The organism is Geitlerinema sp. PCC 9228 (assembly GCF_001870905.1).
GTDB lineage: Bacteria > Cyanobacteriota > Cyanobacteriia > Cyanobacteriales > PCC-9228 > PCC-9228.
Window position 1 is genome coordinate 1 of sequence record NZ_LNDC01000095.1, and the last position, 115343, is coordinate 115343.

Here is a 115343-nt window from a genome sequence, read left to right on the forward strand (position 1 = left end):
ACGGAGTCTGCTACGAGACCAAGGCTGGACTAACCGAACGCAATCAACACGAATGTCAATTTTTGTCCAGTGATTGGGTTAGTCCAAAATATCCGCAAAGTTCCAGTCCCACAGAAAGGACCGGCGACGCTTCCAGACGCCGGTTCCCTTACATCTACCTAATGTCCGTACCCACCTAACTAGCAGAAGAGCGACGGCGACGGCGGCGACGGGTATCGGTAGTGGTACTTTTCTCCGTTTCTTCGTTGCTACTCGTCTTGGTGGGTTTCTCCTCCGAACGCGACCCCTCACTGCTGCCCGACTCTGCCGTTGCTGGTGTGGGGCGAGATTCGCTGGATCCCGTATGGAGGGGTTCTGCAGAGGGCTGCTGCTGGAACTCCTCCCCACTAGAAACCGGAGCAGCCGTCGCTTCCTCAGATTCCGCCTCTGACGAAGCAGGGACGTTCGACCAATCGTTCCACGCCTCCGACCAGCTTGCTTCACCCTGGTCTTCACCTGGGGTCTTCACCGTAACCACCGCATTCTTGGGATTCTTCACCGGTCGGTCTGCCAGAATCAAAGGCGAAATCCCCATCATGGCATACACCTGCTGCTGTTCCGGGGTCATTTCCACCGTCACCTGTTCTGGTAGTTCGCTCTTGGAATCGCGGGACTTGCGGCGAAAATCTCCCCGCGAAGAAGGAGAAGGCGTTGGCATGCCCTTATCCGAACGGGTATCCGGGCGAGTGCGGGAACTGTAAGCTTCTTCTTTGGGTTCCTTCGACTCCTTCGATTCCTTCGGTTCTTTAAAGTCTTTCGTTTCTTTTGCCTCTTTCGGCGAAGTATCGACACTGGGAGCACTATCCGCCACAATTTCCTTTTCTTTACTTGGCATGGGCGGCGCAGGAGCTTGGGAAGTATCCGGTGCTTCCGTTTCCTCCTCGCGACCGAAGGCATCATCCCGACGACGGCGGCGACGGCGACTGCTGCTGCCCACTTCCTGATAGTTGGGATGGTTGAGCAGTTCTAACTCCTGCCATTCGCTGCCTGCTTCCACACTGGCTCGGTCTTCAATGGTCGGCAACGGCTCTTCCGGTTGCGTCGCTGGGGTGGGTTCCACCGCTGGCGTATCCCCTTCCCCAGGCAGGCGGACCAAATGTCCCAAACCGCCGCAGGTAGGACAGGTATGCCCAAACAACTCGTAAATATTTTTGCCCTGGCGTTTGCGGGTAAGTTCCACCAATCCCAACTCCGATAGCTGCACGATTTGGGGTTTGGCTTTATCGGCTTTCAAAGCATTGTTAAACTGCTCCAACACTTGCATCTGGTCCCGTCGCGAGTCCATATCGATAAAGTCCACCACGATCACCCCAGCCATGTTTCGCAAACGCAACTGGCGAGCAATTTCTGTGGCCGCTTCGCAGTTGGTCCACAAAACGGTTTCCCGGGCGGTTGCCGACCGGGTAAAGGAACCGGAGTTCACGTCGATCACCGTCAGTGCCTCGGTGGGTTCGATGACCAAATATCCCCCCGAGGGTAGTTCTACCCTGGGTTTGAGAGCTTCGCGGATGGTGGCATTCACTCGGAAATATTCCAAAACCGGGGTGCGCTCTCGATGCTGGTCGATGGATACACCCCGGGGAGATTTGCCGCGGTTCCAGTTCACCAGATGCTGTTTGACCCGTTTGTAACCGCTGGCAGAATCTACCACGATGCGGTTGACGTCGGTACTGTACATTTCCCGCAGAACCCGCTGGATAAAGTCGTCGTCGCGGCTGAGCAACGCCGGGGCTTTGACGGTCTGGGTTTCCTGTTGGATGTTTTCCCACTGTTTTTGCAGAATTTCTAAATCTTCTAGAATGGCTTCTTCGGGCATGCCTTCTGCTTCCGTACGTACCAACATGCCCATGCCAGCGGGTTTGCTTAAAATTGCTAGAGCGCGCAGGCGACTGCGTTCGGCACTTTGGCGAATCCGACGGGAAAGGTTAACGCCCCGACCGTAGGGCATTAACACTAAATAGCGACCGGGAAGGGTAATGTTGCCTGTCAGCCGTGGTCCTTTGGTTCCCGTGGGCTCTTTCATGATTTGCACGAGGGCTTTTTGTTGCGGTGCCAGCAATTCGGTAATGGCACCGGAAGAGCGTTTGAGTCGCAAAGGACCTAGGTCGCTAACGTGGATAAATCCGTTTCTCTCTGGGTCTCCAATATTGACGAAAGCAGCGTCAATTCCGGGCAATACGTTTTCGACAATTCCCAGATAAATGTCACCAACCTGGTGCGTTCCTGTAGCAACGACGAGTTCTTGTACCCTATCTGCTTCAAAAACCGCGGCTATGCGGTGCTGTTCGGCAATAATTATTTGTTTTGGCATTCAATTCCCTCAAAACGTAACGAAACGAATACTTCGCTCGCGACCCCTTTTCTACGGGGAAACTATTTCGCGAACGCTACGGACAAATGCTTTTTTTGGTAATTTTAGTTGCTGGATGTGGGTTCGCGAAGCGAGTTCTCAAGGAACGAATCGCGGAAAATGGGGCAAGGGAAGTATAAAAATTTCTGATGTGACAAGGACTTTAGAGGTGGCTATCTGGTTTGCCTTTGGCCATGGATAGACGCTCCCGACTCAGAACAGTTTGCCCACAATGGGTGGGACAAGCAGCTACGGTGTAAGGGTCTGGGAGGGCGCGATCGCTCGGAATTTTCCGTGGTTTGCTAGCCATATCCGCCGCACGAACAATTGCGTTTCCAGGCAGTAGGTTGGCTGGCGTTGGCGTTTGAAAAATCGCTGCCAGGTCCAATCAAGGATGTACTGTTTGGTGTGCAGACCCGCAAAAAAATCCCGATAGAAATTCCTCAAAATTTCCCAAAATTGCTAGATGCAAGGAACGAAGAAAAAATGGAACTCAGCTGGCAGGTTCTGAGTGTGGTGGGGGCCGAAGAAATTTTCTCTTCCTATCTGGCATAGATGGGGACAGCAATCCCTTCTCGATGCAACCAATACTGCCTTATTTGGGGAAAACCAGTTGACCTGGCGCACCCTAACCTTGGCGAAAAGAGCTTGGAGCAACCACCAATGGGTTGGTTGTTTTTCCAGGAACAATGGTCCTTTGGGCACCGGTTGCAGACCATTGCTGCCTTGGAGGAGAGAACGAGAGAGCTTACTTGGGGCGATTGGACCCTTTCTGGATCCAACAGCCGCATATTTTTGGGCGAAGATACCTAGAAAATGTTGGTTCTAGCTGCCATCCACCGCGTCAACCTCCTGTGCCCAAGTTTTCAAAGGTGGACAGCTGGCTAGCGCTATGCCAGGAGCTTTTTCCTACGCCCAGTACTTGCCATAGAATGGATGCGGCTGGTAGGGAGTGGCTGGCTGCGACCCAGGTGCGGACGCCATCGCTGGGGAAGGGGGAGCGCCACCTCCGCCGCGTCCATTGGGTCGGTTGTTGTCCGCTGTTCGGGCAACTTCCCCAGCGTTTCGACGCTTTTTTTACCATGCTACTCGGATTGTCCGTGCCATTCCCCTTGCAAAACCTTGGCATCGGGCTGCCGTGCTTTGGCGAAAGGGCTAGCTCCGGTCGTATGTTTTCCTGCTAGCTGGCAACCAGAGCCAACTTCTGATTGCCGGTAACGCCCAACTTTCCTTTTCAGACCAATTCAAAGGGCGAGAAAAGCTGGGCGATCGCTCTACAGGGCATTATACCCCGAGGCGTTTTCTTAGCAAAGCGGCAGTGGTTTGTTGCCGGTGACGTAGTTGGGGGGAGATGTGGCGGGTTCGTTGGCTGCCAGAATCACTTGCTGGCGGTGGGTGTGCTGCAATCGCACTTCTTGTTGGCTTACTTGTTCCAACATCATGACCAAGTGTTCCGGACGCAGCATGTTGCCGTCGTTACGGCAGCTGCCTACATATCGCAGGGTGGCGGTTGGTGGGTTTTCGGCGGGCGCGGTGTCCAGCAGCTCTAATTCAAACAAGCGATCGCGCAGGTTAATCCATTTGGTTTTCCCAGATTTGGTGGTTTTCTGCCACCAGAGTTCGCTGCTGTTGTTAATGGCCGCCACCCACTGCTGCCATGAGGCTGCGGTATTTTCCCCAGCTGCTACGACAAGGCGATATTCCGCCTTCTCGGTAAGTTGGGTTGCTGAAGGCGCATCCAGGGGAACTTCGCGCGCCGCATATAAGGGCAGGTTCTCAGGCAGTTCTTGCTGCAGCTGCTTTAAAAATGCCTCCGGTGCCATGGGTTGGGTCAGTTCAAAATCCAGCACTTCGCCGCTGCCAGTAGCTCCCAACGAGAGGGCTTGGGCAGGGGAAATCCGCGGACCGGGATGGTAGCCACCGGTGAAACTAATAGGCAGTGCCGCCCGACGCACGGCACGGTCGAATAATCGCATCAGGTCCAAGTGACCGATTAACGCCATATTGTCGTATTTACCAAACCAAACCCGCAGCCGCATGGCTTTTTCCTGGCTAGGTTTTTGGTGGCCGGCAAATTTGGGAATCGGCGGGGCTGGGGCCACAACGTTGTGACCGAATTCGGGGGTACAAACGCCGCAGTGGGAGCAAGCGTCGAAGGAACAGTCGGGCACGGTCACCGCTTCGAGTGCCCGTTGCAGGTCCTCTTGCAACCATTTTTTATCAATGCCGGTGTTGATGTGGTCCCAGGGCAGGGGAATTTCATGCAGCTGCTTGTTTTCGCGGGAGGTTTGACTGTCAAATACGTTCCACTCGCCGTTTTCTACCTGGCGATATTTCCAGCTCAAACCAGCTTCTTCAATGGCTTGGGTCCAAGCGTGGAAGGCTTGGTCTAAATTTTCCCACCAGGCATCCATGCCAGCACCGAGTTCCCATGCCCGGCGAACCACAGAAGACAAACGGCGATCGCCCCTGCCGACAAAGTCTTCCATGGCGGAAATGCGCACGTCGGTGAAGTTGGCTTTCACCGCTTTCATGTGGCGAAATTCCTGACGCAGCATCTCTTGCTTGCGTTCAAATTCTGCGGTGGAAACGGAGTGCCATTGAAATGGCGTGTGGGGTTTGGGGGTAAAGTTGGAAATGGTAATGTTAAATTGCAGTCGCTTGCGGTTGGGCAAGCGGCATTCCCGTTGCAGCCAGCGCACGGTTTCGGCAATGCCCATTACGTCGGCATCGGTTTCCCCGGGCAAGCCAATCATAAAGTAGAGCTTGACTTTTTCCCAGCCTTGCCGTACCGCTTCTTTGATACCGTTGAGGAGGTCTTCGTTGGCAATTCCCTTGTTGACGATATCGCGCATGCGTTGCGTACCAGCTTCGGGGGCAAATGTCAAGCCCGTTTTGCGGGTGCCGCCGATGGTATTGGCAATGTTCTCATCGAAGCGATCGATGCGTTGGCTGGGTAAGGATAGGGAAATATTTTCCCCCTGAAGGCGATTGTGAATTTCCGTTCCCACCGCCGGCAGGGATAGATAGTCGGAACAGCTCAGTGATAGTAGGGAAAATTCGTTGTAGCCAGTTGCCCGCATGCCTTTTTCCACCGTTTCTACTACTTTTTCCGGCTCTACATCTCGGGCTGGGCGGGTGAGCATGCCGGGCTGGCAGAAACGGCACCCACGGGTGCAACCGCGCCGAATTTCAACGGTTAGGCGGTCGTGTACGGTTTGCACGTAGGGAACCAAACTAATGGCGTAGCTGGGCATGGGGGCGGCGTTGCGGCGTATGGGGCGTGCGGGTACATCCGAGCGATTGGGATGAACGGCACCATCTTCGGCCATGTCGTAGAATTTCGGTACGTAGACGCCGGGAACTTGAGCTAGCTCCAGCAGGGTTTCCGCACGCGACCAACCAGCGGCTTTGGCTTCTTCCATCACCAGACCAATTTCTGGCAGCAGCTCTTCGCCGTCGCCTAGGGCAATGAAGTCCAAAAATTCGGCGTAGGGTTCGGGATTGGAGGTGGCGGTTTGACCGCCGGCAAAAACCAGAGGGTATTCTTCCCTGGCTTCCCGTTCTTTCCAGGTTAGGGGAATGTGCGCAAGTTCCAACATTTCCAGGATGTTGGTAGCCCCCAGTTCGTAGCTTAGGTTGAAGCCGACAATGTCAAAGTCTCGTACGGCTTGCTTGGATTCTAAGGCGAATAGGGGGATGTTTTGCGATCGCAGTTTTTCGATCATGTCCCTACCGGGCAGGTAGGCGCGATCGCACATCTGGCGCGGTTGGGCGTTTAAAATGCTGTACAGCATGACGTGCCCAACGTTGGAAGCGCCCAGTTCGTAAATTTCTGGGTAGGAAAGTACCCAGTGGACGTTGGTGCTTTGCCAAGGTTTGTGGAAGGCACCACGTTCGTTGCCCAGATAGCGGGCAGGTTGGGCGATTTCCGGTGTCAGTAGTTGTTTAATTGCGACTGTCACGGCAAAACTCGGTTAAAATCCTCTATCAATCCCTTATTTAAAACTCGCTTTGGCAAGTCCTACCCACCTACCCCACCCACGTTTCAGTGGGGAAACTTCCCATTTGGTCGTCAGTAGCGAACCCGATTTGCGGCCAGTGAAGTAGGGGATAGTACGTTGCGATCTTAACAGCTTTCTTCCTTTTGTGTGAATGACAACTGTTCCCTTGGGACCATCGCCCAGGTGGCTAACCGCTGCACGGGCTGGCGGTGCCATTTTTCTATGCTCCCACGCCCAAATACCACTATAGCAGCGATCGACATCACCACGTGCAAGCAACCGCGATCGCAGAATTTCTTCACCAATCGCTAGAGCATAGTAATATCGATTTCAATATATCCAACCATGCAAGCTACTGCTGCTATTCGACGATTGGTAGAAACAGCGCTGCACATTAAGCAGCTTACCCCAGAAATTGAGGAAAGGATCAACTACGAATTAACCCGTAGCGGATACATTTCTGATATCGACTACGAGGCTTTGGAACTTTTAATGGAGGAAATGGATGCCGGGCGTATTAAGTTGGTTCCTAGCCGCTAGGAATCCCAAGGCAAGCGATCGGTTTGCAATTGTTAGCTCTACTTATTCCTTCAATTCAAAAAAATAAGTCGGAGGATTATTATAGCATACCTGTCAATAAATTCCGGGAAAAAACAATTTCGCCTGGGGCACATATAGGGTAAACTGGCGATCGCAAAGCGTTTCTAGAAGACAACACAACGCTTGCCATGCGTGTCTCTCCCATCAAGCCAGAATGGACATTCAGTTTGCCAAACGTTTGGAAAAAATTCCGCCCTATTTATTTGCCCATCTCAATCGCAAAAAAAACGAATTAATCCAACAAGGCGTTGATATTATCAATATAGGAGTAGGAGATCCCGATCGCTGTCCGCCTTCCCCAATTTTAGAAGCGATCCATACAGCCGTTGACCGCACCGACACCCACAATTACCCCCCCTACAACGGCACCGCAGAGTTTCGGGGAGCTGCCGCTGCTTGGATGGCGCGTCGTTTTGGCGTCACCCTCGACCCACAAACGGAACTGCTAGCCTCCCTCGGGTCAAAGGAAGCCATTCATAACACCTTTTTGGCTTTTGTAGACCCAGGAGATTTCACGCTCCTGCCAGACCCCGGCTATCCTGTTTACCGCACATCCACAATTTTTGCTGGTGGCGAAGCCTTTTTCCTCCCCTTGCTGCCAGAGAAGGGATTTCTACCAGAGCTGCAAGCCATTCCCGAAACCGTTGCCCAGCAAGCCAAACTCCTGTGGGTCAACTATCCCAACAATCCCACCGGTGCGATCGCTTCTTTAGATTTTTTCACAGAACTGGTAAACTTTTGCCGGCACTACAATATTTTGCTGTGCCACGACCACGCCTACTCGGAGATGGCTTACGACGGCTACCAACCTCCCAGCATTTTAGAAATTCCCCACGCCAAAGAAATCGCTGTAGAATTCCATAGCCTCTCCAAAACCTATAACATGACCGGCTGGCGAATCGGGTTCGTTGCCGGCAACGCCACCGCCATTCGCGGCATCAGCCAAGTCAAAACCAACGTCGATTCCGGCGTTTTCAAAGCCATCCAGGAAGCTGCCACCGCTGCCTTGTCCACCTCACCCTTGCCGCAACTGCAAAATACTTTACAAACCTACCAAAAAAGACGCGATATCCTCATAGAAGGACTGCGATCGCTGGGATGGCAGCTAGAGCCCCCCAAAGCCACCCTCTATGTTTGGACGCCAGTGCCCGCCGGCTATACCTCCATAGAATTTTCCAATATGATGCTAGAAAAATGCGGCATTTTGGTCCCGCCAGGCAGCGGTTACGGCAACTACGGCGAAGGCTTTTTCCGTATTTCCCTCACTGCGCCCACTTCTCGGCTGACTGAAGCTATCCAGCGGATGGAGGAGGCTGGAGTTTACTATCAGTAGATTTTGAAAAGAGGGAGATCCTTGCCAGCCATAAGCCAAACCTGCAAAATTTTTTAGACGATAATGGCTACCAACATGGAACCGATATTGGCGTTGCTATAAATGATTTTAGAAATTTCTAAGTTTCCGTAGCGTCAAGAGAACCCAAACCCATTGGCAGGGGGGGCGGTGGTGCTGCCCTCTTTTGAGACGGATAACCCAATCTCTTATCTTGGTAGAAGTTGAGGGCAACAACCTGACGACGTAACCTTACCAGCCGCTACGTCCCCAAACCACAAGGGCAATCGAGAAGGTGAACATGGCTAGCAAAGCAGCCCAGCCAATACTCAGAATATCCATACAATTCCTCGCAAATAAAACAATGAAACGGCTACAGGATATCTATCAGAAATAATTGTAATGCAAAGAGGGGGAAGCTGTGAAATTCGGATCTGAGTTGGATGCCATGCAAAGATGGGAATCTTTCAAAGCAGGTGCGATCGCTGCTACGGTTGTATTGGTCTTTTTCAGTTTGTTTGCCCTGGGACATCAGTGGCTGTGGCATCGCTTTTCCTGGGATTGGCAGCTACTGGTACGTGCAGCTATGGCTGGGGGGAGCGGTGGGTTGTTTGGCATTACCTATCGCTATGCGGTGCGTACTCTCTCTAACGTACAGGTAAAATTGGGCGTTGTGTTGGCGTTTGGTTTGGTGCGTGCGTGCGGGCAGGCGGATGTGGGAATTGTCCTCACCAATGCCTTTTTAACACTGACCATTTTAGGTTCGGAAAGTCTCTTGTTATTTGCGATCGCGGGCATTACGCTAGATGTAGCCATGCAGCAAGGTTGGGTCAAACCATTTGAGTAGAATGACCTACAAAAAAAATTCGGTGTAGGGAGCTGAACTACGCACGGTGTCTTTATCTACCGCTGCTAAAATGCGGTTGTTGGCTTTATCCGAGGTCAAACACTCGCAAATCAGTTGTGCCACATCTGCCCGGGTAATGGTGCCAGCCACGGAAGAATCTTCGGTGAGAATGCCGTTGCCGGTGGGTGGTTCTGATTTTAAACCGCCGGGGCGAATAACTGTATAAGTGAGACCGCTGGTGGCTAAATATTGTTCGGCTTGTTCTTTTTCTGCCAAAACTGGACCCAAAACGTCTAATGTTTGCTGGTTTAAGGCTTTGGCACTGTCGGCGGTACCGATGGAAGAAACCAGAATAAATTTTTTGACGCCTACTTGTTTGGCGACATCGATTAAATATTTGTTGCCCAAAAAGTCGGCACGGGTGCCACCATCTTTGGGCAAACCACCGATGGTGCTGATAACTGCAGGAATGGGTTCTGGTTGCATGGCTGCTTCCACAGCTTGAATTTCCAAGGCATCCCCCATTACTACCGTAGCGCCTAATTTTTCTAAGGCGTTGCGGGCATCGGGCGATCGCAACATGGCTTTAACGGGTTTGCCTTGAGAAGCTAGCAATGAGGCTACTTCCCAACCTACGCCTCGACTGGCACCTGCTAAAAAGATCGTAGCTGTATCTGGCATAGATAGAACCTATAGAACGGAAAATCAAAGTCTGGTGAAGCAATCGCTATCAACCCCCCATTTTGGGGATGGTTACGGTCAGTTTGATTGAAAAGCGATCGCTTGTCCACCAGTAAATTGTTAACTTTTGCAACAAAAGGGTGGCACCGGGCAAAAACTATGCTATTTTAGGATTATAGACACCAAGGATATATGAAAAAAGCGAAAACCATTGTTGGCTTTAGACAAGGTGTCGTCGGTCTAAGAGCCAGTCGCTGTCTGAAGTATTCCTAGGTAATTGAACCTGGGATGCTAGCCAGAAAAGCTGACAGCGATCGCTGTAAACCCTCGTTGTATTTCTCTACTGTAAATTCCATTTTCGGATTTAGCAACGTTTCCATTTTTGGTTTCACAAATAAATAACATCCGTAAAAGCCTAGCTGCCCCGACGGCTAGGCTTGCGTGTGAGAAGCGATCGCTGGATAATACAAAAAACTTTCACACCAACCATGCAATCATGTCTGGCAACTACTTGGCTTGGGCAACCCCAGGAACCCCACAGATGCCTGCTTCGCTACAGTTGCGATGGTATCAAGAACAAGCCGTAGCCAATTGGTTTGCCAACCAAGGCAGAGGCACCTTAAAAATGGCCACCGGCAGTGGCAAAACCATCACCAGCTTAGCGATCGCTACCCAACTATACCGCAAAATTGGCTTGCAAGCACTCATCGTTCTTTGCCCCTACCGCCACCTCGTCTCCCAATGGGCAAGGGAAACCGCCAAATTTGGTTTGCGACCCATATTAGCCTTTGAAAGCACCGCCAGCTGGCAACACCAACTATCCACCCAAGTATACAACCTGCGTCGGGGCAACCAACCTTTCCTCACCGTCATTACCACCAACGCCAGTTTCATCAGAACTGAATTTCAGTCGCTGCTGCGTTATTTTCCCGAAAAAACCTTACTCGTAGGCGACGAAGCCCATCATTTAGGGGCACCCAAACTCGAAGCCGCCTTGCCGAGAAATCTTGGCTTACGCCTCGCCCTCAGTGCCACCCCAGAACGACATTTTGACCAGGTGGGTACCCAAACTTTATTAGATTACTTCGGCAAAGTCTTGCAGCCCGAGCTTACCTTAGGCGATGCCATTCGTCAAGGGGCCCTGGCACGCTACACCTACCATCCCATTTTCATCGAACTCACCGAATCGGAAACCCTGGCTTACGCCAAACTATCGCGACGCATTGGTTGGGCATTGCAAGAAGACGACGACTGGGAAAACAACGAAACCCTCACCGTCTTGCTAACCAAAAGAGCCAGATTGGTGGGGGCAGCCGCCAACAAACTCGCTGCCTTGCGAAATTTAATGAAAACACGCCTGCATACTTCCCATACCCTCTTTTACTGCGGTGATGGTAGCAAAGCCAGCCAGACGCCTTCTGCTGCCACCCGCAACCAACTCCAAAGTGTCACCAAACTGCTGGGATTGGAATTGGGATATCGCGTGAACACCTATACCGCCGAAACGCCGATTGCCGAAAGGGAAAACCTGCGAAAGCAATTTGAACGCGGTGAGTTGCAGGGATTGGTTGCCATGCGGTGTTTGGATGAGGGAGTGGATATTCCTGCCATTCAGACCGCCGTCATTTTGGCAAGCAGCAGCAATCCTCGACAGTTTATCCAGCGACGGGGCAGGATTTTACGCCCTTTTCCAGGTAAAGAGCGAGCTACCTTATTCGACACCATTGTGGTACCACCGGAGTTAGACCGCGATACTTGGGAGGTGGAACGCAATTTGCTAAAAAAAGAATTAAAAAGATTTATTGAGTTTGCCGATTTGGCTGATAATGCCGGCGAAGCTAGAATCACGCTGCTACAATTGCAAGAAAAATATGGACTTTTGGATATGTAGCATTATCTGACAAAAAAATAGAGGAAATTTAGAAAAAAAAGTTTATATGGTAGCGCGATCGCTAAATTCTACCAGGCAATTTCTCCAAATTGAAGAAACTCTGTAAAATTTTTCCAAAATTCTCCAACGGTAGCTACCATCACAACAGCGACCCAGCGTACAATAGTATCTATGGCAAAAACAATCGACTGTCAAGCTCGTCGGGAGGTAAATAGGTTTGCGATACTTATCAGGGGCTGTCAAAGCCATATCAACAGCATTGGCTGAAAAACGAGCTTCCTACGAAGGCAAGCTAAAACTGGAGGATGTGGAAGAGCCAGTTAACGAAGCATCTCCAGAAGTGCGGGAAATCATTATGCAGGTTCTGCAGTTGGAAAAAGACAAACTCTACATGAAAACCCCGCGTTTTATTAACGAGGATATTCTCAAAATTGTTAAGGATGTGGTGCAATGAAGCTCGTTTCCATTCAGCTGTGTAATTTTCGTCAGTTCTACGGCAAAACACCTCCCATTTATTTTGCCGTTTCACCCCATCAAAATACAACCATTTTACATGGAAACAATGGGGCTGGAAAAACCACATTGCTCAATGCATTTACTTGGGTTTTGTACGAAAAATTAAGCGGTGATTTGGAGTTTCCCGACCAATTGGTCAACAAACGTGCCCTTGCGGAAGGAAAGCCTAGGAAACCAATTGAATGTTGGGTGGCTTTAGAATTCGAACACGATAGCAATCGCTACCAAGCCAAACGGGCATTTCGAGCTTATAAAAATCCCCAAAGCGATCGTCCAGAAGTGGGAAAAAGCGATCTATTCTTACAAGTAGCGGGCGACGATGGCAAATGGTTAATTCCTACCCAGCATCCAGAAGACATTTTAGGGCGAATTTTGCCCAGCAGTTTGGTTCCCTATTTCTTTTTCAATGGCGAGCGAATTGAGAAAATTGTTCGCTACGATAACAAAAGCGAAATGGCAGAAGCCACCAAGACTTTGTTAGGCATTGAAGTGGTCAACCGTTCCATTCGTCATTTGTTTGAAGTCAAGAAATTATTGGAAAACGAACTGGTAGCGATTGGCGATACCCAGACCAAAACCTTGCTAGAAGAGAAAAAGCGATTAGAAACGGAAAAGGAGGAACTTTCCCAGCGGCAAAACGAAGTTATTCAGGAGTTGGAACATCAAGAAGAAATTAGAAAAACCATTAGCGATCGCTTGTTACAATTAAGTGGTTCGGAAGAATTGCAGCAACTACGACAGCAACTAGAAACCCAGAAAAAAGAACTGCAAAAACAACTCAGCAACGCCTACGACCAACTCAAAAAAACCATCGCCACCCAAGGCTACGCCGTCTTTCTTTCCGATAGTATCCAAGAATTTCGCCAACTGATCGAACGTTTGCGGAAAAAAGGAGAACTTCCCACCGGCATCAAACAGCAATTTGTCAAAGATTTATTGCAGCAAAGTCGTTGTATTTGTGGCAAAGACTTGGATAGCGACAACGAAGCCAGACAGCAAGTAGAATCCTGGATGGATCGTGCCGGTTCTGCCGATATTGAAGAATCAATTATTCGGATTCGTGCTAAAATCGAGGATATTGACAATTTAGTGCCGGTATTTTGGAATACCGTCGATCGCTTGCAGGGAGATATTCACGATTACCGGGAAAAAATCTCCCATTTAGAAACCGAACTGGATACCATTAGCGAAAAATTGCGGGAATATCCCGTAGAAGCCGTACAAAATTTACAGAAACGCCTCGACGATACCAACAACAAAATTCGCGAGTTAACTTTAGAACAAGGTTCCAACACCCAGCAACTCGAACATTTAACGGAACAATTGGTAACTTTGGAACGGGATATTGCCAAACACAAAAGCAAAGAAGTCAAACAAGCTTTAACGCAACGCCGCATTGCTTCTACCCAGGAAGCGGCGGATAGAATGCAGCAAATGCGAAACCGTCTGGATACCAATTTTCGCTGGCAATTACAGCAGCGAGTGCAGGAATTATTTTCCCAAATTTCGTTTACGCCTTATATTCCCAAAATTAGCGAAAAATACGAACTTACCTTGGTAGAAAATACTGCCGGTAGCGAGGCAACGGTTGCTGCTTCCACAGGAGAACATCAAATTTTATCGCTGGCATTTATTGGAGCAATTATTGACCGAGTGCGAGATTGGAGTCGCCGCAATACCATTATGGCTCCCGATAGTAGCACATTTCCGATTGTTATGGATTCGCCGTTTGGCAGTTTGGATGAGGTTTACCGACGGCAAATTGCCAAAACCCTGCCGACGCTAGCCAATCAATTGGTGATTTTGGTAACCAAAACCCAGTGGCGGGGAGAGGTGGCTGCGGAAATTCATCCCTATCTGGGCAAGCAATATGTTTTGGTGTACAATTCTCCTAAGTCTGATTGCGAACAAGATTGGATTGAAGTGAATGGCGATCGCTATCCGTTGGTCAGAGAAAGTCATAATGGGTTTGAGTATACGGAGATTTTAGAAGTGGATTGAGGAAAATGGCGGTTCGACTTCGCTCACCACACACGGAGAAGGGGAAAATATGACCAAAATCCAAGTAACCGTCAAAACAAATGCAAAAAATTCTCAATTATTTCGCAATAGCGATGGGAGTTATATGGCTCGCATTCAATCTCCGCCTGTGGATGGCAAAGCCAATAAAGAACTTATCAAGTTAATTGGCAAAGAATTTGGCGTTGCGGCTTCTAAAGTGACGATAAAATCCGGTCAGGGAAGTCGCAGGAAATTGATAGAAATCGATCTGCTAAAATCAAATTGAAGCTATTGCGAACCATTATCGTTGCTCGAATCTGAAAGATGTTACGAAAATAGCTAGTAGGGTGGGCATTGCCCACCCTACCAAATTTGTTTATCCAACTACCTGAAGGCGGAAATGAGGAGAAGGCACAAAAGTAATGCCGCGACGAACCGGTTGAATCGAGCGATCGCTTGCCAATTTCAATCGATGGTTTGCTAGAATTGTAGCCAAAATCAACTTCATTTCCATTGTCGAAAGAGAATTAGAGTAGGGTGGGCATTGCCCACCCTACCAAATTTGTTTATCCAATCACCTGAAGGCGGAAATGAGGAGAAGGCACAAAAGTAATGCCGCGACGAACCGGTTGAATCGAGCGATCGCTTGCCAATTTTCATCGATGGTTTGCTAAAATTGTAGCCCAAACCAACTTCATTTCCATTGTCGAAAGAGAATTAGAGTAGGGTGTGCCCTGCCCACCCTACCAAATTTGTTTATCCAACTACCTGAAGGCGGAAATGAGGAGAAGGCACAAAAGTAATACCGCGACGAACCGGTTGAATCGAGCGATCGCTTGCCAATTTCAATCGATGGTTTGCTAGAATTGTAGCCAGAACCAACTTCATTTCCATTGTCGAAAGAGCTGCCCCAATACAACCGTGACTGCCGCGACCAAAAGGAAAATATTCGTAGGCAGAAATCTTATTTTCCAAAAAACGTTCCGGCAAAAATTTCTCGGGATGGGAATAGGTTTGTTGGCGGCGATGGGCTAAATAAATACAAGGAACGAGAACCGTTTCTGGCGGTATTTCGTATTTATCCAATTGTACCGTTTCTTTGACCCAACGGGGTTGAGAAATTAAAGCAATGGGATACAAACGCAGGGTTTCCTTCACCACCGCATCCAGATAGGAAAGCTGGCAAATATCTGTTGGATGGGGATTTTTCCCCAAACCGTCAATTTCCTGTTGCAGTTGTTCCCAAACTCGCTTATCCTGATGAATGCAATACAACGCCCACGCTAAAGCCGACGCTGTGGTATCGTGACCGAGAAATAGCAACGTGAGCAATTGGTCTCGCAACCAGCGATCGCTTTTAGAATAGCCATCTTCATCCGTTACCGATAGTAGCAGCGAAAGCACATCTTGGCAATCGGCACTCCCCTGCCGCCGACGCTGCCGAATCTCCGCATAAATTAAATCGTCAATTTCCCGTTGCTGCTGCAAAAAATTTCCCCACGGACTCCAACTGCCCAAATCCCGCTGTAAAATTGGAAAAAAGAACTGGATGGAATACAGGGAAGAATTCACCCGATCCAAAAACGGTTCCACCAGAGAATTGAGCTTTTCGTGGCGAAATCCTGTTTTTACCCCAAAAATGACCTGAAGAATTACTTCCAAAGCAATTTGGGACATTTCTGGGCGGACAGAAAGAACTTTTCCGGGCGACCACGATTGGGTAATTTGACGGGTAATTTCTACAATCGCTTCCCCCCAGACTTGCAAACTTTCCCCATGCAGGGGTGGCATCAACAGCTTGCGAGTTTCTGTATGTTCGTTGCCATCCTGCATTACCAGAGATTGGCTACCCACCAGGGGTTGGAAAGGGTGGGTAACCTTGCCGAAAGCCATTTTATCCGCAAATGTCGTACAAATGGCTTGAATGTATTTGGGATGGCTGCAAAAAATAACGGGGGGCGATTTGACTCCCAGAACCCGCAACGTAAAAATATCGCCGTACCGATGGGCACAAGCATCGAGAAAGCCCATGGGCTGGGAAATAATTTTATAGGTTTGCCACCAAGAAGAAGCCGTATGACTGGGAGGGCGTTTGCTATTTTTCCAGGTGGGAGAATTAAGTCTTTTCGGTTGCACGAGCGATCGCATAATCACGAAATCGGTTCAAATCCGCTTGTAAAGTTGATTCCACAAAACGACCCAAAAAGAGATCGTCCATCATTTCGCCAATGGCACCGGGAATCGAATAAGATATCGACATCCGCACGATGCTGCTTTCATGGCGGTCGTAAAAACGAATTGCCCCGCGATTGGGCAAACCATCCACCGCTTCCCACTGAATGATTTGATGGGGGATTTTTCTGTTAATACGAGAAAGCCAAGTAAACTCCAATCCCATGGAACGGAGTTTCCAGCGGGAGAGTTCGGGATTGTCAGGCAAAATTTTGACTGATTCAATCCAGTTCATCCACTGGGGCATTTGTTCCAAATCCGACCACAGTTGCCACACCAAATCGATGCCAACGGGTACTTCTACTTGTACGCTATGTTCCAACCAATCACTCATGAAAACTTGCCAAACCTTTGCATTTTCATCCAAAATTGCCTAGGCACTAGCAGGGGAAGGCTGCAATTTACCAGCTTTTGCCAAAATGGCTTTGGCGGCTTGCCTGCCGGAAATGGTCGCTCCTTCCATACTGTCGATATAATCTTGTTTGGTATAGCTACCCGCCAGGAAGAAATTCACCACCGGCGTATCTTGGTCGGGTCGATAGGGTTCCATGCCGGGGGCTTCCCGATAGAGAGATTGGGCGAGTTTGACTACGTTATACCAGGTCATGTTGAGCTCTCGCGACGAAGGAAAGAGCTGGTGCACTTGTTCCAAAACGTGGTAGGCAATCTCTTCATTGCTTTGTTTAATAAATGGATCCCCTGGGGTTAGCACCAGTTGCAACAGGGAACCGCTGCCGGTTTTGTAGTAATCGCTGGGGCTGGATAGGGCTAAATCCGAAAAACAAGAAAAATCGGCATCTGGGGTGTATAATAAATTATCGATACCAGCAGCGCGATCGCATTGTTTCCTGGCTTGCGGGTCGTTGAGTTCCGTTACCCAACCGTCAAATCGCAGTTGCACTGTTGCCACGGGCACCGTATCCAATTGATAAATTTTCTCAAATTCCGACCAGGAACGCCAAGCTTCCGGCAGCAGCCGTTTGATACCGGGAACATCGCAAGCCGCCACGTAAGCATCTGCTTGAACCGTGGTTTCTTCGTCTCCGTTTGCTACCACCATCCCCGTTATATAAGTTTCGCCGTTGCTTTCGGCATATTGCAACTGACGAACCCGGCGGCGGGTATAAATTTTTGCTCCCCTAGCTTCTAAATAATCGATAATCGGTTTGTGGAGGTAATTGTGGGGGGAACCTTCCAGCATTCGCAACACCGAAGCTTCCGTTTTGGCGGCGAAAAACTGGAAAATGGTCAACATGCAACGAGCAGAAATTTGTTCCGTATCGATAAATCCCAAGGCATAGGCAATGGGATTCCACATGCGTTCCAGACTTCCTTGAGAACCCCCTTGGCGGCGAAACCAATCGGCAAAGCTGATGTTGTCTAAATCGCGAATGGTCGCCATGGCACCATCCAAGTCTACCAAACCACGCACCAGGGGGCTAGTGCCCAGGGCAATGGCGTTTTGGAATTTATCCACGGCGGAAAGTTGGGAGGTGGTGAAAAAGGCTTTCAGACCGTTAAAGGGGGCACCTGTGAGGAAACGAAAATCGAGGGCACCGATTTTGCCGCCTTGGTTGATGAAGGTATGGATGTGGTCTTTGAGGCGGAGGTTATCGATGGCACCGACATGTTTCATTAAATCGAACAGGTTGTAGTAGCAGCCGAAAAATACGTGCAATCCCATTTCGATATGGTTGCCATCGTTGTCAACCCAGCTGCCGACTTTGCCGCCAACAAAGGGTCGCGATTCGTAAATTTCGACTTCGTGACCGGCATCGACCAATTCTACAGCCGTTGCCATGCCAGCCAATCCTGCCCCAGCGATCGCTACACGCATGTTCGAACTTCCTTATCCTACTTATATTATCGGTTGGTACTTTATATTTTTTAATGTAGCAGTTTTTGCACCGGTAGAACAGGTATGGAATTTTCACGGAAATTGGAAATCAATGCCCATCCCTCCATCGGTCTGCCCTGCCAGGGAATGGCTGCTAGTTTTTAAAAACGCTCCCATCGTTGCCCACAATTGGGAAATATTCTCAATAGGGTAGGGGTCTCGCTTGCTTCTATTCAGGCGTAGATAATGTCAATTCTGAAAAAAACAATGATTGTTTCGATTTTCCCGATTTTCCTGGTAAGAGATAAAAATCAAGCGTTGCGACCCTACACAAATGCCAATTATTTCTTGCATATTTTCAAAAAAAAATAGTAAATTTACCTCTCTCCTGTGGTTTCTAAAAACTCGGCAAATTGCAAAAGTTCTGTCTGACACTGGCGATAGGTTTGGGAAAGACCATCAACTAGGGGAGAAATTTGTTTGGCTTCCAGACGAAACGTGTATATATTTCTGACCACATGGCGAAACCCGCGATAGTTGTCTAATGCTTTTAACAGGGAATCCCCAATAACTGCCGGTCTAACCCCAGGAACTTCCGCAGCCACTTGCCAAAGGAGTTCCCGATGCCAACGAACGCCGCTAGGTTTGTATTCATCAATAACTTCGACAATGGTTTCTAAAATACGCTCTATTCCAGTATAAAAACTATGCAAATTGAGAGCAACGCCATCCAAAAAGCGATCGTCTTGAGAAGTGGTATATTGTTGCCAAATATCCTGACATCTTTCTACGAGTGTTTCCAGGTCTTTGATATCGCGACGAATTCGACCAGCCAGCGTCAGATAGCGACCGTTCATAAATGACGACCTTCTGTTAAAATGACTTGCCGTAAAGATTCCCGGCAGCGTTCTAATTCGACCAAATCGATTTTAAATTCTGGGGAGAAATCCTGCAATTGAGCCACGGCAGCAAAGAATTTTTCGACTGGCAACCCTTTTGCAGCTAAATCTAGGTCGGAAGTGAGGGTAAAGCGATCGCATTCCACCGCCGAACCAAATAAAATAACCTCAACTGCCCCATAGTCTCTTTTCAAAAATTCAGCCGCTTTTCGAGCAATTTCTTGCCCCCGTTGCCAGCGTTCTTGTTTGCGAGCAATATCTCGTTGTTTTCGTTTTTGAGCTGTTAAAATATAAGATTCCATATTAGAAGAATTTGGCGATGGGCAATTGTTTTTACTATCCATATTTAGGCTTCCGGTTCCACACCCAAATCTCTTAACTGAGCTGCTAGTCGTTCGGCACGCTGGTATTCTCGTTCGGCACGTTGATATAATTCTACAGAAGACAGAAATTTCTTGCCGTCGGGGCGATAAATTTCTAAAGTTTCCGATTTTAGATCGAATTGAATCCCCAATCTAGGGCTAGCCCAAGTGCCGATTTCTTTAATAAAAGACATACCTTCTGTATCTCTCTGGAAACCCGCTAGTGTGTTTTCATCGGGAGAGTAGATATAATATTCTTTCACACGATAGCGATTATAAAAGTTAAGCTTACTCATCATTGTTTGGGTGCCATTTTCAGGAGAAGGAATTTCAAAAACCACTTGAGGGGGAATATTATCCTCTTCCCACTGGCGGTAAGAACCGCGATCGCCTTTCGGTCGATCGAAGACTACCATAACATCGGGAGATGTACAAATTTCCGGATGCCCCTCTACTGGATACCACAATAAATTCCTGGCTACAAAAACTTGGGGGTTATCAGAAAACAGAATTTCTAGATTTTCCTTAATAAAGGTAATCCAGCGAAACTCCCGGGTATTTTCTGCCAGGGATTTACCGTTGCTATTGGGATACGTAATTGGGCGATTTTCAGATGTGCTCATCAATTTTCTCCTGTATTTCGTTTTATGGATAAAAGTTATTTTTTGCCAATACCATGCTGCTTGCAGCACTGGGTTTTACTCGTTATCTATGTCATTTTACAGTAATTTAAGGTTCTGGTTCCACGCCCAAAGCTCTTAACTGAGCTGCCATTCGTTCGGCACGTTGGGATTCCTGTTCGGCACGTTGGGATTCCTGTTCGGCACGCTGATATAATTCTACAGAAGACAGAAATTTCTTGCCATCGGGGCGATAAATTTCTAAAGTTTCCGAGGTTAAAACAAATTTAATTTTTAATCTAGGACTAACCCAATGGTTCATTGTCTCGATAGGATTTAAGTTGCCATTAATTTGTCTTCGGAATCCACTTAATTCGTTTTTATCGGGGTCGTAACTATAATATTCTTCCACGCCATAGTACTCGTAAAAGTGAAATTTGCGAGTCATCTCTTGAACGCGATTGCCAGGAGAAAGAATTTCAAAAACCACTTGAGGGGGAATATTATCTTCTTCCCACTGGCGGTAAGAACCGCGATCGCCTTTGGGTCTACCAAATACCACCATAGCATCGGGAGCTACTCGAATTTCGGGGTGCCCTTCTACTGGATACCAAAGCAAATCCCCCGCCACAAACACTTGTGGGTCATTAGCAAACAGAATTTCTAGATTTTCCTTAACCAAAGTAATCCAGCGAAACTGCCGGGTATTGTCTGCGGTGGGTTGACCGTCGCTTTCGGGATAAATGATATGGCGATTTGCAGATACGCTCATAATCCCCCTGTTGAAATTAGAAACTCCTATTTCTAGTTTAATCCCCAATTTGGTCTGTAGAAGATGGGAAAGAGGAGAGGAAAGCGGGAATTTTCGGAAAAATGGTCTTCTAGAATTGGCAGGTTCCCACTTCCTATGGTTTTACCCTTGTTTTGCCGCTGCAGTTTGGATAAATTTTTCGTATTCTGGATAAAACCATTCTGGCAAGCGATCGCGAGCGTTGGCTACACGCATTTTTTCCGCAGGCAGGTATAACATAGCTGCCATGAGAGCATTGATGGCTTGGGATTGCTTCAAACCTCGACCTTGACGTATCAATTCTTGCAAGCGTTCGTTTTCGGAGGCGGTGAGGGATTCTTTTTGGAAACCACTGTGTAGGAGGCTGCGATAGGCTTCTCCGGCTGCTTCTTGATAGACCTGGGAAAGTTGCTGGGAAGGAACTTTCAGCCAAAAATCGGTGAGTTGCTGGCGTAGCGATCGCAGTTCGTTGGCAATGGCAGTTTCGCTAGGATCGATTTGATATAAATTGACGCAACCAATGACCCGATTGGCAAAGTTCCTGGGAAGGGATTTTGATTCGGTTTCGGCAGAAATAGGCGATGGTTCTGTTGCTGGCGATGGAAGCGTTTCTTCGGTCGCTTCAGATTGCCAGTTGTAGACCAATTGTTTAAATAGGGGAGCGATTTTTTCGGCGTAGGCACGCGGGTTGAGAAATGGCGGGGTTTGTTGCATTTTTTGCCAAATGCGATCGCGATATTGCTGGCGTTTTTGCGGATTGTTTGCCAAATCCACTGCCAATTGAATATAGCTATTTTCGCTAGTAGCAATTAACTCCGGAATTTCCAACTCTCGCAACATGGCTGATGCTTGCCTGGCTCGTAAAGAATTTCCCTGTAAAACAATCGTTGGAATTGAAACTTCTAGGGGATCGACTGTAGAGTTGGCTCCTGAATATGGATAGGAGTCAAGGTAGATATCAACCAGTTGCAAAGATTTTTTCACATCCGTACGACTAGGCAAAGCTTTTAGCACCAGTAAACGTTCTTTCGCTACACCATATTTTTCTAAAGTAGCTTGCATTTGGTTGAGAAAAGATGTAGCTGGGTAGGAATTGCTCCAACTAGGAGCAAATGGATACAAAAGCAATTTAGAATTGGGCACAGAAGCCAGAATTTTTGCCCAGGTTTCTCGCACTTCGGGAATAATTTTGTAAAAGTTGGCACCAGAAGCAAAAATAATGGATTGTTCGTCAATTCCCCAACTTTGACGGCTTGCTTGAACCGTGGGTTTCGGAGGTTGCGTTGCGTAGTAACTGAAGCAAAACCCCGCTCCTTCTAGCAGGAGGAGTTTCTCGTTGTATTGCTCTTGGGGATTGTCTGGTTTCTCGGCTAGTTTTCCAGATATATAATAATCAATATTTCGCATTCCTGTAGTAACGGGAGAAGAAAAACCAGTAATTTGTACTCTTGCCAAACGATGCAATGCCAACCATGCAATTGTATGGGAAATTGCTGTAACGTTGCTCCCAATCAATAAAATATCTAAATCGTCGTTACGAATTGTCCGAACTTTATCGTACAAACTTTCAGGAAGTTTGATAAATCGATCCGCGCGATCGCGACAATAGTTTTCTAGAGAACTGGGATTCTCTTGACAGGCATACAAAATAATTTCAAATTGGTTGCGGTCTAAATATTCAAAAACAGGTAATGTAGTAAATGTTTCTGTTTGTGGCTGAAAATGATTATTGACAATTCCCAAACGAATTTTGCGATCGTGGGGGCGTTGGGAAAACTCAAAATCTAATTGACCCCCTTTCGCGCGCAACGCAAATTCCATCAAACTGGCTCTTTGATGGTATACCTCTTTGAGATTTAGATCGTTAAAATAAAGGGGAATCGTATTTAATTTCCTAGCAAAAGTCCAAGCAAATTGCTGCCAAAGATGGATATTTTTATTATCTCGAACTTTGGCGTTTATATACCCAACAATTCCTCGTACATATTCAAAATATTGTTCTGCTTCCCCCAGATTTTGAAACCATCCCGGTGTTTCCACCAAAAAGTCCAAAAGATTTTGCAAAAAGCATTTAGGAACTGGCAAATTTTGATACCACTTGGCAGGTAGCTGATAGGGATAGTTGTACAACATAGCAACCATCAGAAGCCGCATATCTTGCGGATTTTGCGAAAATTTGGCAAGCGACTGTTTTACAATTGATTGTTCGGTTTCATTTTTTGGGTTATTTTTTAACCCAGTATTCAAAACTGTTTCCTTATAATGATGGGAGAACGTTTGTAGAATATTTTTATCTGGGATTTGCTTTTTCAAGCTTAATATTTCCCGTGCAATTTGGTAGCGTTTTTTGCTTGCTTGACTCCATGAAATAGCACGATCTGATTGATGGGATTCCAGATGATGTCTTTTTGAGGCTTCCTTGTAAATCCCCAAACTGCTAGCTACTTTGTTAGGTATCGAACAAGCAAACCAAATACTCGTTCCTTCAATTGAACCAAATTCTACAAACTCTGAATTAGAAAAAACGATTTCTTGTACAGCTTCAATAACTCCAAAATTTTTACCTTTCTGGTAGTCATGCCCGCATAAAATGCCCCCAGGCTTCAAACATTGTAGAGCAATATTGATATCTTTACGTACATTTTCATAATCGTGGGCAGCATCTATAAAAATTAAATCGAAAAATTCTTGCGGCAATAATTCTTGAAATTGCTGGGTCGAACCACGCATGACGCGAACGCGATCGCTAAACCATTCAATATTTTTTAAGAAATCTTCAAAAACGCCATAATCGGTTTTTGGTATTTTGTAAGCAGTTGGATCGGCGTCGAGGCTGCCTCTTTCCTGAAAATTTTTCCATATATCCAGACAATATAGTTCTTTGGCAGAATTTTGCAATCCGTAACCAATGGCATTACTAGACCTACCTCGATACGAACCAACTTCTAAAATTCTACTGCGATCGGGTAAAGCCGCAACGAGCCGATATAAAGTTAAAATTTCTAATTCGCTAAACCAGCCTCCTACTCGTTCGACTTTTTCGATAACTTCAGTTTCAATATTTGTTTTGGGCGGTAATTGGTAAATATTCATTGTCTTTTTCTTTTTATGTTGATGCTCGTTTTCTTTATGTGAATAATTCCGATTGCTTTTTAACAATTTACGAATATTGTTTTCCACGTCTTTAGGTTGCTTTACAAATTCGCAAAAATCCAACCCCTGGGTCCAACTATTATAAAACGCCTCGTTTTTATAGTAAGAATTTGGCAGAAATATGTGTGGTTTACTTAACAGCGTACATAGAATATGTCCGTGAAGTCGATTGGTTAAAATCAAGCGATGTTGTAGAAACTGATATGCCCCCGCACAGAGCATCTTTAAAGACAAACGGTGCCACTCTGGTTGGCTGACGCTAGATAAACTAGTAAAAAGCTCTCTTTGCTGGAACAAATCTATTAAACGATCTTGCAGGCAACGAACCCCCTGCCGAAAAGAAATCCAATCGTCAACTACCAAATTATCAATATTTAAATTATCGAACCCTCGATTGTTCTCTTTATCGGTTCTGCGATGGTGTAAAATTGAATTATTTTCGCGTATATTCGATGGTAGATTCAGTAAATCAACAAGCTGAAAAGCCATATCTGGCGCTAGATAAACCTTGCACTTGTCAAAATATTTTTGAGCAAACTCATAACTAGTGCGATCGCGACAAAATAGCGTTAAATCTGGGTGACTGTTCAATATTTTTCTAGCTCTATCCAGTGCCGATTGGCTTTGAAAATAAATTGTTTGTGGAAAACTAATAATAGGACGGTCTTGATAGCGAGCAATAATATATTCTCGGAAAGGTTGATGCCACGGCCATATATCTCCGAAGTTGCCCCCACCATGAATAAAAATCGGCGCTTTTCCTACTTGCCCTTCCATTTCTTCATGGGAAAAATTATTGCGAGTAGCTACATATCCAATTTTTGTTTTCAAAACATCTTTAAGGTATAAAACGCCTCCCAACCAAATTAAATGGTCTCCTAAATTAAAATGTCCTGGATAATCGATAAAAGCACAATTATCCACAGAAGGTATAACTTGCAAAGCTGAATGCAAAATCCTTTTTACTGTGCCCGAAGTGACTTTTTTGCTTTGTTCGCTTTTCATAGTATTGACCAATAAAATAATTTGTAGAAATAAAAAAGAATAACTTTAGAGAAACATCCTCTAGCAGAAAAGTTTTTTACTTATTATTGCAAAACCCTTTATGACAATTCTAGCGACGCTAAGTCTACCATACGTTTGCATTCTCAGATCGTACGAGCGGCCAAGCATTGCTCAAAAGTAAACTCTAGCGTACAATCGATCTCTACACGGCAGCAAGCAATAACCATCGCTTAACCTTGCAATTGGTCTGTGGTAGAGACAATACTTCTGTTTGTGCCGATCGTGAATGTTCCTAGAGCAACCATCTAGACCGAACAGGTGGGCTCTGCTACCTGTAGTTTCGTTATTCCAGTAGCGCTCCGCTAGGGAGTTGGCCGGTTGAAACTTCACTATCTGTGTGGATAAAACAATTTCTATAGAGACCTTGTTGGTTAAAGCTCGCTCCTTCCTGTAGAGGCCAAACAGGCGAATTTCAAAACTATGGCAGCTAAATCCTAGACAATAAGGAAAACTTGCCTCTAATCAGTGTAATTTTAAGAAAAAATATCTGTTACTTTCGTACTTAGCCAAATTTTGATAGTTTATCGGCAGCCAATGTGGGGTACACTCTAGAACAGAAATTCTACGACTGGCTTAGGAACCAACAGTGGCAAACCCTAGTCTACACCAGTAGACACGGAACGAGCAAGTGCGGTAGACTCTCTGGGGATAAAAATACCCAGGCTTAGTGGGCAGTATATCGCCTGCAACAAGATTCATTGACGGACACAAAGTCAAAGCTGCATTACAAGAGGAGCAAATTCTCATGGCGGTCACTCTCAATAACGAAGACAATCTATTTGCGGCAATAGACCCAGACACCATTTTTGGTTTGGATGGTGACGATACCATATCTAGCGCCGGTGCTGGCGGTAGTCTCCTGTTTGGCGAAGCTGGAGACGATTCCCTTTCCGCTAATGGCGACGGCGACACCCTAGACGGTGGCGAAGGCGATGATACCCTTACTTCTGAAGAGGACCAAGTTTCTATCTCCGGCGGTGCTGGCGAAGATACAATCGACGTAAGTGGCGATAACGTCAGCATTAGTGGCGGTGATGCCGAAGACACAATTAATTATTCCGGAGACAATGCCTTCATTCTTGCTGATGGTGCAGACGACATCATTAATCTAGAAGAAGGCGGTGAGGAGCATGCTGTTGCCGGTTTTGAGGGCAATGACAACATTGAAACCTATGGCAATAACGACACCATCAACGGCGGTCAGGGTGAAGATACTGTCAGTCTTGGTACAAATGCTGGAACTGATAGGGGTGAGTTCATCTTTTTAGGTGGTCGAGATAACGATTCCCTGAGCGTTGCTGGTGGTACTACAAGTGGAACCACTGGCGCTTTGGAAGGAGACAACCGTCTCTTTGGCAATCTAGGGGATGACACCCTTGAGGTAGTAGGAGATGAATCGACCGTTTTTGGCGGTCAAGGAAATGATTTAATTCTTGCTTACGGTACAACGAACGAGATGGAATTGTTCGGCGACCTGGGCAGCGACACCATTACAGTAAATGATGGTGGTAGTGAAAATACACTTCGCGGTGGCAATATAAACGAGGAAGATAATCCCGACTCTGCAGATGACTACCTAGAAATAGGCACTAGCGGCGGAGATAATATTCTGTACGGCGGTATTGGTAATGACACCTTAAAAGCTACTTACAGGGGTAATGATAACAATGCAGATACTCTGTTTGGCGAAGGTGGCAACGACTATCTAGACGGTGGCGGTACCGTACAAATGTTTGGTGGTGCCGGTCAGGATACGCTAATTTACGATAATAGTGACGGCTTTGGCGCTGATTCAGACGAAGTTAATCTTTCTGGTGCTGGTGGTAACGATGAAATCCGCATTAATGTGGATAATGCCGGTGATGGAACCTTCCTCAACATTAACCTTGGTGATGGCGATGATATTTTAAGAGGAACTACGGCCGCTGGTACCGGATTAGAAGCCACTGGCGAAACTGGTAAAGATACCTTAATCGGTGGAAGTGGTGCCGATACCTTCATTGGTGGCGATGATGATGACCGCTTGCTGGGTATCGAAGGAACTGGAAGCCCTGATGGAGGAGCTGACAGCTTGCTAGGCTTCTCTGGCAATGATTTTGTCTCTGGTGGCGATGGTAATGCTGTTGTAGGTGCTACAGGCACACAACTGGATGATACTTTACGTGGCGGTGCTGGCGACGATACCTTAGTTGGCGGTGCTGGTAATGATTACTTGGTTGGTGGTGCAGACAATGATGTGTTCGCATTTGGTGAAGTAGCAGGGGTAGGAACGATTGGTGTTGGTACCGAGGGCTCTCAATTAGGTGTTGATACCATTACTGATTTTGGTTTCGGAGAAGACGAGATTGCCCTTAACAGTACAGTTTTCGATGGAATAGGAACTACTACTGGACCTACTGGGGATGCTTTCCTCGTTGACGGTGAATTTGTTGAGTTGAGTCCTGGCGATGCTGATTTCGATATAGCCTCCGCAGATGCTCTCTCTGCATCCCTTATCTTCCGGACTTTTGAAGGTAGCGGTACGCTATACTACAACGAAGACAATACCGCTGGCAACTTAACGCCTTTTGCCAATATTGACAGTACCGATGTCGATAGATTTGATTTCGTCATCCTCTAAAATTTTGGTTAAAAGCAGATAGCGCAGATAAAACCCACCAAAACTAGTAAAAAGCAGGACAGGAGAAAAGCTCTTGCCCTGCTTTTTTATTGGGTTATTGATTGTTTTTCGCTAACTTTACCTGCTTGCCGATTAAATTGAGAAAACCTTGCCCGGAATGCTGAACTTCTAAAAAACCAGCATTACTGGTGGTAGGTTTGTAAATGCGAAACGTACGCATAATCCCTAACGTGGCGGCACTTTCTAGAGGACCGATGAAGCTGGTGTCGCGGTCTAGAAAATGGGGCTGTCGCGACCAGTAGATCATTTGATTGCGGTTGAGGAAATAACAGCCGGCGTGGGGATTGAAGGTACGCCGAAATAAGACTGGCGTTTCCATAATCCAGCCTTTGAGTTCTGGCATTTGTTGGACGTTTTGGAATTTTTTGGTTAACTCGGGGCGCAAATCGCCGTCGATATAGAGTTTCATGGCTTCCCTATCCCAGGCAATCTCGTAGCGGTTGGGTTGCAGCAAGGCTTGTTCCCCGGCTTTGTTGTTGAACCATCGCAGTTTTTGGAAAAACCAAGGGTCGCGTACGATTAAATCGTCTTCTAAATAGCAGTAGTAGTCGTACTGACCCAACGAATCCCGCAAGACGGCTTGGCATTCAAATCCCAATAGCAAGGATTTGGCTTTGGTGGGATGGTGGATGTAGAGGTTTTGGGGAATGTCCAAACGATCCAGCAAATGATGGTTGCCGGTGGTACAGACCACAACGTCAATGTCGCAGGCTTGGTCTTCGTGGGCTGGGGTGGCTTGAACGCGCCGCAAATCTAGAGAATACTGGGATTTGCCGAAGACTTGATGCAATGAGGTGATGCACTCGCTCAAAGCCTGGATTCGCGGTTGGGGGTTTTTGCGTTGGGAGGCGTGGTGGGCGGCGTTGTCTTTGGGTTGGTAAAAGTGGGGAATGGTGAATAGGATGCGCATAGGTTTGTAGAAAAGTGGAAGGCGTACCGGGGGTGGGGGCGTGGGAGTATTTTAAAGGAAGGAATAGGGGTTATTTTTCAAACAGTTCGGGAACCCGGGAATATAGTTCGCGGTTGAGGCGGGGAAGGTCGGCGCGCATTTGCTGGTACCAGTTATATCGCTGTCGGTAGTGCTGGCACAAGAGGCGGTTTTGTTTGACCCATTCGTAGGCGTTGGTTGCTATTTGCCGTCGCCAGGTGGAATGGTCGATGGCTTGCCGGAGTTTGGTTTCTAGTTCTGCTGGCGAATTGTAGAGCAAACCGGTTTTGCCTTCGACGATGCTTTGTTGGTATACCGTGGGAGATGCGATCGCAAGTACGCCATGGGCGGCATGTTCTAAAAATTTTAAATCGGATTTCATGGAATTCATTCGGGTAGGTGCTAGGGGTAACAAACCAATGTCACAGGTTCGCAAAATGGCTTGGTAGCGGTCGTAATCACAAAATGGGGTAAATTCTTTGTACGGAGTCTCCAATCGCTCGAAAAACTGGCGATCGTGAATTACTTGCACTCGCACTTGTTCCCCATACTCCGTTAAAATCCGATTGAGGGGGTCCATGATGGGTTCCGCATCTTCTTCCCGATTCACGGCTCCAAAAAATATGGTGACTGGCTGCTGTTGGTAAGTACGCGGTGGCGGCAAAAAGGCTATTTGATTGGCAAATACGGCTACATTGGGATTGTGCTGGCGTAAATACTCTGCTAAGGGTTCTGTAGACGTTTGCACGCAGTGACAGCCGCGATAGCTGAGGAAGTGATTGGCAGCGTATTCCGGACGCCGCAATGGGTCGTCGTCGATTTCCGCTACGATTAAATAACCGGCTTGCAATAGCGTTTTCAAGCTTTGCAGGCTTTGGGGATATTCCAAGATTCGCCGCTGCCAAATAAAAATTTTTTCCTCTTGCGGTTTGGCTACATTTATGCTACGCGCTGCTTCGCCCGATACTGTACGTACGCCGGGAATGGTACCAAGAAAGCGATCGGGAAACAGTACCCTGGCGTGACCGCAAACTTGGGGGGCACCGAGGGTGGTCTGCACGAGAACGCGCGGCGGCGGGGCTTGGGCTTTGACTGCTCGCACAATGTATTGCAAGGCACTGGTTTGGGTGGCAAATTGTTCGGCAGAAATATTTAACTGCTGCAAAACTGGTGCCATTATTTGTTGGAATTGTTGAAATTGCTCGTCTTGGCGACCTCGGGGGCGAATTTCGTCGATTTGCAGTCCCGCTTGCGAAAAAAGTTTTTTTATGCTATCGAGGGTAAAAAATCGTAGGTGGGTGCGATCGCACAATCCCCGTTCTTGATAGTCCCATCTGCCCCGCAGTAAATTGAGAATAGCACTCCAATGTTGGATGTTGGGAATGCAAGCCAGCACTTGTCCCCCTGGTTTCAACCATTGGATATGCTTTTGTAAGGCTTGCCAGGGGTCTACCATGTGTTCCAACACATCGCCATACACTAGGCAATCTATACTCTCTGGTGTCAATCCCAACTGGCTGAAATCCACCGTTTCTCCATCAGCTGCGATCGCACCATCCAATCTTTGAGCGGCTATTTGTACCGCTTCTGAATAATTATCGACGCCCAAATAGCGACCGTGGGGATTCACCTGCCGATATTGTTGCCCCAACGCCCCCGTACCGCAACCGATTTCTACGATAATTTCGGCATCGGCAGGCAGCAATTTCAGCAAGTCGGGATTGGCGCGATCGTAGTACGCTAGATTCATAGTCGGTTTGGTTTATAGAAAAACATTTATAGAATGGAGGAACGCCAAGATGGGTAAAATAGCAGGTATGTGGAATTGACTCAACACTCCCCATCTCCCCAGCCCATGCCTATATTTTCCTATAGAAAAATCTCGTTGAGTTGCTAGAATCTTTCTAGTTCTCTAGCTTCTCTATAAGTTTCAGAAGCTGACGGTAGAATATTACATAAAAATGAGCGATTTATTTCAAGTCGGCGATCGCGTCGTTACAGACCACCAACTCCCTACTCTCTTGCAACGGTATCAGTTGATGCCGCAATTGGTGCGCGAAATTATTATCGACCGAGCCTTGGAAACTTTTCCCCAAGAACAAGGCCTGCAAGAAGAATTTACCTGCACCGACGAGGAAAAACAAGAAGCTATTGAGAATTTTTACCAACAGAAAAAACTCGATACGGAAGAAAAACGCCAAGCCTGGCGAGAACAGCAAGGGATAACCCCAGAACAAGTAGCAGCGATCGCGATTCGTCCCCTTCTCATTGATAAATTTAAAGAAGCCAAATGGGGAAATCGTGTAGAATCCCACTTCTTGAAACGGAAAAACGACCTCGACCAGGTGGTTTATTCTCTCATCCGGATTCAAGATTATGGTTTGGCACAGGAAATTTACTTCCGCATCCAAGAAGGAGAGCAAAGTTTTTCCGAACTGGCACGGGAATATTCTAAAGGTCCAGAAGCCCGCACAGGTGGTTTGTTAGGACCGGTTTCCCTCAGCCAACCCCACCCCATGCTAGCCAAATTGCTCTCCATCAGCCAGCCAGGTCAGTTGTGGGCACCGCGCAAGCTTGCCCAGTGGTTTTTGATTATCCGATTGGAAAAATACATTCCCGCCCAACTTGACGATGCCATGCGCCGCCGCATGATCGACGAGTTATTTGAGAATTGGTTGCAAAAAGAAATCAAAAATAACGGCAAGGTTCAGTTGTTAGACTCTTCCTCAGTGGCTTCGTAGATAGGCATACCGAGCATGGGGGCATCGACTCTAACAACAACCAATTATATCTCCCAGGCTCGGTAGGCTCGGTACGCCCCCTGCTACCACAATTTCACATGGGGCAACTTCTGGCTCCAATCCTCGCCAAAGTGCTGAATTTCCAAAAAATTGGCATTTTCGGCGGCTGGTTTGTAAACCTTGAACGTATGCATGATACCGCTGGAAGCGGCACTTTCTAAAGGTCCAAAAAATCTTGTATCTGGCGTGCCGAAAAACTCCTGTTGCGCCCACATTTCCATTTGCTGGGCATTGAGGAAAAAACAACCGGCGTGGGGATTGCTGACCCGTTTGAAATAAATAGGCTGCCCCATGAGTTGGGCAGTTAGTTTTTGTTGGAAAACATAGCGAATCTCCTGGTTGCGTTCGGTTTCAAACTCGGGGTCAATGTAAACTTTTTTAATATTTGGGGGAAAAGGCAACTCGTAGCGGTTAGGCTGCAACAAGAATTCATTGCCCATAGAGCTGGTAAACCAATGAAGCTTGGCAAACAGCAAAGGATCGTGCAGTAGCAAATCGTCTTCGATATAGCAATAATAATCGTAGTTCCCTAAATTTTCCCGCAGAACGTGATGGCACTCAAACCCCAGGAACATGGGTTCTGCTTGGCACTGATGGTGCTTGTATAACGACGATGGTATTGGTAGTCTTTCCAGAAGATGCCGGTTTTGCGTTGTACAAATAACTACATCCAACTGGGAACGATAGTTCTGATTGGCCGGCAAGACCTGGGGAGCTTGCTGGTAGTAATAGTAATCTTGAGAGGTTCCGTAATGGGCACGCAAAAACCGTAAATTGAGGGTTAGCGCCTGCAAACGCGATCGCGCATCGCTTTTGGTGGCCCCATAACGACCATCGCCCTTTGGATTGTAAAAATGGGGAATTGTAACCAATACTTTCATAGACTGGTGCTAAAATGACCTCGATTGTCTGCTATAGTCGGTCATTATTTCAAAATTTATCCCCCTTTTTTCCCGCGAAAACGGCGTTCCACTCCCCAAGACCAACCACCCATGAAGCAAGGTTTCCACCACTGTTGGTAGCATGACTCAAGCAATCTCTCCATCGCACATCCCCGATTTTTTGGCAAAAACGCCTCCCTTCGACCGTTTGGCACCGGAAAAGCGTAAATCCCTAGGTGCCAAATGCCAGTTGCTGCGCTATCGCATTGGGCAGCGCCTGTTCGAGCGCGATAAAATGCCCAATCAAATTGCCATCATTTACGACGGTCAAGTTCGCATCCTGGGGTTTGACCAGCGAACCCAGTCGCAGGTGAGCCTGAAACGGGTAAGCTCCGGTGAAATTCTGGGTTGGGCAAGTTTGGTACGGGGAATACCCAGCGAAACTGCGATCGCTTCCACCGAAGTTACCTGTATTACCCTTGCCTCCGGAGACTTTTTAGCGCTACTGGAAAAAGAACCCGCATTACAAAGGTATTTTCAGGAACACGCTTCCCTGACAGAAGTTTTTGAACTGCTCAGTTTGGAACTAGAAAGGCGAGCGGATAGCGGTTTTGACCTGCGCGAGCTGGCTTTAGATCTGAGCGAAAAAAGCCGAGTCGTGACCCTACAACCGCAAACCCGGGTCAGTTCCACGGATTTAGACAGCAATTTTATTTGGTTAGTTAGCAGCGGCAAACTCCAGGAAACCCCTTCCGGGTCACGTCTGGAATTTAACGGCAGCTCCCTCACCGTAGAAAGCAACAAAGGGGCGCGTTTGTTAGGGGTTCCCGCCCAAGAACTCCAACAGCAATCCCAACCAGTGGCGGAAGAAAACGTGGAAGTGTTGCCGGCAGCGTCAGAACAGCACGACCGACAAGAAATCCCCTACGGTCCGGAAGCTCCTGAAGAAGGGGAATCCGACGCCCTCGCCCCAGCTACCAAATATCCCTTTTTCCGAGGACGGGGGTCGGTGGATGCGGCCATGGCTTGTTTTAAAATGATTAGCCGCTACCTGGGGTTGTCTTTCCGCCGCGACCCTATTCGCAAATTTTTGCTCAACCAAGTCAATCAAAAAGGAGACCTAACCCTTTACGACTGCGGTGCCGTGGGGCAATCCTTGGGGTTGCAGGTGCAGCTAGCTCAAGTGCCCAAGCGATCGCTCAAACGGCTAAAAGGTCCGGCTATGATCGTCTGGGAAGGCAGTTTCGCCTTACTCTACAAAATTAGCGAAAAAGAAATTGTCATGGCCGTCCCCGAAGTGGGGGTCATGCACAAAACCCCAGAAGAAATCACCGATACCTGGGAAGACACCGGGCAAATCCTGCTTTTGCACCAACCAGCCGCCGACCGCAAAGAAAAATTCGGCTTTTGGTGGTTCCTCCCCTCCCTAATGCAGCATCGCCAGGTGCTAATCGAAGTCTTCATCACCTCCTTTTTCATCCAACTGTTCGGACTGGCAACCCCCTTAGGCTTCTTTCTAATTATTCAGAAAGTCATCGGGCAGCGCAATACCGACATATTGGAGGTCATCGTCATCTTTCTGATCGGTGTTGCCCTGTTAGAAGCCATCCTCACCGGCTTGCGCAGCTATACCTTCGTCGATACCACCAACCGCATTGACCTCAACTTAGGCTCTCAAGTCATCGACCACCTGTTTCGACTGCCCCTGTCTTACTTCGACAAACGCCAGGTCGGGGAAACCGCCGGTCGGATGAACGAGCTAGGCAACATCCGCCAGTTCCTCACCGGTACCGCCCTCACGGTCGTCTTGAACGCAGTCTTCTCCGTTCTCTACATTGTGATTCTGGTTGCCATCAGCCCCCTTCTGACTGCAGTTGTCTTGGCGGTTGTGCCCTTATTTGCCTTGCAAATTCTGATTACATCGCCCGTGGTACGACGGATGCTGCGGCGACGGGCAGAGCGTTATTCCGAAGCCCAATCCTACTTGGTAGAATCCATCGGCGGCATTCAAACCGTCAAAGCCCAAAACCTAGAGCTGACGGCGCGTTGGAACTGGTACGAACGCTACGCCCGCTACATGAACGCCTCCTTTAAAACCGCCCTGACCCAAAGTACAGCCTCTTCCATATCCTCATTTCTCAACAAAGTATCCATGATGTTGCTGTTGTGGTTTGGCGCGTATTTGGTTCTAAACGACGATGGGTTCACCCTCGGTCACTTCATCGCCTTCCGCATTATTTCCAACAACGTGATTCAATCCCTGGTTAGTTTCGTGCAAGTTTGGCAAAACTTCCAAGAAGTCGGCATGTCGGTGGAACGGTTGCAAGACATCTTAAACGCGGAACCGGAATCCGACGACGAAACCATGCAAAACATTCCCATGCCGGATGTTCAAGGGTCAGTGGCTTTCAACGAAGTATCCTTCCGTTTCCACGAAGGCGGACCTTTGGTGCTTACCAACCTAAATGTATCCTTTGACAAAGGCACCTTCATCGGCATTGTGGGTCAATCCGGTTCCGGGAAAAGTACCCTCATGAAGTTATTGCAGCGATTGTACGAACCCACCTCCGGCTACATTCAAGTGGATGGATACGATATAAATAAAGTAGAGCTGTATTCCCTGCGACGCCAAATCGGTGTGGTCTTGCAAGACACCCTGCTGTTCAACGGTACGGTACGCGACAATATTGCCCTATCCAACCCAGAAGCCTCCGACGATGAAATTATTGCCGCCGCCAAAGTAGCCGCCGCCCACGATTTTATTATGGGCTTGTCTCAGGGTTACAACAGCCCCGTGGGAGAACGAGGAGCGAATTTGTCTGGCGGTCAGCGTCAGCGAATTGCCATTGCCCGGGTGGTCTTACAACGTCCGCGATTAATCATCCTCGACGAAGCAACCAGCGCCTTGGACTACAACACCGAACGTTTGGTCTCCCAAAATCTACAAGAAGAATTCAAAGGTCGCACGGTCTTTTTCATTACCCACCGCCTACCCACCGTGAAAAGTGCCGATACCATCTTAGTTATGGACAATGGATCGTTGGTGGAACAAGGCACTCACGAAGAACTAATGGGTCTCAAAGGACGGTACTACTGCCTCTACCAACAGCAAGAATCTCAGCTATAAATTGAGATATAAATTGAGGAAATCGTATGACTACACAGCGCAAACTGCCACAAACAGGAACTTTAATTGACCAACCGGTTATTTTAGAACGTTCCCGATTTTGGTCGCGGGCTTTCATTTATCTGATTATAGGTGGTGTCGTTTCTGCCGTGATTTGGGCTTCCGTTGCCAAAATCGACCAAGCCGTCCCCGCTCAAGGTAAACTAGAGCCAAAAGGTGCGGTCAAACCAGTTAAAGCCCCCGTGAAAGGGGTGGTGCAAAAAATCCACGTCGAAAACGGGCAAAAAGTAGAAAAAGGAGATTTACTCGTCAGCCTCAAACCCCGGGTTGCCCGTTCGGAAGTGGAATCCTTGCGAGAGTTGCGCAACAGCTTGATGCGCGAAAATCAGGTATATGATTCTGCCCTCGATGGCAATAGCAACAATCTCAATACCAATAACGCCCAAATCACCGATGCGGAACTGAACCACCTCACCCAAACCCGGGAGAATCTCCTGGCGGAGAACCAATTTCTCCGGGCGCAACTGCAGGGAAACATCGGTACTATCAAAACGATTAACAACAGCGATTTTTCCCGCAACCAGCAGCAACTGGTCATCGCTAGCCTATCGGAGTACCGTTCCCAAATCCAATCGGCGCGTTTGAAAATCCAGGGAAAACAAGAAGAACTTTCCCAAGCGGGTGTGGAACTAGACGCCGCCAAAAAACGCCTGCAAAAATTGCAGGAACGTCGGCAAAATGCAGAACAACGGGAAGAAACGGCCCGGGAAATGATGGAAACCAACCAGGAAATGGTGGAAAACATCAAACCGTTGGTGGAACAAGGGGCTATGTCGCAAATGCAGTTGACTCGGCAGCAGCAGGAAATGCTCTCCAGTCAAAATCAGGTGATTTCAGCCCGGGATGAAATGAACAGAACGCAATCTGAAATTCAATCCACCCAAGCTGAAATCGAACGCTTGCAACAGGAACAGCAGCGCCTGCGGTATGAAATTTCCCGTTTCCAGGAAGAACTGAACAATGCCAAGGCGAAATTCCAAAAGGAAATCCGCACCCGTATTGCTGAAAACCAGAAGAAAATCGACGAAGCCGAAGCCCAATTGAGTCGGTCGCGTTTGGACAACCAACAGCAACTGGCCCAAATTCAAAGTCGTCTGGCTAGTGCAGAACAGGATTTGGAATACCAAGAAATTCGTTCTCCAGTGGATGGCTATGTTTTCAATTTAAAACCGACGGACGAGTATGTGGTTGACGCCTCGGAAACTGTGGTAGAAATTGTGCCTACTGAGGAACTGGTGGCATCGGTGGAAATTAGCAACCAGGATATTGGTTTCGTTGAGGAAGGCATGAAAGTAGACCTGAATGTGGCTTCTTTCCCGCACACGGAATTTGGTGTTATTGAAGGCGAATTGGTTGAAATTGGCAAAAATGCGTTGCCTCCCGACCAGCAAGAAGGACGCCAGCAATACATGTTCCCAGCTAAAGTGCAATTAAAACAGCAAAGTTTCCCCGTTGGTGAAGAACGTTCTATTCCTTTGCAATCGGGTATGGCGGTAACAGCGCAAATTCAAGTACGCGAACGTACGGTGTTGAGCATTTTGACCAATGCTTTCTTGCGCAAAACCAGTAGTTTTGAAAATGTCCGCTAGTCAGGAAGGTATGGAAGTATGGTGAGTTGGGGAGCTACTGAGGTGGGGAAGTACAATTGATGGTTGTCTCTGACGCCGCCGACTTGCCCCAATGCTCCAATGCTTCTGTTTCTCTCTTTAATTTTTCTAAGTTTCTATGTTTCCCTGGTGGCTTTGGACGATTCCCCTAGCAGCGGTTTTGGGTAAGCTATGGTTGAGTAGCCATTTGCCGATTTTGGCTTCCTATGGGGGATACGATAGCCTGCGCTACATCATGATGGCACGGGAAATGGTGTCTCCCGGTGTTCCCGACTACGATATGTTGACGTTAATGCGCAATTCGGGATATCCCGCTTTTATTGCTGTTAGCTATTGGCTGGGATTTTCTTTGCGGTTGGCGCAGGAATTGTTTTATTTGCTGGCGGGATTGTTTCTGGCGGGAACGGTTTTTTTCTATCAAAGAAAGCCTCTGGTTCCGGTTATTTTTATTACGGTTTATAGCTGGATGCCGATGGCTTTTTTTTGGAATCGCAAAGCTGTCCAAGAAGCTGTTTATTTGCCTTTGATTTTGTTGATTCTTGCCTGTCTCATCCATTTTGGGAAGGCAAACTTTTTTTCTCGGCAATTCCTGGGATGGGCGCTGGTTCTGGGGTTGCTACTGGCTTGGTTCTGGAATATTCGCCCGGAGGCGATTTTAATTGTTCCTACGTTTTTCTTGACATTTGGGGGGATTTTTGTAAGAATATTGTTAAATAGTAAATTAGGGGAAGTGTTTGCCAAAAAAAGGGGATGGGGACAGTTGGCAGGCGCGATCGCTGTGATGGTTATCCCCCCAATTGCCCTGACCATGGGGATTTGCGCGTTTAATTACCACCACTATGGCTTGTTTGTTACCAGCGATTTTACCACCCCAGGGGTGCGCGCTGCCTATGGAAATTTAACTCGTATCGAACCAGATTCTTTCCGTCGTATGGTGCCAGTGCCCAAATCCGCACGGGAAGCGGCATACGAGGCGAGCGATCGCTTTCGAGAGTTAAGAGGTTATTTGGAAAGCGACAGAGGAGAGGTTTGGCGGAAAGCTTCTTGCAGTCGCACCGATATTTGCGATGATTATGCTGGCGGTTGGTTTATTTGGGCGCTGCGCAATGCTGTCAATGAGGCTGGTTACTACGAATCCGCGCCTCGAACGGAATCTTTTTACCAGCAAATTGGCCAAGAAATTGCCACTGCCTGCGAAAACGGCGAAATTGCCTGTCGAGAACCTAGTTGGTTTGGTTCGGGATTGGCGCCAGTTCCGCGATGGGAATACTTGCAACCTTTTCTCAATAGTTTGCAAGAGTTGGCGGATAGCTTGTTGCGGGAACCTCTGAAGCTAACCAGGTATTCCTGGGATGATTCGCTGGCATTAAATCCTTCCGAAGGGGAAACGGATAAGGAATGGCGCCGCAAGTACTTTGCCAAGATTACCAGAGAACCGGCGGATTTTATCGATCGCCTTCAGGAACCGTTCAACCAAGGTAAAAACAAAATCATTTTTGCTATAGCCAGAATATTTCGCTGGGGATATCCCTGGTTGGTGGGTTGTGGTTTGGTGGGATTGGTTGTAGAACTTTATTATAGCTGGCGATATCCCCATACCCGCGACCCGGTTGGGGCATGGGTGATGCTGTTGGCTTTGTCTTATTTGGTGGTTCGGTGGGTGTTGTTCTCCTATATCGATGCTACCAGCTATCCCATAAAATTTCGTTATCTGTTGCCGGTTGCACCGCTGCCCTGGTTGTGCTTTGCTATGGGCGTAGCGTATTTGTGGCAGAGAATTGGTGGAAAACGATATTGCTCTCGCCCGGGAAAATCTTCCTAACCACCAAACGCAAGGAATTGACGTATCCATTGTCATGCCTTGTTTGAACGAAGTGCGTACTTTAGAAACTTGTATTGACAAAGCCAAAACAGCGATCGCACAACTCAATTTGCAAGGAGAAATCGTCATTGCCGACAACGGTTCCACTGACGGTTCGGTAGCGTTAGCGGAACGATTGGGCGCTAGAGTGGTACCAGTTACCAAAAAAGGCTACGGGGCAGCCTTAATTGCCGGGATGAAAGCCGCCAAAGGTCATTATTTGGTTATGGGAGATGCCGACGATTCCTACGATTTTCGCGAAGCGGTTCCCATGGTGGAAAAATTGCAGCATGGTTATGATTTGGTCATGGGAAGTCGGTTGCGGGGAACGATTTTACCGGGGGCTATGCCTTGGAAAAATCGTTATATTGGAACGCCAGTGCTGACCAAGATTTTAAATTGGGTGTATGGTTGTAAATTTAGCGACGTGAATTGTGGTTTGCGGGCGATATCCAAACCTGCTTTTACCAGTTTGACCATGGAATCGCGGGGGATGGAATTTGCCTCCGAAATGTTGGTGAAAGCCGCTATTTTGGGATTGAAATCCACCGAAGTTCCCATTACTTTACATCCAGACGGTCGCGATCGCCCACCCCATTTACAACCTTGGGCAGATGGCTGGCGACATTTGAAATATATTCTGCTGTTTGCCCCCAAAGTACTGTACTGGATACCAGGAATTTTGCTATTTCTGTGCGGTAGTATTTTAGCGATCGCGTTGAATACAGCACCCGGTGGGACTTATGTTTATTTAGCAGGAATTGGATTCAACGACCACTGGATTGTGGTTGCTGCCTTGTTGTGTATTATAGGATATGAAATTTTGGTAATGGGATTGCTAGCCTATTTGTATACCCTTACCCATCGCGTAACCAGACGTTCTGCAAAAATGGACAAACTGCTACGCTGGTTGACAATGGAACGCATTATTTTGATTTCCCTTGCTTTACTGGCAATCGGCTTGGCATGGGAACTTTCCGTCATCAAAGCGTGGGTCAGCGGCAATTTTGGTCCGTTAAACGCTTTCCGACCAGCAGTGACAGGGATGACCCTCCTCGTCATGGGCGTTCATACCTTATTTAGCAGCTTCTTTTACGCCGTTCTCAGCGATCGCTACAAAAACAAATACGAATAGCACCAACATACCATAAACGCCACCAAACCACCACACAGTAGAAACACCACTCCTTCTAAACGCTTCCCCCTTCGATACTCCCAAATGACCACCAAAGGCATCGACTACTTCAACCGCAACCATCCCCTAACGAACTTGCAAATTCAAGCCTCGCTAACAATCCGCCGTCAAATGTATGAATGGTTGCGGCAGCAAATGGGTGGTGTAGCAGGCAAAAGCTTTTTAGAACACGGCGCCACCCCCGATACCGAACGCGCCGATAGTAACTGTTTTATTCGTTGGTTGCTTGCCGATGGCGCTTGTGTCTATGCCACCTCACCAGAAGATATTTCTCATTTAGAAACCCACTTTCCCCATCTAACCGTTATCGATTGGCAACATGACCACGAAATACCGCAAAAATTTGCCATCGACTGCGTAATTTCTTCCGCAGTTCTCGAACATGTAGGCAACCAAGCATCCCAACAATCCTATTTACAAAATTTATTCATTGCTTACCCGAGAATATTTCTAACCACCCCCAACCGACACCACTGGCTGGAATTCCACACCAAACTCCCTGTTCTCCATTGGTTGCCCAGACCTTGGCATCGTTGGCTATTAGCCAGATTGGGGATGAAATTCTGGTCGCAAGAAGAAAATTTGCGGCTATTGCACCATCAAGAAATTTTATCATTGATTCAGAACACAGCCACACAAGCAAAAGTTCGTATAGAACAGCATTGGTACTATCCCAAATTTCTAGGGATGGTATCCAATCATGTTGTTTTGATAGAAAAATATCGTACCTAGATGTTCGTGAAAGTCGATTCCCATTTTTTACGCGGTATTGCCAGCGATAGCGATCGCATTCCTTCCTTATACTACTCCCGCAATTGGTTGGTCAGACAATTTTTCTGGATGCGCCTGTGGTTGATTGCCCAACTCATCCAAACTTTACAACCGGAAAGCCAACGGAAAATGGGATTGGATTTCGGCGGCGGTGGCGGCGTGTTTCTCCCCACCCTTTCAACGCAGTTTGACCGCGTTTGTTTTGTAGACCTGGAAAGCCGCGAAGCCTATCAGGTGATCAAACATTACCGCATCAGCAATGTGGAAATTCTCGCCGAAGATATTGCCAAAGTGCATATGCCTGCCGCTACGTTTGATGTAATTGTCGCTGCTGATGTTTTGGAACACTTCGCGGATTTATCCGTTCCCACCCAAGCTTTGCGTCGCTGGCTCAAACCTAAGGGCATCTTGCTGACTTCCCTCCCCACGGAAAATTGGCTGTATAATTGCCTGCGAAAACTATCCGGTTTGCAAAAACCAAAAGATCACTACCACACCGGATATGAGGTAGAATCCTACCTGAAACAAAATGGGTTCCGCCCCATTCGTCGGCGGTCGGTGCCCTTGTTTTGGTGTATTTTGCCTTTGTTTTTGGTGACTGCATGGCAGTTGGATGCCGCCTATCGGGAAGAGAATTCCACCGCGAAGACAACACAGACCAATGCCAAATCGCCGTCGTAATTCCTTGCTATCGGGTCAAACCCTATATTGCCCAGGTTATTGATGCCATTCCCAATATGGTCGATTGGGTCTATGTGGTCGATGACGGTTGCCCCGACAGGAGCGGCGAATATGTGGAAAAATCCTGTTGCGATGCGCGGGTTCGGGTGATTTACCACCAACGCAATCAAGGGGTTGGTGGGGCGGTGATTTCTGGCTACCAACAAGCGATCGCCGATGGTGCTACCATTATCCTCAAAATTGACGGCGACGGTCAAATGGACCCGGCTTTAATCCCGAAGTTTGTCTCTCCCATCCGCCAAGGCATCGCTGACTACGTGAAAGGCAACCGTTTTTTTGAATTGGAACATTTACAGGGAATGCCGGCTATCCGCTTGTTGGGAAATGCGGCTTTGTCGTTTGCCAACAAAATTGCTACTGGCTATTGGGATATTATGGACCCCACCAACGGGTATACGGCGATTCACGCACAAGCGTTACAAAGCATTCCCCTGCACAAACTTGACCGCGGGTATTTTTTTGAAAGCGATATTTTATTTCGCCTCAGTACGGTACGTGCGGTGGTTTACGATGTTCCCATGAGGTCGAAATACACAGGTGCCACCAGCCATCTCAATATTTGCAAGGTAATTTGGGAGTTTCCTGGCAAGTATCTTAACCGCCTGGCGAAGCGTATTTTTTACAATTACTACTTGCGGGATTTTAATATTGGGTCTTTGGAATTTCTCGTTGCTATCCTGTTTATCGGATTTGGCGGCGTTTATGGTATTTTTCATTGGTATCTGAGCTTTCAACGGGGGATTCCCGCTACCAGTGGAACGGTGATGGCGGCAGCGTTGCCGGTTATTTTGGGGTTTCAATCGCTGCTGGCAGCCATTCACTACGATGTGGCGAATGTTCCGCGGATACCGATTCATCGGTTGTTGATGTGATGATGTGATGGGAAGGTACGATTGTTTTTAAACACTTTTTTGGTTTGACTGAAGCGGCGGCAGTATGGCGATTTGGAAAGTTCCGGAAAAGGCGTTTTTGTGGATTGGTGGGGTTTTTGGTGCGTTGTTGGTCTTGCTAACGCCACCGTTTCAGGTTCCCGATGAGTACCAGCATTTTTATCGCGCTTACCAACTTAGCGAGGGGCAGATACTAGCAGATTATCATGTGGGGGAATGTTCTGGCTATACGCGCGATCGCCAAGATATTCCCTGCAGCGGTGGCTATTTACCTAGGAGTTTGCTAGTTACGGTTCGGGAGGTTTCTCCTCCTAATCTCCGTGGTTCCGCACAGGTGAAACAAAATCCCCAGGATATTTTGGCTTTGTTGGATTTGCCTTTGCAACCAAGCGATCGCGTGTTTGTTCGCTTCCAAGGGGCAGCTTTGTATTCGCCGGTGCCTTATTTGCCTCAAATTGTGGGGATTGCTGTGGGGAGAATTTTGGGTGCTTCTCCTCTAATTCTGTTTTATTTGGGGCGATTTTGCAATTTATTGGCGTGGTTGGGATTGGGATATTTGGCGATCGCGCGATCGCCGATTTTTGCTTGGCTTTTGGCTTTGCTTTTGTTAATGCCTATGTCGTTGTTTCAAGCGGCGTCTCTATCGGCGGATGCGGCGACCAATGGTTTGGTGTTTTTGTTAACGGCTACGTTTTTACAATACAGTTTGGCTAAGCCTAGCACAAGCGATCGCGATTTGTGGTTTTTGGGAATGTTGGTCTTGGCTTTACCGTTGGTGAAACCAGCGTATATTCCGTTGGTTTTGCTGTTTTTCTTAATTCCTGCTAGCCAAGTCAATCGCAATCCATCGAGCAATTCTCCACCCATTCCTTGGAGGTCTAAATATACTTTGGTTGGTGGGGGAATGGTGTTGGCAAGCGTACTAACAATGTTGGTATGGTCGTCTCTGGCTGGCGGCAATTACGGCAAAATTTATCCCAGCATTCGCCCCGAAGAACAAATTTTGTTTGTTTTGCAGCATCCCGTTGAATATGTGGGGATTTTTTTGCAAACGTTGCAGACATTTGGTGGGAGTTATTTGGTGGAATTTGTGGGCAAGTTGGGATGGTTGGATACGGTGTTGCCTTGGGGAGTTACAATTTCCTATTGGGTGATTTTGTTGGTGGTGGCTTTAACCGATGGAAGTGAATCCACCGTCGCGATCGCTGGTTGGCAAAAATGGCTTTTGGGATGGGTATGGTTGGCAAGCAGTGGCTTAATTTTTACGTTGATTTATGCTGCAGGTAGTCCGGTGGGTGCCAACGTCATTGGTGGGGTTCAAGGTCGATATTTTATCGCGATCGCACCGTTGTTGTTTTTGCTTTTTTACAACCGCAGGCTGCGTTTGCCGAGCCCACAATTTTCCACCGCTTTGGTATTTTACTTACTGGTTGTCCAAACCATGACCATAGCCACTGTGGTTCGCCGATATTATTGGGGATAGGGAAACCAACGAACTAGCTAACCAAGAGAAGTTACCATTTGAGAACCGCAGCTTCCGGTCCTTGTTCCCGGCGAATTTTGTTGTCTTTTTCAAACCAAGAAACAATTTGCTGGTGGGTGAGTTCTTCAATGGGAACCCCCGCGTCTTCGGCAATAATTTGCAAAAGTCGTTGCGAAGAAATGGTTAAGCGAGCTAAGAATTTTTCATGGCTGGATAAAAGAGAAGCATCCACATCAGCAGCTTCTTCGTAGGTTAAAAATTGATTGGGCGTTTGTTGGTTTTCGGACATTGTACTATCTCCAACCCGAGGGTTTGAATGGTTACCGTACTTTCATTATATTGATAGAAAAATAGCTGTGCCAAGCGATCGCGATTGAGCAAAAATCCCCATTCCCGATCCTTTTGAACGAGCCTTAAAAGAGAAAAAACTTATAGCTTGCTAGGATATCATAAAGAAAATTAACCAGCAATGTTGGGATTTTGTGGAAATTACTGACGATCGGGATTATGATAGGAGGGTGACGAGATCGGACAGTGGTATTTATGGCGAATCTTCCCACGAGTTTGGACGAAGCGATCGCACAAGCTCAAACCGCAACCAAAGCAGCGGTAGAAGACGGTTACTCGCGGGTGCAAGTGGAATTGGTGTTCCCAGAACTCAAAATCATGCCAGTCGCCCAAAAATTTCTACCCCTGTTTGAAGAATACGGCCGTCACCTCAAAATTATGTTTCCCGACACGGGGGCAGCAGCCCTCGCCAAGCGAGATTGGCAAGACTTGCCCTATCGCATCAGCGACTTAGGGTCGGAACGCAGTCCTGTTGATAGCCGAGTGGAAGCAGAAGATGCCGCCTACCTACTAGTACAGCCGTCATCCGTGGAAGTCAAGCAAGTAGAAAAGCTGTGCGAACTAGCGGCAGACAAGTTGGTGGTGTTGCTCGCTCCCAACTTAGAAGATATTGCCACTGTAGGCATTGGCTATGCCGGACGCCAACTGCGGGAACGCTTTCTCAGTACCCTACTGTCGTGTTACTATATCAAACCCATCTCCGGTGCAGCGATTTTCCGTTGCTATCCTTCGCCCTGGCAAGTTTGGCGAGAAACCGAAACCGATTACGAATTAATGGCAGAATATCCGGAAAAACCAACGGCAGACCAGTTGGAAGAACTGTTTGCTCCGACGGCAAGCACTTCCCAAAGCGATGCTAGCTCCCAGGGGGATTCTCCCTCCGGGCAAACTGGGAAACCGGCAGGGGTGTTCGGTCAGTTACAACGTTTTCTGAAAGCTTTAAAAAATTAATCGACTTTTTCCGGTTGCCACCAATTTTTGACATCGTTTGGGGATTTTGACCTAAAAAATCCTGCATACAATCTCCGTATTTTCCACAATATCTAAGCCAAACGAAGTATTCAAAGATCGACATTATGGCCGAGGTAGTTTCAGCACAATGGCCGACGCTTTTCTACGAGTGCTTGCGAAAAGATCGAGGGTAGGGGGGAAATCCTATTTCCCTGAGTGCAGGCGATTCCAGCCGAAAAAAAGCACTCGTACGCTAGTTTGCCTATTGTTTTTACTATGAATTACCAAAAAAGACGACGCATCCTCATTGGGGACGTACACGGTCATTACGATGGACTGATGCAGTTGCTGGAAACCATCGAGCTAGGCAGTGAAGACGAACTATATTTTCTTGGGGATTTGGTAGACCGGGGTCCCAACAGTGCCCAAGTGGTGGAATTTGTCAGACAAAATAACTATCCCTGCGTTTTGGGCAACCACGAACAAATGTTTCTCGATGCCTTTGCCAGCGATTTTGCTCGCTCTCCAGCGTTGCCCACTTGGTTGTACGGTGGCGGTCATGCCACCTTGGCGAGTTACAAAACCGTTCCCGATATCTGGCTGGTGCAGCACTTGCAATGGATGCAGGAGCTACCCGGTTATATTGATTTGGGAGATGTCTGGTTGGTGCATGCGGGGGTCGATCCCAACCTGCCTCTTGAAGAACAAACCAACGAACAATTTTGTTGGATTCGCGACGAATTTCACGCGGCTACGGAACCGTACTTTGCCCACAAGCAAATTATTTTCGGGCATACCATTACCTATACCTTTGCCGGGGTGGAACCTGGCAAATTGGTTCGGGGACCCGGTTGGTTGGCAATCGATACTGGCGTTTACAGTCCGGTCAGTGGTTGGCTAACGGCTGTGGATATCGACAACAATTGGGTGTATCAGGTCAATGTTTTGCAACCAGAAATTCGCCAGCTTCCCCTGTCGGAAGCTGTGGTGGAAATCCAACCACCTGAAGAATGTTTGTGGGAACGAGAGTTGGCTTGAGGCGATCGCGATTTCCCTATGACTGGCTAGTCCTTGCCGTCTTCTTGTTCTTCTGCGGATTTGGGTTTGATGCGACGAATGGGCATATTGGCTGTTAAGGCGGTCGTACGGCGATCGCTTTGCAAGGAAAATTCCAACCCTTCCGCATCCACCTCCACATATCGCGATACGACCTCCAGAATTTCCTTTTGCAACGAATCTAGCATTTCCGGGGTTAAATCGCAGCGATCGTGAGCGATCACCAGCCGCAGTCGATCCTTAGCCGTATTGCGGCTGGTCTGCTCGTTAGAGCGGGAAAATAGTTTTTCAAACAGTTCGCTAAGCATGGCTTTCGCTTGGGAAGTAAGTTTTTACACAGAACCAGCCAGCGAGACCAAAAGTACGCAGCAAATGCATCGATCGCGTCATTCTGGCTGATGTTCGGTCTAGAAAATTTCTAGATAATCTTGGTCGATAGAAGTTTCCGCAGGCGAGAAAAAATATTTTCTGGGGGAGCGTGAAAATCGATAAATTCCACCTCCTCCCCTTCCAAACGACGAGCCACGTGTCCAATCGCCACCCCAGCGAGGGAAACCCCTTCATCAGTGAGCACCAGGGGTTCACCGCGGTTGGTGGAGACAATCACCCGGTCGTCTTCAGGAATGACACCCAGCAAAGAAATGGCGAGAATTTCTTGGACATCCTGTACAGACATCATATCGTTGGCCTCGACCATAGATGGTTTGAGGCGGTTAAGGATGAGATGGGTATTTTTAATATCGTGAGCTTCCAACAAACCCACCACGCGATCGGCATCTCGCACGGCGGAAATTTCCGGAGTCGTGACCACAATCGCTTCCGTTGCCCCGGCAATGGCATTGTGAAAGCCTTGTTCGATCCCTGCCGGACAATCCACCAAAATATAATCGTATTTGCTGGCTAGCTCCTGCAAAATTGTCCGCATTTGTTCCGGCGAAATGGCATCTTTCATGCGATTTTGGGCCGCCGGTAGCAGCATTAAGTTGGGCTGTCGCTTGTCTTTCACCAAAGCCTGGTCCAGGCGACACTCCCCTGCGAGGACGTCAACCGCCGTGTATACAACGCGATTTTCCAATCCCAGCAACAAATCCAGGTTTCTCAAGCCAAAATCGGCATCCACCACCACGACTTTGCGATTGAGCTGTGCCAGAGCCATCCCCAAGTTGGCTGTGCAAGTGGTTTTGCCGACGCCTCCCTTTCCAGATGTAATAACAATAATGCGACTCATAGGTGTCTTTGCAATCAATAGCTGTGGGCGAAAGAAACATGGTTAGGCAGACACCCAACCAGGCAACAATAGAGCGTATGCTGGTGGCGTATATGCGGCCATCCTACGCTTCTATTTTCCCTAAATCCTCACATGCTTGGCGAGGGATTTTGCAGGGGGGAGCGAGTTTATTTGCTGCCGAGGGCTTTGCCAAAATCTCCAGCTTGGGCGAGGCGAATGCCACCATTGGTGATGTAAGCGACTTCGGGAACTAGCTGGGCTGGAGAATTTTCCGGTGCCCTAGCCACAAAATCCGCAATGCGAATTTGGGTGGGTTCCATTTTTAAGGCCATAATCCGGCATTTGGTGTTGCCTTCCAAGCCGGCGTGAGCGACACCGCGGAGCCTTCCCCAAACCAAAATGTCACCAGCGGCAACGATGGAACCGCCAGGGTTGACATCGCCGAGCAAAATCACACTACCGCGATGGCGAATTTCTACCCCGGAACGTACGGTGGTTTGCAGGTAGAGGGGGTCATCGAGGGGCGGTAGATTTCCTTGGGGGGTGGTGGTGAGGTTGCCCGGCGGTGTTTGCTGTTCTACGGAATAGCCGGCACTGGCAGCGGCTACGGCGGTTTGTCGTCGGTTGGTGTATACTTTGCGGATGTAGAGCTGCTGTTGGCTCAAGGCAGTGGCGATCGCTTGTAGTTGGGGCACGTCTAACAAGCGATCGCGGGTGTACAGATGCACGTCGGTGTTGGGCTGCCAGAAGCGATCGCCCCCTTGCAACCGCTGCCGAAACTGCTGCCAAATTTCGTTCCAGGTAGATGCCGATGCGGTTTGGAAGGTTTCATCTTCTTGCTGGGGTGGCAGCAACAACAGCAATTTATCCCCCTCGCTTTTAAAGTTTACCTGTAGGTAAGGAAAATGAGGGGCAGGGGTTTCAGATGAATTTTCGGAAACGGTGGTTTCTACAGGCGTAGAAGGCTCATCAGTCATCTGCGGTCGAAGTAACAAATCAAAAAACTGGATCCGCATCCTACCATACCGAGGTGGTTGCGGATAGCGTTACGGTCGGAAACGACGGTGAACCGTGGCTAAGGCCCGTTCGTCGCCCACATTTCCCGGAAAAAGCACCACTGGCAGGTTGGGAAATTGGGGATGTTCTTGGGGGGTGCGTACCACCGAACAACCGGCTAAAATTTGACCGAGCAGGCGGGCAGAGGTTAGGTTCAACCCCTTACTCAGTACATCGTTGGAGGTAATGCCCCCTTTGCTAATTAAAAAGGCCAGATCGGAAGGCAATCCCCGCACGATATCCATCAGCAGCTGGGAGACCTTTTCACCAAACGCCAACCGCGTTGAGGCATCGGGAAATTTCAGTTCTTCGCGGCTGGTATAAATGACCGGGGTTTGGTTTTGTTGGTAGATTGGCTGTATCCGTTCTAGGGTTTGCTGTAGGAGTTCGTCGCGTTGCTGTTGGGTGTCTTCCAGTAGGTGAGAGACATCCACTTCCACCCCCTCTACGTCGGGTTCGGGCAACAGGTTTTCCAGTTGGGTGGTGGTTTTGCGGACGTGGGACCCCACCAAAACTGCTCCCGGGCGATCGCTGCGCACGTAACGAGCCATATTTTCCGCCGCCACCGGTTGTGCCCCTGGTTGGGCGAGGGAAGTCAGCCAGCTAGCGGCACTGCGAAACAGAAATCGCTTCCCTTGCTGGGCAGCTTCTAACACATCTTCGGCAAATTTGTCAAGGTCTGCTTGGGTTTCGCCGTCTACCACACCGCACTGATTGCCCTGCATTTGCAGCAAGGTTTCCAAACAGCCGTTATAAATATCGGAACGGGTAAAACGCAACACCTCCCCGGCGCGGATGCTGCCTTGGGTCTTTTCTTCTACGTAGTCGGGGAGATAGCTGTGGCTGTAACCAAAGACAGAATCTTGGGCAAATTCGGTTTCGTGAACTGGGGTTTCTACACCGTTGACCAGCAAGTAGTGGACGCTGTCGCGGGTAATGCGCCCCCCTTCAAAAAAAGCAGGCGTTAGGAAATGACCGTCAAACCCACCGAGTTCCTCTGCGATCGCATCGGTTTCGATGGGATAGTGTCCCCGCAAGGTAGAATCGGAACGGCTGACAATCAGAAAATCGCTAATATTTTCTTGGGCGAGCGCGGTTTTCAAATTGCGGCAAACTTCCCGGGTAGTTTCCCTGGCCCGTTGGGGGGTCATCGCCCTGGTATTGGTTAAAACAAAGAAAATGGGCGCGCTATCCCGCAAGCCCAGAGTGAGGGTTTCCACATCCCACCGCATCAGCAACAAACAGCTATGTACGGTCTGCGAGCCGGTGGGGTCGTCATCCAAGACAATAATTTTGGGTTGGTTAGCCATATATCAACTAGGTTGGTCTGTCTGCTTGAATATTTTATTATTTTGCAACGATCTGTCTGGAGGCAAACCAGTTTGGGAAGGCGGCAATTGGGAAAGAAATGGGAATTTGGCCAAACCAGCTCCCGTATGCCCGGTGAACAACCACACCATGGCGCGGATGCCGTCGCGAACCACTTTGAAGGTTGGTTCTTTTGTATCCCTGGTGGGCACGGAAAGGGTGCGTACGGCAATGCCCCGACTGCCAAAGACAATTTCTGCCACCACCAACGCCCGCAGCATGTGAAAATCGGAGGTGACTAGGTAAATGCAGTCAATGTCCTGCCGCTGCAAATCGTCGACCAGGGTGGTGAAGTTGGTGACTGTATCCACCGCCCGATAGTCCAAATGCACGCGGTTTAAATCAATTCCCGCTTGCGAAAAGACCCAATGGGCATATTCGGGATTGCTGCCGGAGGAAACCCAAACATCTAAATTGGGTTCTCGTTGGGCTAAACTGGCGGCGTAGGCTTCCCGTTCTGGTGCTCCTCCTAAGACCAAGATGGCTTCTGGTGGCTGTAGCTGACTTTTGAGGTATCGATAGCCCCACCAGCCGCAGAAAAAAAGAATGGGGAGCAAACCAATGGAGCATTTGAATAGAAGCGATCGCTGCCTTTTGGTGGGCTGTCGATATACAGGTTTTGCGTTTACATCCATGTTTGGACAAGTTGTTGCTGGGCGATGCACTGAGGTGGCTCGCTAATGAAGTGTATCGCTATTTACGGCGTTTTGAACCACCAAATTGAAAAATTGGCAGCGAAAAACGGGACTGGCTGGATTCGAACCAGCGACCTAGCGCTTAGGAGGCGCTTGCTCTATCCTGCTGAGCTACAGCCCCAGAACTGGATCCATCATAGCAAGTTTGGTTCCGATCGAGAACGCCAAACTTGGTTCCAAGGACTACCACCAATTTCGACGCCGGCTTGAGAACTGGTGGCTTCTAGGATGATTCGATCGCGATCGCCGCGACGTTGGAACAGGGTTAAGGTTACCTTACCGTACATGGTATCGCGACAGAAAGGAATCAAACCGCCTTCGGTGGGGGCGCGTAGCTGTTTGCCAGGACGGTTGGTGGTGGCGGTGAGTTCCACGGCGTAGTGCTGGTTGCGCGATCGCAGCCGCCAAAATCCCCAGGGGGCAATTTCCCATTCAATTTCTGCACTCCAGGGGACGAATTCGTAGAATTTGCCACCATAGTGAATGCCCACCATAGCCACCGATTCATCCCACCACAATACTTTTCTCCGGCCGCCGCCGGAAGTAAGGGCCAGATCGGGTTCGCCGTCGAAGCTGTTGCACTGAATCCAAAACCATTTTTCGGGAAAAGCACGACCCCAATTTTTTTCGCTGTATGCTGGGGCCTTGGTAAAGGTATAGCGATCGCCGTTCCATTCGATCCAACCCGTTGCCCAGCCGTGAGCCATGAGAATTTGCCAGCCGGGTTCAAAAATGGGCAAAAATGACATCCAGCCGGCGGTGGGTTTTTGCATACCCTCGCGATCGCCCCAACCGTACCTAGGTTGAATCTCATACTGCCACAAACAGTAGCGATCGGTGCCGGGGTCGTACAATTTTCCTTGATGCCAGGTAGCGGTCGCCTGATACCCTTCGACAATATAGGTATCAAAGGTGTCTGGATGCAAATATTGCGCCTGGCGGTGCCATTTGGTTTTCCCCCAATGTCCCAATCCCAAAGTCTGACGCCAAGCCCAGAACTTTCTTACATCGGGGAAAGTACGGCATAAGTACGTATCATGGGGACCTAAAATTTGCGCGGCACCACCACTGGTGGGCTGCCCCCCTTGAGGATCGTCGATGGAGTACATGTAAGCAAAGGTCTCCCCAGCTTCCGGCAGCGTTACCCGGTAGTACCATCCTTCAAAGAAACGTTGGTTGCTACCATCGGCGTGGTAACCGCTATGGGGCGTTTGTAACTGATGTACCATAAATTTTTATTGAGTTCGTTCGGCGATCGCTTTGTTTGTATTTATAGTTGCATTGGTATTGTGCCAAGATTTGCGATCGTACGCCACTCAGGGGAAAAATTGCCAGATATCGAACCGCGATCGCGATCGAGACCCAAGTGGGTATGTTGTACCTAGATGGTTGCAGGCTTCCAGCTCCGAAAGTGCAATGCAGCTGCCCTCTGTAACCTTGTAAAACACTCAGAAAATTCCAATATAGCATTGCCCAGCAACGGAAACTTTGAAAAGGAAAAACACCTTTTCCATGACCTCCTATCCCCTGTACGCAATTTAAATCAAAATGTTATTGTTTTCCCACCACGTCCAAGTCTAAAAATGCTGCAAGTTTAGGGACTTAGTTCTTGAAAAATTTTTTCTAAAATTATTCGAGTTTTTTTGGACAGAGAAAAAAAGATTTATAACTTGTATAAATCAAATACCAAAAACAACCTCAATAGGCCCCTTTTTACGTATAATTACGGGCAGTTGTTCGTTTTGCCACCAACTATAAAATAGGAAAAGACCATGGCTACCTTTACCAACAGCCTCATTGCTTCTGAGGACAATGCATCTAATTCCGTATATGCAGCTAACTTCGATAGCGACAAGCCTTTAGAAGTTCTTGCTAGTTCTGGCAGCAACATTACTCTATACAATTTTAACGAAACCAATTCTAGCTGGCCGCAAGACCAACAAATTATCATTGCCAGCGATGCCAACGGTGCCAACTCCGTATTTGCTGCCGATTTAGATAGCGATAGCAATAACGATGTCCTAGTCGGATATGGCAACAAAATTGTCTGGTACGAAAACCAGCAAGACCTAGACAATCCAGACACCCCTTTTTCCGAAGAGCAAGTTATTCTTGATGGTTCTGAAACCGTTCGCTCGGTTCGTGCTGCCAACCTTGACGACGACGAGCGACTGGAAGTCATTGCAGCTCGTGGGGATACCATCTCCTGGTTTAACTTCAACGAAGGCAACCAGAGTTGGGAAGAAAACACGCTAACTGCCAACGCTCCCGAAGCCACCTCCGTATTTACTGCCAACCTCAGTGGTGGTTCTCGACCCGACATTGCTGCTGCCTCTGCTGGCGACACCACCATTCGCTGGTTTGAAAACAACGACGACGGCACCATTTCCACCACGGCAAATACAGTTTCTTCAACTTCCCAAAACGTTCAATCCATCTTTGCTGCTAACTTTGATGGCGATAGCGAAGTAGAAATTGCTGCCGCCGAGCAAAACCAAATTGCCATATACGATCTAGATGGCAACACCATCCAAGAGTTTGGTATTAACGCTCCTAACAAAGGAACAGCGGTTTTTGCCGCCGACGTAAACAGCGACAACAATCTGGATCTATTCTCGGCAGAATTTGGGGAAATCACCTTTTACGAAAATGAAGGTGGCGGCACCTTTGCCGACAAGCAGAGTGTCAGTACGGGGGTTTCCGCAGCGCAATCTCTATTCGCTGGCGATATAGATGGGGATGGTCAGGTGGATGCCGTTTCCGCATCCCTCGATTTATCTAACTTTCCATCAACGACCGGTGGCAATATCTTTTGGCATCGGAATACAAGCGGCGGCACCATTGTTAATTTAGAAACTCAAAATTCCCCTTCAGAAAGTGGCGATACCGCTACATTTACATTTTCCCGTAAGGATGCCAGCGGCAGTCCCATAACATCTGAGACTTTATCGATTAACTTTACGGTTTCGGGTAGTGCCACCTTTGGTGGGGATGAAGCAGACTATACGGTATCCCCTGACAGCGTAAATATAAATCAAGAGACCAATGAAGCTACGGTCGTCATTCCGGATGGTCAAGAAAGCGTTGATGTCACCGTTGAGCCAGAAGACGATGAAGAAGCAGAAGGCAATGAGAATGTTGTCTTCAGTCTAAGTCCCGGAAGCGGATATGCCATTGGCACCACAGGTCCCATCGTTTCGACAATTCGCGATAACGATATTGCCTACGAAGTTTCCGCGACTGGCAATATCGACGAAGGGAACAGCGAAAATACGACCAGCGAAATATTTACAATCGCGCGTACTGGTCGCACGAGTGAGGAAAGTACGGTTGATTTTAATTTTGATGGGTCGGCAAAATTAGATACAGATTTTCAAGTAGATAGTGTCAACGGCAGCGGCGTTTCTCTTGATGGGCAAAGCATTACCTTTGCCCCTGATGCGACAGAAGCAAGGTTAAACCTGGAAATTTTAGGGGATTTCGACGAAGAAGGGAATGAAGATATTCAAATCACCCTCAGCAATCCTACATCGACGACAGATACCATTCAATTCGTTCCCTTTACCGACGAAACAAAAACAGCCACGGCAACCATTCAAGGGGATGATGCTCCTGCTCTGCTATTGGAAAACAGCACGGTAAATGCCGCAGATGGGGATGGGAGTTTCGAGCTGTTGCTAGAAAGCGAACCGGAATCGGATGTTAGCGTCAGCGTTAGCGCTCCCAGCGGTAGTTCCGCCAGTCCCAGCAGCTTGACATTTACTCCTTCAGGAGGCAGCAATCCCTGGAACGAAGCCGAAACGGTTGACATTAGCTTTTCTCCAGATGACCCAGATGCTGTGGAAAATGGTCCCCGTACCTTTGAATTTACCGCCAGTTCCAGCAGCGATGACAGTAGGTACGATGGGTTAAACAGCGAACCGATTGAGATTGAAGTACCCGATTCTCCAGGTCCAGGGATTACCATTACCGAATCTGACGACAATACGGCAGTTACCGAAGGTGGCGCTACGGATTCCTACGAAATCGTTCTAGAGGCTCAACCTGCTACCAGCGTCAGTATTAACATTGATACGGATGAAGAGGTCAGCGTCTCTCCGGGCAACCTTACTTTTACCTCTGGCAATTGGGATGCTCCGAGAACGGTTACTGTGAGAGGCGTGAGCGACGGTAGCGGACCAGGAGAGGAAGATCCGGAGCATACCGGTACCATTACCCACACGGTCAATGCCGGTACTGGTTCTGCTGCGTACAATGATGTGGATGTTCCTGATGTGAGCGTCACTGTCACCGATAATCCTCAAACCAGCACCGGTGATGGTGGTGGCGGCGGCGGATCGCCTTCTTTTTCCCCTGGCAGCGGTCCGATTGTCACGTTTGTAGGAATTGAAGGAGCCAGCAGTGGTCCCGATACGCTGGTTGGTTCGGCAGAGAATGATTCGGTAGAGGCTCAAGAAGGCAACGACCAAATTTCCGGTTTGGCGGGAGACGATCGCTTATTTGGTGGTGCGGATAACGACGAAATTCAAGGGGGTGACGGCAACGACGAACTGGAAGGCGGTTTTGGTAACGATACCCTACAAGGCGAAGCTGGCGATGATGACCTCTCTGGCAACGAAGGCGACGACCTGTTGATGGGTGGTGCCGGTGACGATGTAGGTGATGGCGGTGAAGGCAACGATATTGTTATTGGCAACGACGGCAACGACCAATTAGAAAGCTTTGGCGGCAACGATGTGCTGTTTGGCAATCAAGGCAGCGATGAGTTGGATGGTGGTGAAGGTGACGACAGTGCCTTTGGTGGTCGGGATAGCGATCGCATTCGCGGCGGCAACGGCAACGATTTGCTCTTTGGCGACATCGGCAACGATAGCCTGTTTGGCGAAGGGGGAAACGATACCCTGGTTGGCAGTAATGGCAACTTAGCCACCACGGGAGAAACCCAAGAAAACGATTTCTTTGATGGTGGTGTGGGAAATGATTTCCTCATCGGCGATGGTGGTAACGATACTGCCGAAGGTGGCGATGGCAACGATGTGATTTTCGGCAATACTGGCGAAGATGAACTGCAAGGGGGAGATAACGACGATAGTATCTTTGGTGGTGCCGATCGCGATCGCGTTGTTGGAGATGCTGGCGACGACCTGCTACGGGGCGATCGCGGTGACGATAGTTTGGATGCCGGTGCTGGCGACGATACCTTAATTGGTGGCAATGGTGCCCCTGTTCCCATCAACGAAAGCGATGACGATCGCTTGGATGCCGGGGTGGGGAACGACCTGCTGTTCGGCAACGACGGCAACGATACCCTCAACGGCGATAACAACAACGACACCCTCCTCGGCGGTCAAAACGAGGACCAACTTTTTGGAGGTAATGGTGACGACCTTCTAGAGGGTCAGTTGGGCAACGATACCCTCTCTGGTGGTGCTGGCAGCGATCGCTTTGTCTTGGCTACCGGTCAAGGCAGCGACACCATTACCGATTTTGAAAGCAATAGCGATCGCTTGGTCTTAGCTGGGGATTTGGCGTTTGAAGATTTAAACATCACCCAAAGCGGCAACAACACTGTTATTGCGGTACGCGAAACCGAGGAAGTGCTTGCCACCCTTTCTGACGTTTCCCTCAGCGAAGTTACCCTAGCCGATTTTGTTTCCGACGATGCTAACAGTGCCCTGGAATAGCCCAGTTCTCCTAATTCCCTGAAAAAGAGAATTCAATATTATTTTGTAGGGGCGTTTGTGGAAAGCGCCCCTATGGGGATGTTGGGAAATTGCCAGCCATGACTACCCATGACTTTAGATCGGCACGCTGAGTGGCTGACCGTTATCCCGAGGGGAAATTTGCAACAAAAAAGGAACTGCTTTGCGGACCCACGCTTGCACGGAGGGAAATTGAGCGGCACTCTTGCCAAAACAAATATCCAGCATATCGGTATGGATAATCCCGGGATTTAGGGGAACTGCTGCCATGCCGGAAGGGAGTTCCTGAGCTAAAGCCCGCGTCATGCCTTCAATTGCCCATTTGGTGGCGCAGTAAGGAGCGACCCCTGGGGAAGCCGAACGCCCCCAGCCCGAACTAAAATTGACGATAATGCCGCTTTGACGTGCTGCCATCGCCGGCAAAAAATGACGGATCGTGTTGATGGTGCCTTTGATATTGACATCGATAACCCGATCGATTTCTGCGGTAGGTACCTGCCAGAGGGGATTGGGACGCTCGATCGAACCAGCATTGTTCACTAGCAAGTCAGGAGCGGCGAGGGAAGCTTCGCCGGTATTTGCTAATTTTCGTAACATGTTGTGCCAGGCTTGCACCTGGGTTTCGTCGGTGACATCCACAGCCGCAAACGAGTGGCGATGGTCCGTTCGCGTAGCGTCTTTGTCAGAGAAAGGACCGGTGCGGTAGGCACCATCGCCAAATTGTTCCTGCAACTGCTCGATGGCTTCAAAATTGCGAGCGCAGCCGGCTACCTGATGTCCGGCCGCTATAAATTCCTCTGCCATAGCACGACCGAGGCCGCGGCTTACACCGGTAATGACAATGTATCGGCTTTGCTTGCTCATAAATAAAATCCCAATCCCCTTGTTGGTTTAAATGTCGTACATGCGAGATTCTGCGGCTTCGGGATGCTCTTCGCAGTATTCTTCAAAAGCCGTTTTGTCAAGGCTTTCTGCCCGTTGGTGGGCGGCTTCCGCTTGCAGTTCTTCCACTACATCCCAAGCGGCTGCACAGTCAGAGGAAGTTACGCCTTTCTCGTTGCAAATCTGACGGGCATTCGCGATCGCTTCCTGGATTTGTTCTTCAAGCACCGCTTCTTTGGGATTTTCTACAAAGTCGCTTTGGTGAAGAATATCGGTAACGGAAACAATGCCCAACAAACGGTGTTGAATGACGGGAGCAGCGTGAATTCCCGAGTTGGCAAACAATCTAGCCACGTATTCAACGCCCAAATCGGGATTGACCACAATACAGGGTTTGGTCATAATTTCGTACACGCGGACTTTTTTGGGGTCCTTCCCGTAGGCGGCTACTTTATAGATGATATCCGTTTCCGTCACAATGCCATAGGCGTCCTCGTCGTGGCGGCGTTCTACCACCAACGAACGAATGGCATTTTCTTGCATGAGCTTCACGGCTTCTGCCACCGTACTGCTCCCGCGAACTGTGATGACATCTTCGGTCATGATTTGCGATGCTTTCATCATTCTATTACCTCGCTAATACATACTTCCGGATAGCTGTCAGCCAACAAACGAAACTGACTGCCTTCCAAACCATACCGTACCTGTTCGAGGATTCAGCTTTTTATTTGGCTGGCAACATTCGTTCATAGCTTGTAGCCAATTTTACGGAGAAACTCTTTTCTGGCTTTGACGTCTTCTTCCCCTTCCACTCCTTTGGGGGAAAAGCCATCAACCACCCCGACAATCCCCCTGCCTTGTTCGGTTTCGGCAATAACAAGTTGTACGGGATTGGCAGTGGCACAGTAAATCGTACAAACTTCGGGACATTGTTTGATGGCGTTGAGAACGTTAATGGGAAACGCTTCTTTGAGCAGCAGTACGAAACTGTGACCGGCTGCGATCGTTTGGGCGTTTTGAATGGCGGTTTCTTGCAGGGTTTCGTCGTTGCCTGCAGTGCGAATCAAACCGGGTCCGGAAGCTTCGCAAAAGGCCAGACCAAATTTGGCTTGGGTCGAAGTCCCCACAATGGCTTCGTAGAGGTCTTCAACGGTTTTGATAAAATGACTTTGCCCGATGATAATATTACTTCCTTCTGGAATTTCCATCGTGGCGACCTTAAGTTCCATGCTTATCCTCCCAATGTCCGCCTCTTTCGGAGTCCGAAATTTATGGTATCGCGCTTGGCAGAAGCGATCGCAAAATTTTGTCTTTTTTTCCGAAAATGGTTCGCTACTGCGCGGGAATCCAACGTTCGAGACAATCGACCTTCCCCAAGCCAACGAATTCTAGGCTAACATCAAAAGTTCCGGTTTTAAAAGCATGACCGAACCAAAGAAAATCATAAACAAACCGCTAGCCAGTTTTAAAAGTCGTCCTTGGCGTTCGCTCATTCGAGCCGATTGAAAAGAATAAATGAAATTGCCCAAAATAGCCAGTAACGGTAGGATATATATTATACCATAAAATCCGGTCCATACCCCCCAACAAAGCCAACTATTTTCCTGACAGTAATTCAGCAGAGCCGCCATGTAAGCAGTTGGCAAAATCGCCGTACATCCCAACTCAATGGTATTGACAAATAAAGCCAGCAGAATGGTCCCCGCTAGAGCAGAAAGAAAGGCAAAAGAATGGACTTTACTTCCTTGCAATTTGCGAACAATGCTACTAGCTTTTTTGCTAAAAGTACGCTGGTTGGACTCGGAAATAGAAAGGGAAACCCCTTGCTTGAAGAAAAAGTAATCTTTAATATTGATAGCACCGGCAATGAGGAGAAAAACACCCAAAAATAGCAAAAAGAGCGATCCCCATCTTTCCCAAAAGACCGAACCAACAGCAACCATCAACATGATAAATGCAAAATAAACAATGGCAGATGTGGCGATAAAAGTCGTTCCTACAATAGCCATATCCCGCCGATTTTTGGTGTAGGTAAGCAAGGAGAGCAAGACGATAAGAACGGTAAACGCGCAAGGGTTGAAGCCATCAGCTAGGGCAATGGTAAAAACAAATAAAGGAAATGGCAATCCTTGAGCAGCTTCTTTAATGAGAGCGTCGGGGGTAAAAGCCACTCCTAAAAAAAGCGTTACAATTATGGTAGCGATCGCGCCGGCAAGCCAAGCTCGACGCCCAGACTCCTGGCGTACTTGAGAACCCAACAAAGGATAGCTGCACAAATAGACAGCCGGTAGGAGCAAAATGGACCAGGGGAATGATTTTGCAGGTGGTTTGACTTCTCCCGTTACTGATAAAGAAATGGTAATTCCGACTTCTTTTTCAATGGCTTTGATAATTTGATTGCGATAGCCAACAAAACCAGAATAGGCTTGATTGTATTCTAAGGGACCTTCCCGTTCGCTATAGCCGATAAAACTGCGATCGCCGACAACCGTTCTGGGAACGGCACCAGTCGAAATACCTCTTTGGCGGCGAAACTCTTGCCAGCGTTTTGGTTGGGAATGAACTTCAATAAAAAGAACATTTACTTCTGGATACTGTTGGTCAATAGACCTAAGGAGGGGCTTTTCTTTCGCACAATGGGGACAAGTATCGCTGTAAAAAAAGTGGACATCAACAGTTTCGTTGCTAGCGAAAACGGGAGACATATCAGCTACAGGAAGCAGCCAAAATGTAACCAAAGCCAAACCAGCAAGTAGGAATTTTTTATAGCCAGCAATAGCCTGCATGGGTATCATCTGTTTTACAGCACTCCTAAAAAGCAATTCTCATACCAAATCCGAGATGGGGAAACCACAATTTTTCTGTAGGGGCAACCCCGGTGTGGTTGCTCTTTTTTTGTAGAATAGAAGGGCATTCCCTCTACATTGTTGTGGGTTTCGGATCAAAGCCAGAATTCAAATAGCGATCGCCTCTCTGGCTGTAGAAAAAAAACGGCAAGATAGTCATCTCCAAAGAATTCCATCCCTACTATAGGAACGCCAGCGCCGCTGGTTTGCCAGTATTGGGAAGCCTCTCCAATCTATTGTAAGAATTCCTACTTAAGAATTCCCGGACAACGGTGATTTACATTTTGTTATCAATCCACCTTGGTGATGGCAAGCTACCCGTTTTCCTGGATTTATCGGCGTACCGAACCTTCGATAGACTACAATAACGATGCTGCAGCCATGCTGGTGTGAGGTCCTTCGTGACACTATCCGAACTTGTTTTGCTCCTGGTGACCGTCTCCATTGGTACAGCCGGGCAATTTTTGCTGAAGCTCGGTGCTTTAAAACTTGCAGGTGTGGAAGCTTCCAGCTTCCTGGGCAAAATTATTGGTATTGCCACCATTCCCGAAATTATCACCGGCTTAATGTGCTACGGTTTGGGTGCTGTGGGATATATTCTGCTACTTTCCCGCATTAAGCTCAGTATTGTCGGTCCTTCCATTGCCCTGGGATACGTCTTATCCGTGGTTGTTGGCCATTTTGCCTTCCGCGAGCAAATTCCTTTTAGCCGTCTGGTGGGGGTAGGCTTGATTGTCTGTGGTGTCATTTTGGTGGTTTGGGAACGATAAGAGCTCAAAGAGAAAAATAAAAATTGGCCGCAAGTAGCAAACTGGTAGAAAATATTGCCGAAACATGATGCGATCGGTTAAAAAAACTTAAGTCTGCTCGGAGGAACGATTTTTTTCCGCTAGGATAGGGGCAAATATTGCTTTTTGGTTTCCCCTCAGAATGGTTTCCCCCGGTAGCGGTTTTGCGACCCTGGCGAGATAACCGTTTGAGCATTACCAACAAGCAACACGGTTTCCCTTTTGTGCAATCAAAAATTCCCATGACACCTCAACCGATACAGAAAGACAAATTTCGCGCACCTTTTTCCCAAGATGATTTTGCTGCTGCCTTGGAAGAACAAAACTTTGCTTTTCAGAAAGGGCAAGCGATTGAAGGTACAGTCTTCCAACATTTAGCAGAAGGAGCTTATGTGGATATCGGCGGCAAAGCACCAGCCTTCATCCCGTTGCGGGAAGCTTCTTTAGCCCCTGTCGAGGATTTAAGCGAAGTTTTGCCCTTGCAGGAGAAACGAGAATTTCTCATCATTCGCGAGGAAAACCACGAAGGTCAAGTGACGCTCTCCGTTCGACAGTTGGAAATCCAACAAGCCTGGGAAGAACTGCAGCAAATGTATGAGGAAGGCAAGTCGTTGGATGTAGAGGTCACGGGAGTCAACAAAGGTGGCGTCACTGTTTCCTGCCTGTGTTTGCGAGGATTTATTCCGCGATCGCATTTGCTGGATCGGAGCGATTTAGATGCCTTAGTGGGAACCAGGCTTACGGTTAACTTCCTGGAACTCGACCCCGAAAACCGCAAGCTGGTGCTTTCCCAGAAAAAAGCAGTACAAGACACGCAGTTTAGCCAACTGGAAGTGGGTCAGCTGGTACAAGGGAAGGTATCTGGCATTAAACCTTTCGGTGTCTTTGTGGATCTCGACGGGATTACTGGTTTGCTGCATATCAAACAGGTTAGCCAAAATTTCGTCGATTCAATTGCGGATGTTTTTACGGTTGACCAACCCATCGCAGCTATGGTTATTCACCTAGATGCGACGAAAAACCGCATTTCCCTGTCTACCAAGTTGTTGGAAAATTATCCGGGTGAAATTTTAGAGAATATGGCAGAAGTCATGGCTTCGGCGGAAGCACGAGCGGAACGGGCTCGCAAAAAACACGATTTTGCGTAAGAAGCACGTTTCGAGCAATTGTAGCAAGATTTTGTAGGTAGCGATCGCGTTGCTCGTGGATGGGACAGGAGAACATGGGTTACAGGCGTCCTTCGTGGTAGCATTTGATGCTGCTGCAGGTAGCTGGTACCATTGTTTTTATGGTTTTTCTCTGGATATAGCCACCAGCGCGATCGCTATTGATTTGTCTGCTGCCTTTTCTGACAGCTCCTCGCTACGAGTGCCTCCGGGCAGGTAGGCAACAAAAAAAAGGGTACGCTGGCTAACGTACCCCTAGGTTTGGTTTCGTTACAACATCAAAGCTACATGCGAGGAGCGAAACCCTAAAATATTATTTTAACGGACTGTTCCCAGTCTGGCATCTGCATTAATCGGTTGCATGAAGTATAACCGCAAAAATTGCCAGCCATTGGAGGCGTATAATGGCAGTTTCCGGAGGAATTTCGAGAATTTGGGAGCATTGGATTTCTCGATTTCCGCTAGTTTGGCATTGTTTTCTACGCAAACATCCAAACTGCCATAGAAAGCCGGATGGTCAACGTTGAGAATTTCGGGAAATACGCGACCGGCGGTATCGTTGGTCCGACGAATGACATACTTATTGTATTCTTTGGCGTCGAGACCCAGTGCCTCGTAGAAACCAGCTCTTTGCTGGTCGTTTAGATACATGGTGCCAAACACCGCTACCAAGAAAAAGCGGCACCACAAACGCGCCTGTGGACCACGCAACACCTGCGGTTGGGAACGCATCAGGGCATCGAAAAAGTCGCCGTGGCGGTTTTCATCTTGACACCAGCCGCCAAACAACCGGAATAGGGGATAAAAACGGTTTTCTGGATGTTTTTCCAGGTGGCGATAGATGGTGATATAGCGCCAGTAGCCGATTTTTTCTGACAGGTAGGTGGCGTAGAAAATAAATTTGGGTTGGAAGAAGGTGTATTTCCGCTGTTTGGTCAAGAAGCCCAAATCCAAAGCCAGGTTAAAGTCGGACATGGATTTGTTCAGGAATCCGGCATGGCGCGCTTCATCCCGCGACATGAGGGTAAAGCATTCGGCGAGGATGGGATTTTTCTCCCGCAGACGCCTGCCTAGTTCTTTGTACAGCAGGAAGCCGGAAAATTCGGCAGTGCAGGAACGTTCGAGGAATTCCACGAACAAACGCTTGGTTTCTGGATCGACTTTTTCTTCCCAGGCTTGGTCGAACTCTTCGTCGCGAACGAAATGGTGGCGGTTGTAGTCGGCACGAAACTCTTCGAGAATGGCGCGCAGTTCCTCCTCGTTGGGAGAGAGGTTCATTTTCGCCATTTTATCGAAGTCGGTGGTGTAAAAGCGCGGGGTTAGTAGGGTTTCTTTTGCCGGGGCTTTCACGCCCGGTTTCATTTCTTCAAAAGATTTTTCGGCGGTCTGTGTCATACGTTGATCTCGCTTTTAATTGCTATAAAGGACGCGATCGCACTACAAAAAACAAACCCATCTCCAGCCAGGCTACTCGATGGGAAAAATGAAAACTAGGTTTATTTATTTCTCAGTTTAGCAGCGAGTTTTGGCTAGCCAAGGGGAATTCATGTTAAGACTTGTAACTTTATGTATAGTTAAGTAAAATTTTGAGGAGGCTCGTTATCAGTTTTTAGGCTGGTGGCGAACCGCTCTGGTTTTGCTGGCGATAGGCATCTTCGATTTCCTGACGTCGCTGGCGCAGGCGGATATCTTCCATTAGTTTGCGGTTGGCAGCCAGCAAATCGGCTACTAAACCAAAAATCCAAAACTGCACGCCGATGAGGATTAAAATGGTGGCTAGAATTAAGCTGGGAATGCGGGTGCGTTCGGTTCCCATTAGGAAATACACCAACCACCGCACCCCCAAGGCAAACCCCATGCTAAACGGAATGCTGCCGAAGAACAGAAAAAACCGTAGGGGTTTGTAGAGCATGAAGATGCGTAAAATGGTGAAAAGCGATCGCTGTACGTAAGAAAAAATACTTTTGACCAACCGCGACGGACGTAACATGGGGTTGGTACCTACAGGAACCGAGGTAACGGCGATGCCATTTTGACCGGCTTGGATGATGGTTTCTAAGGTATAGGTATATTGGTTGAATACGTTCAAGCGGATGGCGGCTTCGCGGCTAAAGGCACGAAAACCGCTTGGCGCATCGGGAACGGTGGTATTGCTGGCCAAACGAACGGCCCAACTGCCCAATTTTTGCAGTATTTTTTTAATGGGGGAAAATTCCTGGATATCGCTAATGGGTCGCGCGCCAACCACCATATCGGCTTTTCCCCGCAGGATGGGTTCGATGAGTTTGGGAATGTCTTCGCCACGGTATTGGTTATCGGCATCGGTGTTGACGATAATATCGGCACCAGCTTTTAAGGCGGCATCCACGCCTGCCATGAAGCCTCTGGCTAAGCCTTGGTTGTAGGGAAGCTGGACGATGTGGTCTACGTTATGCTCTTTAGCAACTTCCACCGTGCGATCGCTGCTACCATCGTCTATAATCAACCATTCCACGGTATCGATGCCTGGTACCTGGCGCGGTAGCGTTTCTAGGGTTAAACCTAGGGTTTGTTCTTCGTTGTAACAGGGAATTTGGATAATGAGTTTGGTCATGAGTTCCCCCGCAATGTGTTGTTTGGGTATAGCTAGGTCGTACCAACGAATACAAGTTGCCAGCTAAGGGTCAAACCGTCTAGCTACCGTTATCATAAACCCAAATGCACAAGCTGCTAGAAATCGCTCGGCTAGAATTGGTTATAGGCGCGCCAAAATTCTGAATGTCAAACCACCCCTAAAAATATTGACTTTGGATAACTTCGCGAACGAGCAAAGAAAATACTTAATTAGGAGGAAGGGAACGAACTTCCCGAAAACCATCGGAAAATTTCCAAATCGTTCCCGAAAAACGAAATATTAATTTCCTGCTTGTCGAGCTGCATTTTTACAGAGGTTGGCTGGCAAGCAGTGATAGTAAAGATATTAATTTTTGATAAAAAGGTTCAAGTTTGCCGAATTATTATTGTAAACTAAACAACGAGGTAGTAACAAAGACAAATTGGATGGGATTTTAGGTTGAGATCCGATCGATTAACTTAACAATCACGTTAAACATGACCAATTTTCTGGAGTACTTTAGCCGGTTCGTAGGATAGCAACAATCGCTCCGAGTATGGAAAATAAATATGGAAGTAAGAAAAAAAAGTATTTAATTGGTTTAAAAAAGTATTGTAGGCATCTTCAACTGCATTAATATAAATGTTACCCCTTGGATATAGACAATAGAAGCAAGTTGTTCTTGAAGGAGGATACAAATGGAAGAAACTATACGCATAGGTATTTCTTATAAAATCTCTTGGAAAAACCCAGTTCCTATGAGAGTTCAAAACTTTTATTATTCTTTAAAACATAAAGCCATATCTTATTTAGGAACGGAGAAATCAAACGGCAAGGTATTCTGTATTGGGTATAATAAAACGGGAACAACAAGCTTGGGAAGAGCTTTAGAAATGTTGGGATACAACAATAGTAGTTTTAACAAAAATATATTTGAAGACTACAAAAATGGAAAAATTCTAAACGTTTTAAAGTATACAGCCAAATTTGACTCCTGTGACGATCTACCTTGGCTGAAGGAAGATATGATTCCTATATTAGACCAAGTGTTTCCAGGGAGTAAATTCATCTACCTCAAAAGAAACGAAGAATCCTGGTTGAAATCCTACCAGAATTGGAGGCTACAAAGTTTCAACGAGCATATAGATCCAGAAAGAGCTTTAGAGGATTTTAGAAAACATAAAGATTTTGTTTTTCAGTATTTTAGCAACCGACCGGCTGAAGATTTTTTAGCTGTTGATATTGGGGATCCGGAAGGGTTTCAGAAAGTAGCACATTTTCTAAACAAAACAACTGAACGCAAAAGATTTCCACGTTTTAATAGAGGCAAATACCAAGAGTAAATCGGCGCTCCCCTCGTTTCTAGACATTGAGCAATGTTCAAAATATTTAGGGTTCGATACAACCTTCTGCTTCGTCTCTACGAAGGGTACCGAGGAGACTGGAAATAAAAATACATTGTTTTGGTTGGCTTTTATTTTTATGTCCCAGGGTAATACGACCCAACCGTCCTCCAATTGTTCCTTTATGGGTAAACTTTACACAATAAAAATTATTACAAGTACTCTTACTAGTTGAAAGCGTTGTATTATCAGTGTCAATTTCTAAAAATTCTGCATCGGCAGTTAGCGCTTGCCATAGGGGATCGGCACTAGAACGATGAACTGCATATTCTACCCGACTATTATTTTCTCGAAAGCTAACGAGCCAATCGCGTTTTTCTCGTTTAGCGTTAAACTTGGCACGCCGAAAGGCCTGATAGGCTTGAGCTTGGGCTCTACTAACCCGTTGTTGGATTAGTAGATTCTGCCAGCTAGGAATTGCGATCGCGGCAAATATGCCAATGAGAACAACGGCAACCAATGCTTCCACAAGGGAAAAACCAGAAGAAGTAGATAGCTTTGATGGCAAAAAACGCATTGTTCTTAATTCCCAATAAAATATTTTTTAAGAGAATTTTATAAAATTTTGTTTTTCTAGGGAGAGGGAGAGCAGCTACTATCTCCCTTATCCCTATGAAGAGCCCCCAATTTCGTGGTTATAAAAACACAGTATACTGGAGACGACTGTTCCTTGGGTTTAAAAGTAATGCGAGGTAGATTCTCTTCATCAATATCGTCCGATACGATACCATCGTGTTGAAATTCTATATTATTGCTCGATAGATTAGTTCTGCTATCATCGATCGCTATTTTTTCGGCATCGTTGGTTAGCTCTCGCCAAGAGGCAGTAGCATCAGAGTTATGTACGGAATATTCCACTTGACCGCTGTTGGTCCGAAATTCAACTTCCCAACTGCGTTTTTCTCGCTGAGCGTTGAAGCGTGCTTCCCGAAAAGCTTGATAAGCTTCTTCCTGCGCTCTACTGACACGCTGGTTACTCATCAGTCGCATCCAACTAGGTACTGCGATCGCGGCAAGAATACCAATGATAACAACGGCAACGAGAACTTCTACCATTGTAAAACCCGCCAAGGCGGATTTTTTTGAAATTTGGTTCCTCAAAAAATACATCATGAATCTTCTCGCTAAATGAGTTGGACTACCTGGGAATTTTGTTGGTAACGCCTCGACTCAGAACTTCCGTGCTTAAAGTTGGCAAAGAGCCATCGCTAGGCGATTCTACCCCTTCCTTACCATAAGAATTGCCGCGTAGGAACAAACTAACTCTCTTCTGAGTTGCTCCGCTACTTGCATCTCCGCTGCTGACACAAGCATGAAAGTTTCTCATATCAACATAAGTGTTACTATCATAGTCTGTATATCCTTTTAAAGTACTATCCGATGGTGTTATTTGGTAGCCTGTAGGGCAGTTAGCAGCTGCATCCGTTTCACCAGTAATTGCGTCAAGGGAGCGAGTATCCACGAAGTCTGTTAGAACCTCTGAATTCGCATTTCCGGTGCCACTCGTATTGGTTAAATCATTGCCACCGTTATCTTCCGGCCATTGGCGGTAGTTAGTACGCGGATCGCTAGGATCGGCATAACCAGCAACCGGATCTCCACTACTATTGTACCTTCCCAACTCGTAGCGAATAATACGACCTAATCCTTGCCAATCTTCGTTATTTCGATCGTTACGTCTCAAAAAGTAAACAACTAACGTCGGCGTTTTGCCAGAAGCACAGGGAATAGGTACTGTCGCATTATCTACGTCTGTAATATCATTTTGAATGGTATTATTAGCATCATCATTATCACTACAGTTGGTTTTCAAACTACTTGGTAAAGGCTCTAGTTTCCAAAATGCTAGTATAGGAACGCTATCTCCAGGAGCATTGTTAAGATAGTTGTTGCCGCTATCGAATATGCCAGCACACCCATCATCACTGTCTACACCATTATCATCTCCGTCCAAGCATTCCCCATCATAGACATATATGGCCGACTGTACGTCGTTAGATATATAATTTAAAGCTGCTTGCATCTCTTGTTGGGTTTCTGTCAGAACTTGTTCTCTGCGGTTGGTATTCAAAAGTTGGACCATAAATCCCAACAAAATAGTCACCATAATCACAGCAATGATTGCTGCGACTAGGATTTCAATAATAGTTAAACCTACTTGCCGACCCTGCCATGCCCCTCGCCAGCGTAATTGCTGAAGAATTTGCAGTAAAATCTTTAATAAAGAGTGCGATCGCCTTTCCATAATTTTCATCCTAAAATTTAGCAATTTTTACAACTTTATCGGCAGTTGTCCTACGACTATCAATTAATTCAGTAAATCTCGGTACCAGTTCAAAGACTCGCCGCTTTGAGCTTCGCTGTAAACAACATTTGTATATATAACAGCTAGCGGTTTTTCGGTTTGATCGCCAAATCCTTGAGTAGGGGTTAAAGATGCTTCCTGCGAATTGTTTTTGTTTAAATAATTATCTGTATGTATCTGTGCCAGATTGTTGTTGTTAAGGTTTTCTTCAGCTGCCATCGAATAAACTCTTACTCCCATAGGAAATGCCGTAACCAGCTCATTGGCGTCTTGTTGTTCCAGATTAGAGCGGAAAATTTGAACGAAGAAATCGGGTTCACAATCGCCGTTTACATCTACTTTCATAGCTTCATTAACAGCAGGCATCGAACTGGGATCGAAGCTAGAAAACCCATTACAACCACCATCTGAGTTGGAGTCTAGTACGTCATTACCATCCTGCCTGAAGAACCCATCAGAAGGCGCAGGAACATTTACTGGTTGATCTTCGTCGGCTTGCTTTGGTAGTTGAGCGTTACTATACTCCCCTTGCTCAACAATCCCGCGAATCCTGTCTGTATATTTTTGAGCGAGTTGCATAGCTTGCTCGGCTTTTCGGTTTTGCACCCTGGTGGCAACCGCTAGAAAGATAGGTGGCGTTACTGTGGAAATCGCAATTGTCAAAACGATAATAGCTACGAGGGATTCTAGGAGAGTAAGCCCCTCATTATTGGTATGAAAAGCCCTCCTTATAGAATGCAGACGTTTTTTTGAACGGGGGAATGTTTTTCCGAGCATTTTGACCTCCTAGACTTGAGATAAGGGTGGAGAGCAACTGCGCTTCTAATTCCATGATAAGCAACAATTTCGCCTATGTTTGCGATCTAGATCAGGAACAGTAGTTACTATTTGGATTATCATCAACACTGGGGTCGATGTGCTCGCTATCGTCTCCAAAAGTGGCGCAACGCAAAAGCTTCACATACGGATCCTCTAGTTCTGGTTCGGAGTAATATTCATTCCGAACGACAGAGGGAATCAGCAAACGCTTGGAAACTGGTCCTGGTTGAACCAATTGCAGAGCTACATCATATCCCCACCGGCGTCTTGGAGGTGCGTAATACCGAATAGCCTCATCATCAAGGTTGCTGATGGTATTCCCCTCATTGGGATCCCAACGGTCGGCATCGAAGGGGGCAGTTGCATAATTGCTGTAACTAAGCTGTAGCAAAGATCCCGCTAAGAATAAATCCCTTTGATTCCAGTCTTCTAGAAAGCGAGGAAAATTATGCAGTCCTCCAAAACTCTGCTGTGCGCGCGATGGTACCAGACCGCTAATCATGACGGTATTTACACGTTGCTCGTCCTCGCCAACTGTTAGAATGAAATCTCGCCAATCAGATGTAAAGTTGTAATAATCTTCTTGGTAGGCGCCACCGCTATAAGACGGTCGGGGGTTGTTATTCCCATCGGCTACAATCTGGATTGGAGAATCCAAATCCCCTTGAACTTCTCGATCCCATAGAGTTGGATCTTCAAAACCATCTGCCTGACCAATATTTTGGTTGAGATAGGAGGTTACTGGATAGGAAGTATCATCATTTACACCGTCGTGAGAACTTTGATCGACGCAACCATATACGTCGCCTTCCAGCTCGCTGCCGCGGTTTAATTCTTCTAATAAAGTTTCTAGATCGTCATCATTGCTGTTTGTAGCATCCCCCTGATCGCGCTCAAATCCTGTTGCAACGATCCCGTCTTCAATACTGCCATCACAGAAATTATTGGAAATGATAGTGACGGCATCGCTCAGAATTTCGCTATAACGCCACCAATCTCCAGATGCCGTTGCAAAGTTGGTATCGAGTTTTCCGTGTCCTTCATCTCCGCGATCGTAGAAGTTGCTCCAGTCATTCTCGCGGGTTTCTGTAAATTCTTCTAGCGTATCGCTACCATCGGTATGCAGATTAAAGTCTCCTTGAATATAAACAGGTTGATCGGAAATCAAAGATAAGCCATAGGCGGGATCGCTATCTGTAGTGTCTAACGTTCCATCATCGTTTACATCTCTACGCAAATCGGCACCATTTTTGACGCGGAATCCATAAGGACGACGATCGGGATCTGGGAAAAAGTCTACAGATTTTGCACTAATGTCCGTAGCGCTATCCAGAGGGGGATCGTGCTGATTGGTAGCATCATTAGCACAACTGACAATCTCGGCTGCCGAGTTGCAATCTGCCCAAGTATCGCTATCGTCTTCATCATGCACTGGTCGCAAGATCGCATCTTCACGTACCGCATCTTCGCGAAATGCATACACAAGACCGCCATCTTTGGGGTTGGTGTCGCTGGTATTGCCAGCCGCCAACCAGGTATCGCCATTAATAGTACCGTTATTATAATCAGAGCTACCATTGCGCAGCATATCGAGATCCATGTTGAGAACTCGAACGCTCATCTGCTCCCGACCGTTAAATAGGGCAGAATCTTTGAAAGCAACACGATACATGCTTTCGGTTTCATCTGTAGCAACGTGCTTAACTAGTTCGTACTGGCTGCAATTAGGACGGGCATCTTCGGGACAACCATCATCGTCGGGAGGAGTTGTTGAATAATCTACATCGGGAATGCTTGTTGTATAGGGCAGCGTCCAATTGGCTATAGCCTTAGGCATCAGAGCAATCTCTGCAATTTCTTCATCTTTTAGCTCTTCATAAATATTCGTTCCCGTTCCATTGACGTCTGTGATATAATCGTCGTCAGCGCGATCTCCTTGTTCTCCAAAAGCATCGCTATCATCCGCATCGTCATTCTTCGGGAAAATATATTGGAGAGCAGGATATTTGATATCAGTAGGACATAGTAGTTCTAAGCCGTTATCGCTCGTGCTTTGTCCTGTTTCCGTGTCTAGCGTGTCTCGATCGCAGCTGTAGTTACCGTCTCGGCGTCGGTCTCGTTCCACCTGTTCTTTGGTAGCTACCAAACGAGCTAGTTTCAGCAATGTCTCAGAGCCACCATTGCTTTTCAGTGCAGAAATAGCTGCTTCTGGAGAGGTACTACTGGCATCAAGCCCTAGATTAGCTAGTTCGCTATCCAATTCTTGCAATTTTTCGCTAGAACCATCTCCCCAATTGTCTTCGTTAGCATAATCGAAGGCATTCAAATAGGTGATGTTGTAAGCTAGCATACCTAGCATGAAGGAAGCACTTTGAATGGTGCTTCGATCGGCAATGCTCACACTCGAATCTAAGGCACGCCGTAAATTGGAAAAATTCCCCCATTTCACCATTAATGGATAGGGATGAATGTTCGCGTCTTGTGTTGTGGGTGGAAAGGCACCCTTTGGATCGCCAGCAAAGTTGGCTAGATTGTTTAAAGCAGCACTAAGCGTATCATCCGGACTTCCATCAGATGGAAACGAATTGGTACTCCCGTTAAAATCAAACTGGGTGCTAAATTCCCAACCATTGGTCCCGCGCCCCGTGAAAAAGTCTATGAGGATCTCGTTATTGTCATCGCCAAAGGTATCATCTTTCCAAAGATCGGAATCTGCGGCAAACGACAATTGCTCGAATGTAGCACTCCTTTTCAACGTTTCTGCAGTTCCTGGATGAACGGTAGACGCCATTGCCGCCACCGGGAAATCAACGATATTATCATCGCTATCTGTATTAGTGTGATGGTAAAACAACGTTGCTTGGGCAGCTCCCAATTTATCCTGCAAGGTAATTCGCTGCCTGTTTATATGATCTTCGCCTATATCTTCAGGATTGATCCCTAAGCTAGTGTCCTCAAGCTGCAAACGCTCGCTGACAATAACCCGCAAACCTTCCCGCCGCGCGCGTCGTTCCCAGTATCCATCCCAACCTAGTTCTGTTGGTTCTACAGTATTTTCGTTTCTTACTAGCTCGTTAATTGTGGTTGGCTGACCGGCTTTCTTGGTTGATAGATCGGCTCCACCGTCATCAGATGTATCTTCTCCAATAATGTATTTTTTATTGTTTCCATAGGAGGCTTTGGGCCCAAGCCGATTATCAGCCCGATAAATATCATCTACGAGGGGTTTTGGTCTATTTTGTGGGTTGAATAAACGATTGTTAAAGGTACTAGTTGACCAATCTCCATCTCTTACCCAGTCAACATTTGGTGGTGTGTTTGCCTCTTGTCGGTGGCGCGCGATCGCTCTATCTTGAGTTGCTAAGATGACTGGATCTACGAATATATCTGAAGGTGAAGAATTGTCAGCATTCTCATTAATCGAGTCATTACTATCATTTATATCTTTAGAAGAGTATCCTTGAGCGTTATCGGAGTGTACATCTATTGTAATATTATCGTCTTCATAGGAATCATCTCGGATCTGACCTACTCCGAATTGTCCCTGAAAATTGTTTGTTTCTTTAGCTGTAAGTTCAGAAAATTCTTCAGAAAATAAGCATGAATTTTCTGAACTAATCAAAAAAGAGTTGAACTCACCACCACCTAGCAGGAGATTTCCTTCTGTATGCATGGCACCGTTCCAATTCATGTCGGCACCCGGGAAAATTTCTAGGTCGGTGAGGAACCAGGCACCCCACTTGTTACCACGGTCAGCACTGCGATCTTGTTGCATTTCGATAGTCGCAATAGTGCCAACACTGCTAAGCTCTCCTGTGCCATCTTCTTGCGGTACGAGAGCAATAGCATTAATTTGGAAGTTTTTGCGAAAGACAGCCCGACTTACTGGATCCCGAAACCACCCTTCGTCTACACGTACGCCGCCACCTTCCACTTCACATCGATCGGCTTGACTTGACGTAAAAATCGGACTGTTGCGCACTTGCAAAGCTTTAGCCCGATTGGTCACAGCATCTTCGCTAAAATCTTCTAGAGGATTGTCATCGTCGCTATCTGGCGTATTGAAAATGATGGAGTAAGCAATGCGCGTATCGCCCTCGCTGTAAACCCAAGCATTTTCTACAGTATTGGCATCTTCATCTAAATTGATTCTCGTTTCCCCTGGTAGGTTGTAGCGATCGCTTTGCATGATGCCATTTAACCGGCTCTCAGCTGGCAATCCTGCTGGCAACTCGGATTCGTTTTCGCTAAACATATATTCCAGCTTCGATCTTGCTCTATCGAGGGCTGGCGATGCAGCATTTTCAATCTCTTGGGTTTTTCTAGCTAGGATAACTTCTTCCATGCGGGTTGAGGTGCGAATTAGGAGCGCTGCTACGACAAACCCCAATACCACCAGAATCAAGGCGGTGGTAGGCAAAACAAATCCCGCTGCTTGCCAACGGTGAAAACGAGCGCGTTGTCGAGCCCGATCGCGTTGCCAACAACGGTGTCTTTTGCTGGTAAAAATTTGTTTTGCTGCCTTAACGAACAATCCCGCGATCGCCCAAAATAAGGCAATAAAAGAGCGTTGAAGGGAATTTAGGAAACGACGATACCTAGCCATAATCCCTCGATAGATAGAAAATCCACGGATCGATGCTTACCCCAAGGAAGTTTCGCCGAGATGGCCAATTCTAGATTGGCTAGTACATTTGCCGAGCAGTGAATTTTTCCACACCCTGATGAAACACTGCTTTCTCGATTCTCGAACAGCACACAGAAGAACGTAACTCTCGAAACTACCCTGATATATATGTTACCCACAATCTCGTGGGAAGCGATCGCATCCAAAAAAATCCCTCCAGAAATGGCTTTTCTAGAGGGATGTGCTTTGAGGCTTGCAGCCTGTAGCCATGACGGTAGCGAAACAAAATTTTACAAAGCGAAGGAAAACTTTCCTGCAATTTTGGCGATCGCTTCTACCTACACACCTATACTTTGTTTAAGTCGATACCAGCTTCTTTCGCCATGGCTTCCAATCCCTTTTTCTCTAGGGTTTTCATGGCTTTGGTCGATAGGCGCAGTTTAACCCAGCGTTTGCCTCTTTCCCACCAAATTCTTTTATCTTGCAAGTTGGGATGTTGCAATTTCTTAGTGCGGCGGTGGGAGTGGGAAACTTGGTAGGCGTTATTGGCTTTCTTTCCAGTTAGCTGGCATTTACGAGACATATATTCCTCCACAAAGTACGCTAGACACCCCATTGTAGCGAAAAAACTAGCCGCCCGATCGAGCGATCGCCAAATTTTTGCTATAGCCATCAATAATAAATTGAGGAGAAAGTAGGACGTAAGCCGGGTTCTGTTTCCCTAGCTACTTGCCAGGGAGGCAGTTATCTATCTGGGGTGCCTGTTACCAGACACCTCAAGCGGTGCCCAAATAGCGGAGCCGGTAAAGAACCAACCATAGCTCCTTCGACCTTGCTCCCGACGGGGGTTTACCGAGCCAGCGCCTCTCGACGCTGCTGGTGCGCTCTTACCGCACCTTTGCACCCTTACCTGCTTGCTGCGGACACAGCCACAAACAGCAGGCGGTATGTTTCTGTGGCACTTTCCTCACGCTCGCGCGCACTGGGCGTTACCCAGCCGTCTGGTTCTTGGGAGCCCGGACTTTCCTCAGGGTCGTTTGCTAACCACCCTGCAACTGCCTCGCCTACTTTCTCCTCAGCTTCATTATATCATTTACTTGCTATGTTTTCTGGTTTTCAAATACATATTGTTTGTAGCGATCGCTAACCTGCAAAAAACCGAGATTGACCAACTGTTCGGTACCTTGAAGTTTGATAGAATGTCCTTCGCAGTACAAATTTAAGGATGGATTTTTTTGTAGCGTATTTTTATAACTTTTGTATTCAGCCGAGTTGTTGTAGTATTGTCCGCTAGCAACGGCTTGCTTAACTTTCTGGTAAAAATTTCCTATAAATTTATAATGATAAAGAACGCAATTAAAATCAGCTACTTTTGCCCAACTAACAAAATGAAGCCTGACCATATAGAGTTTTGGGTTGGGTTTGATTAAAGAAAATTTGGAAATCAATGGAAGAACATCAAAAATTCTTTTTCTGACACCACCATAATGCAATTTCACTGAATTAAAATCAATCTCATTTTCCAATCCAGGAGGTATATCTCTTTTTTCAATTGTATCTATGTCAAACCAATAATGCGATTTAATATATTGATTTTCCTCCATATCCGAAGATATAGGATGTTCGGGATACATATCCAACATTTGGTTCAAAACAGCCGTATATTGATTGTTTTCTAGGTATTTAACAAAGTCTTTTAAAGAAATTCGATCGGAATAAGGATAATCAAAAAATTCATCGCAATCTGCTATAAGGCACCAGCAATTAAAAGAATATTTATGAATTAAATATTGCAACATATTATATTTATTTTTACGAAATGGAAGCAAACAACGCAAAATTGTCACCCGATCGTATTGAGACGCAATCTCTATAGTGCGATCGGTTGAACCATTATCCATGAATATAATATGCTTGAAATCCGCTTCTAAATAATGTTGAATAAATCGATCTATATATTTTTCAGCATCTTTAACAATACAAATCACAATACAGTCTAATTGCTCTCGTTCTATTCTTTTATACCCGTAAATATGTTTGGTATTCCATTTTGTTTTTAAGTATCCTTTTCTTTTGATAAATTGGCGCTTTATCGAAGAAAGCTTGTCTTTTATATTTTTATTTTGTAGCAAAAAATTCATAACCAATATCCATTTTTTATTGTCGTATAGCGATCGATATCACCTTTATTTTATATTTTACCTCGCAAATAATAGATGTAGCTCAAAAAGCTACTCCAAAGAAATTTTCGCTCAACATCAATTTCTAGATTCTTGCCAAAGCTTCCTTGATGTTTCCATACATACATAATCCATCGACGAAAACTCCCCAAAAAACCTTTCAGAAAAATAAAGGGTTTGTGCCAAAATTTTGTAGCTGCGATCGCTCGAAGGCGCGAAGTAACCAAACCGCCATTGTAGGCAAGCGATAGTAAATATTCCTTTTCCAAACGTGAAGCTGACATTTTATGTTGAATGACCATTTCAGGATTGTACCAAATTTCCCATCCTCCTTTATGCATGTATAAAAGAACTTCGTATTCTTCCCCAGGTAGCATAGAACCACCCACTCTACCGACTAACCTAGTAGAAGCAGGAACGCATTCTTGCCATGCCTTTTTGCGTACCACCAATCCAGCACCAGGAGGCAAACGTAAATTTACAGGATCGAAAAGATGAACGCGATCGCCACGATCTTCAACTGCTAGAAAACGTTTGAGTTTGTCAAAATTTTCTGGAGGTGGTGTTTCAAACAATCCCTGAATTCTACTACCATAGGCACCAGCTTGGGGATGGTTTTCTCCAAAGTGAAAAGCTGCTGCTACCCAATCGGTTGCTGGCAAGTTATCATCATCAAGAAAACCAACATATTTGCCTTGGGATTCTTGAATCGCTTTTTGCCTAGCAAAAGCTAGTCCTTGCTTGCTTTCCCGACAATACCGCAATGGAACATTGTTCGGCCACTCATTTTGAAATTCTTTGACAACTTCGGCTGTATTGTCGTTGCTGTTGTTATCTACGACTAAAATTTCCCAAGCAATATCTTCGGTACTGGTTTGCGATCGCAGTTTTTGCAAAACTTGCGGAAACCTTGTTGCTCCGTTGTAAGTTGGAATAGCGACTGTGAAATCCACCATAACTACAGGCTCTTAAATCAAGATCGGGAAACTACATGTAAATTTTTCTAAACTTTTTAAAATTTTCTCAAACACAAACGCCACTTAAAATAAAATTATATGCAATTGCGACAAAAATTGTAACAACCAATAAAAGCTGTACCAGTAGCGCTAGTAGATGCTATATTTTTATGTTAATATCATACCTACTATATTATACTCTAGAGCGATTGCCTTAAACATAAAAAGCTTTATAATTCCCTTATATGATTATATGCAAAGAAGAAAAGTAATTTTAATGAATAATAAAAATTAAAATTGGTATTGGGTGATTTATTTATATGGTTAAAATTGTAGTAAAAAAAATATACAAAGATTGTAACGATCTTTGATGGCGTTCATTTAAGGAGTTGGAAAATCATGGCAAATGAATATCTAAGCAAACCTAGAATGATAAGTTATTACAACCAAAAGAGGATAATTAACGCTTTAGGAAAAAAAGTGACAACAATTTTAGAAGTAGGAGTTTTCAATTCTTTATTTTCAAATATTCTTTCCTTAGAAGGTTATCAAGTAACAAGAGCCGATTTTGATTCTACATTAAATCCAGATATGATCCTAGATTTACAAAGTGATTTTGAGCTTCCTAAAAACACTTTTGATGCAATTGTTGTATTTCAAGTACTCGAACATATTCCTTATGAAGATTTTGAAAAAGCAATCAAAAAATTAGCAGAAGCAACAAACAAATTTTTAGTTATATCTCTTCCTTATAGTAGCGAATATTTATCGCTTAATTTTCGTTCTTCCTTTAATCGAGATTTTCGAGGAGTTATGCTTCAAATCCCTAAGTTTTGGAGTACGAAACCACTGGTAGATGACGAACATTACTGGGAAATTGGACTAAAAGGATATCCGAAAAAACGTATTGTTCGTTCTTTAGAACAAACGGGACTTAAAATCCGAAGACAATATCAAGATAAACTCCAACCGTATCATTATTTTTTCGTTCTTGAAAAATAACAACAATGGTCTTCATATTATTGAACCATTTTAAAAATTGTGAAAACATCAACATATTGTTTTCATTGCTAGTTTAACATGTTGCAAGTTTTACAGTGACTCCTCAAACTTCCTCAAGATTCCAGTCGCGATCGCTTGTGTAAAAAGGAATTGAAAAGGAGAAAAATCCAGTTTTAATAGCATCCAGCGTTTCTGGGGTCATTTTTTGTTTCCAGGCTTGATACATTTGGGCACTGTATCGTGCAGTGCTGTATGGATCGTTATCTTGAGGGGATGAATAACTTTTACTAGCAATCTTTCCCTCAACGTTTTTATCCCATTGTAAGCCAGCAAATGAAAAGAGACGCTGAAAATTTGATATGGGATCCAAACATAAGTTTTCATATAGAACAATTTTATGGTTGGGATATTCTTGCAAAGCCATTGAGGCAATTTGTAAAGCTGCACCTTGTAAAGCACCATATTGTTCCCACGGATTTTGAGAAATTTGACGTTTTAACTGCTGCTGGACCAAATTTTTCTGTTGGTGGGTCAAGCGATCGTAAAAACGAGAAAAAGCATTTTCCTCAAACCATCCCAAACGGGCAAAGCTAAGGGCTACAGCTGCAGGATGCCGTACTAAAAAGATTATATATGGTTGGTACCTATTGATAAACCATTCTAAAGCACAAGGATTTACCTCCTTAATAACTACATGATAACTCTTTTCCTGAGAAATCCAATCTTGCCGACGACCACCAACAATTTCACCACGGAAAGTTGGCCATCCATGAAATGCCAGATCGGCAAATATTTGATAATCTTTTGGTGGTGTTTTTGGATCGATGCCAACAATAGTAGGTCGGCGATTGCTGAAATTGAGACGACTTTGGGTGATAGGTTCTCGCAAGTATCGTACGTTTGATGCGCTACTCAATACATCACCTACCCAGCTAGAACCACTACGAGGTAAAGAAACAACCAATATCGTTGGTTCTTCCGTGTTAGGAGGAGAAAAAAGGTTTGTCTTTTTTGTTAAAAACAATCCGAATTTACCAGCCTGTTTCCACACATATGTACTAAGTTGAGCTCTCAATCTTTTCGCTAGAGGATATTTAATTTTATTTTTATTTTTAGGAGTATACATAAAAAATAATACAATACTTATTTAACAGAAAAATACCTCCTATTCAAAATCTGAAAACCCATCTTTTACATGACGATTGCGGTATCGCTAGGCTGGCAACTTTCATGGGAAATGCTTTTGTCTTGGATATACTTTTTGTATGGCTCTCGCTGAAACCATTATACCCTGTTTCCATAGATGGATAACTCTATTTTGAATTTTCGTGCTGCCATGTTTGCGGTGGGGTAACGGGAAGTTCTACAACAAACGCACTTCCTTGTTGTGGCTGGCTGTGGCATGAAATTTTTCCTTGATGTCCTTCTACGACAATCTGATAGCAGCTAAACAATCCCAATCCCGTTCCTTGACCAACTGGCTTGTTGGTGAAGAAGGGATCGAATATCTTTCCTTGAATGTCTGATGGGATACCAATTCCGTTGTCTTGGATAGAAATACGAACCCAGCTGGGACTTAGCTGTTGGGTTTCAATGATAATTTTACCGTCGCTAGCATTCGGTTTCATAGCGATCGCGTCTAACGCATTGTCAATCAGGCAAAATAATACTTGATTGATTTGAGCTGAGCAACATTGAATAGGAGAAATAGGACGATAATGTTTCTCAATTTTTACTTCAGAACTCAAGCGATGGTTTAGCAACAACAGACAGGTGTCAATCTCTTGATGAATATCAATTGATTGAAATTTCTCCTCGTTTAATTTAGCAAATGAGCGTAGGGCTTCTACAATATGGCTGATTCTTTCAGCATTGCTACGCATTTCCTGTAACAAGTTCGGTAAATCTTTTCGCAAGTATTCTAAATCTAACTCTACCTGAATGGTTTCGGCAATTTTGGAATTTTCTAAAGAAGCAAAACTGCGGTCTAAAGCTTCTAAAAAAGTATCGCTATATTCACGGATGTACGGAATATTGCCGTAAATAGCATTGTTGGCATTATTGATTTCGTGGGCAATTCCGGCTGCCATCGTTGCCAAACCATCCAGTTTTTCTCTTTGGATTAGTTGGCTTTGAGTAGTCCGTAGTTCGCTCAAGGTAGCTTCTAATTCAGCGTTCGTTGTTTCTAATTGATTCTCTGCCTGCTTGCGTTGGGCGATCGCGTGGCGTACTTGTTGGTACATTTTTTGAAAGGCAGCGATCGCATCTTGTAACTCATCCGGATATTGATGGGTTTGGCTGGAAAAGATAGAGATTTCTCGATCGGATTGTACAGCTTCCCCAGCACGAATGAAATCCCGTTGCAAAGATAAAATCGGTTCGATAACTGTATTTTTAAGAACGAATAAAGTGACGATGGCAACAAAAACAGCAATAACAATGACCAAGCTCCCCACCCGCCAAATAAATCCTAGCATCTCTTGTTTGATACTGGTAGCATCTTGACGCACGACCAACCAATACTTTTGTTGTTCCCGAATACGCACAATTCTGGCAGTTTCGTAGCGTCTACTTTGAGCGATTTTTTGTTTGACGCTTCCTGTGGTTTGATACTGCTGGTAAGATAGTTGGGGGAGTTCGCCAAAACTTCCTACTTGTCTACCATTGAGGTTGTAAATTGCCGCGCCGACAATTGTTGAATCACTAGAATTCCTAGGTTGCAACAATTCTAAAAATTGTTGTGCCGATAAATTAGCATGGGTGCAGGCGATCGCTTCTATGCGAGTTTCTGCCAATTGCTGCAAGTGGCGCAGCAACTCTTGCTGCCGCCTGTAATGGGAAGGAAGCAAAATAGCTGCTTCGATAATAACAATACCGATACATATCCAAATAACGATACGTCGAGATAGACGTGCCGATAGAAAGGTGAACCAATTCTTATTTTGCAAACGTTTCATAAAAAACCAATCAGTGATTTATTTGCTATTGTCAATCGTAGTGCGAAAATCGATCTAATTCGGTCCGGAAAATAAGAAAATTCTTAATAAATCGTAAGAAAAGTCTTGCCTATCCAGTTTTCATATATACATCTATTGTAGAACCGCTCCCTTTTTCAATCCCCCCAGAGGGGTATTTGGTTCAAATTGTCAGAATTGAGAATGTTTCGTGTTGTGTGCCGTATCTTCCTTGTGTCTAGATGTTCGGCTTTTTTTCGCGAAAACATAGAGAGTCGATTGCAGATACAACTACAATTGGCTAAGATGATAGGGATTAACAACTAGCTCGCAAGACCCAATTGAAGCATATTCCTTCAAATATGGAATAGTTGAAGGTTTACGACCTGCCCTGATGGATAATCGTACAAGTTGGAAAAAATGGTTTTCTATACCTTTCAGTATAGCACATCTAGGAATTTCAACCTGGATCCTCTCAAACTGTAGCTGGATGCGATCGAACTTACCAAAATAGGCTCTGTAAATGGCTTGCAAACAATGTAATCCTGTCCGAACGAGATGTTTTTTTTATTCAATCGCAAATAATGAGCGATCGCAGTTCGCCATATGCTTGTATGAGTTATAAAATAAAGGGCAACCAAGTAAAAGCCATATCTCCTATATAGCAAATGATGGTACATTTCTCTCTAGAACTATCCGCCAGCTCAACTTCTCAGAAAGCTTGAGCACAGTTGCTCGATTGCTCCAAGGATATAGATATATAAAAGCATCCTTTAGCATTGAAAACCTGGAAAATTGCCTATAGAAATCAATATTATGGCTTTCATGAAAACCATTTTTGTCATGTTCGTGTTTATTTTAATTCCCTTATTGGTTTGGATTTGGATATGCCGGCGCGTCTGGCTATCAGCAAAGCAAACGTTATGCTTTTCCAAACAGTCTCCTGTTTACTGCACGGAACCACCCGGAAATTTATCTCCAGCTGCTGTAGCTTATCTTCATAGAAATACGGATTTGCAGACTTTATTTTTTATTGGATTTCTCAGTACAGCTATTAAAGGTGGTTTTCAAATCGAAAAATACGAATACAAGAATTTATTTTTTAAATCGCAAGGATTTATCTTGCACAAGCGAACTCCCAAAGCAATTTTGTCCTCAGAAGAAGAAAAAATTTTAGGAGTTTTAAAAATTGGTCCGAAATCCAAGCAGCTATCCCATTATTATTGGAACCATTTTTGTAATGCCAAAGATGCTTTCAAAGAAGACATACAAAGAACTTTAAGAGACTCAATTTTTCCAAAATACAAACAATCTGAGAACATGATTTGGTCTGCTATTTTTCTAGCGGTCTTTATGGGATGGGTGGCGGCAAACGTTTGGCTACCTGCGATTGTTGCCAGTCTAATGGTAATTATGGCTGTTATTCCAGTTGTTCGTAGTTTGAGAGCACCCACAGCAGAAGGTCGAGAACTTCTCAACCGAGTTGCTGGTTTTCAAAAGTACTTGCTGCAAGAAATAGATCGAGCGAAAAACGGACAACTCTCGCCAAATTTTTTAGAATCCTACCTTCCCTATGCTTTTGCTGTTAACATTACTACCAATAAAAAGTTAAAAGAAATCGTCAAAAAACTGCCAGCCAATAGAAAAACAGCAAGCGAAAATTTTTATTTACAAACTTGGTGTATCAAGTGCTCAAATCAGAGAATTAAGTTTTCCGAATTACCTGATTTTATAGATAATTTATTTGGAGAATTGGAGGCAGCATGTTCGCCAAAAAAAGGTGCCCCTACTCATCCCAAGGTAGCTACAGTTATTGGTGGCGATGGTGGCGGTGGTGGCGGTGGCGATGGTGGTCGCGATCGCATTTAAACCATGCCTTGTTCGTATTTCGTCTATTATATTTGATGTGTTCTATGGAATCTTATGTCTGCTCGATCTCTTGCTAATCTCCTTATTTTTTCCGTTCTATTTCTATTTGTATTCGCCTCTTGCATGCAAAGTTACAGTAGAGGTGGTAGTTTTCTTTGGATGGACTTTTCTGGCAGAAGTGGCTACGGTGGATTTCGCGGTGGTGGGTCTGGTTTTGGCAAATAAATCCACGTCTCGCCATGAAAACAAAAATTATGAAACCTCTCAAGCAACAAGACCGATTGCTAGTAACGACAGCTGGATCTTTGGGAACGGCTTTAGCAACGGAATTTCTCCTAGCAAGATTGAGTAGCTACCTGCTAGGCAGCGAAGCTTTGGCTTACGGCATGGTTGTAACTGGTTTTTTGGCTGCGATGGCTGTGGGTAACTACAGCTATCCTTTTCTCAAACCGGCTACCTGGCAAAGGCAACTGCAATATTTTCTGGGAATGACCTATGGGTTGGCTTTGCTGGCTGGTCTGTTGCCGTTGGCTTTGTTTGCTTTGTTTGCTATTGATTTTGGGTTTTGGTGGGGATTGTGCTTGGCTACCCTGGTTTTGGGGGCAATTGTAGGTGGGGAACTGGCGTGGTTGTCTGATTTGGGAATTTTCCAACGCCTGCATGAATATCGCACCAGCAAAATTTTTACCCTTTCCTATTTGGTGGCGTTGCTAGCTGCGTTGGCAATTCCGGTTTTGTTGCTACCGTGGTTGGATATTTTTCCCACTGCGGCTTTGATTGGCATATTGGCGGCTGGTGTGGCGGTTTTTGTGGCTCGTTCCTTTTTTTACCAGTGGCGTTGGCAGTTGGGTGGGGGATTGCTGGGGATTTTCCTGTATGCTGTGGCATTGGGAACTTTGCCTTTTAGCGATCGCATAAGCAAAAATCCTTACAATATGCCGGTAGTGCGCAAAATTGCCGCCAATTCCTACGATATCGCCTTAACCCGCGAACGGGATGACTTGCGATTGTATATCGATGGCGATTTGCAGTTTTCCACCTCCGACGCTTATCGCTACTACGAATCCCTCATCCATCCAGCCGCCATTGCTGCCAAATCTCCCCAGCGAGTTTTGTTGCTGGGAAGGGGAACTGGCATGGCACTATCAGAAATTTTGAAGTGGGAATCGGTAGAGCAGGTTATCTTGATGGTTCGCGATTCGGCGATGGTTGAGGTAGCCACAAACTATGCTCCCCTACGGCAAACCCATCATTCCGTTTTGAACGACCCACGGGTGGAAATTCGCTACGGCGAAACCAACGTTGATACAATAAATGCTCTTTCACCGCCAGCATCTACATTCGATCTCGTTATTGCCAATCTTCCCGAACCCGACAGCCAAAGCAATAGCGAAGTCTATACCCGAGAATTTTACCAGGCAGTGCGCGATCGCTTATCGCCAACCGGCGTTTTTGCTACCCAAGCTACCAATCCGTTTTTCACGCCAAAGGTATTTTCCTGCATTGCCAAAACTCTAGAAGCGACTGGATTTGTTACTTATCCCTACACAGCCAGTGTTCCCAGTTTGGGAATTTGGGGATTTGTGGTGGCAACGCCACAGCCATTTGATTTTTCCCAAATCAATGCAGAGGCTTTTCCGGTCAAAACTCAGTTTCTCACCCCGAGTTTGCTTCCTAGTTTGTTTCAACTCCCTGCTGATTTGGCGTTGCAGGAGGTTAGCATCAATACCCACGATAATTCGGTGATTACCAATTATTATAGCGATCGCCGCTGGCAACCTCGCCGGCGTTTCTAACAGCGATCGCAACGACTCGTCAAAATTGGATTTTTGAGGTATAATAACATAGGGCGAGGAGACTCGCTGTAAAGAAGGGGGAGTTGAATGAGACACTCCAACCCAAACATCTAACCTGCCCGCAAATATTTCTACTATTTTTGCCCTGCCTAGGTGTTTGAGCGAAGGAACCTCGAATAGAACCTTCCCCTCCGCTAGGGGGTTTGAAAAATTTCCCTTTTTGATTTTGAAAAAAGAAATGAAGGAAAATTGGCTTCCTAGCTAAGCCAGACTTGTTATTCTTTTAAGATACCAATATCATCTCATTTTGTCAAATTTTTTTCTGTTCCCGTCCGGGAAGGATTAAGGAAAAGGAAGTAGCGCGTCGAGAACCTTCTCTCCAGCCAGAACCAGATTCTTCTGGTAGGGATCTGCTTGTACGGAAAATAGCGATCGCCGCTGGCAACCTCGCCGGCGTTTCTAACAGCGATCGCAACGACTCGTCAAAATTGGATTTTTGAGGTATAATATACATAGAGCGAGGAGACTCGCTGTAAAAAAGGGGGAGTTGAATGGGACACTCCAACCCAAACATCTAACCTGCCCGCAAATATTTCTACTATTTTTGCCCTGCCTAGATGTTTGAGCGAAACGTCCGCAAAAACTGCTGTTTCCCCGAACGGGCAGGAAGGAAAAAATTTTCCTTTGCACCAGGAACTTATAAAAAATTCTATATAATTAGTGTACCACCAATCGGGAATTTTGTCAATCTAAAGCCCAAGGGGAGTTGACAGCGATCGCGATCGGAGAAACAATCAACAGAGGATCCACCACTAGCATTAGTAAAAACCTTATGGCTCCTCTCGTTGCCAACTACTATTTAACCTACAGATGCAACGCCCGCTGTCATTTTTGCAATATCTGGCAACAACCGGCACCTCCCGAAGCCGATTTGGCAACCATTCGGGATAATTTGCGAGATTTGCGGCGTTTGGGAGTAAAATATGTAGATTTTACCGGGGGAGAACCCCTGTTGCGGCGGGATGTAGCCGATATTTATGCCCAAGCCAAACAACTGGGTTTTGCCACCAGCTTGACCACCAATACCATGCTCTATCCCCAAAAAGCACGAGAAATGCAAGGTTTGGTGGATTTTCTCAATTTTTCCCTCGATGGTGCCGATGCCACCACCCACAACCAATCACGGGGAGTGCCGCTATTCAATAAAGTGATTGAATCGGTAAAAATTGCCCGAGATTTGGGGGAATATCCCGTTCTCAACCATACGGTAACCGCACAAAACTACCAAAATTTGGCAGATGTGGCGACTTTGGCACGGGAGTTGGGGGTGCGGGTTTGGCTCAATCCCGCGTTTACTGCCCACGAATCCTACGATGCTAGCAAAAATCCCACTGGCGATATTGTAGATGCGATCGCGAACATTGCCCGCAAGTTTCCCAATGTCGGCTACAACCGTGCGGCGTTGGCGTTTATTCAAGCTGGTGGCAACGATACCGAAAATCCCCGCTGCAAAGCCATCGATGCCGCGATCGCGATTTCCCCAGATAACCAACTGCTGCTACCTTGTTACCATTTTGCCCAAGATTCCCTGCCCATCGAAGGCAATCTTTACGATTTGTATCGGCAATCGGCAACTGTGGAAAAACACCGCCAGCTTCAAGGAAAATTACCAGTTTGCGAAGGATGCACCATTTGGTGTTCTCTGGTTCCTAGCTTTTTCAAAGGGTTCGATAAATATTGGTTTTTAAATGCCAGCAGCTATATTCGCGAGTTTTTGGCTCGAAAAATAACTAGCTAAGTATTTTCATCCCCCATTCCGCAGATTTTGCCTTTGAAATCCCACAATGGGGCAAGTGATACCAAATTCGATATGAAAAATTGCAATTCTTTGTAGGGGCAATCCCCCTGTGGTTGCCCCCTTTGTAGGGGCAATCCCCCTGTGGTTGCCCCCAATTCACGTGGCGACACTTTCGCGGTTTATCTATGTCGGATGCCGTATGAAATTTTTTGGCGACTGGGGATTGATTTTGGGAGAATTTTGACCTATAATCTAAATAATAGGAATAGTGGCTTTGTTTTGAAAATCGCATCTATTCCCATTATTTAAAAGTGTCTACTAACAAAATACCATATTTGGGGAGATTGTGGAAAAAAATTTCACTTTTTTCTTTCGTTTCCCAAAGACCAATTAATTACTTGCCCCATGTCGGGGAAAAACCAAATTTTACCTAGAAGTAGCAGGAGAAAACTACAAGGAATTCGGGTCTTCGCAGCGCGGATGAACCGGAAAAATCAATATCCAGAGTCAATCCAGACTGTGTTTGCCTCTCTATATTTTAGTACAGTGTTCGTATGTTGTCAGCGATCGCGTTATTCCCAAAAAGGGCAAGCACGGGGGATTGCCCTACCGGTCGAATTGCGTTTGCCATTGGAAAATTTCCACCCATTCTGATTCTGATAAAGGTTGCGTCACCAATTCTATACCAAAAGAACGGGCAGCGGCTGATGTTAGTGCGTCGATAACGATCGCGATCGCATTCTCAAAACTTTTCGATTTCAGAGATTCGGCATGAGAAACGATAAATTTCCAATCAGGAAGCGAAGCAATAGCATCTTGTCCAAAAACTTCTGCAAATAACTCTTTATCGGGATTTAACAGCATGGAACCGTGCTGCAAAACCGATGTTTCCTTGCGCACCTGGGCACTGCCAATAAATTTAGCGCCGTTTTCCAATACCAAATCGGCACCCGTACTGGTGGCAAAACAGTTATCGTTGCGAATGTAATTGCGCCCTGCTTGTCCGTATTCTAAAGATACACCAAGCGATCGCCAACCAGCTATCAAAAACTCACAAAGATGCTGGTAAATTTCCATAGTTTTGCCTTCCATACTGGGAACAGCAACAGCATAGGTTAAATCACCCTGATGCAAAACAGCACGACCGCCGGTGGGTCGCCGCACGCTATCCAAAGGAATCCCTTCATAAAGAATATCGTTCCACGCTCGATCCCAATACCGTTGGTGGTATCCCAAAGAAATCGTCGGTGGATACCAGGTATAAAACCGCAGCGTCGGCATGCTACTACCCTGAATTTGCTGCTGCAAAAGCCACCGGTCAATTGCCATTTGCACCTGACCGGAGGCTTTCAACCAAGGAATCAAACGCCAAACAGAGGGTTTTTGCGCCATGAAACAGATTTACGCTTTGCCAAATTCTTCTTGCAGTGGTTCGTCCATGTCGTCGGCAATGGTGGCTACAATGGTAATTGCCCGAGAAATTTCTCCCGGATTCAAATCGGCAACTGTGCGAGACGACAAGACAACAATTTGATTGTCAAACAGAGCGTAACAAGCTTCTAAAGTACTCGACCAGTTTAGCTCCAACAAGCGACGAAACAGTTCGGCTTCTTTGTTGGCAGGCAACGTCAAAACCGGAGACCAAACGCTGAGAACATCTTCTTCCGTTTCGCCGGTCAGTCGCACGTATACTTCTACAGTACCGTATTTAAATTTCCAGGCATGGTCGCCGCTTTCGCTTTGACCTGTCATGTATTTTTGGTCGGCTGCCATGCTGGCAATGACGGTTTCGATTTCGTCTACGTAGTTGACGACTTCCAATTCTTCGTTCAAATTTTCGTCGTCATACATGTTGGTGGAAGTTTCCTGCGCGCTTGCCATAAATCTCCCCTCTTTTATAGAGTTTTCGTACCTATAGTTTATCTGGTCTCAGATGGTTAACGAGCAACGGTGTGCCAACAGCCAGCTTGTGAGCAATTTCTAGACTGTAACCGGCTGGGTGCCTATTTTACCCAGATTGTAGCAATCTTCTCCTGGATTTTTCGGTCAATCTTCAAATTTTCCTTAGATATTGCCTATTGATGGAAACTGTGGGGATTTCGGATGGAAAAATATCTTTATGTTTATAGATGCTCCCAAAAAACAAGGGAAGGAAACTGCTGCTTCCTTCCCTGTCTTTCCTTTGCGGATTGTGCGATTTTAGCTTTTGCGCCAGCATTTTATATTTTTTCTTGAGTTGCTTGGCTCTGGCGGTGCCTTTGCGACCTTTGTGGTTCCTACCTTGCCGGCGAGGAGATTCCCAGCTTTTAAGCCTCATTTGATGTTTTTCTCCTTTACAGAGAAATTTTTGGTTTTTAGATTGGGTAGACTGATGGGCGAAGAGAGATTCGAACTCTCACGGCCGTAAGGCCACTACATTTTGAGTGTAGCGCGTCTACCAGTTTCGCCATTCGCCCATTTATCCTTCTGGATTTCCTATTCTAGAGGATGGAGCTGCTAAATCGCAACCCCCTGTGCCAATTTTTTTTCGATTCAACGATAAGATTTGAGCAGGGAAAGATAGGTAGGACTTTCCGACCAGCGTTGAATTTCCCGGGCGCGCAAAACGGGCACTGGGTGGGTAAGCTGGGAAGCGTGCATTTCCTTGAGCATGGCACCCAGTTCGCTGCGGTCGATGTCGTCGTAAGCTCTTGCTTGGGCAATGAAGGCATCCAAATTCAGCTGCTGCGATAAGCTGGGAGAACCACCGGCGAGTTTCATTAACACCGACATGACGGTGCGCGGGTTTTGGGTAGCTAGCAACGCCGAGCGATCGCAGGTAAATTCAGCACAGCGCAACCACGCTAAAATTTGTTCTTGCATTCCTTCTGCCAGCAAAGCGCCCCAATTGGGCAGTTGATTGGCTGCCAATACCAGCAAATTGGCGAGGGTTAAAAATACCCCATGTTCGCATTTTAAATGACCCAGCTCGTGGGCAATGACAGCTTGGATTTCTGCTGGGGTGAGCATTTCCATGAGGGAGGTGTGCAACACCACAAATGGCTTTTTCCCGCGCATGGCAAAGGTATAGGCGTTGGGAGCGGGGTGTTGCTTGACGTATAAGTTGGGGGGTTCTAAATCCAAGCAAGCACAAGCATCCAACAGTAAATTGTGCAGGTGGGGCAGTTGTTGCTCGCCGACCAAGATGCTAGAAGCAATATTATCTAAATAGAAATATTCTTCTCCCACCGAGCCCAGCAAACTACGCACTAGCCAATCGATGCCGGGAATTTGGCTCATGGCTTGGGTAGCTTCCAAATCCAAGGGGTGGCGAAATCGATGGGCTTTTAACCCCACCAGCTGAATTTTTTCTGTAGGCATATTTGTAGACATTTCCTGCGCCGGCATAGCGATCGCCTCTTTACGAGTCACCATCAAACCAGGTAGAGGAAGAAGTGGGTGGTTCGCTCCCCTAGTTGTGCTTCTTCCCTGTTCCTACCTTTCTATTGTAGTGGCGTTGTTAGCTAAGTGGCAGCTACATCCGTTTGCACCAACCCAGCGCGATCGCTGCTATCTTCGCTTTGGCGTTTCATTTGGGCACCGATTTGTTTCAATTTCCCTTCCAAGTTATCGTACCCTCGGTCTAGATGGTGTAAGCCGCGCAACAGGGTTTTGCCTTCTGCTGCCAATCCTGCCAGCACCAAAGCCGCTGAGGCTCGCAAATCCGTTGCCGTTACGGGGGCACCAGAAAGTTGCGGGACACCGGTAACAATGGCAATATTGCCTTTAATGCGAATATCGGCCCCCATACGTTTTAATTCCGCTACATGGCGCAACCGATTTTCAAAAACTGTTTCCGCGATCGCGCTGCTACCGTTGCTCAAAGAGAGCAAAGCCATAAATTGCGCTTGCATATCGGTAGGGAATCCCGGATAGGGTAAGGTTTCAATATCGGTGGCTTGCAAGGCGTCGCTGGCGTGCAGCTGCAAAAAGTTCGGGGTTGGTCGTTCGATATGCACGCCCATGGTTTGCAGTTTGGAAATGACCGCTCCCAAATGTTCCGGAATTACTGGCGATAGTTGCAAGTTAGATCTGGTAATGGCACCGGCGACCAACAAGGTTCCTGCTTCAATGCGATCGGGAATTACCGTGTATTCCACACCGTGCAGTTGGGGAACACCGCTAACGATCAGGGTTTTGGTTCCAGCACCACGGATGCGCGCTCCCATGGCACGGCAGAAGTTAGCCAAATCCTCCACTTCCGGTTCTTGGGCGGCATTTTCGATGATGGTTTCTCCTTCTGCTAGGGTGGCTGCCATCATCAAGGTCTCGGTTGCCCCAACGCTGGGATAATCCAAATAAATTTTGGCACCTTGCAGCCGCTGGCGGGAACCGGGAATGGCGGCATGCACCATACCATGTTTGATATGAACTTCTGCCCCCATGGCTTGCAAGCCACGTACGTGGAAATCCACTGGACGGGCACCAATGGCACATCCTCCTGGCAAGGGGACTTGAGCTACACCTACCCGTGCTAGCAGCGGACCGATAATGAAAAAGCTGGCTCGCAGTCGGTTGACTAGTTCGTAGGGCGCTTGGAACTGAGTGATGTGACGAGCGTCGATGTCTAAGGCGTCTCCACTTTGGTGAATTTTGACGCCTAATGAGGTGAGGACTTCCCCCATACGTGCGGCGTCTAACAGGGAGGGAACGTTGTGCAAGCGACATGGTTGGGGACACAGAAGCGTACCTGCCATAATAGCGAGAGCGGCATTTTTAGCCCCGCTAATGCGAACGTGGCCCTCGAGAGTAGACTGACCCCATATTTCCAGAACCGATGTGTCTGGTTGTGGTGGGGGAAGCTGGTTAGCCGAGGTATTTTCAGGGGTAATGGTTCTATCCTCCAACGTGGGTTTAACAAGCGAAGCCGTACACTAGGTGCGGAATTTGGTTTTGATTGTACCCAAAAGATACGCCAAATTTAGGTGTATTTTCCGGAAAACTACCATGCGCACCCAGAATCTCGCCGTTGCTTTTCGCGATTGGCTACGTTGAGAAAATTCATTTCTGGGCTTGGGTGTTGACAAAGTTGAGCGTTTTATAGAAAATATAATGATGGACTGGACGGTAAAAATAAGCGGAACTGGCGGAATTGGTAGACGCGCTAGATTCAGGTTCTAGTGTTCGCAAGAACTTCCGGGTTCAAGTCCCGGGTTCCGCATTCTAGCCCCTGGCTGGGGAACATGGTTCTAGAAGATCGTTTTTTTGACAAGGTGGCGACGCGCGCCTATGCTATCGAGCCTGCAAAATCCCTTGGTCAAACAAATGCGCAAGTTACAGCAACCCAAGGGTCGCCGGCAGCAGGGGTGGTTTTTGTTGGAAGGCACCCATTTGCTCCAGGAAGCGATCGCGTTTCGCTATCCTTTGGCGGTGGTGTGTGCGACGGCGCAGTGGCAGGAAAATCACCCGCATCTGTGGCAGCAACTGGTGGCTGGAACGGCGCGGGTGGAGACGGTTTCGGAGGCGGTTCTCGAAGCGATCGCGACCACCGTCCATCCCGACGGCATTGTTGCTGCTGCTTCCCCCAAATATCGACCCATGGCTACCTTACCGATTCCTGGTATAGGGGTGGTACTGGAAACCATTCAAGACCCTGGCAATTTGGGGACCATCATTCGTACTGCTGCTGCCACCGAAGCTGCCGGCCTTTGGTTGAGTGGCGATAGCGTTGACTGCGAACATCCCAAAGTTTTGCGCGCCACCGCCGGTCAGTGGTTTCGTTTGCCCATGCGTGTCAGCGAGAATTTGGTGGAAACCCTCCAATCGGCCAGACAGCAAGGCATGCAAATTGTGGCTACCACCGCGGGTGCCAAGCATACTTACTGGGAAATTGACTATACACAGCCCACTTTGGTACTTTTGGGCAACGAAGGGGCAGGATTGTCTGCCGAACTGCAAGCGATCGCCCACTGGCAGGTAAAAATTCCCCTATCTGCCGCTGTGGAATCTCTAAACGTTGCGATCGCCACTGCCCTAATTTTGTATGAAGGAAAGCGACAAAAACAGAACCGCTAACCAACGGTCCCCCCAGAAAAAATCAATTTTTTTTTAATTTCATTGCTACCTTCTCGCTGCCATATTGATAGATTGTTGGTTGCTACCGACAAGTGGCAAGAAAGCGGGAAACCAATCATTCTTGCCCCTGCCTCAAAGAACGCATATACGCATCAATATCAGCGGCTGCCTCTTCCAAAGCCTGCAAACTAAACTCCGCTGTTTCCGGTTGGTCAGAATCCTCTGGTATCGGGGAATCAAAAGCTTCCGAAGCCGACGGATCTTCGGGGTCGCTGTCTTCTGGTTCTTGGCAGCCTAACTGATATTCCAGTTGGTCGAGGGACTGCCGAAATTCATCTTCAGCAGTCCGACGCGTATAGGAATTCTCTGGGAATTCGCCATCATAACGATCTTCTGGTATAGCCATAAAGCAAATGCGTCCAGCTTTATAATTGCTGCTTCTATTATTGTAAGGTTTCCACAAATTGAAGAATTAGCGACAAAAAATCAGTTGATATGCAAAGATTTGTTTCCCACTAGTGCAATTCTATAGCAATTGAGAGACTTCCTGGTCCAGTATTCCCACAATCAATCGTTGTTTGTGTATCCATGGAAACAACATGGTAGAATAAGCGGAAATTCCCTTCCGATTCCCCGGTAAAAAGCGCGATCGCGTTGGGGAAGGGAAGAAAAAGGGGCAGCAGCGCGTTACGAGGAGATTGCCGTGACTTTTGATTACGACCTTGTCATTATTGGAGCTGGCGTAGGCGGCCATGGTGCTGCCTTGCATGCTGTGGAGTGCGGTTTGAAGACCGCCGTTGTAGAAGCAGCAGAAATGGGAGGAACTTGCGTCAACCGTGGATGCGTGCCCTCCAAAGCTTTGCTCTCCGCATCCGGTCGCGTACGAGAATTACAAGATGCCCAGCACATGCAAGAATTGGGCATTCAAGTAGGTCATGTTAGCTTCGACCGTCAAGCAATCGCGGACCACGCTCAAAATTTAGCCGGTAAAATTCGCGGCGATTTAAGCAAAAGTTTGGAACGCCTGGGCGTTGATGTAATTCGCGGACGGGGGCAAGTGACCGGCGAACAGCAAGTAACGGTGGCTACCCAATCAGGCGATCGCACCGTGAGCGCTCGGGATATTATTTTAGCCACGGGGTCGATTCCGTTCGTACCTCCGGGGATTGAGTTGGACGGCAAAACGGTCTTTACCAGCGACCAGGCCTTGAAATTGGAATGGCTGCCTTCCTGGATTGCAATTATTGGCAGCGGTTACATCGGTTTGGAGTTTGCCGATATTTATACCGCTTTGGGCTCGGAAATTACCATGGTAGAAGCCCTGGACCGCCTCATGCCTACTTTTGACCCCGATATTGCCAAACATGCCCAGCGCGTTTTAATCAAACCGAGAGATATTGAAACCCGCGTTGCCAAACTCGCCAAAAAAGTCACCCCCGGGTCGCCGGTGGCGATCGAATTGGCAGATGCACAAACCAAAGAAGTGGAAGAGGTATTGGAAGTAGACGCCTGTTTGGTGGCTACCGGTCGCCTGCCCGATACCAAGGATTTGGGATTGGAATCGGTGGGTGTAGAAACGGACAAGCGCGGTTTTATTCCAGTGAACGATTATTTGGGCGTGGTGAACAATGGCGAAACCGTTCCCCATTTATGGGCGATTGGGGATGCCACGGGGAAAATGATGCTGGCTCATACGGCTTCTTCCCAAGGGGTAGCGGTGGTAGAAACCATTTGCGGTCGCGATCGCACAGTGGACTATCGCAGCATTCCCGCAGCCGCCTTTACCCACCCCGAAATTGGGTTTGTGGGACTGACCGAACCCGATGCCAAAGAGGTGGGCAAAACGGAAGGATTTGACGTGGGGTCGGTGCGTTCTTATTTTCGGGCCAATTCCAAAGCTTTGGCGGATGGTGATGCTGAAGGGTTGGCGAAATTGATTTATCGTAAAGATACGGGGGAAGTGCTGGGTGCCCACATTGTCGGTCCCCATGCTTCCGATTTGATTCAAGAAGCCGCCCACGCGATCGCCAACCGCCAATCGGTGAAAGACTTGGCCTTTTTGGTACATACCCATCCCACGCTTTCGGAAGTGTTGGATGAGGCTTACAAACGGGCGCGGGCCAGCTTGTAGGCTTGTTCGTTGGGAAGCGATCGCGGCTATAGCCGTTCGGCAGAGGGAGGATCCCAAAGAACGGGGATTTCTCCCAGGTACCTACTCTTTTTATGGTTAACTCTTTTGAGAACGCAAATAAAAATGGAAATTCGCCGCCGTCCAACGCGCCCCACAGTTGATGTTAAAAACCTCCAATTTTACGTGGGGCACGACAGAGAAAAGCCGCAAAATATTCTCGAAGCCATTGTTTGGCACAAGGAAAAAGAAGTGGATGCCCTGCGGGAGCGCCTACCATTTTTGCAATTAAAAAACGAAGTGCGGAATGCGCCGCCAGTACGCGATTTTGTGGGTGCCCTGCGCCGCAGTGCCACCACACCGGCGGTCATTGCTGAGGTCAAAAAAGCCTCTCCCAGCAAAGGGGTGATGCGAGAAGATTTTGACCCGGTTGCCATAGCCACGGCCTACCAACAGGGGGGGGCCAGCTGTATTTCCGTACTCACCGACAGCAAATTTTTCCAAGGGAGTTTTGAAAACCTGGTCTCCATCCGAGCGGCGGTGGCGTTACCTCTGCTGTGCAAAGAATTTATTATCTATCCCTATCAAATTTACTGGGCGCGCCGGCATGGTGCCGATGCGGTTTTGCTCATTGCAGCGATTTTACCCGATAAGGATTTACGATATTTCCTCAAAATTGTCAAGGTTTTGGGCATGACGGCTTTGGTGGAAGTGCATACTCTGGAAGAGCTCGACCGGGTGTTGGCTTTGGAAGGGGTGGCGCTGATTGGGATAAACAATCGCAATCTGGAGGATTTTTCCGTTGGTTTGGAAACCACCAGTCAATTGCTGGCCCAACGCCAGCCAGCGCTCCAACAACGTCAGATTGCCGTGGTGAGCGAATCAGGATTGTATACCAACGACGATTTGCAACAGGTAGCGGCAGCAGGGGCCAATGCGGTTTTGGTGGGCGAATCTCTGGTGAAGCAGCCAGACCCACAGGTGGCGTTACAAAATTTGATGGCTGGTTCCAAGGAAGGTTCTGCCTACAGAAGCTAACCAAAAAGATAGAATTCAGTGTAAAGTAGTCAATGGTTGCTGTTGGGGAAGGCGTTGTTAGTTGTGAAACAGTCAAAATTTCCCTCAAATGCCGACCCCAACAACCACAGAACGGATCGCGCATGATTGAAAAAACCTTTGCCCACCCGGTTCCCCTACCTTCTCATATTCATTACGAGTTGTTGCTGCAACTGTTGGAACAGCAGACGGCTAGGGCCTTGGGATACGAATCGCCCTATCGAGAACAGGTACTGGAACTCATCGCGACCGTTCGCAAGGCTCTATCCCAACAAAAACGACTTGAGGAGTCCTGCCAACGAGACAAGATTGCTTTTGAATATCGCTGGTCTCTTCATGGGGATAAGTCAGAGTAAACCACAGGTTGCTAGCTTATCGCTGTGGGTGGGATGTTGGTTGAGCCAAGACGTGTAGATATCAGGAAGGAATAATGGAAGATAAACACATGTTGATGATTCCCGGTCCCACACCAGTGCCGGAGAAAGCACTGTTGGCTATGGGGAAACACCCCATTGGCCACCGGAGTGGGGAGTTTTCGGAAATTATGGGCAAGGTGACGGCCGGTCTCAAATGGTTGCACCAAACCCAAAACGATGTCCTGGTGCTGACAGCCAGCGGTACTGGGGCGATGGAAGCTGGAATTATCAATTTTTTAAGTCCCGGCGATCGCGTTTTGGTGGGATGTAACGGAAAGTTTAGCGAACGTTGGGCTGAAGTATGCCAAGCCTATAATTTAAATGTAGAAAAAATTACGGCGGAGTGGGGCAAACCCCTGGATCCAGAGGCTTTTCAGAAGCGGTTAAGCAGCGACACCAATAAAGAAATTAAAGCGGTCATCGTTACCCATAGCGAAACCTCTACGGGGGTTCTCAACGACCTGGAAACCATTAACCGCTATGTAAAACAGCACGGGCAAGCCCTAATTATGGTGGATGCGGTCACCAGCTTGGGATGCGTCAATGTTCCCGTAGACGAATGGGGCTTGGATGTGGTGGCTTCTGGTTCCCAAAAAGGATATATGATTCCCCCTGGGTTGGGCTTTGTAAGTGTCAGCGATCGGGCTTGGGAAGCTTACAAACAAGCCCAATGCCCCCGTTTTTATTTGGATTTGGGTCCTTACAGCAAGAGTGCTGCCAAAAATAGCAACCCGTTTACGCCACCGGTGAACTTGATTTATGCGTTGCAAGTGACCTTAAACATGATGCAAGCGGAAGGGTTGGAAAATATTTTTGCTCGCCACCAACGTTTGAGTGCGGCCGCGCGCGCAGGGGTGGAAGCGATGGGATTGCCTTTGTTTGCGCCCTCCGATTGCACCAGTCCGGCAACAACGGCGGTGGCACCGGCGACGGTAGAAGCGGAACAAATTCGTTCTTTGGTGAAGAAACGCTTTGATATCGCGCTGGCTGGCGGCCAAAATCAGCTGAAAGGCAAAATCTTCCGCATCGGACATTTAGGGTTTATCAGCGATCGCGATATCCTCGCCACTTTATCGGCTATTGAATCTGCTTTATTGGCTTTGGGTCACGATAGTTTCCAGCCTGGTGCTGGTGTGGCGGCGGCTGCCAAGGTTTTGCCATAGCGTCGGTTGCTCGTTTTCTGCCACTTGCTGGCGAGGGAGGGACCAGGGTTCCTTCCCTCCCTATTTATTTTTTCCCTTCCAACCAGTCGTAAATTTGGTTCAACTGTTCGATGGTTACCAATCCGTATTTCCACAAAATCATGGGTAACGGACCGGGGTCGGGTTCTGCATGACGCAAAGCAATAGCTAGGTCGGAATCGGATAGTTCTAAGTTTTCTTGTAAAAATTCAATGAGCGGGTCGTATCGGTTGGGTGTCATGACGACGCATCCTCCTAATATCGAAATACTATTGTTGTTGTCGTTGCGGGTAAAGTTCCTCCTGTCTACAGATGAATAGAGCCATGTTGGCAGCGAAATATATACCATCATAAAGGAGAAGCCGCGATCGCCTGGATCGGTTACTTGCACCTGGTTTTCCCTATCTCCAAGACACCATCTGTACTGCAAGTACCTATCCAGGTTCCCAATTCGGCGTAGGATATTCTGCGAAACCAGCGAAATTAAATGGCTGGCTGTCCGAGGGCAGCCACTTGGCTTCCGGCAAGTGCGATCTTGGTTGAAACTACTGCCAACCAAAACCGAAAATAGCGATCGCTACCAGACCACCTTTGCACGGGGTCAACCAAGTACCACGACACCACAGTAGCCGCTCGTCGCAGCCTATCTTCTCCCAGCAAAAATGCTTTCCCTGGCTAGCAGCATCTGGCAGCAGCCTCTAGCAAGTAAGAACGAAATTTTGAGGGCTGCCAGCATAGCAAAACTTTTTTGCAGGCGAAAGAAGTCATACCAAATCCAACCTCGGGAAACCACAATCTGTCTGTAGGGGAAACTCCCCGTAATTGCTTTCTTGTAGGGGCAGGCACGGGGGCACTACCCTACATTTTTGTGGGTGTATGTACGTTGGATTTCGGTTCAAACGGTCGGCGGCTGTTCCTCACACCCAAAAAATCCTTTAGCTACTTCCAACTTCTGCGAAAGATGGCTTGGGAAAACTAGCGTTCTGTAGCTAGTTCGATCCAGTAGCTAGCGCGGTTCCCAATGTGCCTTGGCTGTTTGGGAATTTTGCCGTTACTCCGTCAGCAAAGCCGCTGTGTCCCAGTTGTTTGCGAAGTTTATACAACTGCACTTTTGTACGATTAACCATATAGCGTAGCAGATCCAGGCGCTTCTGTATAGGTATATTTGTGCGTAGGAAATAAAAATTTTAATAAATTCTATTAACCTATGTATGGCTTCCTCACAACTGGCACCCCCAATGGTGGGACATGGGCAGCTTAATCGAGTTTTCTCCTTTTTCTTCAGGAAAATGCTGTTGGTTGCCTCGGTTGTGAAGGAGCGTTATGGTGTTAAGAATTCTATCCTTACGCGATCGCCTGCTTGAATGCCCAACTCCGCAGCCCGACCAGCGTTCAATTCGATAACTTGGTTAATGGGAATTGCTTCCATCCCATAGGTAGGGCAAACAGGGCGATCGCAGGGTGGGGCTTCTGCCACCACCTTTTCCACTCGACCGTCGCGCAAGAAAATCATATCCAAAGGAATCAGGGTATTTTTCATCCAAAAACGCACCACCCGGGGGGAATCAAACCGAAACAACATCCCCCGATTGCGCGGTAGCGATCGCCGGTACATCAGCCCGACGCGGCGTTGTTCGGCAGTTTGTGCCACTTCCAAATCCACCGTTGTGTCTCCCACCTGCATGCGAGCGGTAACCGGCAGTTGTTGCCCCTGTTTTTTTTGTTCTTTGATAGCAGCCATCCCCGCTAGGGGAGATCGATCGATCGTCTCTACCGCTCTAGTAACACCATCTGCCTGGCTGCGAAAGGCAACCAACGCGATCGCGGCAGTTGCCACGACCGTCACTGTAGAAACCACGCGCCAACGCACCATATTTCTTCCCTGCTAGTTTTCTCGCAATGCATATCCTACCCCACGCACAGTTTGAATCAAACGCTTTTGCCCTTCATCTTCCAATTTCAACCGCAAATAACGCACGTACACTTCAATGACATTGGACTCTCCGGTGAAATCGTGTCCCCAAACTTGCTCCAAAATTTGCTCGCGGGTAAGCACTTCCCCCGGATGCTCCATTAAATACTTAAGCAACTCGTATTCCTTTGCCGTCAGGTCAATTTCTTGCCCGTTGCGAATGGCTTTGCGGTTGGACAGATCCAGGGTTAAATCGCCAAAGCGTAAGTGTTCGCTCCCGTAGCTGTCGGGTTGGAGATACAGACGGACCAAATTTAGAAAAGTTTCCGTGCGGTAAGGCTTGATACAGTAATCGTCAGCGCCTGCTTCCAAGCAAGCCACCCGTTCGGCCACTGTATCGTGGGCCATCAACAAGAGGGCGGGACCGGAATAGCCCAAAAAACGCAACTGGCGGCAGAAATCCAAGCCAGATTCGCTGCCTAGGGCTTGGTCCACCACCACCAACTCCACAGGATTTTGGCGAACGCGATCGCAGCCGTTATGGATATCGCCAGCCAAAACCGGGTTGTATCCAGCTTCTTGCAGATCGAGACCAACCCGCTGGGAAAGCATCTCATCGGCTACGACCACAAGAACGCAAGCACGACTATCGTTTTGCATAGCGATCGGCGAAATGGGTTTTCTTGGAGGAAGTTAAGGAAGTTCCACAGAAGTGGGTTTGGCGATATGGGGCAATCCCCATCCCAGTTTTTCCCGCAAGACGCGGAAAAATTCCGGCGGTTGTATCCGAATAAAATGAGCCATGTGCTCCGAGCGAGTGACCCGCATGCGGTCTTCCGGTAAAACATAACAACCTGCATTGCCATCAACCACCATCATCAACGGATGGGTATTGGCAGAGAAGATGGTCACTGGTTCGCGATCGGAAAAAACCAAAGCCCGCGAAGCTAGAGAGTGGGGGCAAATGGGAACCAATTGCAAAACAGGCACCTCTGGAGTAATGACGGGACCGCCAGCGCTTAAGGAGTAAGCCGTGGAGCCAGTGGGGGTGGACAAAATTACACCATCGGCAGCAATATCGACCGGGGCGTGATGTCCCACTTCGATTTCAAAATGGCACATGCTAGTGAGGGGTTCCCGGTGGATGACCATTTCGTTGAGGCAGAGGGCTTCCCATACCAGAGTTTCGTCGCGAAACACCTGTACGGTGAGCATGGTACGCGACTCGATTTTGTAGTCCCCGGTCAGCACTTGTTCGATGAGCTCTGGGAGTTGCTGCAGGTATGCTTCTGTTAAAAAGCCCATGTGCCCGGTATTCACCGTTAGCAGGGGAATATCGTGACAAGCAACCTGCCGAAAGGCTGATAAAACGGTACCGTCTCCCCCCAGCACGACGGCGAATGTCATCTCGTCGTCAAATCCAGGAGGAGCTAGCGAATCAATGGGGGTATGGCACATGGGTTTTTCGGGGCTGGAATACCCCAGCAAACCACCAGACCCCGTGGCTACGTAAACTTCCCAGCCGCTGTCTGCAAGTTTTTGTTTAAGTTCTTCAGCGCTACGGGAAGCTACTGGTTTGGCGTCGTTGTATATAATGCCTGCTTTGGGCACGCTTGACTATCCAAAGTAGGTTGACTGTCTGCACTGCACGTTTGAAGCTAGATCGCCGCGATCGCGCCTCACGAAATTGGCGATCGCCAAACAAACCATCTAGCTGCAGGTAGCGTGTTGGTTGGTTCTACCACACGTCCGGCAAGGCGAACGGGCGAACCGAGCCCCAAATCCTACCTACGTACGTTTGTCGTTTATTCTACCACGGGCATAGCGATCGCGCTTCGATTCCCTATGGGGTTTTCCAGGGAGGGGTTTTTAAAAGGGAACCCGTTTTTTATCTCGGGACTTGGCTTTGTCCAAATCGTAGTTCAACTCCCGCAATTTCTTCATAATCCGGTTGAAGTATTCTTGCAGGTAGGACTCCAGGGTGGTCATGTCTTTGGGGTCGAGACCGAAGACTGCGTAAGTTTCTTGCATGTCGGCACTAAAGGGTTCGTTGCTGGCCAGCACTTCCACAAAAGCCAGGCGGTCGGCTGCATTCCATCCCCACTGGAAAAAACGCATAATGCGGCGCACCAACCGCAAAAAATTCACCGGCACCCGGGAAACTTTCGCCTGTTGCCCGGACAGCTGCTCGCATAAATTGATAATTTCGCCGGCTTGCCAAGCCCGAGAACCCACGACGGGAAAGCTGCGATTTTTGGTTTCCGGTACCTGCAACGCCCGCGTCGCAAATTTGGCAATATCTTGGGTGTCCATAAAGGCGGTGGGTGCCGATTCGCTGGTCACCCAGACCACTTGGCGGTCGAGAATGGGAACGGCATATTGGCCAATGAGACCTTGCAAAAAGCCACAAGGACGCAAAATGGTGTAATCCAACCCCGACTCTTCTAGAAAACGTTCCGTGCAGCGCTTAATTTCCATTAAAGGGACTTGGGGATATTTTTCGGCGTTCAAAATAGAAAAGAAAATATACCGTTCCACCCCTGCCTGCTTGGCGGCTTGGATGAGGGCTACTTTCCCATCCCAGTCCACTTCTTTAATGGTTAGGGAGTCGGTGGGGCGGGAGGTGGCCGCATCGATGACAGCATCGACGCCTTCCAAGGCGGGGGGTAGGGTGTGCGGGTCGCACAAATCTCCCAAAACCAGCTCAGCGCCCCATTCCTTCAAAAAGGCAGCTCTTTTATAATTTCTTACGAGGCAGCGTACTGTATATCCTTCATCCAGAGCCCGGCGGGCAACCTGCCTTCCCAGGGTGCCGGTAGCTCCTACAACAAATATTATACTCATGCAGATTTAATGGCTATATTTTAAAACACTCTTCTATAGAGTATCAGAAGTCTTCTCATTTCGTACACAAAAGTTTACATTTTTGCTGAAAAATACTCAGAATTGCTGGCCAACCGAAAATCCGAGCATCGCAGCTTCGGCATACAATGGTACATACAAGCTTGTAAAAGACGAACTGTATCGCCGTTATTTGTGAGTTGTAAAGATGTCCCACCTACACAATCGCTTCCAGCAATTGGAAACGCTGCCCGAATCCTGTAGCGAAATTCACGATACCGACCCAGAACAAATGCGTCGGGTCGCAGCAAACACGCTGAATATCGAGAAATCCCAGCGCATGGCAGAGTTTTTTGGTATTTTGGCGGATGCCAATCGCTTGCGGATTTTATCGGCACTTGCGGTGCAGGAAATGTGCGTTTGCGACTTGGCCAGAGCCGTACACATGAGCGAATCAGCGGTTTCCCACCAACTGCGGGCTTTGCGATCGCTGCGGGTGGTTGGATATCGCAAGGAAGGCAGAAAAGTCTTTTACCGCCTCAAGGACAACCACGTGCTCAACCTCTATAAAGAAGTGGCCGAGCACCTGGATGAACCTGAGGACTAGAGGCTGCTGCCAGCGTTTATGCTTCCTCGTTGCCTTCAGCTTTTAGCAACATATAGCCGACAACCAAGCCCACGGGAACCAAGACAAAAGAAAGCAAGGCAGCGTTGAAAATTTCTTCACCCATAAAGATTCGGTTCTCCTTTGCAGAACAGTTGACGCCATCTTTACTTTAATATCACAAATCGTAAACAAACAGAAACAGAATTGACATTGAACGTAACGAAACCAGCTGCAAATTCCACTGCCACCAGTTCTCCACTGCGTTTAGCCATTCCCATCGGCGACCCGGCGGGAATTGGTCCGGAAGTGGTGCTCAAAGCGTTGGCTGAACCTGAAGTAGCGCGTGGCTGCCAGGTGGCTTTGGTGGGATCGCGCGAAGTACTGTGGCGGTCGTACCGGCAACTGCAGAATCAGAGCGCACAACCGCTTGTACACCCGGATCGCATCGAAGTCATTGAACCCGAACTGCCCCCCGAAACTGGCACCAACATTCAACTAGGTACGGGCAATGCAGCCAGCGGTGCGGCGAGTTTTGCCTATTTACAAACAGCAGTGCGCGAAACCCTTGCCGGTCGCTTTCATGGTATTGTCACCGCTCCCATTGCCAAGTCAGCTTGGAAAGCAGCTGGATATTTTTACCCTGGGCAAACGGAACTTTTAGCTAGCATGGCAGGGGTGGAGCAATTTGGCATGTTGTTCGTGGCGCAGTCTCCCCACAGCGGCTGGATTTTGCGAACTCTGCTGGCAACTACCCATATTCCCTTACAGCAAGTACCAACCATGCTAACGCCGGATTTGCTTACCACCAAACTCGATTTGTTGGTTACCTGCCTGCAACAGGATTTTGCTATGACCGAGGGTAGCATTGCGATCGCTGGTTTAAATCCCCACAGCGGCGAAAACGGACAGCTCGGCAGCGAAGAAAAAGACTGGATGGTATCTTGGTTGCAAAAACAGCAAAAACAATATCCCCAAATGGATTTATGGGGACCCATACCGCCGGATACCATGTGGGTAAAACCTGGGTTGGTTTGGTACGGTCAAACCCAGGAAACTCCTGCCGATGCCTATCTGGCTTTGTATCACGACCAGGGATTGATTCCGGTGAAACTAATGGCTTTCGATCGCGCTGTGAACACCACGGTAGGGCTGCCTTTTGTGCGCACTTCCCCCGACCACGGCACGGCGTTTGATATTGCCGGTCAAGGGATAGCCGATGCGACGAGTATGAAGGCAGCGATTTCCTGGGGGGCTTACTTTGTGCGCGTTCGGCAAAATGGCTGAGAGATTCACCAACCGAACCAAAAAGTTATCAAAAACTTGATACAAAAGGAAAAGAATCTACTCTGGCGATCGCTTTTATTTCTTGCAATTTTTTATAGAAATTCTGTGGGGGCGATCGCCCCTTTTAAATTATTTTTGCGCAGCCTAGATGTTTGAGCGAATGATTTTTTAAGTCCAACCGTTCCCCTTCCTGGCATAGGGAGAAAAATTTTTCCCCGCTCTTAATTTTTCTTATCTTATTTCATATAACCAGTATATCATTTTGCTCCTTTTTTGTCAACCCATAGGATCGATAGCCATCCCGCGCGATCGCCTCCTATAGCGATCGTTTTCTGATAGGATGAGCCATGGATTGGCGATGCTTTCAGAGGGCTGCTGTCGCCAGCAAAGTAGGTCAAAAACGCACACCGCATGAGCACAACCATTACCGTTCCCGCCACCACAGCCAATATTGGACCCGGTTTTGATTGTTTGGGTGCCGCTCTCACCCTCAACAACCGGTTTTCCTTTTCTGTCACCAACAGCGATAACGTCGAGATTGCGGTAAATGGCGTAGAAGCGGAAAACATCCAAACTAGTCAAGATAATTTGGCATACCGCGCCTTCGTCAAATTCTACGAACACCTACAACAAACCCCACCAACGATTCGCCTGGACATTCAACTGGGGTTTCCTCTATCGAGGGGATTGGGAAGTTCCGCCACTGCCATTGTGGGTGGTTTGATGGGTGCCAACGAACTGGCGGGGCAGCCATTATCCACTGCCCAATTGATGCAACTGGCGATCGCTATTGAAGGGCACCCTGACAACGTGGTACCAGCTTTGCTGGGGGGCTGTCGTTTGGTAGCTGGTAGTGGCGAGGACTGGGATGTGTGCGATGTCCGGTGGCACCCGCAAATTGTTCCTGTGCTAGCCATTCCGAACTTTGAAGTATCAACCAAAGAAGCACGTGAGGTTTTGCCCAGCCAGTATCGCCGTGAAGACGCTATTTTCAATACTTCTCGTTTGGGAATGCTGATTCGTGGTTTGGAAACAGCCAACAAGAGTTGGTTATCGTTGGGAATGCGCGATCGCCTGCACCAACCCTACCGACAATCCCTCATCCCCGGTTACCAAGACGTGCGAGAAGCCGCGATCGCAGCAGGTGCCTATGGGTTGGCTATCAGCGGTGCCGGACCCACATTGCTGGCCTTATCTGCACCCAACCACTCCGCCGATATTGCCGTAGCCATGACCTCCGCTTGGCAGAAACACAATATCAATGCCCAAGTGAAAGTTCTAGGCATCGATCCGCAAGGTGCCCTCGCCAAAAGCAATTAACAAACGAGAAAAAGGGAACCAACAACAGATCGTGAACTCACCCTGGACAAAGCTCCTGACGTTGCTGTAGTCGGACGGGGCGTATAAATATCTGAGGTTTCCTCAGATGACAGTCCCTCGGCTTCTCTATGCCAAAGAGCAGATAGAGGAACGGGAGTTCGCCATTTGGATGAGGAACTTTTGCCATCATCCCACGGACTGTCATTTCTGCGAGTCAGTTTTAATGTCTGAGCCCAAGCTCTAGTACCGATGTTGTAACGAGCTGATAGATCGCATTTATATTGTTTGCCACTAGGAAACGTAGCTAGGGAGTGATTTTTTGCTGCGGTTAATACCATTTCTGAAACAGAACGATTATATGGAATTGGCCAATTGCCCTGGTAGGGGCGCTCACGCGTTGCCCCCCTACTCATGGGTTGCCTCCCCTACAAAAATGCCTCTATTATTGCTTGCAGATTATTAAGGAAATGGTATAACTTTTCCACTGCCATCAAAAGCAAAGCTAGAAGTCCCACAAGGATAAACCAACTCTGTCTTCCCTCCTGCAGAGCGTAAACTTTTCTTGGGTTAACGTGAGGTGGGTTCGGTGACTTTGGTGGTCCGCCAAACTTGCCAGCAGCTAACGCAGGTGACTTATTTGATGGCACAGGTGCGTCATACCAAATCCGTACTGGAAAGCCCCGATCGTGCAAGCGGGTCAGAACCCCCTGTTGTCCCCTTTGTAAAGGGGGACGGTTCGGGTTATGTTTGTGGTTTAGTAATATCGGATTTCGTATCACTTGGTAGGAGAAATTGCCGAAATCACTTCTACGCAGGTGAGGACTTCCCAGGCTATCAATCAATCTATTCAATAGGTTGCCCAACAGCAATGAGCGATCGCTGGGTATTTTTTTGCAAAACCAAAGATAGAAGGGATGTATCCTGCAGGAACCAACCGATCGTACCTATAAAGATTTTCCACTTTTTCCATTGAAGAGGTTAATGCAATAACAGGCATTTTTCATTAAGATTTGTTTTGATAATATTAATTTTTTGGGAAATCGTGGGCAGGCAGTTTCGTCAGTCCAAAGTGCCGGAAATTTTGTCTTTACGGCTTAAAATTGCTGAAAAATAGAGAATTTGCGGTTTTTATTTTTTGTTCAAAAGATTGTTTCCTGGTTTGTCTGGGCTAGCTGCGATTCTCAGCTTTTTATCAAAAAAAAATGAAACCACCAAAACCTAAAGCGAATATTAAAAAATCTAAAGAAATAGAAAGCATTGTTTCCGAAAAACTAATAGTTGCCCATAATTCTTTTCCAAAGTTCATCAAAGTTCATACAATGAACCTATACGCATAGGTATTTATTCTTAATTGGCAATGATGGCAAACGAATTTCCTTGGCTAAGCGCGATTGTTCTATTTCCCCTAATCGCAGCTGCTTTTATCCCCTTGCTTGGCAAATCCGAAACGGAAAGCGTGCGCTGGTACGCTTTAGGCACCAGCTTGGTAGAACTCGGTTTAACCGTTGGTGCCGTTTGGCAAGGATACAACTTTCAAAACACCGGATACCAACTTGCAGAAAGCTACGCTTGGGTCCCGCAAGTTGGTTTTCACTGGTCCCTAGCGATGGATGGTTTGTCCATGCCCCTGGTTTTGCTAACCGCTATTATCAATACCCTTGCTATCTGGGCGGCATGGCAAGTCAACACCAAACCTCGTCTATTTTACCTGCTAGCGCTGATTTTATACAGTGCCCAAATGGGTGTCTTCTTAGCACAAGATTTGTTGTTATTCTTCTTCATGTGGGAAATTGAGCTGGTGCCCGCCTACCTGCTGATTTCCATTTGGGGAGGTCCGAAGCGTCAGTACGCTGCCACCAAATTTATTTTATATACCGCTTTTGCATCCCTGTTCATTCTCGTTGCTGGTTTGGGTTTGGCCTTCTCTGGGGATACCTTCACCCTCGATATTGCCGCTTTAGGAGGGAAAAATTATCCCTTACTGTTAGAACTGCTGGCATATGCCGGATTTTTAATTTCCTTTGGCGTCAAACTGCCGATTTTCCCGCTGCATACTTGGCTACCTGACGCCCACGGAGAGGCTTCTGCACCGGTTTCCATGATTTTGGCGGGTGTGCTGCTGAAAATGGGTGGTTATGCTTTAATTCGCTTCAATATGGAGTTGCTGCCCAACGCCCATTTGTATTTTGCACCGATTTTGGTGGTCTTAGGAATTGTCAACATTATCTATGGTGCCCTAACGGCGTTTGCCCACACGAATATGAAGCGGCGTTTGGCGAGTTCTTCTATTTCCCATATGGGATTTGTGGTGTTGGGCATTGGTTCCCTAACGGATGTGGGCGTTAACGGCGCTATGATGCAGATGATTTCCCACGGGTTGATTGCGGCGATGCTGTTTTTCCTGGCGGGGGTTACCTACGATCGCACCCATACCTTGGCGATGGATGAAATGGGTGGTTTGGCGAAAAATATGCCCAAGGCCTTTGCTTTGTTTACCGCTGCTGCGATGGCATCCCTGGCTTTGCCGGGAATGAGCGGTTTTATTGGGGAACTGACGGTATTTGTAGGGGTTGCTAACAGCGACTTCTTTAGCAGTTCTTTCAAGACGGTGACGATTTTGCTGGCGGCGGTAGGGTTGATTGCTACGCCGGTATATCTGCTTTCTATGCTGCGGCAGGTGTTTTACGGTAAGGAGAAAACCTCTGTGGAGATCCTGTGGCAGGATGCCAAACCCCGGGAAGTAGCGATCGCGATGTGCTTGTTGCTACCCATTATCGGCATTGGCGTTTATCCCAAACTAGCCACTCGCACTTACGATGCCAAAACGGTGGAAGTGGCTGCCGAAGTGCGCAAGGTCTTCCCCGTCTATGCCAACCAACGGCAACCGCAGCTATTTTCTGGCGGCATCTGGGCCCCCAAATTGCCTTCTGACAGTAATATGTTGGGGGTGGTCGAGGTCGGTCGTAATTCCTAGGAGCGGTCAAGGGTGGGAGATTTAGGAAATAAATTTATTTTTCTCTCCCATGCCCCGATGCCCAATTGCCCAACAACCAAACAATGCCAGTGGCTGTTAAAATACGAAAGCTCTCGATTCCTGCTTGATGGATAGGCTTTATGGGCAATACATTTGGGCATTTATTTCGGATTACAACGTTTGGCGAATCCCACGGTGGTGGTGTTGGCGTGGTTTTGGACGGATGTCCGCCACGCATTCCTATTTGTGAGGAAGAGATTCAAAAAGAATTGGACCGCCGGCGACCGGGACAAAGTAAAATTACAACACCGCGTCGGGAAACGGATACTTGCGAAATTCTTTCAGGGGTGTTTCAAGGACAAACCCTGGGAACTCCCATCAGTATTTTGGTAAGAAATAAGGATGCACGTCCAGTGGATTACCAGGAAATGGCGGAAAAATACCGTCCTTCCCATGCGGATGCTACCTACGATGCGAAATACGGCATTCGCAATTGGGCAGGTGGCGGTCGTTCTTCAGCAAGGGAAACCATCGGTCGCGTGGCAGCGGGTGCGATCGCGAAGAAGATTTTACAGCAAGTTGCTGGTGTGGAAATTGTGGGCTACGTGAAACGCATCCAGCATTTGGAAGCGATGGTGGAGAGCGATCGGGTGACCCCAGAGCAGGTAGAAAGCAACATGGTCCGCTGCCCGGATGCCGAATGCGCCCAAAAAATGGTAGATCTCATCGACCAAATTCGCCGTCAGGGAGATTCTATTGGCGGCGTGGTGGAATGCGTGGCGCGCAACGTTCCCAAAGGTTTGGGAGTGCCGGTGTTTGATAAGTTGGAAGCGGACCTCGCCAAAGGAATTATGTCCCTACCAGCGAGCAAAGGGTTTGAAATTGGCTCTGGCTTTGCTGGTACCACTCTCACCGGCAGCCAGCACAACGACGAGTTTTATACAGATGCAGCCGGCAACCTCCGTACCCGTACCAATCGTTCCGGGGGCATCCAAGGGGGTATTAGCAACGGTGAGTCGATTTTGCTGCGCGCGGCGTTCAAACCCACAGCAACCATTCGCAAAGAACAGCAAACAGTCACCACCACAGGCGAGGAAACCACTTTGGCAGCCCGCGGTCGCCACGATCCTTGCGTTTTGCCCAGAGCGGTCCCCATGGTGGAAGCTATGGTGGCTTTGGTGTTGTGCGACCACCTGCTGCGCCAACAGGCTCAGTGCCAGTTACCAGAATCCTTTTAAGGACTTTTCCCAAACCCTATTATAAATTTTTGGTAAAGGTGCTTGGGGTCATCGACGTGCCGCCTCTTGGTATGGCTAATGAGTAGGATAACATGGAAACTGGCACGATTGAGCCTTTCTGGCACCATTGAGCCTGTTGCCCTGTGTCCAGCAGAGACGACTTATGGAAACTTCTCACGACCACCGCTTTTTCGTTCAATTCTGGGGCGTTCGCGGCAGCATTCCCGTTCCTGGCAAGGAAACCGTCCGTTACGGTGGCAATACCTCCTGCGTGCAGATGCAGGTGGCTGGCAAGTGCTTGATTTTTGATGCGGGAACGGGCATTCAGAACCTTGGCAAGCATCTTGCCAAACAGGGGCCCCAAGAACTGTACCTGTTTTTTACCCACTACCACTGGGACCACATTCAGGGATTTCCGTTTTTTACGCCTGCCTTTCAAACTGGCAATTGCCTGCACATTCATGGTGCCGTTCCCAAGGACAATCCTTCTATGGAGCAGCATTTTATGGAGCGGGTACTGCATCCTAACTCGCCGGTCCCTTTAAACGGCCTCATGCAGGCGGATATGAAGTTTTATGAATTTCCCTGTGGTACGAAAAATACCTTTGATGGTATAGAAATTGAGACGGGAGCGCTCAACCATCCCAACGGCGCTATGGGATATCGGGTGACGTGGCAAGGGAAAACGGTGTTTTACTGCACCGATACCGAACATTTCAGCGATCGCTTGGATGAAAACGTCTTGCATTTAGCCCAGGATGCGGACATTTTGATTTACGACGCCATGTACACCGACGAAGAATACCACCATCCCAAATCGCCGCGGATCGGTTGGGGGCATTCCACCTGGCAGGAAGCGGTCAAAATAGCCGAAGCTGCCAACGTGGGACAGTTGGTGATTTTCCACCACGAACCCACCCACTCCGACGAGTTTCTAGACGAGATCGAGGTCAAAACCAAAGCAGCTTTTCCCAACGCTTTACTGGCGCGGGAAGGGTTGCGGTTGCCCCTCCTCTAGAAGCTCCCCTGATGCCCACCACCAATCCAATACTTATGCGCTCGGAACTCTTGCAGCAACTGGTCGCCACCGCCCAACAAGTGCGCTCCATCGAACAGCAAGCTTTTGACGCTGGGATGCCCGTGGCAGCCCTAATGGAAAAAGCCGCCGTTCGGGTTGCCCAGCGCATCCAAATCCTCTACCCCCTCACCGCCTATCCCCGTGTTGGTGTCTTGATCGGACCCGGTCACAACGGTGGCGATGCTTTGGTGGTAGCGCGGGAATTGCACCTACAGGGCTACCAAGTCCGCCTCCACCGCCCGGGCAGCAAACTGAAAGACCTGCCTGCGGCCCACGCCCAATATGCCAAATATTTGGGGATTCAAGAGTATGACGATCTTTTTCCCCTGCGCGAATGCGAGTTTTTGGTGGATGGTCTGTTTGGCTTTGGCATGACCAAAACCGTGCGCGACCCCTACGCCCAAGCGATCGCCCAGGTGAATCAGTGGCCCCAACCCATCGCCAGCATCGATATGCCCGCCGGTTTGCACACCGATACCGGCGAACCCCTAAAAGAAGCCATTCGCGCCGCGCGGACGTTTTGTCTGGGGGTTTGGAAACCAGCTTTCTTCCAAGACCGAGCGCTGGCTTATGTGGGTCGGGCGGAACTGATCGATATTGGTTTGCCGGAAGCAAGTTTTGAAACCGTATTGGGCCACCCCCCGGCCCTGCGGCTATTTACCCCCAATTTGGGGGACATGCATCTGCCCCTGCAACGACCCCAAGCTGCCCACAAGTATCAAATGGGGCATTTGCTGTTGGTGTGCGGTTCCCGCCAGTATACCGGTGCGCCGATTTTGGCTGGTTTGGGGGCACGTCATAGCGGTGTGGGCATGTTGAGCATGGCCGTGCCCCAATCGTTGCAACTGTGGTTGAGCGCTCAAATTCCGGAAGCGTTGGTGGTGGGACTTCCCGAAGACGCAGATACTGGTGCTGCTACCGCCGATCCAAATTTGCTGGAGAAGGTAGGAGCAGGCAAATACCAAGCGATCGCCATCGGACCGGGATTGACTCCCAACGCCAGCAATCTGGTGCAAGAAATGCTCAAAAGCGATCGCCCCATGGTGGTGGATGCCGATGGGTTGAATGTTTTGGCGCAACTGGGTAGCTACCAGTGGCTGCAAGCGCGAACGGCTGCCACCATCTTGACGCCCCACCCCGGCGAATTCAAACGCCTATTTCCCGATTTAACCGACGAACTAGAACGCGATCGCATAATCGCCGCCCAAAAAGCCGCCCAAACCACCGGTGCCACGATCGTCCTCAAAGGGGCCCGTACGGTCACCGCCTATCCCAACGGTCAAGTCTTTTTAAACCCCCACAGTACCCCTGCTTTAGCCCGCGGTGGCAGCGGCGATGTCCTCACCGGATTGCTGGGGGGATTGGTCGCCCACGGAGTTGCCCAATCGAAAGCGATCGAACCCTGCGTTCCCACCGCCGTTTGGTGGCATGCCCTCGCCGGTGAAAAAGCGGCCAGCGAACGTACGGAAATGGGGGTCGATGCCTTCACCCTCACCCAATATTTGCTCCCCGCTATAACCAATTCTGAATAACAACGATGGTTTTGGTCGAAACTCCTTTTCACCGATTGCAGCAAAATGTAACAGATTGCAAAATATAATAAGAAACAGCCAACACTCAGACAACGATAAGGGTTTTCTATTCACATGCGAGTTGCGATCGCGGGAGCTGGTCTGGCAGGTCTTGCCTGTGCCAAATACCTGGCAGATGCCGGGCATACCCCCATTGTTATCGAACGGAGCGACGTTCCCGGCGGCAAAGTAGCAGCTTTCAAAGATAAGGACGGAGACTGGTACGAAACCGGTCTGCATATCTTTTTCGGTGCTTATCCCAACATGCTGCAACTGTTCGGCGAACTGGGTATCGAAGATCGGCTGCAGTGGAAGCAGCACACCATGATCTTCAACCAGCCCGAACAGCCCGGAACGTATTCCCGGTTTGACTTTCCCAACCTACCTGCCCCCATCAACGGCATTATCGCCATTCTACGCAATAACGATATGCTGAGTTGGGGAGAAAAAATCCGCTTCGGGTTGGGGCTGATTCCCGCCATGATTCGGGGTCAGAAATACGTAGAAGAGATGGACAGCTATTCCTGGACGCAGTGGCTGCAAAAGCAAAACATCCCCACCCGCGTCAACCAGGAAGTGTTCATCGCCATGTCCAAGGCGCTCAATTTTATTGGACCGGATGAAATTTCCGCCACCATCTTGCTAACCGCCCTCAATCGCTTTCTACAGGAAAAAAACGGGTCCAAAATGGCCTTTTTGGATGGTTCTCCCACCGAGCGGTTGTGCCAGCCTTTAATCGACTATATTACCCAACGCGGCGGGCAAGTCCGATTGCGCGCCCCTCTCAAAGAAATTTTATTAAACGACGATGGCACCGTGCGGGGATTTTTCATCCGGGGATTGGACGGAGCGTCGGATGAAGAAATCACTGCCGATGCCTATGTTTCGGCGTTGCCAGTGGACCCGCTCAAACTGTTGCTACCGCAGCCGTGGCGAGAGCTACCCTATTTCCAAAAACTGGATGGACTGCAAGGGGTCCCGGTGATTAACCTCCACCTGTGGTTCGACCGCAAACTCACGGATATCGACCATCTGTTGTTTTCTCGCTCCTCCCTGTTGAGCGTGTACGCTGATATGAGCAATACTTGTCGCGGCTATGCCGACCCAGACCGGTCCATGTTGGAGCTGGTTTTGGCCCCTGCCGCCGAATGGATTGGTCGGTCCGATGAGGAGATTATTAACGCTACCATGGAAGAGCTGCAAAAGCTGTTTCCCCAACATTTTACCGGGGAGAACCGCGCCCAACTGCGCAAGTACCACGTGGTGAAAACGCCGCGTTCGGTTTACAAAGCCACGCCGGGGCGGCAAGCCTACCGACCTAACCAGCGCACCCCCATCGCCAATTTCTATCTGGCTGGGGATTTTACCATGCAGAAGTATTTGGCCAGTATGGAAGGTGCTGTCCTATCTGGTAAGCTGACAGCAAGGGCGATCGCTGAAGACTTACCCGTAACAGCCGCGCCCCAAAAGCAGGACGCCATATCCTCCTAATCCTCAAGGGGAGCTTCCCCAGAGAGTGGCGTGGCTGCGCTAGCACAGCCGCTTCGCTCTCAGCGAAGTCTCCCCATCTCCGTTCGCTCGGTGATGCTTGGAACCACAATAGATAAAGATAAGCCTTTGAAAAGCGGAATGCCTACCCAGAGCGGGACGTCATTAATGTTGCAATTAAGCGATAGTACCCAAACCCAAGCTTCCCCGGAAGAAGCTTACAAACAATGTCGCCACGTGACCGCCAAGTATGCCAAAACCTTCTATTTAGGGACGCTGTTAATGAACCCCGCCAAGCAGCGTGCCATTTGGGCAATTTATGCTTGGTGCCGTCGCAGCGATGAGTTGGTGGACGGTCACCATGCCGAGGTTGCGACCTCGGAAAGCTTGGACCGTTGGGAAGAGCAACTGGAAGCAACGTTTGCCGGACATCCCCAAGATATCTACGATCTGGCGTTGTGGGATACCATCCAGCGTTTCTCCCTAAACATCCAGCCTTTTCGAGATATGATTGCCGGACAGCGCATGGATTTGCATCGGGTGCGCTACGAAACCTTCGAACAGTTGAAGCTGTACTGCTATCGCGTGGCAGGAACGGTAGGGTTGATGTCGCTGGATGTTATGGGAACCGATTTGAGCGGCGACGGGGCCCCTTGGCGGCAAAACCAACTGCAATCTTCTCCGGTGGAAGAAGCGATCGCGTTGGGAATTGCCAACCAACTGACCAATATTCTCCGGGATGTGGGAGAAGATGCCCGGCGCGGGCGCATTTACTTGCCTTTGCAGGAGCTAGCCCAATTTGACTATACCGAAAAAGACTTAATGCAGGGCGTGGTCGACGATCGCTGGCGAGCCCTGATGCAATTTCAAATCCAGCGGGCGCGGGAATACTACGCTCAAGCCGAATACGGCATTAGCCGGTTAAGTCCGGACGCACGTTTCCCGGTTTGGGCAGCTTCCATGCTGTACAGTCAAATTCTCAATGCCATCGAACGTAACCAGTACGATGTTTTCTCCCGTCGCGCCTTCGTTTCCAAACCCCGGAAGCTCCTTGCCCTGCCCGTAGCCTACATGCGATCGCAAGTTTTGTCTTAACCCACTTCCGCTGAAAAAGGACGGACGCCGCTAGTATCGATACCAGCCACCAGTTCGGCAATGGTGCGACCGCTCAGCGGTTCTATCCAATGGGGGGCAATTTCCGCTAAAGGCACCAACACAAAAGCTCTTTCCGCCATGCGGGGATGGGGCAGTTGCAAGTGGGACGTTTCCACAATCCGCTCATCAAACAGCAACAAATCCAAATCCAGAGTTCGCGGTCCCCAAACTTGTTCCCGTACCCGCCCAAACCGGCGTTCCACTTCCAAAAGCCAATCCAGCAACGCTTCTGGGGAGTCACGATCTACCTGCAACAGGGCGCAACTGTTGGCGTAGTCGGGTTGCGGCGGTCCCACGGGGGCAGTGCGATACTGGCTGGAAGCCGCCACCACAGAAATCCCCGGCTGCCGGTCGCAAACCTCTAGGGCTTCTTGCAGGGTACGGCGAGAATCCCCCAAATTGCTGCCCAA

Annotated in this window: 97 protein-coding genes, 3 tRNA genes, 1 other RNA gene and 1 pseudogene (1 of these 102 running past the window's edge); 43 read left to right on the forward strand and 59 right to left on the reverse strand. The window is 47.7% G+C overall.

The window, feature by feature from the left end; genetic code table 11:
* Positions 1–175: 175 nt before the first annotated feature.
* A complete protein-coding gene (locus AS151_RS08420) occupies positions 176–2350 on the reverse strand; it encodes an Rne/Rng family ribonuclease (protein WP_071516605.1) in 2175 nt (724 codons plus the stop codon).
* 202 nt (positions 2351–2552) lie between these two features.
* Positions 2553–2699, reverse strand: coding sequence for a hypothetical protein (locus AS151_RS22045; RefSeq protein WP_170861350.1), 147 nt, complete (start codon positions 2697–2699; stop codon positions 2553–2555).
* A 47-nt stretch (positions 2700–2746) separates the two neighbouring features.
* On the opposite strand from AS151_RS22045, the gene AS151_RS08425 reads away from it, so the two are divergent.
* Complete coding sequence (locus tag AS151_RS08425; protein ID WP_139240579.1) at positions 2747–2944, forward strand: hypothetical protein; 198 nt, start codon at positions 2747–2749, stop codon at positions 2942–2944.
* A gap of 749 nt (positions 2945–3693) precedes the next feature.
* On the opposite strand, the gene AS151_RS08430 is transcribed toward AS151_RS08425, so the two are convergent.
* Positions 3694–6354 (reverse strand): TIGR03960 family B12-binding radical SAM protein, encoded by a 2661-nt coding sequence (locus AS151_RS08430; RefSeq protein ID WP_071516607.1) that lies wholly within the window; start codon positions 6352–6354, stop codon positions 3694–3696.
* Between the two features lie 384 nt (positions 6355–6738).
* Here AS151_RS08430 and AS151_RS08435 point away from each other — a divergent pair, with 384 nt between their 5' ends.
* Positions 6739–6933 (forward strand): hypothetical protein, encoded by a 195-nt coding sequence (locus AS151_RS08435; RefSeq protein ID WP_071516608.1) that lies wholly within the window; start codon positions 6739–6741, stop codon positions 6931–6933.
* Positions 6934–7153: 220 nt separating this feature from the next.
* A complete protein-coding gene (locus tag AS151_RS08440; protein ID WP_071516693.1) occupies positions 7154–8326 on the forward strand; it encodes an LL-diaminopimelate aminotransferase in 1173 nt (390 codons plus the stop codon).
* A gap of 249 nt (positions 8327–8575) precedes the next feature.
* Here the strand turns inward: AS151_RS08440 and AS151_RS08445 are convergent, their stop codons facing one another.
* Entirely contained in the window at positions 8576–8665 is a 90-nt protein-coding gene (locus AS151_RS08445; RefSeq protein ID WP_071516609.1) for a cytochrome b6-f complex subunit PetN, read from the reverse strand.
* Between the two features lie 79 nt (positions 8666–8744).
* Here AS151_RS08445 and AS151_RS08450 point away from each other — a divergent pair, with 79 nt between their 5' ends.
* Positions 8745–9170, forward strand: a complete 426-nt coding sequence (locus AS151_RS08450; protein WP_244532946.1) for a hypothetical protein — start codon at positions 8745–8747, stop codon at positions 9168–9170.
* Between the two features lie 6 nt (positions 9171–9176).
* On the opposite strand, the gene AS151_RS08455 is transcribed toward AS151_RS08450, so the two are convergent.
* Positions 9177–9851, reverse strand: coding sequence for an SDR family oxidoreductase (locus AS151_RS08455; RefSeq protein ID WP_071516610.1), 675 nt, complete (start codon positions 9849–9851; stop codon positions 9177–9179).
* 496 nt (positions 9852–10347) lie between these two features.
* Here AS151_RS08455 and AS151_RS08460 point away from each other — a divergent pair, with 496 nt between their 5' ends.
* The 4 genes from AS151_RS08460 to AS151_RS08475 all read left to right on the forward strand — a co-directional run bounded on the left by AS151_RS08460 (position 10348) and on the right by AS151_RS08475 (position 14545).
* Entirely contained in the window at positions 10348–11742 is a 1395-nt protein-coding gene (locus tag AS151_RS08460) for a DNA phosphorothioation system restriction enzyme (protein ID WP_071516611.1), read from the forward strand.
* 217 nt (positions 11743–11959) lie between these two features.
* A complete protein-coding gene (locus AS151_RS08465) occupies positions 11960–12196 on the forward strand; it encodes a hypothetical protein (protein ID WP_343327425.1) in 237 nt (78 codons plus the stop codon).
* The gene (locus tag AS151_RS08470; RefSeq protein ID WP_071516613.1) at positions 12193–14259 is read left to right on the forward strand and encodes an AAA family ATPase; all 2067 of its coding nucleotides are present in this window, start codon (positions 12193–12195) and stop codon (positions 14257–14259) included. The genes AS151_RS08465 and AS151_RS08470 overlap by 4 nt, the downstream gene beginning before the upstream one ends.
* Positions 14260–14308: 49 nt before the next feature.
* Positions 14309–14545, forward strand: coding sequence for a DUF167 domain-containing protein (locus AS151_RS08475; RefSeq protein ID WP_071516614.1), 237 nt, complete (start codon positions 14309–14311; stop codon positions 14543–14545).
* 90 nt (positions 14546–14635) lie between these two features.
* On the opposite strand, the gene AS151_RS22780 is transcribed toward AS151_RS08475, so the two are convergent.
* The 10 genes and pseudogenes from AS151_RS22780 to AS151_RS23215 form a co-directional block, all read right to left on the reverse strand.
* A complete protein-coding gene (locus tag AS151_RS22780; protein WP_244532948.1) occupies positions 14636–14755 on the reverse strand; it encodes a cytochrome P450 in 120 nt (39 codons plus the stop codon).
* A 260-nt stretch (positions 14756–15015) separates the two neighbouring features.
* Entirely contained in the window at positions 15016–16407 is a 1392-nt protein-coding gene (locus AS151_RS08480; protein WP_084639465.1) for a cytochrome P450, read from the reverse strand.
* Positions 16376–16825, reverse strand: coding sequence for an SRPBCC family protein (locus AS151_RS08485; protein WP_071516615.1), 450 nt, complete (start codon positions 16823–16825; stop codon positions 16376–16378). The genes AS151_RS08480 and AS151_RS08485 overlap by 32 nt, the downstream gene beginning before the upstream one ends.
* Before the next feature lie 39 nt (positions 16826–16864).
* Positions 16865–18328 carry a 9,9'-di-cis-zeta-carotene desaturase gene (gene zds / locus AS151_RS08490; RefSeq protein WP_071516616.1) on the reverse strand — a complete coding sequence of 488 codons (1464 nt, stop codon included), beginning with the start codon at positions 18326–18328 and terminating at the stop codon, positions 16865–16867.
* Between the two features lie 377 nt (positions 18329–18705).
* Entirely contained in the window at positions 18706–19185 is a 480-nt protein-coding gene (locus tag AS151_RS08495; protein ID WP_071516617.1) for a hypothetical protein, read from the reverse strand.
* Entirely contained in the window at positions 19182–19529 is a 348-nt protein-coding gene (locus AS151_RS08500; RefSeq protein ID WP_071516618.1) for a nucleotidyltransferase domain-containing protein, read from the reverse strand. Before AS151_RS08500 ends, AS151_RS08495 begins: the two co-directional genes overlap by 4 nt.
* Before the next feature lie 44 nt (positions 19530–19573).
* Positions 19574–20212, reverse strand: coding sequence for a Uma2 family endonuclease (locus AS151_RS08505; RefSeq protein WP_071516619.1), 639 nt, complete (start codon positions 20210–20212; stop codon positions 19574–19576).
* Between the two features lie 106 nt (positions 20213–20318).
* The gene (locus AS151_RS08510; protein WP_071516620.1) at positions 20319–20981 is read right to left on the reverse strand and encodes a Uma2 family endonuclease; all 663 of its coding nucleotides are present in this window, start codon (positions 20979–20981) and stop codon (positions 20319–20321) included.
* 141 nt (positions 20982–21122) lie between these two features.
* On the reverse strand, positions 21123–24092 hold the full coding sequence (locus AS151_RS08515; protein ID WP_244532950.1) for a class I SAM-dependent methyltransferase: 2970 nt from the start codon (positions 24090–24092) through the stop codon (positions 21123–21125).
* 177 nt (positions 24093–24269) lie between these two features.
* Positions 24270–25157 (reverse strand): annotated as a pseudogene (locus tag AS151_RS23215) (polysaccharide pyruvyl transferase family protein); the annotation flags it as partial.
* An 805-nt stretch (positions 25158–25962) separates the two neighbouring features.
* On the opposite strand from AS151_RS23215, the gene AS151_RS08520 reads away from it, so the two are divergent.
* A complete protein-coding gene (locus tag AS151_RS08520) occupies positions 25963–27837 on the forward strand; it encodes a calcium-binding protein (protein ID WP_071516622.1) in 1875 nt (624 codons plus the stop codon).
* Positions 27838–27931: 94 nt separating this feature from the next.
* Here AS151_RS08520 and AS151_RS08525 read toward each other — a convergent pair whose 3' ends face one another.
* Entirely contained in the window at positions 27932–28807 is an 876-nt protein-coding gene (locus AS151_RS08525; protein WP_071516623.1) for a hypothetical protein, read from the reverse strand.
* Between the two features lie 70 nt (positions 28808–28877).
* Entirely contained in the window at positions 28878–30575 is a 1698-nt protein-coding gene (locus AS151_RS08530) for a methyltransferase domain-containing protein (protein WP_071516624.1), read from the reverse strand.
* A gap of 211 nt (positions 30576–30786) precedes the next feature.
* On the opposite strand from AS151_RS08530, the gene AS151_RS08535 reads away from it, so the two are divergent.
* On the forward strand, positions 30787–31566 hold the full coding sequence (locus tag AS151_RS08535) for a peptidylprolyl isomerase (RefSeq protein WP_071516625.1): 780 nt from the start codon (positions 30787–30789) through the stop codon (positions 31564–31566).
* Positions 31567–31649: 83 nt separating this feature from the next.
* On the opposite strand, the gene AS151_RS08540 is transcribed toward AS151_RS08535, so the two are convergent.
* Positions 31650–32507 (reverse strand): hypothetical protein, encoded by an 858-nt coding sequence (locus tag AS151_RS08540; RefSeq protein ID WP_071516626.1) that lies wholly within the window; start codon positions 32505–32507, stop codon positions 31650–31652.
* Between the two features lie 142 nt (positions 32508–32649).
* Between AS151_RS08540 and AS151_RS08545 the strand changes: the two genes are divergently transcribed.
* From AS151_RS08545 to AS151_RS08580, 8 genes are all read left to right on the forward strand, one after another.
* Positions 32650–35634, forward strand: a complete 2985-nt coding sequence (locus AS151_RS08545; RefSeq protein WP_071516627.1) for a peptidase domain-containing ABC transporter — start codon at positions 32650–32652, stop codon at positions 35632–35634.
* Between the two features lie 26 nt (positions 35635–35660).
* Positions 35661–37283, forward strand: a complete 1623-nt coding sequence (locus AS151_RS08550; protein ID WP_071516628.1) for an HlyD family efflux transporter periplasmic adaptor subunit — start codon at positions 35661–35663, stop codon at positions 37281–37283.
* 136 nt (positions 37284–37419) lie between these two features.
* Positions 37420–39123: a hypothetical protein gene (locus tag AS151_RS08555; RefSeq protein WP_071516629.1), complete on the forward strand. Its 1704-nt coding sequence runs from the start codon at positions 37420–37422 to the stop codon at positions 39121–39123.
* Positions 39083–40297, forward strand: a complete 1215-nt coding sequence (locus AS151_RS08560) for a glycosyltransferase family 2 protein (RefSeq protein ID WP_084639466.1) — start codon at positions 39083–39085, stop codon at positions 40295–40297. Before AS151_RS08555 ends, AS151_RS08560 begins: the two co-directional genes overlap by 41 nt.
* Before the next feature lie 84 nt (positions 40298–40381).
* The gene (locus AS151_RS08565) at positions 40382–41089 is read left to right on the forward strand and encodes a hypothetical protein (protein WP_071516630.1); all 708 of its coding nucleotides are present in this window, start codon (positions 40382–40384) and stop codon (positions 41087–41089) included.
* Complete coding sequence (locus AS151_RS08570) at positions 41090–41809, forward strand: methyltransferase domain-containing protein (protein WP_071516631.1); 720 nt, start codon at positions 41090–41092, stop codon at positions 41807–41809.
* Complete coding sequence (locus AS151_RS08575; RefSeq protein ID WP_071516632.1) at positions 41731–42741, forward strand: glycosyltransferase family 2 protein; 1011 nt, start codon at positions 41731–41733, stop codon at positions 42739–42741. Before AS151_RS08570 ends, AS151_RS08575 begins: the two co-directional genes overlap by 79 nt.
* A gap of 64 nt (positions 42742–42805) precedes the next feature.
* The gene (locus AS151_RS08580) at positions 42806–44242 is read left to right on the forward strand and encodes a DUF2142 domain-containing protein (RefSeq protein WP_071516633.1); all 1437 of its coding nucleotides are present in this window, start codon (positions 42806–42808) and stop codon (positions 44240–44242) included.
* A 31-nt stretch (positions 44243–44273) separates the two neighbouring features.
* Here the strand turns inward: AS151_RS08580 and AS151_RS08585 are convergent, their stop codons facing one another.
* Positions 44274–44531 (reverse strand): hypothetical protein, encoded by a 258-nt coding sequence (locus tag AS151_RS08585; RefSeq protein WP_071516634.1) that lies wholly within the window; start codon positions 44529–44531, stop codon positions 44274–44276.
* 254 nt (positions 44532–44785) lie between these two features.
* Between AS151_RS08585 and AS151_RS08590 the strand changes: the two genes are divergently transcribed.
* Entirely contained in the window at positions 44786–45541 is a 756-nt protein-coding gene (locus AS151_RS08590; RefSeq protein ID WP_071516635.1) for a DUF1995 family protein, read from the forward strand.
* A gap of 276 nt (positions 45542–45817) precedes the next feature.
* Positions 45818–46579 carry a metallophosphoesterase family protein gene (locus AS151_RS08595; protein WP_071516697.1) on the forward strand — a complete coding sequence of 254 codons (762 nt, stop codon included), beginning with the start codon at positions 45818–45820 and terminating at the stop codon, positions 46577–46579.
* 26 nt (positions 46580–46605) lie between these two features.
* On the opposite strand, the gene minE is transcribed toward AS151_RS08595, so the two are convergent.
* The 7 genes from minE to AS151_RS08630 form a co-directional block, all read right to left on the reverse strand.
* On the reverse strand, positions 46606–46905 hold the full coding sequence (gene minE / locus AS151_RS08600) for a cell division topological specificity factor MinE (RefSeq protein WP_071516636.1): 300 nt from the start codon (positions 46903–46905) through the stop codon (positions 46606–46608).
* A 110-nt stretch (positions 46906–47015) separates the two neighbouring features.
* Entirely contained in the window at positions 47016–47825 is an 810-nt protein-coding gene (gene minD / locus AS151_RS08605) for a septum site-determining protein MinD (RefSeq protein WP_071516637.1), read from the reverse strand.
* Positions 47826–47992: 167 nt separating this feature from the next.
* Positions 47993–48802 carry a septum site-determining protein MinC gene (minC, locus tag AS151_RS08610; RefSeq protein ID WP_071516698.1) on the reverse strand — a complete coding sequence of 270 codons (810 nt, stop codon included), beginning with the start codon at positions 48800–48802 and terminating at the stop codon, positions 47993–47995.
* 69 nt (positions 48803–48871) lie between these two features.
* On the reverse strand, positions 48872–50191 hold the full coding sequence (locus AS151_RS08615; RefSeq protein WP_071516638.1) for a four-carbon acid sugar kinase family protein: 1320 nt from the start codon (positions 50189–50191) through the stop codon (positions 48872–48874).
* 3 nt (positions 50192–50194) lie between these two features.
* Positions 50195–50884 carry a YdcF family protein gene (locus tag AS151_RS08620; protein ID WP_071516639.1) on the reverse strand — a complete coding sequence of 230 codons (690 nt, stop codon included), beginning with the start codon at positions 50882–50884 and terminating at the stop codon, positions 50195–50197.
* A gap of 107 nt (positions 50885–50991) precedes the next feature.
* Positions 50992–51065, reverse strand: a tRNA-Arg gene (locus tag AS151_RS08625).
* Between the two features lie 13 nt (positions 51066–51078).
* Positions 51079–52173 carry a tocopherol cyclase family protein gene (locus tag AS151_RS08630; RefSeq protein ID WP_071516640.1) on the reverse strand — a complete coding sequence of 365 codons (1095 nt, stop codon included), beginning with the start codon at positions 52171–52173 and terminating at the stop codon, positions 51079–51081.
* A 543-nt stretch (positions 52174–52716) separates the two neighbouring features.
* Between AS151_RS08630 and AS151_RS08635 the strand changes: the two genes are divergently transcribed.
* The gene (locus AS151_RS08635; RefSeq protein ID WP_071516641.1) at positions 52717–56628 is read left to right on the forward strand and encodes an FG-GAP-like repeat-containing protein; all 3912 of its coding nucleotides are present in this window, start codon (positions 52717–52719) and stop codon (positions 56626–56628) included.
* 114 nt (positions 56629–56742) lie between these two features.
* Here AS151_RS08635 and AS151_RS08640 read toward each other — a convergent pair whose 3' ends face one another.
* From AS151_RS08640 to AS151_RS08655, 4 genes are all read right to left on the reverse strand, one after another.
* Positions 56743–57510, reverse strand: coding sequence for an SDR family oxidoreductase (locus tag AS151_RS08640; protein ID WP_071516642.1), 768 nt, complete (start codon positions 57508–57510; stop codon positions 56743–56745).
* Positions 57511–57537: 27 nt separating this feature from the next.
* Positions 57538–58152 carry a CP12 domain-containing protein gene (locus AS151_RS08645; RefSeq protein ID WP_071516643.1) on the reverse strand — a complete coding sequence of 205 codons (615 nt, stop codon included), beginning with the start codon at positions 58150–58152 and terminating at the stop codon, positions 57538–57540.
* Between the two features lie 122 nt (positions 58153–58274).
* Entirely contained in the window at positions 58275–58757 is a 483-nt protein-coding gene (locus tag AS151_RS08650) for an adenosine-specific kinase (RefSeq protein WP_071516644.1), read from the reverse strand.
* Between the two features lie 159 nt (positions 58758–58916).
* Positions 58917–60323: a glutaredoxin family protein gene (locus tag AS151_RS08655; protein WP_244532952.1), complete on the reverse strand. Its 1407-nt coding sequence runs from the start codon at positions 60321–60323 to the stop codon at positions 58917–58919.
* 452 nt (positions 60324–60775) lie between these two features.
* Here AS151_RS08655 and AS151_RS08660 point away from each other — a divergent pair, with 452 nt between their 5' ends.
* Positions 60776–61144, forward strand: coding sequence for an EamA family transporter (locus AS151_RS08660; RefSeq protein WP_071516646.1), 369 nt, complete (start codon positions 60776–60778; stop codon positions 61142–61144).
* 260 nt (positions 61145–61404) lie between these two features.
* A complete protein-coding gene (locus tag AS151_RS08665) occupies positions 61405–62310 on the forward strand; it encodes a S1 RNA-binding domain-containing protein (protein WP_071516699.1) in 906 nt (301 codons plus the stop codon).
* A gap of 336 nt (positions 62311–62646) precedes the next feature.
* Here the strand turns inward: AS151_RS08665 and acsF are convergent, their stop codons facing one another.
* Positions 62647–63723: a magnesium-protoporphyrin IX monomethyl ester (oxidative) cyclase gene (gene acsF, locus AS151_RS08670; RefSeq protein WP_071516647.1), complete on the reverse strand. Its 1077-nt coding sequence runs from the start codon at positions 63721–63723 to the stop codon at positions 62647–62649.
* A 214-nt stretch (positions 63724–63937) separates the two neighbouring features.
* The gene (locus AS151_RS08675) at positions 63938–64921 is read right to left on the reverse strand and encodes a glycosyltransferase family 2 protein (RefSeq protein WP_084639467.1); all 984 of its coding nucleotides are present in this window, start codon (positions 64919–64921) and stop codon (positions 63938–63940) included.
* Positions 64922–65619: 698 nt separating this feature from the next.
* On the opposite strand from AS151_RS08675, the gene AS151_RS08680 reads away from it, so the two are divergent.
* Positions 65620–66264, forward strand: a complete 645-nt coding sequence (locus AS151_RS08680) for a sulfotransferase (RefSeq protein ID WP_071516649.1) — start codon at positions 65620–65622, stop codon at positions 66262–66264.
* A gap of 46 nt (positions 66265–66310) precedes the next feature.
* Here the strand turns inward: AS151_RS08680 and AS151_RS08685 are convergent, their stop codons facing one another.
* The 9 genes from AS151_RS08685 to hpsE form a co-directional block, all read right to left on the reverse strand.
* The gene (locus AS151_RS08685; RefSeq protein ID WP_071516650.1) at positions 66311–66841 is read right to left on the reverse strand and encodes a prepilin-type N-terminal cleavage/methylation domain-containing protein; all 531 of its coding nucleotides are present in this window, start codon (positions 66839–66841) and stop codon (positions 66311–66313) included.
* Positions 66842–66897: 56 nt separating this feature from the next.
* A complete protein-coding gene (locus AS151_RS08690) occupies positions 66898–67395 on the reverse strand; it encodes a type II secretion system protein (protein WP_170861351.1) in 498 nt (165 codons plus the stop codon).
* A gap of 67 nt (positions 67396–67462) precedes the next feature.
* The gene (locus AS151_RS08695; protein WP_139240581.1) at positions 67463–68578 is read right to left on the reverse strand and encodes a hypothetical protein; all 1116 of its coding nucleotides are present in this window, start codon (positions 68576–68578) and stop codon (positions 67463–67465) included.
* A gap of 54 nt (positions 68579–68632) precedes the next feature.
* Positions 68633–69406: a type II secretion system protein gene (locus AS151_RS08700; protein WP_071516653.1), complete on the reverse strand. Its 774-nt coding sequence runs from the start codon at positions 69404–69406 to the stop codon at positions 68633–68635.
* Between the two features lie 91 nt (positions 69407–69497).
* Positions 69498–74054 (reverse strand): hormogonium polysaccharide biosynthesis protein HpsA, encoded by a 4557-nt coding sequence (gene hpsA / locus AS151_RS08705; protein ID WP_071516654.1) that lies wholly within the window; start codon positions 74052–74054, stop codon positions 69498–69500.
* Between the two features lie 367 nt (positions 74055–74421).
* A complete protein-coding gene (gene rpmB, locus AS151_RS08710; RefSeq protein WP_071516655.1) occupies positions 74422–74658 on the reverse strand; it encodes a 50S ribosomal protein L28 in 237 nt (78 codons plus the stop codon).
* A gap of 103 nt (positions 74659–74761) precedes the next feature.
* Positions 74762–75147, reverse strand: an RNA gene (gene rnpB, locus AS151_RS08715) — RNase P RNA component class A.
* Between the two features lie 28 nt (positions 75148–75175).
* A complete protein-coding gene (locus AS151_RS08720) occupies positions 75176–76216 on the reverse strand; it encodes a glycosyltransferase family 2 protein (RefSeq protein WP_071516656.1) in 1041 nt (346 codons plus the stop codon).
* Between the two features lie 50 nt (positions 76217–76266).
* Positions 76267–77211 carry a hormogonium polysaccharide biosynthesis glycosyltransferase HpsE gene (gene hpsE / locus AS151_RS08725; protein ID WP_071516657.1) on the reverse strand — a complete coding sequence of 315 codons (945 nt, stop codon included), beginning with the start codon at positions 77209–77211 and terminating at the stop codon, positions 76267–76269.
* A 399-nt stretch (positions 77212–77610) separates the two neighbouring features.
* Here hpsE and AS151_RS08730 point away from each other — a divergent pair, with 399 nt between their 5' ends.
* On the forward strand, positions 77611–78213 hold the full coding sequence (locus tag AS151_RS08730; RefSeq protein ID WP_071516658.1) for a methyltransferase domain-containing protein: 603 nt from the start codon (positions 77611–77613) through the stop codon (positions 78211–78213).
* A gap of 103 nt (positions 78214–78316) precedes the next feature.
* Here AS151_RS08730 and AS151_RS08735 read toward each other — a convergent pair whose 3' ends face one another.
* Both AS151_RS08735 and AS151_RS08740 read right to left on the reverse strand, forming a co-directional pair.
* Complete coding sequence (locus AS151_RS08735) at positions 78317–79339, reverse strand: sulfotransferase (protein ID WP_084639468.1); 1023 nt, start codon at positions 79337–79339, stop codon at positions 78317–78319.
* 187 nt (positions 79340–79526) lie between these two features.
* Complete coding sequence (locus AS151_RS08740) at positions 79527–81170, reverse strand: ATP-binding protein (RefSeq protein ID WP_071516660.1); 1644 nt, start codon at positions 81168–81170, stop codon at positions 79527–79529.
* Between the two features lie 813 nt (positions 81171–81983).
* Here AS151_RS08740 and AS151_RS08745 point away from each other — a divergent pair.
* Both AS151_RS08745 and AS151_RS08750 read left to right on the forward strand, forming a co-directional pair.
* Positions 81984–83036 carry a DUF2207 domain-containing protein gene (locus AS151_RS08745; protein WP_071516661.1) on the forward strand — a complete coding sequence of 351 codons (1053 nt, stop codon included), beginning with the start codon at positions 81984–81986 and terminating at the stop codon, positions 83034–83036.
* A gap of 254 nt (positions 83037–83290) precedes the next feature.
* The gene (locus tag AS151_RS08750) at positions 83291–84832 is read left to right on the forward strand and encodes a hypothetical protein (RefSeq protein ID WP_071516700.1); all 1542 of its coding nucleotides are present in this window, start codon (positions 83291–83293) and stop codon (positions 84830–84832) included.
* 310 nt (positions 84833–85142) lie between these two features.
* On the opposite strand, the gene AS151_RS08755 is transcribed toward AS151_RS08750, so the two are convergent.
* Entirely contained in the window at positions 85143–85346 is a 204-nt protein-coding gene (locus AS151_RS08755; RefSeq protein WP_139240582.1) for a hypothetical protein, read from the reverse strand.
* A 318-nt stretch (positions 85347–85664) separates the two neighbouring features.
* Between AS151_RS08755 and AS151_RS08760 the strand changes: the two genes are divergently transcribed.
* On the forward strand, positions 85665–86630 hold the full coding sequence (locus AS151_RS08760) for a radical SAM protein (RefSeq protein WP_071516663.1): 966 nt from the start codon (positions 85665–85667) through the stop codon (positions 86628–86630).
* 606 nt (positions 86631–87236) lie between these two features.
* Here AS151_RS08760 and AS151_RS08765 read toward each other — a convergent pair.
* The 6 genes from AS151_RS08765 to murA all read right to left on the reverse strand — a co-directional run bounded on the left by AS151_RS08765 (position 87237) and on the right by murA (position 91501).
* Positions 87237–88022: a biotin/lipoate A/B protein ligase family protein gene (locus AS151_RS08765; RefSeq protein WP_071516664.1), complete on the reverse strand. Its 786-nt coding sequence runs from the start codon at positions 88020–88022 to the stop codon at positions 87237–87239.
* Between the two features lie 9 nt (positions 88023–88031).
* The gene (locus AS151_RS08770; RefSeq protein WP_139240585.1) at positions 88032–88481 is read right to left on the reverse strand and encodes a YbjN domain-containing protein; all 450 of its coding nucleotides are present in this window, start codon (positions 88479–88481) and stop codon (positions 88032–88034) included.
* 202 nt (positions 88482–88683) lie between these two features.
* Positions 88684–88947, reverse strand: a complete 264-nt coding sequence (locus AS151_RS23220; protein ID WP_071516666.1) for a hypothetical protein — start codon at positions 88945–88947, stop codon at positions 88684–88686.
* A 55-nt stretch (positions 88948–89002) separates the two neighbouring features.
* Positions 89003–89086 (reverse strand) — tRNA-Leu (locus AS151_RS08780).
* 76 nt (positions 89087–89162) lie between these two features.
* Complete coding sequence (locus AS151_RS08785; RefSeq protein ID WP_071516667.1) at positions 89163–89990, reverse strand: M48 family metallopeptidase; 828 nt, start codon at positions 89988–89990, stop codon at positions 89163–89165.
* Between the two features lie 143 nt (positions 89991–90133).
* Positions 90134–91501: a UDP-N-acetylglucosamine 1-carboxyvinyltransferase gene (gene murA / locus AS151_RS08790; RefSeq protein WP_071516701.1), complete on the reverse strand. Its 1368-nt coding sequence runs from the start codon at positions 91499–91501 to the stop codon at positions 90134–90136.
* A gap of 245 nt (positions 91502–91746) precedes the next feature.
* Here murA and AS151_RS08795 point away from each other — a divergent pair.
* Together AS151_RS08795 and AS151_RS08800 are read left to right on the forward strand one after the other, a co-directional pair.
* A tRNA-Leu gene (locus AS151_RS08795) sits at positions 91747–91830 on the forward strand.
* 68 nt (positions 91831–91898) lie between these two features.
* Positions 91899–92684: an RNA methyltransferase gene (locus AS151_RS08800; RefSeq protein WP_071516668.1), complete on the forward strand. Its 786-nt coding sequence runs from the start codon at positions 91899–91901 to the stop codon at positions 92682–92684.
* 115 nt (positions 92685–92799) lie between these two features.
* On the opposite strand, the gene AS151_RS08805 is transcribed toward AS151_RS08800, so the two are convergent.
* Positions 92800–93090: a hypothetical protein gene (locus AS151_RS08805; RefSeq protein WP_071516669.1), complete on the reverse strand. Its 291-nt coding sequence runs from the start codon at positions 93088–93090 to the stop codon at positions 92800–92802.
* 291 nt (positions 93091–93381) lie between these two features.
* Between AS151_RS08805 and lpdA the strand changes: the two genes are divergently transcribed.
* From lpdA to AS151_RS08825, 4 genes are all read left to right on the forward strand, one after another.
* Positions 93382–94815, forward strand: a complete 1434-nt coding sequence (gene lpdA, locus AS151_RS08810) for a dihydrolipoyl dehydrogenase (RefSeq protein ID WP_071516670.1) — start codon at positions 93382–93384, stop codon at positions 94813–94815.
* Between the two features lie 123 nt (positions 94816–94938).
* Positions 94939–95850: an indole-3-glycerol phosphate synthase TrpC gene (gene trpC, locus AS151_RS08815; protein ID WP_071516671.1), complete on the forward strand. Its 912-nt coding sequence runs from the start codon at positions 94939–94941 to the stop codon at positions 95848–95850.
* Positions 95851–95972: 122 nt separating this feature from the next.
* Positions 95973–96224 carry a DUF5340 family protein gene (locus tag AS151_RS08820; RefSeq protein WP_071516702.1) on the forward strand — a complete coding sequence of 84 codons (252 nt, stop codon included), beginning with the start codon at positions 95973–95975 and terminating at the stop codon, positions 96222–96224.
* 74 nt (positions 96225–96298) lie between these two features.
* Entirely contained in the window at positions 96299–97447 is a 1149-nt protein-coding gene (locus tag AS151_RS08825) for an alanine--glyoxylate aminotransferase family protein (RefSeq protein ID WP_071516672.1), read from the forward strand.
* Positions 97448–97511: 64 nt separating this feature from the next.
* Here AS151_RS08825 and AS151_RS08830 read toward each other — a convergent pair whose 3' ends face one another.
* From AS151_RS08830 to AS151_RS08850, 6 genes are all read right to left on the reverse strand, one after another.
* Positions 97512–97706: a DUF2949 domain-containing protein gene (locus AS151_RS08830; RefSeq protein WP_071516673.1), complete on the reverse strand. Its 195-nt coding sequence runs from the start codon at positions 97704–97706 to the stop codon at positions 97512–97514.
* A gap of 242 nt (positions 97707–97948) precedes the next feature.
* A complete protein-coding gene (locus AS151_RS22050; RefSeq protein ID WP_170861352.1) occupies positions 97949–98125 on the reverse strand; it encodes a hypothetical protein in 177 nt (58 codons plus the stop codon).
* Between the two features lie 661 nt (positions 98126–98786).
* Positions 98787–99338: a DUF192 domain-containing protein gene (locus tag AS151_RS08835; protein WP_244532954.1), complete on the reverse strand. Its 552-nt coding sequence runs from the start codon at positions 99336–99338 to the stop codon at positions 98787–98789.
* A 12-nt stretch (positions 99339–99350) separates the two neighbouring features.
* Positions 99351–100037 (reverse strand): response regulator transcription factor NblR, encoded by a 687-nt coding sequence (locus tag AS151_RS08840; RefSeq protein ID WP_071516674.1) that lies wholly within the window; start codon positions 100035–100037, stop codon positions 99351–99353.
* A gap of 33 nt (positions 100038–100070) precedes the next feature.
* A complete protein-coding gene (locus AS151_RS08845; protein WP_071516675.1) occupies positions 100071–100988 on the reverse strand; it encodes an NAD(+) kinase in 918 nt (305 codons plus the stop codon).
* A 258-nt stretch (positions 100989–101246) separates the two neighbouring features.
* Positions 101247–102221: an SDR family oxidoreductase gene (locus tag AS151_RS08850; RefSeq protein WP_071516676.1), complete on the reverse strand. Its 975-nt coding sequence runs from the start codon at positions 102219–102221 to the stop codon at positions 101247–101249.
* 205 nt (positions 102222–102426) lie between these two features.
* Between AS151_RS08850 and AS151_RS08855 the strand changes: the two genes are divergently transcribed.
* Entirely contained in the window at positions 102427–102825 is a 399-nt protein-coding gene (locus AS151_RS08855; RefSeq protein WP_071516677.1) for a metalloregulator ArsR/SmtB family transcription factor, read from the forward strand.
* A 16-nt stretch (positions 102826–102841) separates the two neighbouring features.
* Here the strand turns inward: AS151_RS08855 and petM are convergent, their stop codons facing one another.
* The gene (gene petM, locus AS151_RS20720) at positions 102842–102949 is read right to left on the reverse strand and encodes a cytochrome b6-f complex subunit PetM (protein WP_084639471.1); all 108 of its coding nucleotides are present in this window, start codon (positions 102947–102949) and stop codon (positions 102842–102844) included.
* Positions 102950–103035: 86 nt separating this feature from the next.
* Between petM and pdxA the strand changes: the two genes are divergently transcribed.
* The 8 genes from pdxA (at position 103036) to AS151_RS08900 (ending at position 114873) form a co-directional block, all read left to right on the forward strand.
* A complete protein-coding gene (pdxA, locus tag AS151_RS08860; protein ID WP_071516678.1) occupies positions 103036–104109 on the forward strand; it encodes a 4-hydroxythreonine-4-phosphate dehydrogenase PdxA in 1074 nt (357 codons plus the stop codon).
* A gap of 411 nt (positions 104110–104520) precedes the next feature.
* Complete coding sequence (thrB, locus tag AS151_RS08865; RefSeq protein WP_071516679.1) at positions 104521–105429, forward strand: homoserine kinase; 909 nt, start codon at positions 104521–104523, stop codon at positions 105427–105429.
* A gap of 1360 nt (positions 105430–106789) precedes the next feature.
* Positions 106790–108403 (forward strand): NAD(P)H-quinone oxidoreductase subunit 4, encoded by a 1614-nt coding sequence (locus AS151_RS08875; protein ID WP_071516681.1) that lies wholly within the window; start codon positions 106790–106792, stop codon positions 108401–108403.
* Between the two features lie 140 nt (positions 108404–108543).
* Positions 108544–109641 carry a chorismate synthase gene (gene aroC / locus AS151_RS08880; RefSeq protein WP_071516682.1) on the forward strand — a complete coding sequence of 366 codons (1098 nt, stop codon included), beginning with the start codon at positions 108544–108546 and terminating at the stop codon, positions 109639–109641.
* A 163-nt stretch (positions 109642–109804) separates the two neighbouring features.
* Positions 109805–110659 carry an MBL fold metallo-hydrolase gene (locus tag AS151_RS08885; RefSeq protein ID WP_071516683.1) on the forward strand — a complete coding sequence of 285 codons (855 nt, stop codon included), beginning with the start codon at positions 109805–109807 and terminating at the stop codon, positions 110657–110659.
* Positions 110660–110694: 35 nt separating this feature from the next.
* Entirely contained in the window at positions 110695–112251 is a 1557-nt protein-coding gene (locus AS151_RS08890) for a bifunctional ADP-dependent NAD(P)H-hydrate dehydratase/NAD(P)H-hydrate epimerase (RefSeq protein ID WP_071516703.1), read from the forward strand.
* Positions 112252–112365: 114 nt separating this feature from the next.
* Complete coding sequence (gene pds / locus AS151_RS08895) at positions 112366–113781, forward strand: 15-cis-phytoene desaturase (RefSeq protein ID WP_071516684.1); 1416 nt, start codon at positions 112366–112368, stop codon at positions 113779–113781.
* Between the two features lie 165 nt (positions 113782–113946).
* The gene (locus tag AS151_RS08900) at positions 113947–114873 is read left to right on the forward strand and encodes a phytoene synthase (protein ID WP_071516685.1); all 927 of its coding nucleotides are present in this window, start codon (positions 113947–113949) and stop codon (positions 114871–114873) included.
* Here AS151_RS08900 and folK read toward each other — a convergent pair.
* A protein-coding gene (gene folK / locus AS151_RS08905; RefSeq protein ID WP_071516686.1) for a 2-amino-4-hydroxy-6-hydroxymethyldihydropteridine diphosphokinase crosses the window boundary here: on the reverse strand, positions 114870–115343 show its 3' portion. The gene runs 24 nt beyond the window's last position; 474 of the gene's 498 nt are visible here — the last part of the coding sequence; its start codon lies beyond the right edge, outside the window — the gene reads right to left on this strand; it ends in the stop codon at positions 114870–114872. The two genes, AS151_RS08900 and folK, sit on opposite strands and share 4 nt — an antisense overlap.

Excerpts from the sequence above, each read along its gene's own strand:
- minE (WP_071516636.1), bottom strand. The coding sequence starts at position 46,905 with ATGCTTAGCGAACTGTTTGAAAAACTATTTTCCCGCTCTAACGAGCAG.
- AS151_RS08585 (WP_071516634.1), bottom strand. The coding sequence starts at position 44,531 with ATGTCCGAAAACCAACAAACGCCCAATCAATTTTTAACCTACGAAGAA.
- trpC (WP_071516671.1), top strand. The coding sequence starts at position 94,939 with ATGGAAATTCGCCGCCGTCCAACGCGCCCCACAGTTGATGTTAAAAAC.
- AS151_RS08875 (WP_071516681.1), top strand. The coding sequence starts at position 106,790 with ATGGCAAACGAATTTCCTTGGCTAAGCGCGATTGTTCTATTTCCCCTA.
- AS151_RS08500 (WP_071516618.1), bottom strand. The coding sequence starts at position 19,529 with ATGGAATCTTATATTTTAACAGCTCAAAAACGAAAACAACGAGATATT.
- AS151_RS08675 (WP_084639467.1), bottom strand. The coding sequence starts at position 64,921 with ATGACCAAACTCATTATCCAAATTCCCTGTTACAACGAAGAACAAACC.
- AS151_RS08900 (WP_071516685.1), top strand. The coding sequence starts at position 113,947 with ATGTTGCAATTAAGCGATAGTACCCAAACCCAAGCTTCCCCGGAAGAA.
- AS151_RS08855 (WP_071516677.1), top strand. The coding sequence starts at position 102,427 with ATGTCCCACCTACACAATCGCTTCCAGCAATTGGAAACGCTGCCCGAA.
- AS151_RS08830 (WP_071516673.1), bottom strand. The coding sequence starts at position 97,706 with ATGACACCCAACCGATACGACCCGCTCATTGAATTTTTACAAGAAAAC.
- AS151_RS08760 (WP_071516663.1), top strand. The coding sequence starts at position 85,665 with ATGGCTCCTCTCGTTGCCAACTACTATTTAACCTACAGATGCAACGCC.
- AS151_RS23220 (WP_071516666.1), bottom strand. The coding sequence starts at position 88,947 with ATGAGGCTTAAAAGCTGGGAATCTCCTCGCCGGCAAGGTAGGAACCAC.
- AS151_RS08745 (WP_071516661.1), top strand. The coding sequence starts at position 81,984 with ATGGCTTTCATGAAAACCATTTTTGTCATGTTCGTGTTTATTTTAATT.
- AS151_RS08685 (WP_071516650.1), bottom strand. The coding sequence starts at position 66,841 with ATGCGTTTTTTGCCATCAAAGCTATCTACTTCTTCTGGTTTTTCCCTT.
- AS151_RS08455 (WP_071516610.1), bottom strand. The coding sequence starts at position 9,851 with ATGCCAGATACAGCTACGATCTTTTTAGCAGGTGCCAGTCGAGGCGTA.
- AS151_RS08630 (WP_071516640.1), bottom strand. The coding sequence starts at position 52,173 with ATGGTACATCAGTTACAAACGCCCCATAGCGGTTACCACGCCGATGGT.
- AS151_RS08885 (WP_071516683.1), top strand. The coding sequence starts at position 109,805 with ATGGAAACTTCTCACGACCACCGCTTTTTCGTTCAATTCTGGGGCGTT.
- AS151_RS08580 (WP_071516633.1), top strand. The coding sequence starts at position 42,806 with ATGGCGATTTGGAAAGTTCCGGAAAAGGCGTTTTTGTGGATTGGTGGG.
- AS151_RS08635 (WP_071516641.1), top strand. The coding sequence starts at position 52,717 with ATGGCTACCTTTACCAACAGCCTCATTGCTTCTGAGGACAATGCATCT.
- AS151_RS08495 (WP_071516617.1), bottom strand. The coding sequence starts at position 19,185 with ATGAACGGTCGCTATCTGACGCTGGCTGGTCGAATTCGTCGCGATATC.
- zds (WP_071516616.1), bottom strand. The coding sequence starts at position 18,328 with ATGCGTGTAGCGATCGCTGGGGCAGGATTGGCTGGCATGGCAACGGCT.
- AS151_RS08695 (WP_139240581.1), bottom strand. The coding sequence starts at position 68,578 with ATGAAAATTATGGAAAGGCGATCGCACTCTTTATTAAAGATTTTACTG.
- AS151_RS08540 (WP_071516626.1), bottom strand. The coding sequence starts at position 32,507 with ATGAAAGTATTGGTTACAATTCCCCATTTTTACAATCCAAAGGGCGAT.
- rpmB (WP_071516655.1), bottom strand. The coding sequence starts at position 74,658 with ATGTCTCGTAAATGCCAGCTAACTGGAAAGAAAGCCAATAACGCCTAC.
- hpsE (WP_071516657.1), bottom strand. The coding sequence starts at position 77,211 with ATGGTGGATTTCACAGTCGCTATTCCAACTTACAACGGAGCAACAAGG.
- AS151_RS08735 (WP_084639468.1), bottom strand. The coding sequence starts at position 79,339 with ATGTATACTCCTAAAAATAAAAATAAAATTAAATATCCTCTAGCGAAA.
- AS151_RS08770 (WP_139240585.1), bottom strand. The coding sequence starts at position 88,481 with ATGTATGACGACGAAAATTTGAACGAAGAATTGGAAGTCGTCAACTAC.
- petM (WP_084639471.1), bottom strand. The coding sequence starts at position 102,949 with ATGGGTGAAGAAATTTTCAACGCTGCCTTGCTTTCTTTTGTCTTGGTT.
- AS151_RS08800 (WP_071516668.1), top strand. The coding sequence starts at position 91,899 with ATGCTATCGAGCCTGCAAAATCCCTTGGTCAAACAAATGCGCAAGTTA.
- AS151_RS08665 (WP_071516699.1), top strand. The coding sequence starts at position 61,405 with ATGACACCTCAACCGATACAGAAAGACAAATTTCGCGCACCTTTTTCC.
- AS151_RS08835 (WP_244532954.1), bottom strand. The coding sequence starts at position 99,338 with ATGGTGCGTTGGCGCGTGGTTTCTACAGTGACGGTCGTGGCAACTGCC.
- AS151_RS08640 (WP_071516642.1), bottom strand. The coding sequence starts at position 57,510 with ATGAGCAAGCAAAGCCGATACATTGTCATTACCGGTGTAAGCCGCGGC.
- AS151_RS08645 (WP_071516643.1), bottom strand. The coding sequence starts at position 58,152 with ATGATGAAAGCATCGCAAATCATGACCGAAGATGTCATCACAGTTCGC.
- AS151_RS08555 (WP_071516629.1), top strand. The coding sequence starts at position 37,420 with ATGTTTCCCTGGTGGCTTTGGACGATTCCCCTAGCAGCGGTTTTGGGT.
- minD (WP_071516637.1), bottom strand. The coding sequence starts at position 47,825 with ATGAGTCGCATTATTGTTATTACATCTGGAAAGGGAGGCGTCGGCAAA.
- acsF (WP_071516647.1), bottom strand. The coding sequence starts at position 63,723 with ATGACACAGACCGCCGAAAAATCTTTTGAAGAAATGAAACCGGGCGTG.
- AS151_RS08740 (WP_071516660.1), bottom strand. The coding sequence starts at position 81,170 with ATGAAACGTTTGCAAAATAAGAATTGGTTCACCTTTCTATCGGCACGT.
- AS151_RS08655 (WP_244532952.1), bottom strand. The coding sequence starts at position 60,323 with ATGATACCCATGCAGGCTATTGCTGGCTATAAAAAATTCCTACTTGCT.
- AS151_RS08510 (WP_071516620.1), bottom strand. The coding sequence starts at position 20,981 with ATGAGCGTATCTGCAAATCGCCATATCATTTATCCCGAAAGCGACGGT.
- AS151_RS08435 (WP_071516608.1), top strand. The coding sequence starts at position 6,739 with ATGCAAGCTACTGCTGCTATTCGACGATTGGTAGAAACAGCGCTGCAC.
- AS151_RS08730 (WP_071516658.1), top strand. The coding sequence starts at position 77,611 with ATGGCAAATGAATATCTAAGCAAACCTAGAATGATAAGTTATTACAAC.
- AS151_RS08700 (WP_071516653.1), bottom strand. The coding sequence starts at position 69,406 with ATGCTCGGAAAAACATTCCCCCGTTCAAAAAAACGTCTGCATTCTATA.
- AS151_RS08680 (WP_071516649.1), top strand. The coding sequence starts at position 65,620 with ATGGAAGAAACTATACGCATAGGTATTTCTTATAAAATCTCTTGGAAA.
- aroC (WP_071516682.1), top strand. The coding sequence starts at position 108,544 with ATGGGCAATACATTTGGGCATTTATTTCGGATTACAACGTTTGGCGAA.
- AS151_RS08785 (WP_071516667.1), bottom strand. The coding sequence starts at position 89,990 with ATGCCTACAGAAAAAATTCAGCTGGTGGGGTTAAAAGCCCATCGATTT.
- AS151_RS08805 (WP_071516669.1), bottom strand. The coding sequence starts at position 93,090 with ATGGCTATACCAGAAGATCGTTATGATGGCGAATTCCCAGAGAATTCC.
- AS151_RS08530 (WP_071516624.1), bottom strand. The coding sequence starts at position 30,575 with ATGAATCTAGCGTACTACGATCGCGCCAATCCCGACTTGCTGAAATTG.
- AS151_RS08720 (WP_071516656.1), bottom strand. The coding sequence starts at position 76,216 with ATGAATTTTTTGCTACAAAATAAAAATATAAAAGACAAGCTTTCTTCG.
- AS151_RS08620 (WP_071516639.1), bottom strand. The coding sequence starts at position 50,884 with ATGGATGTAAACGCAAAACCTGTATATCGACAGCCCACCAAAAGGCAG.
- AS151_RS08840 (WP_071516674.1), bottom strand. The coding sequence starts at position 100,037 with ATGCAAAACGATAGTCGTGCTTGCGTTCTTGTGGTCGTAGCCGATGAG.
- AS151_RS08550 (WP_071516628.1), top strand. The coding sequence starts at position 35,661 with ATGACTACACAGCGCAAACTGCCACAAACAGGAACTTTAATTGACCAA.
- AS151_RS08420 (WP_071516605.1), bottom strand. The coding sequence starts at position 2,350 with ATGCCAAAACAAATAATTATTGCCGAACAGCACCGCATAGCCGCGGTT.
- AS151_RS08590 (WP_071516635.1), top strand. The coding sequence starts at position 44,786 with ATGGCGAATCTTCCCACGAGTTTGGACGAAGCGATCGCACAAGCTCAA.
- AS151_RS08565 (WP_071516630.1), top strand. The coding sequence starts at position 40,382 with ATGACCACCAAAGGCATCGACTACTTCAACCGCAACCATCCCCTAACG.
- AS151_RS08445 (WP_071516609.1), bottom strand. The coding sequence starts at position 8,665 with ATGGATATTCTGAGTATTGGCTGGGCTGCTTTGCTAGCCATGTTCACC.
- thrB (WP_071516679.1), top strand. The coding sequence starts at position 104,521 with ATGAGCACAACCATTACCGTTCCCGCCACCACAGCCAATATTGGACCC.
- minC (WP_071516698.1), bottom strand. The coding sequence starts at position 48,802 with ATGACTGATGAGCCTTCTACGCCTGTAGAAACCACCGTTTCCGAAAAT.
- AS151_RS08850 (WP_071516676.1), bottom strand. The coding sequence starts at position 102,221 with ATGAGTATAATATTTGTTGTAGGAGCTACCGGCACCCTGGGAAGGCAG.
- AS151_RS08890 (WP_071516703.1), top strand. The coding sequence starts at position 110,695 with ATGCGCTCGGAACTCTTGCAGCAACTGGTCGCCACCGCCCAACAAGTG.
- AS151_RS08820 (WP_071516702.1), top strand. The coding sequence starts at position 95,973 with ATGATTGAAAAAACCTTTGCCCACCCGGTTCCCCTACCTTCTCATATT.
- hpsA (WP_071516654.1), bottom strand. The coding sequence starts at position 74,054 with ATGGCTAGGTATCGTCGTTTCCTAAATTCCCTTCAACGCTCTTTTATT.
- AS151_RS08470 (WP_071516613.1), top strand. The coding sequence starts at position 12,193 with ATGAAGCTCGTTTCCATTCAGCTGTGTAATTTTCGTCAGTTCTACGGC.
- AS151_RS22045 (WP_170861350.1), bottom strand. The coding sequence starts at position 2,699 with ATGGCTAGCAAACCACGGAAAATTCCGAGCGATCGCGCCCTCCCAGAC.
- AS151_RS08765 (WP_071516664.1), bottom strand. The coding sequence starts at position 88,022 with ATGGCGCAAAAACCCTCTGTTTGGCGTTTGATTCCTTGGTTGAAAGCC.
- AS151_RS08475 (WP_071516614.1), top strand. The coding sequence starts at position 14,309 with ATGACCAAAATCCAAGTAACCGTCAAAACAAATGCAAAAAATTCTCAA.
- AS151_RS08460 (WP_071516611.1), top strand. The coding sequence starts at position 10,348 with ATGTCTGGCAACTACTTGGCTTGGGCAACCCCAGGAACCCCACAGATG.
- AS151_RS08520 (WP_071516622.1), top strand. The coding sequence starts at position 25,963 with ATGGCGGTCACTCTCAATAACGAAGACAATCTATTTGCGGCAATAGAC.
- AS151_RS08545 (WP_071516627.1), top strand. The coding sequence starts at position 32,650 with ATGACTCAAGCAATCTCTCCATCGCACATCCCCGATTTTTTGGCAAAA.
- AS151_RS08575 (WP_071516632.1), top strand. The coding sequence starts at position 41,731 with ATGGCAGTTGGATGCCGCCTATCGGGAAGAGAATTCCACCGCGAAGAC.
- pds (WP_071516684.1), top strand. The coding sequence starts at position 112,366 with ATGCGAGTTGCGATCGCGGGAGCTGGTCTGGCAGGTCTTGCCTGTGCC.
- AS151_RS08535 (WP_071516625.1), top strand. The coding sequence starts at position 30,787 with ATGAGCGATTTATTTCAAGTCGGCGATCGCGTCGTTACAGACCACCAA.
- AS151_RS08755 (WP_139240582.1), bottom strand. The coding sequence starts at position 85,346 with ATGTATATTATACCTCAAAAATCCAATTTTGACGAGTCGTTGCGATCG.
- AS151_RS08485 (WP_071516615.1), bottom strand. The coding sequence starts at position 16,825 with ATGAGTGATTGGTTGGAACATAGCGTACAAGTAGAAGTACCCGTTGGC.
- AS151_RS08480 (WP_084639465.1), bottom strand. The coding sequence starts at position 16,407 with ATGCGATCGCTCGTGCAACCGAAAAGACTTAATTCTCCCACCTGGAAA.
- AS151_RS08650 (WP_071516644.1), bottom strand. The coding sequence starts at position 58,757 with ATGGAACTTAAGGTCGCCACGATGGAAATTCCAGAAGGAAGTAATATT.
- AS151_RS08525 (WP_071516623.1), bottom strand. The coding sequence starts at position 28,807 with ATGCGCATCCTATTCACCATTCCCCACTTTTACCAACCCAAAGACAAC.
- AS151_RS08595 (WP_071516697.1), top strand. The coding sequence starts at position 45,818 with ATGAATTACCAAAAAAGACGACGCATCCTCATTGGGGACGTACACGGT.
- AS151_RS08750 (WP_071516700.1), top strand. The coding sequence starts at position 83,291 with ATGAAACCTCTCAAGCAACAAGACCGATTGCTAGTAACGACAGCTGGA.
- AS151_RS08515 (WP_244532950.1), bottom strand. The coding sequence starts at position 24,092 with ATGAATATTTACCAATTACCGCCCAAAACAAATATTGAAACTGAAGTT.
- AS151_RS08505 (WP_071516619.1), bottom strand. The coding sequence starts at position 20,212 with ATGAGCACATCTGAAAATCGCCCAATTACGTATCCCAATAGCAACGGT.
- AS151_RS08570 (WP_071516631.1), top strand. The coding sequence starts at position 41,090 with ATGTTCGTGAAAGTCGATTCCCATTTTTTACGCGGTATTGCCAGCGAT.
- AS151_RS08615 (WP_071516638.1), bottom strand. The coding sequence starts at position 50,191 with ATGGCTAACCAACCCAAAATTATTGTCTTGGATGACGACCCCACCGGC.
- AS151_RS08825 (WP_071516672.1), top strand. The coding sequence starts at position 96,299 with ATGGAAGATAAACACATGTTGATGATTCCCGGTCCCACACCAGTGCCG.